The organism is Paenibacillus gorillae (assembly GCF_000513275.1).
Taxonomy (GTDB): Bacteria; Bacillota; Bacilli; order Paenibacillales; family Paenibacillaceae; genus Pristimantibacillus; species Pristimantibacillus gorillae.
The window spans coordinates 57339-170882 of record NZ_CBVJ010000093.1 but is presented as its reverse complement, the minus strand read 5'-3'; the positions used below and the strand labels follow the sequence as shown (position 1 = coordinate 170882).

Genomic DNA, 113544 nt, shown 5'->3' with positions numbered 1-113544 from the left:
CTGAGGAAACCTGCATACGTATTGGAATATTGGAAGACAGATGCAAGGCGATAGCCATCATGTGCCAGCCACATTCCGTCCCGGAAATATTCCTGACCAAATAAGATAAGCAATCCGTAAAATACGACTATGTAACAAGTTAACATGGTAGCATATTCAATGATTTTCCGGGCAGGCAGCCTCTCCCCTGCATAAATTGCTGCTAGAAATAATGCTGCCATTAGAAACATCACTTTTACCATAAAGCCAGCATAGTAGCTGGAAACAGCCTGCATGGATGAGAGCCAATAAACGACAGGAAGCAACAAGACGAGAATCGACAGCAAACTTCGATGATTGTTGAGTTTCCAGCCAACTCTGTAAACATAGATAACAGTAGCAGCGAGTAATACAAAACCATAAATGGCTGCATTGTAAATTGCAGTCTCAAAAGCGTACTCGTAACCGTTAAACAATGCTTTGTTGAAAGGGAAAATAATGATAAATAGAGCTAAGCCGATTGTAAGTATCCAGTTTAATAGTGGTGGTTTTTCAGTAATGATAGTACTGCGTGTTACTTTTTTACGTGCGCTCATGTATGAACTCCTTACTCCTATTTGATTCTACTCCTCTGTGTATTTTAACAAATGAGGAAATGGATTACTATAAAGAAAGCAGTGGAATTTGTATGTTGTTTACAAAATTACGAAAATTGTGAATGTCGAAAGAATAGACGATTTCATCGAATTTTCTACCTTTTTGGAGAAACTAGAATAAGAATAAGGTGTTCAGCATGTAGATTCTTTGTTAAAATGGTTAGGATGCGTTCGACATAATTGTAGAAATATGAGAATTGAATTGTCGAACATAACTGATGGTGGTGTCCTATATTAAACAAAATCTCTTAAAATTATTGTATAAGTTAGCTGTTCGGTCTAAGAAACTAGTAGCTCCCTTTGTTCCTCCGCAAACGATGCAGCGAGTAAAACGAAATTTACTTAAAACGGCTTTTCCAATCGAGCAGAGAGAGTTGATCAGTCGATTGGATTTATCCGGTGAACTTGGTGTGAATTTAATCGGTTATGCAAGAGCAGAGATGGGAATAGGCGAGTCATGTCGTATCGCGGCCAAATCACTAACAGCGGGAGAGCTTTCTTTTGGAATTATAAATTATACGGGTACGAATAGCTCGCGTATGTCAGATATGAGCTGGGCTCATAAAGAGATTGATTCTCCTGAATACAAAATTAATATATTTCATCTAAATGCAGAGCAAATGATAGAGATATATTCTCAATACAGCAGTGAACTATTTAAAACTCGTTATAATATAGGTTATTGGCACTGGGAGTTGCCTGATTTTCCAGATCGTTGGCGGGATAGCTTCGGACTTGTCCAGGAAATCTGGGCACCGTCTACATTTGTCGCAGAAGCAATTGCGATGAAAAGTCCCGTTCCGGTTATTCGTATCCCACATAGTATTGAAGTGAAAGTTGCAGAAATGAGAAATAGAGATTATTTCAAATTGCCTGAAAATGTATTTCTATTTTTAACTATGTATGATGTTAAGAGTTATCATCAGCGTAAAAATCCCCAAGCTTCTGTCCGAGCGTTTAAAGAGGCTTTTAAGGGAAACGATGATTCAATTGGCTTGGTGATTAAAGTAAACAGTAGCGATACTAAGGAACTAAAGGAACTAAATCAGCTTGTTGGTGATTACAGCAACATTTATATAATAAAAGATGTCTTATCTAGAAATGACACTAATGCTCTGCTTCATATCACGGATTGCTATATTTCGTTGCATCGAAGTGAAGGATTCGGTTTGGGGCTCGCTGAAGCGATGTATCTCGGCAAGCCGGTTATTGGAACCAATTGGTCATCTAACATCGACTTTATGAATAGCAGTAACTCTTGTTTGGTAGATTATAATCTTGTGCAGCTTGGTGAAACTTACGGCCCATATGAAAGTTATCAATTTTGGGCAGAGCCGGATACAGAGCATGCTGCTTCGTACATGAAGCGAATCGTTGATGATATTGAGTATCGTAATCTTATTTCACATAACGGGAAAATTACCATCCAAACCGATTATTCACCAAAGCGAGTTGGTGAATTAATAAAAAAACGCTTGGAGTATATCAAAGAATGGAATAATGGAGGTTGAAATGACACTAACTTGTGTAATTATGGCTGGGGGGAAGGGTGAACGGTTCTGGCCGAAGAGTCGAACCAATTTACCCAAACAATTTTTAAATATATCTGGCAACAAATCAATGATTCAACAATCGATAGAGAGACTTGAATTATTAATTGATATTAGTCAAATCTTTATCGTTACTAATGAATTGTATGCTGAATTGCTTAAAGCCCAAATTCCTCACTTGCCGATAGAAAATATTATTATTGAGCCAATTGGACGCAATACAGCCCCTTGTATTGGACTAGCCTCTATTATAATTGAAGAGAGATATAAGGATAGTACGATGATTGTAATTCCTTCAGATCATATTATAGAAAACGAAGAAGGATTTATTAATATTTTAAAGACAGCGTCAGAAATCGCTAACTCTAATGAAAATTTAGTTACTCTTGGTATTGAGCCAACCTATCCAGAAACCGGCTACGGATACATAGAAAGTATGGGTGTGGAGCAACTCGTTAATGATGTCAAAGTATATCAGGTGAATAAATTCGTAGAAAAACCAAATTATGAAGTTGCACAATCCTATTTAGCTGCCGGTAATTTCTACTGGAACAGTGGCATCTTTGTATGGAAAACATCTGTTATTCGAAAATTCATACAAGAGTTAATGCCCGATATGCATGATGTGTTAGAGACTATGAAATATGCATTAGGAAAGCCGGATCAGGATAAGATCATCGCAGAGGAATTTATAAAAATGCCTGATCAATCTATTGATTATGGGATTATGGAAAAAGCATCAAACATTTATGTGATTCCATGTTTATTTGGATGGGATGATGTGGGCAGTTGGACGGCATTAGAAAGAATTGATCAACTGGATGATAACGGTAATGTGATTAAGGGCAATATACTTAATCTCGATACTAAACGATGTATTATTGAAAGCAACGGCAAGTTAATTGCTACATTAGGGATCGAGGATCTCATTATAGTAGATACCGAAGATGTGACGCTCATTTGCACGAAAGATAAGGCTCAGGAAGTAAAACTTCTGCTCAAGGAATTAAGAATGCAAAAACTTGAACAGTATCTTTAAATAAATACAATTTAGAGGAGAATGTATCAACATGACTAAGAATGCACTTATTACAGGAATTACAGGACAAGATGGATCTTATTTGGCAGAATTATTATTGGAAAAGGGTTATAAAGTATATGGTCTGCGTCGGAGAACAAGTACGCCAATCATGGAAAATATCGATCATATTAAAAATGAGATAGAGTTTATAGATGGAGATCTATTAGATTTAGGCTCCTTGATTAATGCTGTGCGTATCTCCAACCCGGATGAAGTATATAATTTAGCAGCTCAGTCTTTTGTCGGGACGTCATGGATTCAGCCGGTGCTTACTGGACAGTCTACAGGAATTGGTGTAACTAATATGCTGGAAGCCGTTCGTTTGACAAAGCCGGAAGCGAAATTTTACCAAGCATCTAGCAGTGAAATGTTTGGTAAAGTTGTCGAAACACCGCAGAAAGAAACAACACCTTTCTATCCACGCAGCCCATACGGTGTTGCTAAAGTATATGGTCACTGGATTACCGTTAATTATCGTGAGAGCTATGACATGTTTGCTTGTTCAGGTATCTTATTCAATCATGAATCTCCGAGACGAGGTGTAGAATTCGTCACTCGTAAGGTTACGGATGCAGTTGCTCGAATTAAACTCGGTCTGCAAACGGAACTTAGAATGGGCAATCTTGATGCAAAACGTGATTGGGGTTTTGCCGGGGATTATGTAAAGGCAATGTGGCTCATGTTGCAGCAAGACAAACCTGAAGACTTTGTAATTTCTACAGGTGAGATGCATACAGTCGAAGAACTCGTTGAAATTGCTTTCAGCCACGCAGATTTGAATTGGAGAGATTACGTTGTTATTGATCCGAAATTTGTGCGTCCAGCAGAGGTAGATTTGTTACTTGGCGATTGCACGAAAGCAAAAGAACAGCTTGGTTGGAAGCTAGAGGTTGGGTTTGAACAAATGGTGAAGATGATGGTAGATAATGATATGAAGAAAGTATCGCTTGTAAATCAAAAATAAGGAGCATATGAATGAGAGCTCTAATAACAGGAATAAGTGGTTTTGTAGGGCGGTATTTAGCACAAAACTTAATAAATAATGGGTACGAAGTATGGGGCGGGACACGTAAGTGTCCGCCTCCCCTCATTACTAGTGTAAATATAATAGATATTGATTTTTCACAGCAGGATAGGGTTCAAAGAGTATTAGAGGATATTAGGCCTGATGTGATCTTTCATTTGTCGGGTCAAAGCTCTGTGAAATATTCATGGGACAATATTGAGGAGACATTCCAATCTAATCTAATGGATACTATCGGGTTATTTGAGGCTATTAGAAAGTCTACTGTAAGTGACCTTGTTAAAGTGATTTCAATTGGTTCATCAGAAGAGTATGGACTGGTAACTAAATTGCCGATTATCGAAGAGAATAATACTAATCCATTAAATCCGTATGGTCTCTCAAAGGCTTCTGTAAGTAGATTAGCGCAACATTATAGTAAACAATATGGACTTCAGATTATTCATGCCCGAGCATTTAATCATATAGGCCCAGGACAAATGTTAGGATTCGTAACGAGCGATTTTGCGAAACAAATTGTTGAAATAGAACATGGTAAGGCAGACCCTGTTATCTATGTTGGGAATTTAACTAGCAAACGAGATTTCACTGATGTGCGAGATATTGTTGAGGGTTATCGACTCTTATTTGAACAAGGAGTTTCAGGGCAAGTATATAATGTATGCTCTGGTTTATGTGTCTCAATTAGAAGTATTCTTGATCAATTAATATTATTTTCCTCCACGACCATTGAGGTAATTATCGATGAAAATAAAATGAGGCCTAGTGATGTTCCAGAATACTACGGTTCTAACAAGAAGATTAATCAGGCTACAGGTTGGACACCTGCTATTCCATTAGAAAAAAGCCTCTATGATATATATCAATATTGGAAAAAATCGACGTAATATAGATTATTATGAACGGTGGTTTAAAAGTAATATGCTGAACTACTTTAAGGAGCTTTTTAATTTTAGACAAATGTTGGTCAGTATCGTACGCAGAGATTTACGCTCTCGATATAAAGGATCATTTCTTGGTTTTTTATGGACATTTATAAATCCATTGCTACAGCTATTAGTTTATTCTATTGTTTTTCCCTATTTATTAAGAATTGAACAAGAAAATTATGCGATGTTCCTCTTCGTTGCTCTATTACCCTGGATATTTTTTACTACCTCTGTACAAGGCGCTACAACAAGTATTGTTGGAGGAGCGAACCTAGTAAAAAAAGTTTACTTTCCAAGACTTATTCTTCCTATTTCTGTAGTCGGTACGAATTTAATGAATTATATATATGGTCTAGTTATTACATTTGCTGCGCTCCTTCTGACAGGTGTTCATTTGACATTTAATGTCTTATGGCTTCCTGTCGTTTTACTGATTGAATTTATATTTATATTAGGACTGTCAGTAATATTATCCGCTCTATATGTTAAATTTAGAGACCTAGAGCATATTGTCGGAGTAGTTACTTTTGTATGGTTCTATTTAACCCCTATTGTTTTTCCAATCACCATATTCCCGGAAAGAATTGCTTCCATCATAAGCTTAAATCCAATGGTTCCCATTATAAACTCATTTAGAAATGTGCTGCTAAATGGAGTTCAACCTGATTGGAGTGCATTATTATATTCACTTTTAATAGGGATCGTATTATTAATAGTTGGTATATTTATCTTTAGAAAAAGCGAAAAGACTTTCGCGGAGGATTTGTAAAATGAGCGATCAAACGGTTATCTCTATAAAAAACGTTAGTAAAACGTTTAAAATCTATCGTGATAAGCCATTAACAATGAAAGAAAAATTATTGAAATTGAGAAGCAATGAGTATAGCAATTTTTATGCGCTTAATAACGTTAGTCTGGATATAAAAAAAGGTGAGACAGTTGGATTGATTGGACATAATGGATGCGGAAAAAGTACGTTGTTAAAGCTTATTACTAAAATATTGTATCCTGACACAGGAGAGATTGAGGTTAATGGAAGAATTTCAAGCCTTATTGAGTTAGGGGCTGGTTTCCATCCAGATTTCACTGGCAGAGAGAATATTTATATTAATGCATCCATATCGGGATTATCAAGGAAAGAGATTGATGGGAAATTAGATGAAATTATTCGATTTTCTGAATTAGGAGATTTCATTGAAAATCCAGTAAGAACGTATTCTTCAGGAATGTATATGCGTTTGGCATTCTCGGTAGCCATTAATGTAAATCCTGAGATTTTATTAATTGATGAGATTTTATCTGTTGGGGATGCCAATTTTCAGAAGAAATGCTTTGATAAGATTGAAGGTTTTAAGAATAGCGGAGCAACTATAGTTATTGTGGCTCATGATCTAGGGACAATTGAAAAAATTAGCGATAAAGTTGTGTGGCTAAGTGAAGGATCTATTGTAGAGCAAGGAGAACCTGATCGAGTTGTAAACTTGTATACGCAGCATATGAATAAAAAATTTGTAGAGCAACGCCAACAAGAGTACTTGGAGGATGTAAACAATAAGCCTCCTGTAGAATCAGTGAACGAAACTGAGTTATCCGAGCTGCCTGAGCAGCAAGAAGAAATTCCGCAATTCTCAGATGAAAGTAGATGGGGCTCGAAAGAAGTCATAATTACTGAAGCAAGAATATTGAATAGCCAAGGAGAAAATACGAACGTTATTTCCGCAGGACAATCCATGGTCATTGAAATTGATTATAAGGTTCTTCATTCTCAGAAAGAATATATATTTGGCATTGGATTTTATACAGCTGATAAAATGCTGGTTTACGGGAATAACACACAGATTGGGAAATTAAAGCTGCAATCTATAAAAGACACGGGCACAGTTAAGTTTAAAGTTAATCAATGCAATCTTCTTACAGGTAGTTATAAGCTAAATGTTGCTATTGTTAATGGTGAGCATCTGGCGTTAGATTTTATAAAATATTATATGGATTTCACGGTCGTGTCTAATGATAAAGCGGTGGGTGTCCTGTCTATAGATCATAGCTGGGATATTGGATAGAGTGTGAAGGAGAGTGTGAAATTGAGCAGGCGATTTCAAAGTATTGAGCAGGAAGTTATTTTTAATAAATTAAAAAATGGTCTAGGCTATGAGAATACTACAGTAGAGGTACAGCAAAATCAAGTTCTTCTCAATGCTTCTCAACAATATTTTGCAGAAATAGATGGACATTTAAATACGCTGCTTCAAACAAGAGAAAACTTTGCATATAGATATTTGCATTCTAATAGAAAAGTAATAGGTCCTATAATTGTTTTTTTAAAAAAAGTTAGTGAGAAAACTGTTGAAGTGGTATATCGAGCCAATTACCCATCAGCAAACGGATTTTAATAACGCTGTAGTGCCTGCTGTTGGACGTATCACAGAATTAGTAAGAGGTATTTCAAATAACAATATACAATTGGAGCAATTGTATACGACTGCTGTCCAAGAAATTGAATGGCATAAAAAACAGAGTACTGAATTAAGTGAAAAGCTAGAACGAGCAATAGCCAGCTTAAACCAAGCGCAAGAACAGCAGAATATAATGAGTATAGAACTTAAACAGCACAAACAAGATTTTGAAAATGTAAAAAAGAGACATTATATTTACGAAGAACAAAGTGAGCTTACTACGAGATTTATAAAAAAAATAGAGGCACTTCAGTTGTTTGGGAATGTACCGGATAATTTCTTTGAAAAGACATCATATGCTCAATCGGGTGAAGATAGTATATTAGCATATATTTTGCATGTACTTGGAATCTCTTTTGTAGATGTTACTTATATAGATTTGGGAGCTAATCATGCAAAAGAACTTAGCAATACGTATTTTATGTACAGTAAAGGTGCGAAAGGCGTGTTGGTTGAAGCTAATGTAAATCTAGTACCGGAACTCCAATTTTATAGACATAGGGATATTGTATTGAATAATTGTATAGATGTTGAAACAGGTAAACAAATTGATTTCTATGTTCTCAATGGCGATGGCTTAAGCACGCCTGATTTGAATGCGGCAAATGCATTTATTGAAAAAAATCCGGATTTAAAAATTGTTGAAAAAAAAGTTGTTGAAACGGTATCCTATGAGACGATCGTAGATAACTATCTCGGAAAGGCTCCTACAATATTATCAATTGATATAGAGGGGAAGGATATGGAGGTATTAAAATCTATAAATTATGATAATTCTCGGCCTTTGCTTATCGTAACAGAAATGATCAGCTACGATATTAAATTAAATCACAGATCGAAAAATGATGAAATTAAGCAATTTCTAGAAAGCAAGGGCTATGAAGAATATGCTTTTACAGGAATAAATTCAATTTTCTTGGATGGGAAATATTCAAAGAATAGGGTGGGCTGAAATGAATATAGCAATTGACGTCCTTGCTATTCTTGGACCAGATTCTAAAAATAGAGGTATTGGTAATTATACGACTAGTCATTTGAAAAAAATGTTTGAGCTTGATAAGGAAAACAGATACTTTTTAATTAATTTTTATGAGGATACTTCTTTAAAGGATATATTGAATTACTCAGATAATGTTAGTGAGCATTATTTTTATCTTGGAAGTGATGGATTCTTAGGAAAAGAAATTGCTTTTAATTCTATTCTGGGCGGTATAGTTAAGAAGTTTATACAAGAGAATGATATACAAGTTTATTATTTTACCTCACCAGTTGATAGTCTTATTTCTTATGATATAGAGTGGTTTTCAGAAATACAAACTGTTGCTACGTTATATGACATCATCCCTTATGTATTTAAAGAAAGGTATCTTACCGATAAAACGACATATAAAAGATATATGGCACAGATGAATAACCTAAAAAGAATGGATAAATTGTTAGCCATATCAAAAAATGCTAAAGATGATTTCATCAAACATTTTAATGTACACTCAAGTAAAGTTGATGTTATATATGCGGGAACAGATGAATGTTATAGAAAGATTGAGATATCTTCTTTAGAATTACAAGAACTTAAAAACCGGTATGGAATCGAACAGAAGTATATAATGTGTACCGGCGGAGATGATGATCGTAAAAATATTTCTAAACTAATTGAGGCGTATGCAAAAATGCCACAATCATTAATCAATGAGTATCAACTCGTTATAGCATGCAAACTTAGTAAACAGTCAGAGGAAAGATATTATGTTGAAGCAGCAAAATTTAAGGTTAGAGAGCGAGTCATACTCACCAATTTTGTGCCGTTAGATCATTTAATCCAACTGTATAATCTGGCCCATATCGTTGCTTTTCCGTCGCAATATGAGGGATTTGGATTGCCTGTAGTTGAAGCTATGGCGTGTGGTACACCTGTCTTAACATCAAACAACTCTAGCTTAGGAGAAATAGCTGAAGGCGCAGCTGTGTTGGTCGATCCTTTTAATACTAAAGATATGACAAGAGGATTAGTTGAAATACTGCAAGAAGCTGATTTGGAGTATCTTATACACAAGGGTACCGAAAGAGTTAAAATGTTTACGTGGGATATGGTTGCTCAGAGTACAATCACTTCAATTAACTCAATAAAAATAACCGAAGTAATAACAGTAAGTGAAAATAAAAAGAAAATTGCTTTCTTTACACCGTTACCTCCATTAAAGTCTGGAATATCAGATTATAGTGTGGATATTTTAAATGAGCTCTCTAAATATTTCGTTATAGATGTATTTATTGATAAAAACTATAAGCCAGACTGTCATCTTGCTGATACGATTACAGTCTATGATCATGGAAAGTTCAAGTCTAGAGAGAACAATTATCAAGAAATTATTTATCAAATGGGGAATAGCGAGTACCATGCTTATATGCTGGACTATATAAAAGAAAACCCTGGGACTTTGGTTTTACATGACTATAACTTGCATGGATTGTTATTTCACTTGGTTTCTACAAAAGAAAATATTGAACAATACAAAAAATACCTGTATGAAGATTATGATAAAGAGCAAGTTAATCGCTATGTTAATGATTTTCAATCTGGGAAAGTTCCTCCTAGATTATATGAAATTCCGAGTAATGGAATTGTAACGAATTATTCCAATAAAATTATTGTACATAGTGATTATGCTAAACGTTTGCTTTTAGAAAAAGATATACAAAGAAATGTGAAAAAAATTGAATCGTATGCAGAGATTAAAGAACTCGATAGCATTGCAGAAGCACGTACAAAATTAAATATAAATCAAGATAATATTGTTTTATCAGCATTTGGTCATATCCATGAAACAAAAAGGATTATGCCAGTGTTAAAGGCGTTTCAAAAAAATAGTTTCTACTTATGATAATGTAGATTTATATTTGGTGGGGAAACCTGCAGAAAGTATTAAGGATGAATTAGAGCAGTACATTAAAATGAATAACCTTAATAGTAAGGTTGTAATTACCGGTTATACAGAATTAAGTGAGTTTGAGGACTATATTTCTGCGACAGATGTATGTCTGAACTTAAGATATCCTTACAATGGAGAAACATCAGGAAGTTTAATGAGGATATTAGCAAAAGGAAAATGTTCGATGATTAATGATCTGGGTAGTTTTTCAGAGGTGCCAGATAACTGTTGTATAAAATTAAAGTCACCTGAAGCAATGTCTGAGTCTATAGAAATTGACATGATTTATAATAAATTTGAGGCATTAATAACGCATCCGCAAATGATAAGTGAAATTGGTAATAATGCAAGAAGATATGCAGAAGAAAAATTAGACATTAGAAAAGTAGTACAACAATATTCTGATTACATTGTTACAAAACCGTCCTTAAATTTAACGGAATCAATGATAGTAACCATTATTGATTATATGAAAAAAGAAAGTAACAGAGAAACAGAAGAACTGCACAAACTTTCAGCAACACTAGCCTATTTTAAGTGATGGAACAGATACGTATATGGAGGATTATATGAAATTTTTCAAGAGTGTGGAGTCTAAAATATCTGTTGAAAGAGTATCACTTTTGTTATTCGCAGCAAGTATTTGTTTTATATGTTTTTATATTTTTAATTATGGATTTACTAATCAATTTAATTCCGATTCCGCTACAGCTAATTTGTTAGCAGAAGACCAGGTAATAACTAAAAGTTTTTTTCCTCATACCTGGTACTACTATCAAGACATTTGGATTACCGCAATTAATAACTATATAGTACTTATTAATGGTTTTGTGAACGATGAACTATTATCAAGGTCTATAGCGGTGTTAATACAAACATTAATACTTGCAGTAGTAACTTACCAATTAGTATTCAAAATATTTAACAGTAGAGTTTCGGCGTTCATTTCTTTAGCAATTATTTTTTCGGGAATATCTAATTTGTTTATTGATATGTATTTTGGACAAGCCGCATATGCGAATATTACGATATGTATAATGGTTTCTTTATATATAAGTCTTTTATTATTGGATGATAAGGTCTATTCTAAGGCTAGAATGGCGATTCTGTTTTGTTTATTTAGTTTAATGTTAATCATTCTTAATATGTCAGGACTTAGATATGCTTTTATTTTCACGATACCTTTAGTGGCATCCATTATTTTGTATGGCTTTTTGGATAATATTAAAAAACCTAGTTTTAACAAAAAAATATTGCTTTGTTAGCAATATTAGTTTCCTCTTCATTCGTGGGGCTAGTTATTTATAAATTTTTAATAAATGGATTAAATTATATTACAGGAATAGCAGGGTCAAACCTGACGAATTCTGAACAAATTACTCATAATATTGATCTTTATTTCAGAGGAATTCTAGTTTTATTCGCAGCTCTACCAGATACCACAATTCAGTTAGCTTCTTTTGATGGCTTAATTCAAGTCTATAGAACATGCTTTGCAATAACAGTTGTTTTTATTATTCCAATATTAATGATACGTAGATATAGTACTTATAATAAAAGCACTAAAATATTTCTTCTTTTTTACTTAATGTCCTTACTTTCAACAACTTATATTTGTATTTTTGGAACCTTTATGAGTGAGGATTTAGCTGGTGCGAGATATTTATTGATTATTCAGTTTTTTGCAGTGATATTATCGGTTTGTTATGTTGTTGATAAAATCAACAAATTTAATAAATGGTACGTAATCTGTATTATCGCAGCTTTGGTTGTTCCTATCTTATCTTCTTCTTATATAAATTCAAATATCAAAACAATTTATAGTCTCGATAGCAGCAAGCATCTAATAAAAAATGAGCATCCAAAAAAGGGACTTATAAAGTTCCTAGAGGAAAATGAACTATCTTATGGTTATGCCTCTTATTGGAATGCAGGTGTTTCTACAATTATATCGAACAATAAAGTTTTCGTAGCGGGCATTAGCTTACCGGATATGAAGCCTAATTATCTACTTTCTTCAGAAAAATGGTATTATCCGTCTACATATCAGGGAGAAACTTTCATTTTGCTAGAACAAGCTGAAAAAGAATCAATTAATTTAAATGGATTAAATAATAAGTTAGGTGAACCTAAAAAAATATTAACTTATCAAGGTTATACTATCATCGTATATGATTTTAATATCGCATCGAAACTACCTGGATGGCCAATGAATGCAGGGGAATCTATTAGTATACCCGGGGCTGATCTGCCAAGTGTCGCGGAACTTAAAGAAGATGGCATAAGAAGGATTAGCAGCGATGACAATTTTTCAGGAATATTTACGTTCGGACCTTATGTTAGATTAGTGGAGGGCCAATACAAAATAAAACTGCATTATAACACAAACAGCTTTGAGAACAAGTGGGACATAGGTTATTCAGATGGGGTAAACTGGGTTCAGCTTGACGGCGGTATATTGAAGGCTGATCAATCTGTTCTGGAAACTGACTTGCGAATTGATAATAGCAATAAATCTTATCAAATAGAAGTAAGAACCTTCTTTTCCAATAAAGGAGAACTAACGGTAGACAACCTAGAAATCATTAAAGTGAGCTAAAGGGAGATATGCTGCATGAAAGGAATTATATTGGCGGGAGGAAGCGGTACAAGGCTTTACCCGTTAACTAAAAGTATATCAAAGCAACTCCTCCCTATATATGACAAGCCGATGATTTATTATCCTTTATCAGTTCTTATGTTGGCTGGAATTAGGGAAATTCTTATTATTTCGACTATGGAAGATATACCTAGATTTCAGCAATTGCTAGGTGATGGTGGTGATATTGGTCTGCAGCTATCTTACGCTGTACAGCCAACCCCAGATGGTTTAGCGCAAGCTTTTATAATTGGAGAGAAGTTTATCGGTAAGGATAATGTAGCTTTAATACTAGGTGATAACATATTTTATGGACAAGGATTTACTCCTTTATTAAAACGGGCACTCAATAGAAAAGAAGGGGCAACAGTTTTTGGGTACTCAGTCAAAGATCCACAACGCTTTGGCGTAGTTTCTTTTGACGAGAACAATCGTGCCGTGACTATAGAAGAGAAGCCGCTTGTACCAAAATCTAAATATGCCGTAACAGGATTATATTTTTATGATAACCAAGTTGTGGAGTTTGCCAAATCAATTAAACCCTCTGCAAGAGGAGAACTTGAAATCACAGATATAAATATGATCTATTTACAGCAGGGAAACCTTAATGTTGAATTGTTAGGTAGAGGCTTTGCTTGGCTCGATTCCGGTACTCATCAATCTTTATTAGAGGCTTCCCAGTTTATAGAAACAATCGAGCATAGACAGGGGTTAAAGGTCGCTTGTTTAGAGGAAATTGCTTATCAGAATAGCTATATCAGTAGAGAACAACTAATTCAACTAGCTCAACCTCTAAAGAAAAGCGAATATGGTCAATATCTACTACAGGTCGCTTCGCAAGATGGTTATAAAGTTTGAATAAGGGGATCAGATGAGAAAAAAAACGCCAACAATTTCAGTCGTCATCCCAGTCTATGGGTGTAGAACATGTCTATTAGAATTATATGAAAGATTAACCTATACACTCACACAAATATCAACGCACCACGAAATTATTTTCGTTAACGATGCAAGTCCCGATCATGCTTGGGAGGTTATTACAGAAATAAGTGAAGCAGACGTGCGGGTAGTTGGTATTAATCTAGCTAGAAACTTTGGACAACATCTTGCTATTACGGCTGGAGTTGATTATTGTTCGGGTGACTGGGTAGTCGTAATGGATTGTGATTTACAAGATCAACCAGAAGAGATTGAAAAAATGTATTTGAAAGCAACGAAAGAGGACTATGATGTAGTGTTTGGTCGCAGATATGAAAGACAAGATAGCTTTTTCACACAACTAGGAGGCAAATTGTTTTATTATGTGCTAGATTATTTCACTGAAAATAAATCTGATACTACAATAGCTAACTTTAGTGTTGCTTCTAGAAAAGTAATTGATAATTTTAAGCATCTGCGTGAACAAAATCGCTCTTATCCTATGTTTCTTAGATGGTTAGGTTTCAAAACGGGTTACATAAATATTGAACATTCAGAGAGAAAGAGTGGGAAGTCGACTTATACGTTTTCTAAAAAATTGAAGTTAGCAACTGATGTTATTGTATCGCAATCGAACAAACCGCTAAGGATGTCAATTAAATTCGGTTTTACAATATCCTTTTTATCCATGATTTATGGCATATATTTGGCCGTCAAATATTTTTTTCTTGAGCAACCTGTATCTGGCTGGACAAGTTTGATGGTTTCCATGTATTTTTTAGGTGGATTGATGTTCGCTAATCTAGGAATACTTGGTCTGTATATTGGAAGGATATTCAATGAAGTGAAACAAAGGCCTCTCTACGTTATAAGGGATGTAACAACTAATGTGAGAATGTTAGCAAAGGAGGATGTCTCTTGATTAAGAGCTATATTCAAGCAATAGAATATTATTTGCCAGAAACGGTAGAACATAATTCTATTGAGGATAGGTTAACAGAGAAGATTGGCATCTATAAGAGGACCATTGCGACACAAGATGAGAGTGCTTCAGATTTGGCTGTCAAAGCTGCTAATAAATTATTTGATCAAACTAATTTTGATCGTCAAAAAATTGATTTTGTCATCTTTTGTACTCAATCACCGGATTATATACTTCCAACTACTGCTTGTATCATTCAAGAAAGACTAGGATTACGGACTTCTTGTGGTGCTTTTGATTTTAATTTGGGATGTTCAGGTTATGTATATGGTCTTTCACTGGCTAAAGGTTTAATTGAGACTGGCTCTGCTCATCATATATTATTACTGACGGGTGATACTTATAGTAAATATATTAATGAGAAAGATAGAAGTGTAAAAGTTTTATTTGGAGATGCGGCAACCGCAACACTTCTGTCAGGAAAGGAGGCTGAATCGGACTTTATTGGGCCCTTTGTTTTTGGTACAGATGGCTCAGGAGCAGAAAATTTGATTATACCTGCTGGAGGTATGAGAGAGCCTCTTTCCGAGGAAGCTCAGATAGAGCAAGAAGATCAGTTTGGAAATGCGAGATCAAAGGCAAACTTATATATGAATGGTCCAGAGATTTTTAACTTCACACTAAAAGTAGTCCCAGATACAATACAGCAATTACTTGAAAAATCTGCTAAGATAAAAGAAGATTATAATCTGTTTATTTTTCATCAAGCAAACAAGTATATGTTGGAACACCTTAGAAAAAAGTGAAAATTGATATCGAAAAACTCCCGATTGAAATGGATAATTGTGGAAATACTGTATCTTCAACAATACCTATTACCATAAAAAAGCAATTGGATAGGGATGCAATAGCGAATAATAATCTTCTCATGTTGGTAGGATTTGGAGTAGGCTATTCATGGGCAGCCTGTAATGTACAGTGGGTAAAATAAACTAAATTTAAAAGGATGATTATAATGACTACTATTGAATTTATTGCGAATTTTGAAGAAAACGTTGTGTTTGTTCCTGTAGGTACTTTGACAGTAGAATCTGTATTAGATGAATTGGAAGATTGGGATTCCATGGCAACTGTGGCAACTATTGCATTGGTTGATGAGAGTTTTGGTGTTCAACTAAATGGTACACAGTTATTAGCCTGTCAGACTTTGAATGACCTTATCGAGCTGGTTAAACATAAGCTGGAGGATTAAAATGGCGATTTCAAACATAAGCAATGTCTCAATTAAGGGAATCAGTTGTGCTCTTCCAAGACATAAATATGATGTGGAACAATTCTCGGATGTTTTTTCCCAAAAAGATATAAAAAAAGTTACTAATATGGTTGGTACGAAATACTTCTACAGAACTGATGAAACGCAGACAACCGCTGATCTATGTGTTTCGGCTGCTGAGATCTTGATTGAAAAACTATCTTGGGATCGTAATGAGATAGATGGAATCATATTCGTCACTCAAACTCCAGACTATCTTTTACCTGCAACATCAGGAATTATTCAACACAGATTAGGGCTCCCAGAAACATGTTTAACATTGGATATCTCCCTTGGTTGCTCTGGTTATGTATACGGATTAATGACTGCATCACAATTCGTTTCTACAGGTTCTTGCAAGAAAATGCTGGTACTCGTTGGTGATACAATTAGCAAAATTATATCTGAACGGGATCGTTCAGTTGCTTTTTTATTCGGAGATGCAGGTACAGCAACTGCTTTGGAATATGATGCAACTGCAGGGAATATTACATTTACGAGTGGAAGTCGTGGCTCTGGTGAAAAGAATTTAATAGTTCCAGTGAGCGGGTTCCGCAATAGGAGAAACCATACAAGTTCTTTGAAAGTACCAGATAAGGATGGTAATTTGCGTTCGAAAGAAGAACTTTTTATGAATGGATCTGAAATTTTTAATTTTACGATAGAGAAAGTTCCGCCTTTAATTAATGAAACAATAGAAAGTCATGGGTGGACACTGGATGATCCTGATTATTACATTTTTCATCAAGCGAATAAGTATATGATTAACTATCTATCACAGAAGATAGGCGTTGAGAAGTCTAAGGTTCCAATTAATATTGAGAAATTCGGTAATACGAGTTCAGCTTCCATTCCTTTAGTGTTGGTTGATTTCTTAGGGGAGAAATTGAAAGACAATAGTACTAAAGTTTGTTTAGCTGGATTTGGAGTGGGATATTCTTGGGCTGGGGCTGCTATCGATCTCAAAAATGTAATTTGTCCAGAAATCCAATATATATAAAAGGATTGATACTAATGAGTAACCCATTTACTCTTAATGATAAATGGATTATAGTAACTGGTGCTTCTTCGGGAATTGGAGCTGAAACCGCAAAAATTCTGAGTCAGAACGGTGCTAGGATTATCTTGGTTGGCCGAAATGAGAGCCGACTTCAGGATACATTAAACCAAATGTACAACCCCTCTGCTCATGTCATTGAGGTATTGGATTTAAATGATAGTGATGCTATACCTTCGTGGATGAAAAAAGTTTCGGCTAGTATAGGATCTCCTTTTCATGGTTTAGCTCATTTTGCTGGTATACAACAAACCATTCCATTAAGAATATTAAATGAAAAAAAATATAGATGATATTATGAATACTAATGTATATTCTGGTTTAGCCTTTTTTGCGAGGTTTTGCGAACAAAACGATCATAGCATCTAAGTCTTCTATTGTTTTAGTCTCTTCTGTAATGGGACAAGTAGGGCAACCGGGTATAGTATCCTATGCGGCTAGTAAAGGTGCAGTAAATGCAGTTGTCAAATCAGCAGCGTTGGAACTCGCACGTTATAGCGTACGAGTAAATGCGGTTGCACCTGGAATGGTTAAAACTGAGATGTTTGATGAATTCGTTAATATACTGCCACCTGATCAATACAATAAAAATTTAGCCTATCATCCACTTGGGTTTGGAGATGCCGAGGACGTCGCTTATGCGACGCAATTTTTATTATCAGATGCTGCTAAATGGATAACAGGAACTATTCTTAATGTGGACGGTGGCTATACCTGTCATTGATTCACTTTTAATAGGCATGTGGTCAAGGTTGAGGGAGGTAGGAATGATTACTTCTTATGGTGTAAAATTAAAGAGATTGCAACATAATGATATTGAAATGGTTAGAAACTGGAGAAATGACCCAAAGGTATCAATGTATATGGAATATAGGGAGTATATTTCTCAGGAGATGCAAGAAAAATGGTATTCTAATCTAAATGAAAATGAAAATTTTTATTTTATTATTGAATTTGAAGGTCAAGATATTGGTCTAACGGAAATAAAGAAAATAAGTTTTGATAATAATTGTGGTGAAACGGGAATGTTCATAGCTGATGAAAAGTATTTGAATTCAACTATTCCTTATCAAGTAGTTTTTGCGTTAGTTGATTTCGCTTTCTATGAATTAAAATTAAGTTATTTAAATGCATATATTTTAACGGACAATCGCAGAGCTATTCGATTTAATAAATCGCTTGGTTTTGTTCTGGAGTCACAGCAGGAAGATAGTTATAAGCAGCTCTATAAATTGTATAAGAGCAATTACGAAGAGAAATGCGCAGGATTCAAGAAGATTATTATGCAATCATTGTGAGCATAAAGGCGGCGTTATAGTGGGTTATGTTTATATTCTATTCACGATCATTTTCACGGTAATAGGACAGATTATGCTTAAGTGGAGAATGGAAAAATACGGAGCACTTCCTGCTGAATTATATCAAAAATTTCTCTTTCTGATAAAAGTTCTAATGGATCCTTTTATTATTCTTAGCTTTGGTTCTGCCTTCTTGGCTTCAATATGTTGGATGGCTACAATGACAAAGTTTAATATAAGTTATGCTTATCCATTTATGAGCTTTTCTTACGTACTTGTTTTCGTCATATCGATATATATGTTTAAAGAACCAATTACAATGTATAAGATTACTGGCTTAGCCTTTATTGTGATTGGAATACTAATTTCAAGTAGGTCGATGACATGATAGCATTTAATAGACCAGTTATTACAGGAAATGAGACACACTACATTCAAGACGCTATGGTAAAAGGAAAGTTGTCAGGAGATGGGTTTTATACTAAAAAGTGCAGTGAGTGGTTCGAAAAAAAATATGATGTCAAAAAGACTCTCTTAACAACATCATGCACACATGCTCTAGAAATGGCAGCGTTATTGATCAATGTGAAAGAGGGCGACGAAGTTATCATGCCTTCTTATACATTTGTCTCTACGGCAAATGCATTTGCTCTGAGAGGCGCAAAGATTATATTTGTCGATATTCGCCCTGATACAATGAATATTGATGAGATGCGAATTGAAAATGCCATTACGGACCGCACGGTAGCAATCGTTCCTGTTCATTATGCAGGTGTTGCATGTGAAATGGATGTTATTATGAAACTGGCTGAAAAATATGGTTTGTTTGTCATCGAAGATGCAGCTCAAGGTGTGATGAGCACTTATAAAGGACGTCCGCTAGGAGCGATAGGTCATTTAGGCTGCTATAGTTTTCATGAAACAAAAAACTATAATAGCGGTGAGGGTGGGGCTCTTTTAATTAATGATGAACGATTTGTAGAGAGGGCAGAAATTCTCAGAGAAAAGGGTACGAATCGTTCGAGATTTTTTAGGGGACAAGTTGATAAATACTCATGGGTCGATATTGGTTCATCCTATTTACCGAGTGATATTAATGCAGCGTTTCTGTATGCGCAATTAGAACAAGCAGAAGAGATCAATCAGAATCGACTTGAATCGTGGGAATATTATTATCAGGGGCTAGTTGGACTAGCTGAAACTGGAAAAATAGAGATCCCATTCATACCTGAAGAAAGTATACATAACGCCCATATGTTTTATATAAAGACTCGAGATGTTGTAGAGCGTACCGATCTGATCAATTATCTTTTGAAATATGATATTCAGACAGTCTTCCATTATGTTCCTTTGCATAGTTCGGAGGCGGGGCAGCAGTACGGAAGAATGAGTGGTGAGGATCAATTTACGACAACTGAAAGTGAACGACTTGTCCGATTACCATTGTATTATGGTTTGAAAAAGGAAGATGTTGAACGGGTCATCGAGTATATACAAAAATATTATCAATAAATCGAAAGGGGAAGCTGGTTGTTGCCAATCTTCCCTTTTATGATTTTATTGTGAGGTGAGACAATGAATGTCATTCAAACGAAGTTCAAAGGTGTACTAATTATAGAACCCAGGGTACATGAGGATAATCGGGGTTTTTTTATGGAAAGTTATAATAAAAAAACGTTCGAAGACAACAAGATAGAATACCTCTTTATTCAAGATAATCTATCTTGTTCGAAGGAAGTAGGTACGCTTCGAGGGTTGCACTATCAATTGAACCCCAAAGCGCAGACAAAGCTTATAACCGTTTTGACAGGTTCTGTATTCGACGTTGTTGTTGATATCCGTAAATCCTCAGTTACTTTTGGGCAATGGATTGCTGTCACACTTAGCGCTGATAATAAAAGACAATTGATCGTCCCTAAAGGATTTGCTCATGGATTCTGTACATTAGAGCCCAATACACGGTTATTCTATAAAGTAGATGAATTATATTCAGCGGAATATGAACGAGGTATACTATGGAATGATCCTGCAATAGGCATTCAATGGCCGACAAGTACTCCTATTCTATCCGTTAAGGACCAAAATCAACCGTTGTTGGGCGAAGTAGAAACCTATTATTAATGATAAGCTGTATATAGCTTGAATTAGTATGAAGAGGAATAAAACCCGCACTAGCTTAGGGCTATCGGGACTTAAGCTAGAATATATATGTAGTACAGTCGAGATTAATTCGACAAGTATGCATATATGGCGGTGAAAAGATGAAGACCACTATTGCCCATTTGCATGGAGCATATATAATTGACCCAGTTGTACATGGTGATCATCGCGGTTTTTTTGTGGAAAGTTATAACAGAAGTTTGTTTGAAAAAAATGGACATATCATCTCGTTTGTACAGGATAATCATTCCTTATCTATTGAGGCTGGTGTACTCAGGGGTATGCATTATCAATTAAATCCTAAATCACAAACGAAATTAGTTCGGGTAACAGCAGGTGCAATCTATGATGTCATCGTAGACATCCGGAAAAATTCACCAACCTCTGGGCAATGGCAAGGGTTTATTCTTAGTGCGGCTAACAAGAAACAGCTATTGGTTCCTCATGGCTTCGCACATGGATTCTGTACGTTGGTTCCCAACACTGAAGTCCAATACAAAGTCGACGAATACTATTCTCCTGAGCATGATCGAGGCATCGCCTGGAATGATCCTGCTTTAGCTATAGACTGGCCAACGTCGACCCCAATTCTGTCGGATAAGGATAGTAAGCATCCGCTGCTAGCTGATGCGGAGATTAACTTTGTTTATGAAGGGTGAGTTGTACGCGTGAAATTAATAGTAACTGGCGGTGCCGGCTTTATAGGAAGCAACTTTGTGCTTTATATGATGAAGAAATATCCCGAGTATAAGATCATTAACGTAGATGCACTTACTTATGCGGGGAATCTTGAAAATCTGCGTTCAATCGAGGGGAATCCGAACTATACTTTCGTAAAGGCGGATATCGCCGATAAATCAGCATTGGAGCCATTGTTTGCGGCAGGAAATATAGATGCCGTATTAAACTTTGCAGCGGAATCACATGTGGATCGTAGTATTCTGCATCCGGAGATTTTTGTTCAGACGAATATTCTCGGAACACAAACGCTGCTTGATCTGTCTAAGCAGTATAATATCAGCAAATTCGTGCAAGTATCGACAGATGAGGTATACGGCACGCTCGGCGACACAGGACTCTTTACAGAAGAGACACCGCTTGCGCCGAACAGCCCTTACTCGGCAAGCAAAGCGGGAGCAGATCTGCTCGTTAGAGCGTATCATGAAACCTTTGGTCTCCCAATTAATATAACGCGTTGCTCAAACAACTACGGGCCTTATCAATTCCCAGAGAAGCTTATCCCGCTCATGATTCAAAATGCACTTCAAGATAAGCCGCTCCCGGTGTATGGCGATGGTCTTAACGTTCGCGACTGGCTGTATGTAGAAGATCATTGCAGCGCAATCGATCTGGTTCTTCATAAAGGCCGGAACGGGGAAGTGTACAATGTTGGCGGCAACAATGAACGGACGAACGTCCATGTTGTCAAAACGATTCTTGAAGAATTGGGCAAACCTGATACTTTGATCACCTATGTGAAGGATCGTCTCGGCCATGATCGCCGTTATGCGATTGATGCCGATAAAATCCGGAATGAACTGGGTTGGCAGCCACAGTATCCTTACGAGAACGGAATTAAGGAAACGATTCGCTGGTACCTGACTAATACCGAGTGGATGGAGCAGGTCGCATCCGGCTCCTATCAGCAATATTATGATACGCAATATAAGGATCGCCTGGAGGCGAAGTAATGACAGTTACAAAAATAAAAATTGCCGTAACGGGAGCAAACGGCCAGTTAGGCAATGAATTGGTTAAATATAAACTTGATGAGAATAGGTTTGAAATCATCGGTTTCAGCCGCAATGGGCTGGATATTACAAATTTACAACAGTGCCGGGATGTGCTTGCTAAGCATCATCCTGACGTTGTTATTCATTGTGCAGCCTATACAGCTGTCGATCAGGCCGAGTCCGAACCGGATGAGGCTTTTCGTATAAATTCGGCTGGATCACGCAATGTGGCTGTCGCTGCAAGAGAAATCGGAGCTAAACTTTGCTATATCAGTACCGATTATGTGTTTGATGGTACGGCTAACGTACCTTACAACGAATTTGATCGTACCCATCCCCAGACGGTATATGGAAAGTCGAAGCTGGCAGGAGAATATGCCGTCCAGACGCTTCATGACCGTTTTTTTATTGTAAGGACGTCTTGGGTATTCGGCAAATACGGCAATAATTTCGTAAAGACAATGCTGAAGCTGGGAAACGAAAAGGATCGTTTAAAGGTTGTTGCAGACCAAATCGGTTCTCCTACGTATACGTATGACCTGGCTGCCTTTCTTATCGAACTCGTTCAAACGGATTATTACGGAATCTATCATGCATCAAATTCAGAGAGCTGTTCATGGTTTGGCTTTGCAAAAGCGATTTTCGAAGATAGCGGTACTCCGATTCAACTTGAGCCTTGTACGACAGAGGAATTTCCGCGTCCAGCTCCAAGGCCGTTTTTTTCCGTTATGGACCACAGTGCTATTCGCAGCAATGGATTTATTCCGCTTAGACCGTGGAGGGAAGCGCTGCAACATTATTTGAAGGATTGTGAGTGATGGTTGGATGGCAACGGTAAGCATTTGTATTGTCACGTATAACAGCGCCGAGGATATTGAAGCTTGCCTTGATGCCGTATGGAGTCAGGTTCATCCCATTGATCGGATTGTTATTGTAGATAACGCATCGTCAGATGGTACAGCGACACGTATAGAGCGTTATGATGGCAGTGAGCGTATCTTCCTTGTGAAAAATACGATTAACAATGGATTCGCAGGAGGTCAGAATCAGGCGATAAGTCATACTGATTCTGATTACGTTCTCGTATTGAATCCGGATGTGACACTGGACTCTGGCTATGTGTCATATCTAGTCGCTTTCATGGAAGAAAATCTGCAGGCTGGCAGTGCTACAGGAAGACTGGTGCTGTCGGCCGATTTGTCTGTCATGGACAGCGCCGGCCTTGGCATGCGCCGAACTAGACAAGCCTATGATCTTGGGGCTGGAGAGCCTGTCAGCAAATGGGCACAGCAGCAGCAGGTGTTTGGCGTATCTGGAGCCGCTGCATTTTATCGGATGGATATGGTTCGTGATCTTCAGGTCGATGGCCAATTTTTTGATGAGGAATTCTTCGCATACAAAGAAGATGTAGATGTTGCTTGGCGCGCCCGGCAGCTCGGATGGCTTTCCCACTATATCCCAGAAGCTAAAGCGGTTCATCACCGTGGATGGAAAAAGGGAGGAAGGACTGCGATCCCATTATTCGTGCGCAGACACTCCTATCAGAATCGGTTTTTCACACTCTTAAAAAACGAGCAGCCCGGTTGGCATCTCCTGAAGTTAATTCCTTTGCTTATCGCGGTAGAGATAGTTAAGCTGGGCTATATTATTCTTAAAGAACCAGGGTTATTAAGATGCTGGCCCGTTATATTCCGTTCCATGCCGGATATGCTTCGTAAACGAAAATTAATTCAAATTAAAGTAAAACAAGGCCAAATGCAACTAAAACCATCTAATGAGCGTTAAAGAATATAGATGTTGGAACTAGATGGGGTTCACCTATCTCCTAAATTTTGTTACAATGCAGATAGAGTCGAAATTTAAGAGAAAGTAGTGAAAGCGGTCCTATGATTCGACAAAATCAAAAAATATTAACACAATTGTATGTACTATCGGATTTGTTGTGTACGTTGATTGTGTTTTTAGCCGCGTATTGGCTTAAATTTCATAGTAATCTGCTGCCCTACCAAGAGAGTGCGCCTTTCTCCACCTATCTGCTCTGGGGAACCATCTATTCATTTGCCGCCGTCGTTGTTGGCTTCTATCTCCAGTTCTACGCTCCGAAGCGGCGCAAGCGTTATACGATGGAAGTTTTGAAAATACTGCAGATCCAGACGATCAGCTTTCTCGGTCTGCTTAGCTTGTTCTACTTCACGAAGGAAGTACATATTTCCCGGGAATTTCTCGGTATATTCTTTGTTATGAACGTAATGGTCATAACGATCTACCGCTTTATGGTGAAGAAGACGTTATCGGCCTTCCGGCGCCGCGGCTTCAATAAACGTTTTGTACTTATACTGGGTGCAGGCTCGGTAGGGCGCAGCTTTTATACGAATCTTCGCAATCATCCTGATCTTGGCTATGAGGTCGTAGGTTTTTTAGATGATTACCAGTCGGAGCATGCTCCGGAGCTAGCGGATATGAAACCGATACTAGGCTCATTAAGTGATCTTCAAGAGCAGTTACGCCGGCATCCCATCGATGAGGTCATCATTGCGCTGCCGCTAGATGCGCATAAAAAGTATGCGGAAATTATCGAAATTTGTGAGCATGCAGGTGTGAAGACGCTCATTATACCGGACTACTTCGATCTGCTGCCAGCTAAGCCGTATTTCGACAATTTTGCTGGCATTCCGCTCATCAATGTTCGCGACGTACCGCTGGATGAGTTGAGCAACCGGATGCTGAAACGGACGTTTGATATCATTTTCTCATTGATCGCGATATTAATTACGTCACCAATTATGCTTTTAGCCTACATCGGCATTAAGCTAACGTCTCCTGGACCTGTACTATTTAAGCAGGAGCGGATGGGATTGGACCGCAAATCATTCTATATGTATAAGTTTCGCTCGATGCGTATATCGACGGATAAAGTGGCGGATACGCAGTGGACGGTGCAAAATGACCCGCGGCGTACGCGGTTTGGAAGCTTTTTGCGTCAGACGAGTATCGACGAGCTGCCGCAATTTTTCAACGTGCTGTTTGGCCATATGAGTGTTGTAGGGCCAAGGCCGGAACGTCCATTTTTCGTGAATCAGTTCAAAGAAGAAATTCCAAAATATATGATTAAGCATCAGATTCGTCCCGGCATTACGGGCTGGGCGCAGACGAACGGATTGCGCGGAGATACGTCGATTCAAGACCGGATTTTACATGATTTATTTTATATCGAGAACTGGACTTTTCTATTCGATTTGAAAATCATCGTAAAGACGGTCGTGAAAGGGATTGTCAACAAGAATGCATACTGAATTTACCGAAATGGCTAAAGTTTCTGTTATTATACCTACATTAAACGCCGGGGCAGCCTTCCAGCAATTGCTCCGACAGCTGCAAAATCAATCGCTTCCGCCGTATGAAATTATAGTCATTGATTCTGAATCTACGGATGGCACGGCGGAGCTCGCACAGGAAGCGGGCGCTAAAGTGCTGCGTATTTTGCGTACGGAGTTCGACCATGGCGGCACCCGTAATTTTGCAGCTTCTCAGGCGTCCGGCAACATTTTTGTATTTATGACACAAGATGCTATGCCCGCAAATGGTCAGCTGCTTCAGGAGTTAGTCGCCCCTTTAATGGCAGACGAGCAGACGGTGTACGCCTATGCAAGGCAAATTGCCTATCCCGATGCCAATCTTATTGAACGTTTAGCTCGGGAGAATAATTACCCGCGACAGGCAGCCGTGAAACGGAGTCAAGATATCGAGCGTTTAGGTTTAAAAGCCTTTTTTTGCTCGAATGTCTGCTCTGCGATTCGTCGGGACGTGTTTAACGATATGGGCCGGTTTCCGGCACCCGTAATTTTTAATGAAGACCTGTTTATGGCCGCGAAATGTATGCTGGATGGCGGCTATCAAATCGCTTACGCCGCAGAAGCTTCCGTATATCATTCGCATAATTACACAATTAAGCAGCAGTTCAAGCGGTTTTTCGACAACGGCGTGTCGATGCGGCATAATGAGTGGATTACGAAATACAGCTCCGTAGGTCGCGCAGGTTCAAGTCTTGTCCGTACACAGCTGAAAGGGATAGCGGCAGCGCACAAATGGGGATTGGTCCCGCGTTTAATTGCGGAATCCGCAGCGAAGCTGATCGGTTATAAGCTCGGACTCCATTATAAGCGGCTGCCTCATGGCCTGAGAAGACGATTCAGCATGCATAAACTAATTTGGACGCATATCGAAGCATCCAGTCCGTCTGTTATGAATAGCCGCAATTTGTAGACTCCGCTCTTTCTTCAAGGAAAGAAGGGGTCTTTTTTATTTATCGTGGATTCTCAAGAAGTATAGCAGCACCCTCCTCCAGGACACACTAGAACCACTTCCCTTACTGATATGCGTGGCAGTCTTCTATTTGAATAGAGCTGCCGACCAGACCAGACAAGGATGTTCAAAGGTGTGGTGCAGGAAATGACTGGATTGACAGGATGGCTTACGGCAGCAGCCGTCTTTTTTTTCGGTTTAATCATTCAATCCGCAATAATTATAGGGATGGAAAGAAAGCGCCCGGCGAAGCTGGCAGCATGGCTGACGATCTCATTGCTATTTCCCTACGTTGGCTTCATGGTGAGCATGTTTTTTGGCCGTACAATAACAGGCAGAATTAAGAGGCTGTTACCATACGAGTCCCAAGGCTGGCTGGCTGCTCGAAAAAGTTCCCTCTGCGCACAACAAACAAGTGATATTGGAACTGTCCATTTTGCCGGGGAAACAAAGCTGTTCACCCTGCTTACAGCGGAGCAAAGCCAGCAAATTACGCTTCGTAACCAGACGAAGGTGCTGACTAATGGCGAGGCGAACTATGATACATTATTAACCTCGATTACGAATGCCAAGCGGCATATTCATCTCGACTACTATACGATAAGGGATGATGAGATCGGCAGGCGTTTTCTTAGACTGTTAACGGAAAAAGCAAGTGAAGGAGTGGAAGTGCGCGTTCTCTTCGATGGCGTGGGCAGCTATCGCCTGAGCCGCTCCTATGTGAAGCAGCTAGAAGCCGGGGGCGTGCAGGTGTTTTGTTTTCTCCCCCCTTACAAAGCGGTATTTAGGAAGCTTCTCAACAACCGCAATCATAGCAAAATTGCTGTAATCGACGGAACGATAGGCTTCGTTGGGGGGATGAACATCGGCGACGAATATTTGGGCAAGGAGAAGAAGCTTGGCTTCTGGCGCGATACTCAATTGCAGCTGGAGGGGGACTCGGTTTACTGGCTGCAGGAGCTGTTTATGAAAGACTGGGCGTTCGCTACAGGGAAACGGCTGAACCCAGCCGGCTACATGCCAGCACATGCGGTACAAGCAACAGGCGGGGCCGTACTGATCGTCTCCAGCGGTCCGGACCGAAACGGAGCCCCGATACTGGAAACGGTGTTCGCTGCTGTGACGGCAGCCCGATCACGTATCTATTTGACGACGCCTTATTTTATACCGGATGCCAGCCTGCTCACAGCGCTTTGTATAGCGGCGAAGAGCGGGATAGACGTAAGGGTTATTATTCCGGGCATTGCAGACACTCAGCTGGTTTTATGGGCAACTCTGTCCTATGTGGAGCCGCTGCTGCAATCTGGCGTCAAGGTATATCGTTATCAGAAAGGCTTTATTCATGCTAAAGTTCTTCTGGTCGATCAAATGGTGGCCTCAGTAGGCACGGCAAACATGGACATGCGAAGCTTCCACAGCAATTATGAGCAGAACGCGATGCTATTCGATGAAGCGGTCATTGCACGTCTTGACCGCGATTTCGCTCAGGATATGCTCGACAGTGAGCAGCTTGAGCTGAAGAGCTTCCGGCAGCGTCCGAGAATGGAGAAAGTGAAGGAAGCGGCAGCTCAATTGCTGTCACCGCTTTTATAAACAAAGGGAGCCTGCAAAGGGCTCCCTTTATTGATGTGAGGCGACAAATTGAAGCACCGAATCCAGTCTTTGCGGCGGTACGCTATCCATTAAATCACCAAACGTCTGCAGCCGCTCAGTAATATTATGCAGGTTGAAATCGCGAGGGCGGTAACGGCCGTTATGTACTTCGTCCCAGGTTAGAGGCGTTGAGACGGGAGCGCCGATTCTGGCACGCGGAGTGTAGGGAGCGGCAATCGTTTTGCCTGCAAAATGCTGCAGGTAATCGACATAGATCAGGTCACCGCGATTTTTCGTTAACCGTTCTACAGTAAATAGTCCCGGATGGGCACGGGATAGAAAATCTCCGATAAATTGTCCCAGCTGCCGTAATTCCTCGAAAGGACGGGGTTCAGCCAGCGGAACGATAATTTGCAGACCGGTAGCTCCGGATGTCTTCGGCACAGACTGAATGCCAAGCGATTGCAGCAGCTTTCCGACGATTCCCGCCGCTTCCATAATGCGCGGCTCGTCCTTCAAGGTGGGATCGAGATCAAGCACCCATTCAGGGGCATATTCAGTATCGCCGATGAGATCGAAGGAAGCATGAAATTCCAGGCAAGCTAAGTTGCCGAGCCAGAGCAGTGTAGGCAGCGAATCCAGCTGCACATAAGAGATGTCATTGCTTTCTGCAATCCTAACGAAATCAGGCTTCGGCAGGGGACAATTTTTTTGATAAAACGATTTGTCGCCTATGCCGTGAGGAAATCTTATCGTCGTCAGATACCGGTTCCTGCAATGCTTCATTAGAACAGGGGACAGGAATGCAAGCTTCTCCATGTACTGGAGCTTGGTGATTCCATCCTCCGGCCAAAGCGGCTTGTCCGGATTGGTCACTTTGATTTGCTCGCCTTCCACCAAGAGTATCTTAGGCTTGGATTTTACATAGCTAGAGCCAGAGCCAGAGCCAGAGGAAGTACGGAACTCGCTCACAAGGCAGCTCCCGGGCGTCCGAAGGAAACGAGCTTAGGATGCCGCAGCAGCCCGCCAGAGGTCATCTCCAGTCCCGTTACACGGCATTGCATGGGCGCAGGAAGCCAAATAATCTCCTCGCCCTTCAGCTCAGCAGGCAAGCTGTGGAACGGCATTGGCCAGGAAGGGGGATGCGCGTTGCTCAACTGAAGCATTTCGCCAATCATTTTCCTCATTTCATCGTCGAGGCCAAGCGAGACGCTGCCGAGGAAGCAGCCGTTGTCGGGAGCTGCCATCACGAGGCTGGCAGCCCGGCCTTCGCGGCGCTTTACGCCTACGATACCGACATCAAGCAGCAGTGCCGTTTTTTCTTTAGCCAATCCTGATGCTTTTTGCCTTCCCGGTACGGGCTGTCCGCCCGTTTGCTGACGATACCTTCCCAGCGGTTCTCCACAACCCATTTCCACAGAGCCTCAGCATCCGTAAAAAGCTCCGTCGTCATAATACGCTCGGAGGGAATCGAACCAAGCTTGGCAAGAAGTCGTTTATGACGCTCGCGGAATGGAAGAGGGCGGAGATCCTTCTCGCCATCCTGAAGCAGGTCGAATACGACGTACAAAATTCGGCCGTGATTATTACTGTTTTCATTGGAGACCACGCCGCCAATCCGCTCCCGCTGCAGCACCTTTTGAAAATTAGGCCGGAAGCCGTCCCAGTAGACAACTTCGCCGTCCAGCACGCAGTGGCCAAGCTCTTTAGCCAGCGCCGAAAGGGCGCGAACGATTTCCGGGTATACGGCTTCTTTACGCAGCAGCTTTCGTGAGTACAGCTGAATGTCTCCTTTGCCGTCTAGCAAAGCGAGCATTCGAACGCCGTCCCATTTCAACTGATAAACCCAGGCGGGCCCCTGCGGCAGCTTATCTGTGCTGACAGGAATCATCGGCTCGCTTATAGATAGCGCATTAACAAGAACGGTCATTAGGATACGGTCTCTTTTTTCGTTTTAGAGGAGGCTCTCGGCTTGCGCGGTTTAGGAAGCTGGGTTTCTCCTGCTTCTCCCGTCACTGCTCCTTCGGCTTCTGCAGCAGCTTCACCACCTGCGCCTGACACCGGTTTAGCGCCTGCCCCCGTGTCCAATCCCGCGTTAGGCGGCAGTTTAGCTGCCTCCAGACTTGCTTGCAGTGCCGCCATCAGGTCAATTACGTTCGTTTGCTCCTGCTGTGGAGCGATGCGAATTTCTTCACCTGCAATTTTGCTATTGATTAGATTGGTCATGTTGATACGATAATCGTCACTGTATTTTTCCGGCTCGAACGGAGTAGACAATTGCTCGATCAGCAGCTTGGCCATCGTTAGCTCTTTATCATTCACTTGGACGGCGTCGGGCAGCCCAGGTACCTGAGAGATCGCACGAATCTCATCCGGGTAATAGATCGTCTCCATCGCCAGACAGTTGTCGATAACGCGAATAGCGGCGAGGCTGCTTTTGGAGCGGATGGACACTTTGGCTATGCCGATGCGTCCGGAGTCCGACATCGCCTTCAGCAGCAGGTGATAGGCGTTGCCGCCTGCCTGATCGGGGGAGAGGTAATACGTTTTTTGAAAATAGATCGGGTCGATTTCCTCCAGCGCGACGAATTCAAGAATTTGAATCGTGCGGGATTTTTCTCCGGCGAGCTGATCCAGCTCTTCTTTTTCGAACAGGACATAGCGGCCCTTATCGTATTCGTAACCCTTCACGATATCCTCCCAGTCCGTCTCGACATCACAATTGTTACAGCGGCGAACATAGCTGATGGGACCGCCGCATGTTTTATGCAGCATTCGCAGTGAAATATCCTTGTCCTCCGTCGCCGAGAACATTTTAACCGGTACATGCACGAGACCGAAGCTGATTGCGCCCTTCCATACCGTATGCATACGATTCATCCTCTCCAAATTAGTTGTTATTATTGTTGCCGGAATGAATGGAATCCAGTCAGAACGGGCATATTTTGCTGGAGTACACCAGGATGGGAGGAGGCAAAGCAAATGGCAGACGAGAAGAACGCGGCTGAGGAATGTACAGGGGATGGCTGCCATGAAGGACGCAACGATTACTTCATGGATATCGACAGAATGGTGAACGAGGGGCTTGGCGGCGGTCAGGTGACCATGCATAACGGGCTGATCGAAGAGTCGACGACTGACACGATGGATTTGGAGCGGAAGAATCCAGATAGCGTAACTGCAGAAGAGTAGTCTATTGCCTGCTCAAGTCTATCAAGTCCATTCTTATTCGTGTAAGAAAGAAGGGTGAATATTCATCATGGAAGCAACGAGAGCGAAGCAAATTTACGAGTCTGAGCAAACAATCGGCGTACAGCTGGACGGCGAAAAGCCGGTTTGGATCGAAAGCGTTGATGAGGCCAACGGCATGGCTACCGTACAAGTGGGCTCCGACCCGCTCAATACGCACACTGTGTCTGTAGACAGGCTGAAAGAAGAGGCCTGATTTGGACAAAAGAAGGCTGTATCCGCAAGGGTCTATCTGCTTGCTTGAAGCAGAGACCTAGTGCCGGATACAGCCTTTTTTTCGTACCGCTATCGGTTTGCCTGAGCCATTCAATACATCTACATCCCGCCGAAAGCTTCACGGAACGCCTGCCGCAGACGGACCGGATCGACGTCCCACAGCTCCGCGATTTCGGCGCTGACGTTCTCGTCCCACCAATCCGCAAGCACTTTACGATTGCTCTCATGCTCAGCGATCCACATTAAATTCAAGATAACCTTTTTATAATACAGGGCTTCGGCTTGCTCCATTTTGTCCTTAGATACCCACAGCTTGAGTCGTTTTGCGGTTCGGTACAGCTCATTGCTGCAAGCACGGCGTATTTTACGCGCGGTAGGAAGATTGGAGGCATGCTTTTGGGCGGATGGCTTCATTAGTTGACCGACTCCTCTCTACCCATATGTATGCGATAGACTAGGGGAAGGTCACAGCCATGCTAATCGACGACAATATAGCCCACCATCGGCCCGCTGTGACGCATATCGGTGTGGGACAGACATATAATCGGATAGGTACCCTCGCGGTCGGCGGTAAAGCGGACGACGGTCGTTTGTCCCTTTTTCACTTCGCCCTTTACGCCCAGTCCTTCGATAACGAAGGGATGGCTGTTTCCTTGAAAACCGTTGATGCGCAGCTCAATCGATTCTCCTTTTTGTACGATGATCGTACCGGGATCCCATCTATATACCTCTTGCTCTTTCCCGTCCTTTCCGGTCGTTTTGAATTCAACGGTTACAAGCTCAATAGGACGGGGCTCGGAAGTATGGCCGCTTGCTGCCTTGGAACGGTCCCAGCTCCAGAACGCCATGGCGAGAATCAAGATTAATGCGACGAATGCGAACCATTTCAAATGCTTTTTTTGGACAAACAGTACTTTAGACATATCCTGCAACCACCTCTTGGAAATCGATTTTCTGCTAGTCTATGCAGGGGCTTGTCTGTACATGACTTGCAGGCGATGGCTGTCTTTGCGTGAATATGGTAGAATACAGGCGGGAAACAAACGATAGAGAGGCGGATGAACGGATTGATGGAATGGATTTCTGGCGTGCTGCATGACCTGTTGTTATGGATCGAGAGTCTTGGCTATTTTGGTATTTTGATTGGACTTATGCTTGAAGTTATACCGAGTGAGATCGTGTTGGGCTTTGGCGGTTATCTGGTATCCAAAGGAGACATTTCGTACATAGGGGCAGTGATATTCGGTACGATTGGAGCCGTTGGCCAGAACTGGATTTTGTACGCGATCGGCCGCTTTGGCGGACGTCCTATTGTCGAGAAATACGGTAAGTATATTAAAATAAAGCCGAAGCATGTGGACCTGGCTGAGAGCTGGTTCAATAAGTATGGCTCCGGCATCGTCTTTACGGCCCGTTTCGTTCCCGTTATGCGTCAAGTCATCTCCATTCCGGCCGGCATGGCAAAAATGCCTTTCTGGCTGTTTACGGGACTTACAGCGGCTGCTTCGCTGCCATGGTCGCTTCTATTCGTATATTTGGGAATGAAGCTCGGTGATCAATGGGAGACAATTGATGAGGTGGCAGGCAAGTATGTGCAGCCGGCGATTCTGATTGCACTCGCATTATTGATCGTGTATGTCATCTTCAAGATTATGCGTTCACGGGGTAAATCGGTATAATTGAAGGACGAAATAAATTTTGCATATCAGGAAGGATGATTCACGTGACTAAGAGCATAGCGGAAAAACAAAATAAAGGCATCAGCCCACAGCAGTTTATCGATGGAATGACTAAAAACCAGGAGGCCTTTCTCGGCTGGTCCGACAAATTCGTCTGGACAAATGATGAAGACCGTGCTTTCTTTGAATCGCTTCAGAAGCGTGATGACTTGCGCGTTCATATTCTAATGGCGGACTGGTGCGGTGATGTTGTGCGCAACATTCCGGTTGTATTCAAAGCGCTGGAAGCAGGCAGCTTGCCGGTAGAAGTGCTCATCATGGAAGAGCATCTGGATACGATGGATCAATATTTGACGATGGGCGGACGCTCTGTACCAGTCGTTATTTTCGCAGATCCGCAAGGCAATGTCCTCGGTCAATGGGGGCCGCGCCCGGTTTATATCCAAGAGCCGATGGTCGCGTTCAAGCAAGCGAACCCGGACCGCGAAGCGGCAGACTATCAAGCGAATCTCGCAGAGACGCGCCAAGAAATTATGCGCCGTTACGGCGAGGGAACAGAATATCAGGCATTAATTATTAAAGAGCTGCGTTCTCTTATTGAGTCGTTCTAATATCGGATAGGAGCCTGATTATCGATGCGAATTGAATCTTTCGTACTGGGACCGTTGCAGACGAATTGTTACTTATTGACGAACAAAGAGGAAGACAGCGGCAGGGAGCGCGGCATTATTATCGATCCCGGTATGAATCCGAAAAAGCTGCTGGAGCGGATCGCTAATGTTGAGATTGAGGCGATCTTGCTGACGCATGCCCATTTCGATCATATGGGAGGCGTGGCCGAAGTTCGGGCTGCAGCGGGTTGCCCTGTCTATATTCATGATCTGGAGGCGGACTGGCTGACGGATCCGAAGAAAAACGGCTCAGCGCGCTGGCCGGACGCGACCCCTCCATTGACAACAGAGCCAGCGGAATATGCGCTGGATGAAGGCATGACGCTGAAGCTGATCGGCGAGTCTTTTCAGGTTATGCATACACCGGGTCATTCTCCAGGCAGCGTCAGCTTCCTGAACGGAAAGGATTTATTTTCCGGAGATGTATTGTTCCGCTCGTCAGTGGGACGCACCGACTTGCCGGGAGGCCGGGAACGTGATTTATTTGATTCGATTCGAGTGAAGCTATATGCGCTGCCGGATGACGTGACCGTCTATTCGGGACATGGGCCGAAGACGGCGATTGGCTTTGAGAAGGCAAACAATCCGTATGTGCGGCCATAGGCAGCCATAAGGACTAGAATATATGAATGAAGAGGGACGGTGCATCACATTTGGCAGGAACGACGGCAAAGCAGAACGAGGTTGCTGCAGAGGAAGCCTCGGGCAAGACGGTACGTACGGCGGAGCAGATTGCAGCCGAGAATGAACGCATTATAAAAGGGATGGCTTCCTCCCTCTCCATTCCGTTAACAAAAGTGAAAGCGGCAGTATCGCTGCTGGACGAAGGCAATACAATACCGTTTATCGCCCGTTACCGGAAGGAAATGACCGGGGAGCTGGATGAGAACGAGCTGCGCTCAATAGAGGAGCGGCTGCAGTATTTGCGTAACCTGGAGGAGCGCAAGCGCGAGGTCATCCGGCTTATTGACGAGCAGGGCAAGCTGACGGAAGCGCTGCGGGCTTCCATCGAGGCTTCGGTTAAGCTTCAAGAGATTGAGGACTTGTACCGGCCTTACCGGCAAAAGCGGAAGACGCGTGCCAGTGTAGCCAAGGAACGCGGTCTGGAACCGCTTGCCGATTGGCTCTGGTCACAGCCGAAGCAGGGCGAGCCGCTTGCAGAAGCTAAACGTTACATAGACGCAGATAAAGGTGTTTCAAGCGCTGAGGATGCGCTTCAAGGCGCAATGGACATCTTGGCCGAGAATATAGCCGACGAGGCCGTAATTCGAGCCTGGGTCCGCAAGCACACGTTCGATCAGGGCTTGATCCAGACCGCTGCGAAGAACAAAGATGTCGAGTCGGTCTACGAAATGTATTACAGCTATGAAGAACCGATTCGCAAGCTGCCTCCGCATCGCGTGCTGGCTATTAACCGGGGCGAGCGTGAGGATATACTGCGGGTGTCGTTTGCAATTCAGGCGGAACGTATCCATGATTACATGCAGCGTAAAATACTGCGAAACTATACGGCCGCAGCCGTACGCGATGTTCTCGTTGCGGTTACCGAGGATGCGTATAAGCGACTTATTGCACCGTCGATTGAGCGCGAGGTTCGAGGCGAGTTGACTGAAAAAGCAGAGGAGCATGCGATTTCGATCTTCTCGGAAAATCTGCGAAATCTGCTGCTGCAGCCGCCTGTACGCGGCAATATCGTCCTTGGCGTTGATCCGGCCTTCCGTACGGGCTGCAAGCTGGCGGTCATTGACGATACCGGCAAACTGCTTGAAGTTGCCGTATCCTATCCGACGCCGCCGAATAACAAGGTCAGAGAGGCCGAGCTGTTGATTAATGGGCTAATCGACAAGTATAAAGTCGAATTGATTGTCATCGGGAACGGCACGGCTTCGCGTGAAACCGAGCAATTTATCGCTTCCCTCATCGGCAAGCGGAAAGAAGCCGGACAAGCCGGCAGCGGCGAGCTGAAATATATTATCGTCAGCGAGGCCGGAGCAAGTGTGTATTCGGCATCGAAGCTGGCTGCTGAGGAATTTCCGGATCTGGATGTCGCGGAACGCAGCGCGGTATCTATTGCGAGGAGGCTGCAGGACCCGCTGGCGGAGCTTGTGAAGATTGAGCCGAAGGCCATTGGCGTCGGGCAATACCAGCATGACGTGAGCCAGAAGCGGCTGGATGAGAGTCTTGGCGGCGTTGTAGAGTCTGCGGTTAACCATGTTGGTGTAGACGTGAATACGGCGTCGGCCTCGCTGCTTTCATACGTAGCCGGCATCAATACGACGATTGCCCGTAATATCGTCAAGTACCGGGAGGAAAACGGCCGGTTTGCGAAGCGCGGACAGCTGCAGAAGGTGCCGCGGCTGGGTGCGAAGTCGTACGAGCAGTGCATCGGCTTTCTGCGTATACCGGAAGCGGCTAATCCGCTCGACCGGACGCCGATTCACCCGGAATCGTACGACGTCGTAGACAAGCTGTTTGCCGAGCTAGGCGTTAAGCCGAAGCAGATCGGGTCAGACGAACTGAAGGAGAAGCTTGGGGCTGTTCAGCCGGATGCTGTGGCTTCGGCGCTTGGCGTCGGCGTTCCGACGCTCAAAGACATCATCGACAGCTTGCTCCGTCCGGGACGTGATCCGCGGGAGGAGCTGCCTGCCCCGATTTTCCATACCGATGTGCTGAACATTGAAGATTTGACGCCGGGGATGGAGCTGCATGGCACGGTCCGCAACGTCATCGATTTCGGCGCTTTTATCGACATTGGCATTAAAAATGATGGACTCGTCCACATTTCGCAAATGAGCGACAAGTTTATCAAGCATCCGATGGATGTCGTCTCTGTCGGTGATACGGTAACTGTGTGGGTACTGAACGTCGATTTGAAAAAGGGCCGCGTAGGCTTGACGATGCGCAAGCAAAATTAAAATAGCAATCTACTGGGCTTGCCTGTCAAAAGGCAGGCCCTTTATAATGAGTATAGAACCCTCTAATATCCTTTAAGGGAAGGAGAGGATGCATTTTATGCAACCGGATAGTAAAACGGATAAAGCGGGCAAATGCGTCGTATCGCCCAATCACAAATGGTTCGGCTTGTCGCTGCAAGCTATGGTTGTATTGTCGCGCAAGCAGCAGGCTTGCTCCAGTAATGAGCTCGCAGGGTATTTGAAGTCGGAGGCTACGATGCTGCGGCGCGTACTCGCGAAGCTGGCCCGTGAAGGGCTGCTGGAGACGAGAGAGGGGCGTGACGGCGGTTATCGCTTAAATCGTTTGCCTGAGGCGATTACGCTGGCTGATGTCTATCTCGCGCTTAAGGTCGGGGATCCGCTTTGCAGCGGGATGCTGGATACGACAGGCGTACATGAGTTTGGACAAGAAATGAAACAAGCCTTCGTTGAAATTACCGATGAGGTGGAGCGTAAAACGGTTGAAACGCTGCAGCAGACGACCCTTCTGCAGCTCGCAGATCGTGTATGCGCGCTGAAGCACTTGAACCAGGAAGAAACGGCAAGTCCGGCGCTGGGAGTATAGTTATTTTTACCCGATTGACAGAAGAGAAATGGCGATTTATACTGTTGTTAAATTAGTAACAGTTGCTTCGGTTTAAACTGTGAGGAAATTTACACAGTAAGCAATGATTTTTTTACGCTAAACTGAGCAATATGTGGCACAGATAAAATTTGGAGGGATTCCATAATGAGCACTCAAACAGAAACGCAAGTAAATCAAGCCTTTTTAGAAGTATTGGAAGGCCGTCATTCCGTTCGCCATTACGATCCGGAATTCAAAATCGCGAAAGAAGAAATCGAAGAAATTTTGAAGCTGGCAACTAAATCGCCATCGTCCTCGAATACGCAATCATGGCGTTTCCTCGTTGTAACGGATCAAGAGCTGAAGAAACAACTGCTGCCAATTGCCAACAACCAGCAGCAAATTGTTGACTCTTCGGCTGTTATTGTTCTGCTTGGTGATTTGGAGTTGTATAAAAATGTGGAGAAAATCAATAACCTCGCCGTTGAAGCGGGTCATATGACGGAGGAATTCGCGAAGCAATTTACCGAAAACTCGGTTAAGCTGTATACATCGATTCCGAAGGAGCGTCTGCACGAGGTAACGGTATTCGACGCAGGTCTTGTCGCTATGCAAATTATGCTCGTTGCCAAATCGAAAGGCTATGACACGGTTCCTATGGGCGGTTATGATCGTCAGAAGCTGAAGGAGTTCTTCAACATTCCGGACCGCTACGCGCCAACGATTCTGATTCCGATCGGCAAAGCAGCGACTGAGGGCCGTTTGACTTCGCGTCTGCCTATCGAAGACATCACGTTCTGGAACAAAATTTAAATCCGGCATATCCGGCAAAAACCCGCTAGCCAAGTCCGGCAGCGGGTTTTTTTTGTATAACAGGCTATAAGTATCTTGTATCGCTATTAATGAAGCGTAGTCAGCTCGGAGCTGTCTTCTTCACCTTTAGGACTTTGTCTGTTGCGGTAGAAATACCAGCATTCATTTAACAGCTTGATCTGTCTGCGGTCTTTTTTAAGAAAGGCGCGCATCATTTGGTTGCATAGCCATTGCGGCATACGGATCGTCCTCCTCCCGGCCTAACTTGATGTATTACTACCATATGGAGGAGGGCGGATATCCGTGCAGGTCCTAGATCAGCTCTTCTTCTTCGTACCATTGCTCAAGCTGTGCTTGAAGCGCCCGGATTTCAGTCAGCAGGGCGATTAGCGGGTAGGCGGATTCCTTTACGCTGGCAAAGTCCCGCTCTAATTGATTAATGTAGTCTAGACCGGAGATTATCGCCAGTGAGTCGTCGTGAAGCTCGACGTTATCGCACTCTGCGACAGCGTAAGGCAGCTGCGGCACGCGGTCAGCCGTAAGTTTATCGATTTCTTTATGAAGGCGCAGGTTTAGCGCGCTTAATTGATAAGCGTGAGTTTCCGGCATTTCGACGAAAAACAGGTTTTCTTTGTCCTTCATGATTACATAGCGCATAGTTGGCATCTGAAAATAAGCTCCCCTCGGTTCGATCCATGACGCGTATTCGCGCGGCAAATCGCCGATCGATATAATTGCTACTTGAAGTGTAGCGTATGAACGCTTTAAAATTCAAGTAGTGGGGGAGAATACGATGACATTATTAATGAATGATCAAACGCTGCAGCTCTGGGTAGAGCGGGTGTCGCTGGAAAGCTTTGGCCGGCCCTTTAAGCACAAGGCAACGTTCAACGGCAGGCTAAAGGCAACAGGCGGCCGTTATTTTACGAAATCGCATAATATTGAGATTAGTCCTCATCAGCTCGAAAACTTCGGGCAAGAGGAAACGGAGAAAATCATTAAGCACGAGCTATGCCACTATCATCTTCATATTATGAAGAGAGGCTATCAGCATCGCGATCAGGATTTCAAACAGCTGCTTGCCCATGTGGGCGGTTCGCGTTATTGCAAGTCGCTTCCTGAGCGGGCGGAACGCAAGCCTGCGCCGTTTCGGTACAAGCTGGTATGCAGTAATTGCGGCATGGAATACCTGCGCCGGAGAAGGCTAGATCCGGCTCGTTATGCCTGCGGTAAATGTCGCGGAAAATTATTTTTAAAAACGCTTGACCTAGTGGAGAAGCCGTGATATATTATTACTTGTCGCCGCTGAGATACACGACGGCAAACGAAATAAAAAATTAGCACATATTCCCTGATAGCTCAGTTGGTAGAGCACTCGACTGTTAATCGAGTTGTCACAGGTTCGAGTCCTGTTCGGGGAGCCATGGAGAGATACCCAAGTGGCTCAAGGGGACCCTCTGCTAAGGGGTTAGACTGCGTAAGTGGTGCGAGGGTTCGAATCCCTCTCTCTCCGCCATATTTTTTCTAAGTGATTGTGACGGAAAGGCCGTTCAACAGCTGGTCTTTTTTTTACGCCTCAAATAAGCATGGGATGAATCGATCCAAGAAATGGATTGAAGAAATCGAAAAAAAATGCTTGTACTGAAGCGGTTGAAGTGTTACAATAACGAATGTCGTCTGAAAGATAAGTAATTGAATTAAGGCCCGTTGGTCAAGGGGTTAAGACACCTCCCTTTCACGGAGGTAACAGGGGTTCGAATCCCCTACGGGTCACCATTTCCTCAATGTAAGTGAAGCAGCTCTCAAGAGTTCGTTTTACAATCATGAGAGCCATTAGCTCAGTTGGTAGAGCACCTGACTTTTAATCAGGGTGTCGAAGGTTCGAGTCCTTCATGGCTCACCATTTCTTTAAAAGGTTTTCCCCTATATGTGCGGTAGTGGTGGAATGGCAGACACGCTATCTTGAGGGGGTAGTGGGCGTACGCCCGTGGAGGTTCGAGTCCTCTCTACCGCACCATAACCTAACAATTAAACCCTTGCGGCGCAAGGGTTTTTCTTATGCTTACATACTTACTTTAACTGGTATGAGGGGATTAGAGTCTTTCTTTTTTCAACGTGCCGATTCTTTCTAGCAAGACTTCGAATAAAAGATATCGGGCAGGCCAGGTAAAAGGATGATTATTATACTTTACTAAGCAAGTTCGCTAATGCCGCTACACCGGCTATAATTACTACAATAACGGCCGCAAGACCAATGACGACAACTTTTGATTTTTTCATGAGGCCTCCCGAGGCTGAGAATAAATTTTATTATACTTCGATAACGATGCAATGTTAACGAAGCAGGTTCGCTATATAGCGAACCTGTTTTCGTTGCAGCCGGCAGAACGGCTGCTCGTAAATTGATGTAGCGAAGTAATTTTCGCTTTCCGTGAACATAGTTTCTCGAGTAGCGAAATTTACTTCGCTGTAGGGTGAAGGTGATCCCCAACTTAGCCGCCCAGCGAAAATTGGTTCGCTAAAGAACGAACTAGCTTCGCTATATGCAACTGCCAAGCAGGGAGGATGCATATCATGCTTATCAATGGCTGATCAGGCTTGAAGAAAGCAGGTTCGTGCCTGTCACTGACCTCAGCCCTAGCCCCGGTGTCGGCCCCAGCTCATCCGGCATTTACACGCCATTACGGCATCACACATCCATTAAAAAAAGGAAGACGCTTATCTAAGCGCTCTTCCTTTTTTCGTCTTTTAGGAACTTGTTAACGTATACTTCATAACCAGCCACACCATCGTAATGACAATGGCGACGCTGGATGCGACGGAGAGCCATTTGAAGAACCAATACGATTTAGTGTTTTTATGCTTTATGCGATCCACGCTCCTCTCGCTTCCGGGGTGAGGCGTATTGACTCGACACGTATGCGGACAACGCCCGCTGGGGTCTCGACGGTTACGACATCGCCAGGCTCAGTCAGCAGCAGTGGATAGCCGACAGGCGACAGAAACGAGATGCGATTATATTCTGCGTTTGCTTTGTTAGGAAAATCGATCGTGAATGATTCCGATTGCTCCGATTGTTCCGATATATAGGATATTGTAATTTGGCTGCCGATGAGGACAACGTTATTTAAGATTTCCTCATTGTCTTCAGCAGACTCGAGCAGTTTTTCCACCGCCCTCGTATAGTTGGAAAGGTAGCTGTTCATCTCATTTCTTTTTTTGCCGTAAACCGGAAAATAGTTATCGAGAAACTTTTTCTTTTCTTCGCCTAATACGACGAGCTGACGGACGAGCCGAGATTTCAAGCCGGACTCCGGAATACTAAGGTTCATAGTAGATTTCACCTCCGGTCCGAACAAAATTGTGCTGTACGGGTTTGCTTGCGGTTGTTGTTGCCATAGCAGTCACTCTGATCTCCTCCTAATCGTAATAAAAGACCCCTTGGTTAAGAGGTCTTGATGCTACTCTAACATAGATTGCCCATAAGAGCCAGTGAAAGCGCTTTATCACCGGAGCGGAAAAAGTTGCACGGTTGAAACCGAACCGTCACAATAGAAGAAAAGGAGGAGATCAAGATGGATTTGTTGACCTATAAGGAAGCGGAAGGCCTTCGTCTAGGCATACGTACAGCTTCAGGAGTGCTGGATATAGAGGCAGCTGCGGGGAAAATAGCGGTAGGCTCCGGGGGAGCAGTCCCTTTGACGCTGCAGCAGTTGTTTGACGGGGGAGACGCGGCACTGGCATCTTTGCAGCTGCTCATTAATCAGGCCGAAGGGGATCGCACGTTATTGAAGGAAGAGGCAGGTTTAATCCTGGGACCATGCGTACCGAATCCGGGCAAAATCATATGCATCGGCCTGAATTACCGCAGGCACGCTGAGGAGACGAATATGCCGATTCCGGCCTATCCGATTCTATTCAATAAGTTCGCCAATGCACTGGCAGCGCATGGAGAGGAAGTGCCTTTGCCCCGCAGCAGTGATAAGATCGATTATGAAGCGGAGCTCGCCATCGTTATTGGCAAGACGGCTAAATATGTAAGCAAGGAAGAAGCCCTTGATTATGTATTCGGCTATTGTACGGCCAATGATTTGTCGGCCCGGGATCTGCAAACCCGGACAAGCCAGTGGCTGGCCGGCAAGTCCTGCGATAAATTCGCGCCGCTTGGCCCGTATCTCGTAACGAAAGATGAAGTTGAAAATCCGAATGATCTGGCAATCAGCTGCAAAGTGAACGGCGAGCTGCGCCAAAACTCGAACACCTCGGACATGATTTTTAACTGCGAAGAAATCGTCAGCTACATTTCCCAGTGCATGACGCTTGAGCCGGGGGATGTTATTTTGACCGGTACGCCTGAAGGGGTTGTGCTTGGCTATCCGCCGGAGGATCAGGTGTACCTGCAGCATGGAGACGTAGTGACGATTGAGATCGAGCGTCTTGGCGCTTTGACGAACCGGATGGTTACGGAGTAACGCCATATCGCATCAGCGACTTATGGGCCGTTTCGTACATACGTTTTCGCAGATAGTCACCTTCCGTAACGAGAATTCGTTTGCCTAGAAAACGGATACGGGACAGCACAAAATCGCTCTCATCGCTTAAATAAATGAGCGTAATCCGGTACGTATCAGTAGATTCCTCATAGCTCACCTCTTTATCGAAGCAGGAGAACGCATATAAAATGCGGGACAGCTCCCGGTTAAAGTGAGGCATGATTTGGATGACCGCCTGCTGCTGCTTTGAGGCATAGTAGGCGGTCATCCTTTTTTTCGCGGCTTTGGCTTGCAGGGCTGGAATAGGGGCTGCCGCCACCTCTGCAATGTTCTGCAGCTTCGTTGTCATCACGGAACGATTACGCAAATGGAACCAGAGCAAATACCACTCCCGTTTGACCATAGAATACTCAAGCTTATACGGATAACCGTGCTGGCGCTCGCGGACGGAGCCGTCTTTGACCGCATAGGTCAGTTGAAGGCCAGTTTTGCGTGTCAAAGCTTCACGAAGCGGCCGCAGCAGCGGGTGATAAAGCTGGACCGTCTGACTAGCTGCTTTTTCTAAAATTTCTTCCGCTTCCGGTGCACTCCCATGCTCGTTCTCGTCGAACGCAATGTCTATGCTATCATCCACGGCTGCAAGAGCTCGAAGCTTGACTAGTGTAGACGGGGAAAAAGCATGCTCGGACTCCGGCCGGCGCAGCATATCAGACAGCCATTCACGTTCTTGCGCCGTAACCGCAATCGCCCCGGCATCCTCTAGCCGCGCTATCATTTGGTAGTTATAGATTTTCTCGAACAGGCTCATAGCCGGCGGCCAGCTCCTTCCATTCTTCAATGAACTCCTGTCTTAATGAGCGGGGCTCAAGCACCTCGCAGCTGGAGCCAAAGCTCCGCAGCCAAGGCTTAATCTCCATCGTGCCGTTAACGGCAATCTCATAGATGAAAGTCTGATCGCTTTCCTCCGTAATCATTCCCCATTGTCCTTGCAGCCGTACCCGGTCCCGAACGAAATTCGCGGCAGAGCCTTCCGGATTGTAAAATCTCGCCTTTACTTTCACTGTTCTGCCGGTGTCGACGAGCCAGCTGAAGCGAATTTTCTGCTGCAAAGCTTGCAGCTTTTGTTCAAATTCCGTTTCCTCTACGGCATCACTTTCCTGCAGCTGTGTTAAACCTTCCATCCGGTAAATGACGATTCCTTGACGGCCGCTATGACAAAGCATATACCAGCGCCCATACTGATGATCGTATGTGACACGCAGCGGCAAAGCCGTGTGCTGACGCCCTTCCGATTCGCGCTCGAATAGCGGATTCGTATTTTTGGAGCCGTAGCTTTGCTGAGCTTTTGGCGTGAAGTACAGGAAGCTCAGCCGTTTCCGATCGCGAATCGCTTTCAGAATCGGATAGAGATGTGCTTCGTCCAAGATGCGAGAAGGGTAATGGTATTTATAGAAGAAGGAGCTTTCTGCAACCGCGCGCTGCTTCAGCGTTTTTTTCAAGCTGTCCCGGAGCAGATAGCCTTGTACGGATGGAATTTGCGTATTCGCCATGACATCTATAAAAGCATATAGATCGCCTAACTCTTCATCCGACAGCTCTGTTATAAAACGATTATCGGCTGTATAGCGCTGAGGACGCGAGCCTTGCGTTTTGCGGATAACTCCGGTTTCCTCCAAATATTTGAGGTCGCTGCGGATTGTTTTCTCATCGGGCATAGCCATGTCCTCAGGCATACCGTCACAGCATTGCTGAAGCACTTCAGCTGCCGTTAAAGCTATTCCCTGCAATGCAATAATGATCTGCGACAGCCGTATGCTTTCGGATTCCTTGACCGATTTGGAGCGGAACAGAAACAGCAGCACCGGATCAGCGGATTCATAATAGCCGGTGCGAAGCAGCTCAGCCAAGGGGAGGCTTTGCTCCTCTTTGGGCAGCTGTCCCGCCGTCTCCGCAATTTCCTTCAAGCGGCGCATCGTTTTATCGAAGGTATGTACAGAAATGCCGAGCCGGTCGGCAAACTGCTGCCGGCTGTAAGCGCCGCTCGTTAAAGCAAGCATGCGCAGAAACTGGATCTCTTTATCAAAGCTTTCCCTTGCCAATCTGCCGTTCCCTCCCAGTCCATCATTAAACTCTATTGTAGCAAGAGTAGAGAGGGCGAAGTGATTTTTTATGAAAAAAGGCAGAGTCGTCATACTTTTACCATGTTCTGCATGGCGCTCAGGCGCAATAATAGGGAAAGCGAGAGAGGAGCTGGCCCGGACCCGGGCAGGGATTTCATTCCTCAGGAATAGTCCCGCAGTGCCGGCGCGGTATCCGCGCAAGGCGTGCTGTCCAGGAGCAAAGCATTCTCGCTGAGGGGTTCGAATCCCCGCTCGCAATTTAAGCGATTCATTGGTGATGAATATTGAGCATTTTCCAACTAATCAGCGATTGGCAGCGCTGCTCAGCAGGCTTAGACAGCTGCACCGCAGCCCGGCTATGCAACCCGCGGATACCGAATGGCTGCTGCGCCAACCAATTGTCGTTCTGATCTGCCATACTAGCAAGCCCAAAGAAAGCAAGGCTTGGATGTAAGGCGGCAAAGAGCAGCCGTATTGGCACGAACGTCATTCTTAAGCCGGATTCCGCCGAGGAAGCGGGAGCGGTGCGGTCAATCGCAACAACCGTAATCAACTTTATTGCGACAGCAATAAATAAGGAGGATATACATATGAACCACTGGACGATTCAAAACGATCAAAGAGGGCTGCTGTTCAAGAAGGGCAGCTATGTTCGTCTGCTTACACCGGGGAACTACCGGTTTCTGCCTTGGTCCGGCTATTCCGTTGAAGTGCTGGAGCTTGCAAGACCTTTCGAGGTGCCAGGCAAGGAGCTGGAACTGTTTCTCCATGACAGCCTTCTGCTTGAGGAGCTGGTTATCGTCGATGTGCAAGATGATGAATATGTGCTGCATAACGAGGACGGGCATTGCAGGAGCATACTGATGAGCTCCGGCAAGCACGCCTTCTGGAAAGGTCTGAAGCAGCATACCTTTGTCCATTTCGATATCCGGCAGCCGGAGCTTCCGGCTAAGCTGAGTGCAGCCGTTCTCAAGAAGCTCGCCGGCCTCTATCATACGCATGAGATTGCCGACCGGGAGATTGGCTACCTGTTCTACGACAATGTTCTGCAGCGGGAGCTGGGGCCGGGCAAATACCGGTTCTGGAAGGGGCCGGTATCGACAGCGGTTCAAACGATCGATACGCGCCGCCAGCAGCTGGATCAGATTGGTCAGGAAATGATGACAGAGGATAAAGTGACGCTGCGGCTCAATTTCGTCTGTCAGTATAAGGTCGTAAATCCGCTCAAAGCACTGGAAATCAAAGGGTTCGAGGACCAGCTCTACATCCAGCTTCAGCTTGTATTGCGGGAATATGTCGGTATGCTTAAGCTCGATGAGCTGCTGCGCACAAAGCAGGAGATCGGGACGTTCGTGCTGGAGAGACTAGAGCAGAAGGGCGAAGAGTATGGCGTCGAGTTTTGCTCCGCGGGTGTTAAGGATATTATTTTGCCCGGAGAGGTTCGGGAAATTATGAATACGGTGCTGCTCGCTGAGAAGAAAGCGCAGGCCAACCTGATTACCCGCCGTGAGGAGACAGCATCTACCCGCAGCTTGCTCAATACGGCGAAGCTGATGGATGAGAATGCGACCCTGTTCCGGTTGAAGGAGCTTGAGTTTTTGGAAAAAATCAGTGACAACGTCGGCAGTGTCTCGCTAACCGGCGGCGGCAATCTGCTGGAGCAGTTGAATCAGCTGCTGGGAGGCGGCAGACAGGCCAAGTCTATCGAATAGATTTCGTAGAGAAGGGGGAGATAGGCGATGGAGAAAGATTATACTAGCTTAATTCAGGATGAACTGGCGCGGATAGAAGGGGAGGAAGGCGTCCGGATCGTATATGCCTGCGAATCGGGCAGCAGAGCTTGGGGTTTTCCTTCCCGGGACAGTGACTATGATGCCCGTTTCCTCTACATTCGTCCTGTAGAGTGGTATTTGTCCATTACGGAAAAGCGGGATGTGATCGAGCGGCCGATCAGCAACATGCTTGATATTACCGGCTGGGATTTGCGAAAAGCGCTCCGGCTGTTCCGCAAGTCGAATCCGCCGCTGCTGGAGTGGCTGCAATCGCCTACGGTTTACAAGGAAACCGGTTCAGCAGCGGAGGCGTTACGAAGCTTGTCGCCGCTCGCTTTTTCCCCAAAAATCATGCATGTACCATTATTTAAATATGGCGAGAGGCAATTATCGTGATTATTTGCAGGGAGACCGGGTTCGGTTGAAAAAGTATTTTTACGTGCTTCGGCCGATATTAGCTTGCGAATGGATCGAGAAGCGCAATGAAATGCCGCCGATTGCATTCCAGGAGCTGATGAAGGAGATTATGCCTCCAGACAGTGAGGTTGGCATGGAGGTAAGAGGGCTGTTGGAGCGAAAGCGCGCAGGAGAGGAATTGGACAGCGGCCTGCCATTGAAAGCGATAAATGATTATTTGGAGGAACGGATTCGTTATTTCGGGCAAGCGGCTTCAGAGGCACCGGCAGTTCATGAGGATACCGAACAAGAGCTGGACATTCTCTTCCGCCAATTGTTGACTGAAGCGTGGCAGACGGATTGAAACGGCCTGCCAATAAAAGGATTGACAGCCAATCAAACAATCGTTACACTAATCATATATATCCGCTAGGATTAATTGGTTATTATAGTGATCACACAAACTATCATTGCGAAGCAGTTCACCAGAACACTGGAGACTGATCGGATTCCGTATGGAATTCCGTCAGTCTCCTTTTTATTTTTCAAGGGAAAAGGATGGGGTGGAGACATGGGAGAGCAGGGAAAAAAAGAATGGAAATTCGATACGCTGCAGGTGCACGGAGGACAGACGGCAGATCCGACAACCGGTGCGCGGGCGGTGCCGATCTATCAAAGCACCTCCTTCGTCTTCAAGAGTACGGATCATGCGCAGGCGGTCATCAACTTCGATGAAGCCGGCAATACGTACTCCCGCATTGGCAATCCGACTAATGAAGTGCTGGAGCAGCGGATCGCAGCGCTGGAAGGAGGAGTTGGCGCATTAGCTGTATCTTCCGGTTCAGCAGCCGTAACTTTCTCGATTATCAATATCGCCGAAGCGGGTGATGAGGTGGTGTCTGCCTCAACGCTTTATGGAGGAACCTACAATCTGTTTGACGTCACACTGCCGAAGCTGGGCATCCATACGACCTTCGTCAATCCGGACGACCCGGAAAACTTCCGCAAGGCGATCAAGGAAAAAACGAAGGCGCTGTTCATCGAGTCGATCGGCAATCCGGGCTTGAACATCCCTGATATTCAAGCCATTGCCGACATCGCTCATGAGCATGACATTCCGCTTATTGTCGATAATACGTTCGGTTCGCCCTATTTGATCCGGCCATTCGAGTACGGCGCCGACATTGTCGTTCACTCCGCAACGAAGTATATTGGCGGGCACGGTACGACGATCGGCGGACTTATCGTCGATGGCGGCCGCTTCGATTGGGAGAACGGCAAGTTCCCCGGCTTCACGAATCCGGACAGAAGCTATAACGGCTTGAAGTATGTCGAGAAATTCGGAGAGCTGGCCTATATTACAAAGGCTCGCATTCAATATTTGCGTGATATCGGCGCATCGCTTAGTCCGTTTAATGGATTTCTGCTGCTGCAGGGGCTAGAAACACTTTCCTTGCGGGTCGAGAAGCATATCAGCAATACGAAGCAGATTGTTGATTACTTGAACGGTCATCCCGAAGTCGCTTGGGTCAATTATCCTGGGCTCCCGGACAGTCCTTATTACGAGCTGTCGCAGCGGTATTATCCGAAGGGGCCGGGATCAATTTTCACATTTGGGTTAAAAGGCGGATATGAGGCGGCTAACATATTCATCAACCATTTGCAGCTGTTCTCTCATCTTGCCAACGTGGCTGATGCCAAGTCGCTCGTTATCCATCCGGCCAGTACAACGCATGCGCAGCTGTCGCCTGAGGTGCTGCTGCAGACGGGCGTCGGACCGGATTTGATCCGCTTGTCGATCGGGATTGAAGATCCGGGAGATTTGATTGACGATCTGGAGCAGGCGATACAAGCAGCAGCGCAGTCCGGGGCTGCGGACGGCGTTGTCAATTCAGCGGGCGCAGCAGGTTAAAGGAGGCGGGAATGAAAGAATGCCGGAACGAGCACAATGGCTGGAAATAGAGCAAGAGCTTGATGTACCGGTAACGATGCGGGACGGAATCAGGCTGCTGGCGGATATTTACCACCCCAAGGAAGGAGGGCCATACCCGGTTCTCCTTATGCGGACGCCTTACAACAAAGCGGATGCGCAGACGATGAACTATGCGCATCCCTCCTGGTATGCAAGGCAAGGGTATATCGTCGTTATTCAGGATACTAGGGGCAGATGGCGCTCGGAAGGAGATTTCCAGCCCTATGAGAAGGAAGCGGATGACGGCTATGACACAGTGGAATGGGCGGCTGCCCTTCCTAACGCTTTGCCGAAGGTCGGCATGTACGGCTTCTCTTATGTCGGAGCGGTCCAATGGCAGGCGGCAGTCAACCGTCCGCCCCATCTGACATGCATCGCGCCCGGCATGATCGGCTCCGATGCCTATCAGGGCAAAGCTTACCGGAATGGAGCCTTTGCATTAGCGCTTTCGCAATCCTGGGTATTGTTCGCTGTGCAGGACACGGCGCTTAGGCGCAACCGGTTGGATTGGGCAGCGGAGCTTGGCGCGCATTACGCCGGAATACATAGCGTCTACCGCAAGCTGCCATTGACCGCTATGCCAGATGCCGTAAAGGAGACGGCGCCCTATTATTTCGAATGGTTCGATCATCCGACCCGCGATGCCTATTGGACGAAGCTGTCGCTTCGCGAGCAATACGAGCGGGTTCAAGTTCCGGCCCTCCATATCGGGGGCTGGTATGACATTTTCGTCGACGGTACGATCGATAATTTCAATGGTGTCCGTCAGCATGGCGGTACGGCTGTTGCCAGAGGCCATCAATATTTGCTAATTGAGCCATGGTTCCATATGCCTTGGTCGCGATATGTCGGCGAGCTGGATTTCGGAGAGGAAGCATCCAACCGGATTGACGCGCTGCAGCTCGAATGGTTCGATTACTGGCTGAAAGGGATACGCAGCAATCGTTTTGAGCAGCAGCCAGCAGTTCAATATTTCGAGATGGGCAGCAATCGCTGGCGGACGTCAGAGAGCTGGCCGGTTCCCGGAACGAAAGTGACGCCTTACTATTTGCGCAGCTCGGAACGGGCCAACTCTATTAATGGGGACGGCGTGCTAAGCTTGACAGCGCCCGCCGCTGAGCTACCGGACGTCTATGTGTATCATCCGTCGATTGCGGTACCAGCTTTGGGAGGGCGGTCGGGCGCCGTTCCTGATTTAACCCCGATGGGGCCGAAAAACCAGCTGCCCGTCGAAATTCGCAACGATGTGCTCGTGTATACATCGGCAAAGCTGGAGCGGGAGCTAATCATAGCAGGGGAAGTTACGATCGAGCTGTACGCAGCGACCAGCGCAGAGGATACCGATTTTGTCGCCAAGCTTGTTGACGTTTACCCCGACGGCAGAGCCTACAATATCGCGGAGGGCATTATTCGCGCGAGTTATCGCTATGGCCTAGACAGGCGGGAGGCGGTGCCGCCAGGAGAAGTCATCACGTATGCCTTCTCGCTTGGTCCTACAGCCTACGCTTTTAAGCCCGGGCATGCTATACGACTGGATGTGACCAGCTCCTTGTTCCCGACCTTTGACCGTAATCCCAATAAACTGGTCAACCCTGGTCAGGCGACCGAGGCGGACTTTGTGACGGCGACACAAACGATCTATCACGATAAAGCACGTCCATCTAAAGTGTGGCTGCCCGTCGTTCAGCGTTAGCAAGTAAATGGGGCAATAGTAAGAGCAGCAGGAGGCAAACATGCAGAAAACGTTTATTTGGTTCGACTTAGGCTATACGCTCGTCTATCAGAATCGGGAGCCGCTCTATCAGCAGTTTCTATTGGAAGAGGGAATTAATAAATCACTGGAAGAGATAGAAGCAGCCTATCATGTAACCGACAAGCTGTTCATGCGGCAATATCCGGGAGCGCTGGGCAGGGGGCTGCATACCTTTTACCCCTGGTATATTGGCGTGTTGAACTATACGCTCCAAGTCCGGTTCGATCTTCATACACAGGCTGCAAGACTGCATGAGCTGCAGAAGGAGGAAGACGAGCTGACATGGCGTGCGTTTCCATTCGTCCGGAACGTATTCGATGCATTGAAGAATCAGGGGTATGGCATCGGCCTAATCAGCAATTGGGATGCGGGCTGCAAAAGCGTTCTGGAAGCCAATGGGCTCATCCATTATTTCGATGAACTCATCGTCTCCTCCGAGGTGGAGCTGGAGAAGCCGGATGAACGAATTTTTACGTTTGCCATGGAGAGGGCAGGTGTCAGTCCGGAGCAATGCGTCTACGTCGGCGACAATTATTATGACGATGTGGTGGGCAGTGCAAAGGCAGGAATGGACTGTTACTTAATTAACCGGTTCGGGAGACTGGGAGTCGAGGAACTGCAATATGACCGGCTTATTTCGTCTATTCAGGAGCTTCCTGCATTGCTTCGACTGCTTCGGCAGCAGGGAGAGAGTGCGGTTACCAGTCGTACAATCAGCAGTCTTCACTTCGAAACTTAATTCAAACCTATTATTGAAGGGGATAGAAACATGTTGAACAACAAACGTCATTATTTATTGGTAACTATCATTGTATTGCTTTCGCTCGTAACGGCCGCATGCGGCAGCAGCAACAGCGGCGGAAACGGCAATAAGAATAACAGCAGCGGGAAAGAGACAGCGGCTCCGAGTGCAACTGCGGAGCCGAAACAGGAGGAGAACAAAGCGGAGGGCGGTAAAGTTGAGGGCGGCAGCGTCGTCGTATCGATTCCGCAGGATTTGGACTATCTCGACCCTCATCTGGCTGTAGCGGCGGGTACGCAGGAAGTATTATTCAATGTGTTTGAAGGACTGCTCAAGCCTAATGAAAAAGGCGAGCTGTATCCGGCAATCGCAGAATCGTACGAGGTGTCGCCGGACGGACGTGTTTATACGTTCAAGCTGCGCTCCGGCGTGAAGTTTCATAACGGCAATGCAGTGACAGCAGAAGATGTGAAGTTCTCATATGACCGTCTGGCAGGAACCGCGACGGGCAAGCCTCTATCTCCTGCATTCAACAGCGTGGAGTCCATCGAAGCACCTGATGCCTCGACCGTAATTATTAAGTTAAAGGAAAACAATACCTCGTTCCTGACCTCCCTTACGGCAGCTGTTATTCCTAATGGCTATGAGGACAGCAATAAGAACCCGATTGGTACCGGGCCGTTCAAATTCAAGGAGTATTTGCCGGGTCAACGGATTAGTGTGGAGAAATTCGCGGATTACTACGTAAAGGGCGTTCCCGTACTCGACAAGGTTGAATTCCGCATCATTACCGACCCGGAAGCGTCGCTGCTCGCTTTGAAATCTGGAGAGGTGGACATCTATCCGCGAATCGGTACAGAGAAGCTGGAGGAGCTCGGCGATGATTTCCAGGCGGTAAGCGCGCCGCAAAATCTGGTGCAGCTCGTAACCTTCAATATTGACCGGAAGCCATTCAACGATATTAAAGTCCGCCAGGCGATCAATTATGCCGTTAATGTCGATGAGATTATTGCCGGGGTTGCGCTGGGCAAAGGAACGAAGCTTGGGTCCAATCTAAGTCCTGTACTAGCGAAGTACTATCAGGAGGGACTGGAGGATACGTATGCAACGGACATCGAGAAGGCGAAGAGTCTGCTTGCCGAAGCGGGATTCAAGGATGGCTTTGAGACGACATTATCCGTTCCTTCCAATTATCAGTTCCACGTCGACACCGCTCAAGTTATTGCACAGCAGCTGGGGAAAATCGGCGTTAAGGTGAAAATCGAGCCGGTCGAATGGGCCGTGTGGCTGGAACGCATTTATAAAGGAAGAGATTATGACCTGACCATTATCGGCTTGGACGGCAAGCTTGATCCATATCAGATTTTGAATAAATATTTATCCGACTCGCCAAACAACTTTTTCAATTATAAAAGCACGGAGTTCGACAGCACGCTGCAGTCGGCGGTTGCCGAGGTCGATGATGCTAAGCGCGTAGCACTGTACAAAAAAGCGCAAACGATACTGGCTCAGGATGCGGCGGCTGTATACATTATGGACCCGAATCTGAATGTCGCGATTAATAAAAAGCTGGCCGGCTATAAGCAATATCCGCTCTATGTACAGGACCTGTCGACCGTTTACTTTACGAATTAAAGGGAAGCGAGGATGAATTACTTTGTGCGGAGGCTGCTAACGCTTCTGTTGACGGTGTTTTTTGTCGTGACGCTAACCTTTGCGGCTTTTCGGATCATACCGGGCAACCCTGCGCTTACGATATTGGGCACGGAAGCATCCGATGAGCAAATTGCGCTGCTGGAGGCGAAGCTCGGCATTAACCGGCCGCTTCCGGAGCAATTTATCGATTGGCTGAGGGGAGCGGCAGCGCTTGATTTCGGGCAATCGCTCCGTTTCTCCGAACCGGTGCTGAAGCTGATTGGGGACCGGTTTCCCGTCACGATCAGCTTGGCGTTGCTCGCTCTGACAATTACAATTGCTGTTGCCGTGCCGCTGGGCATTGCCGCAGCGCGTTCGAAGGGGAAGGCAGCGGATATGATGATCTCTATCGGCACGCAGCTTGGCCTTGCGATTCCTTCCTTCTGGATGGGGATTGCGCTCATACTCGTATTTGGCCTTGTGCTTCGCTGGTTTTCGGTCAGCACTTATGTGCCATGGTCGGAGAATCCATATTTGGCCTTAAAGTCGCTGCTGCTGCCAGCCATTGCGCTTGCGGTGCCGCAGATTGCAATCGTCGTCCGTTATTTGCGCACGACACTGCTGGAGCAATTGAATCTGGATTATGTGAGAACGGCACGAAGCAAAGGATTGAAGGATCATTCTGTACTTTTCCGGCATGTGCTGCGCAACGCCCTGCTCCCCGTTATTACTGTGGTCGGCATTAACTTTGGCGAGCTGCTGGCTGGCAGTCTCGTCGTGGAGCAGGTATTCACGCTACCGGGGTTCGGCAGTCTGCTCATTACGGCGATTGGCAATCGCGACTATCCGCTGGTACAGGGGATGATTCTTCTTATCGCTTTCATCGTTGTGGCTGTTAACTTTGTCGTCGATCTGTCATACCGGATACTTGATCCAAAAATCAGAATGAAATAGGGGCTTTGCCATGAACAAAAAAGCAAGCTTCAGCCTGCTGCTCGGCATAGCCTTCGTCGCGCTGCTGCTGGCCGTTATGCTGACCAGTTTGTTTTATACGCCGTACGATGCCAATGAAATGAATATTGCCGAACGGCTGCAGGCGCCCAGCGCCAAACATTGGCTTGGCACCGACAATTTCGGCCGTGATGTGCTCAGCCGGATTATGGTAGGGGCACAGACTGCATTTCTGGTCGGTTTGCTGTCGGCGGTAATCGGGCTGGTATTCGGCTTCATTATCGGGACGGCAGCGGGCTATACCGGCAAATGGCTGGATGAGCTGCTCATGCGCGGTATCGACGGGTTGCTGGCTTTTCCCGGCATCTTGCTGGCGCTGCTGCTTGTTTCCATCTTTAAGCCAAGCATGTCGCAAACGATACTGGCAATTGGTGTCTTATCGATCCCGTCGTTTGCCCGCGTCGTACGAAGCGGCGTGCTCCAGCAGAAGGAAGCGGAGTATGTGAAGGCAGCCAAGGGGCTGGGAGCCGGCCACCTGCATCTTATCTTCAAACAAATATTGCCGAATATGATTTCGCCGATACTGACGACGGCGGCGCTCAGCTTCTCGGCTGCTATTCTAATTGAAGCTGCGCTCAGCTATTTGGGCCTCGGCGTACAGCCGCCCGATCCCAGCTGGGGGCGCATGCTGAACGAAGCGCAAAGCTTTATCCGCAAAGCACCGTGGTTTACGCTGGCACCGGGCCTATTTATTATGGTGACAGTGCTTGGCTTTAATCTGTTAAGCGACGGTATTCGCGATTTAAGGGATACCCGGCAATGACCGTGAAGAGGGAGGTGACGTTATGAATCCGCTGCTCGATATTCGGGAGCTGCGTCTGGAGCTGCAGCGTACACGCAAGGAAAGCGTGGCTGTTCTGGACGGTCTATCGCTTTCGGTCGGAAAAGGAGAAACCGTTGGCATCGTTGGCGAATCCGGCTGCGGCAAAAGTGTGCTCTCACTGTCCATCCTCGGCCTGCAGCCGAATGCGATGCGTATTACAGGCGGTGAGATATGGTACAAGGAAGAGTATCCGCTTCATGACCTGAAGCCTCGTGACATAAGGCGTTACCGGGGAAGCGAGATTGCGATGGTGTTCCAGGACCCGATGAGCTCGCTCAATAACGGCTTGACCGTGGGGGCGCAAGTCACTGAGATGTTCCGGCTGCATGCCGGCTGCTCTCGTGCGGAGGCAAAGGAAAGGGCTATTGCGCTATTTCGCAAAGTTGGCTTGGCCCGCCCGGAAGCGCTGCTGAAGGAATACCCCTATCAGCTGTCTGGCGGCATGCGGCAGCGGATTATGATTGCAATTGCAATCAGCTGCAATCCTGGCTTGCTTATTGCCGATGAACCGACAACGGCGCTGGATGTTACCATTCAGGCGCAAATTCTTGATCTGATGCGGCAGATTCGAGATGAGAACGATACGGCTATTATGCTCATCTCGCATGATCTGGGCGTCATTGCGGATATGTGTGATCGTATCGCCGTCATGTATGCTGGACAGATCATAGAAGAGGGACCGGTCGATGCCATCTTCGAGGAGCCGCGTCATCCGTATACGATTGGCCTGCTGCAGTCAATCCCTGCGCCGTCCAAGAAGCAGGAGAAGCTGTTTTCGATTCCCGGCACCGTGCCGGGGCTGGCGGAGAGGCAAAGCTTGGGATGCCGTTTCGCGCCCCGCTGCGGAATGGCTGTGAAGCATTGTTACACAGAGGCGCCGCCATTGTTCGGAGCATCTCCAGGTCATGCGGCAAGATGCTGGCTGCTGGCCGAAAGAGGAGGGCAAGCCGATGCCATCGTCAGCTGAGCCGCCGATTATGGAATTAATCGATATTCGCAAGCAATATGGAAGCAGCGTTTTGCGCCGCAAGCATACGGTTCGCGCCGTAGACGGCGTATCGCTGGCGATTAAGCCGGGGGGAAACGCTGGGGCTTGTCGGCGAAAGCGGCTGCGGCAAATCGACGGTTGGTCAGATCGCCGCCAGACTGCTGGAGCCAAGCGGCGGCAATCTGCATTTTAAAGGCCAGTCACTAGAGGGGCGGCTTAAGGAAGCGAAACGGCTTCGTCAGCAAATACAATATGTGTTTCAAGATCCGTATACCTCGCTGAACCCGAGTCATACGATTGGAACAATTCTAGAGCAGCCGCTTATTATTAATCGTCTGGGTGACGGCAGCAAGGGAAGAAAACATCTGGTTAAAGAGATGCTGCGAAAAATCGGTTTAGATGACTGGCATGCCGATAGCTTTCCGCATCAGCTTAGCGGCGGACAAAGACAGCGGGTTGGCATTGCCCGGGCGCTGATGCTTAACCCGGAGTTCATCGTGCTGGATGAGCCGGTATCGGCGCTTGACGTATCGGTGCAGGCGCAAATATTGAATTTGCTGAAAGAGCTGCAGCAGGAGCTTTCATTAACTTATTTATTCATTTCGCATGATCTTAACGTCGTTCATTATATGAGCGACCGGGTTGCGGTCATGTATTTGGGCCAAATTGTCGAGCTTGCCGGCGTTCAGCAATTGTATGAGCGGCCGCTGCATCCCTATGCGCAAGCGCTCGTATCAGCGATTCCGACGGAGAACAGACAGACTAAGCGGGAACGGATTGTACTGCAGGGGGAACTCCCTAGCGCCTCTGAGCGGCTGAGCGGCTGCACATTTCGAACGAGATGTCGGCATGCGCATGAGCGATGCGCGGCCGAGCAGCCGAGTCTGGCCGAACGGGAGCCCGGCCACTGGGTTCGCTGCCATTTGCATTCCCTTGCTTGAATAGACGGAGCCAACAAGGCTGAGATTCCCGGTTAACCGGGAAATCTCAGCCTTGTTTTCCTCTTTTGTACAGGCGGTGTATAATGGGGAACGAATAGTCAGATCGGTATAGAAAAGGAGTCGATGGGATGTCCCGGGAAATTCGCTCGAATGAGCTCATGGCGCTGAAGGAAATTGCAGAAATGCTCAATACGTCGAATGAGATGGATCTCATCCTTAATGATGTGCTCGTTAAGCTGCTGGATGTAACCGGCTTTTCGACGGGCTGGATTTTTCTGCTTGACGATGATACACCCGGTAATGAGTGTGCAGCCTCGCATAATTTGCCGGAGGCGCTGACCGTCGGCAACTACGCGCTAATGTGCGGCGAGGATTGCTGGTGTGTAGAGCGCTACCGCGAGCGCCAGCTGCATCAAGCGGTTAACATTATTGAATGCCGGCGGATTAATTATGCAGTCGCCCATCAAATCGGAAGCACAGAGGGCATTTCACATCATGCGACAGTGCCGCTGACGGCAGGCAAAGACCGGTTCGGCCTGCTTAATGTTGCCCAGGCGGGCAAAGATCATTTCAATGAAGAGGAGCTCGCGCTGCTCCAAGCGGTCGCGTTCCAGATCGGAACCGCGATCAAGCGGATACGCTTATATCAGGCACAGGAGAAAAATGCAATGCTGTACGCGAAGCTTGGCGATGTGATTCAGACGCTGAATGCGATTCAGAATGGCGATCAGCTGCCGCTTCAAGCGGTTAAGCTAATCGGAGAAGCTTTCAATTGGCCGCATGTCTCCTTCTTTGTCTATGAAAGGGATCTTTCGTTACGGGCTCATTATACGAATGGCCGGGTAAACAAGGATTGGCGCTCGCTAGAGCTCCATAAGGCAGGACCGGTTAGTACCGCCTTTCACGAAAACCGGCTCGTCATCGAATCCAATGGTGCATTGGAATCCTGTCATTCGCTGGCGGCTATCGGCATTCCGCCTTATGTCTCAGCAGCAGCTATTCCGCTGCGGATTCGCAACCGGACGATCGGCGTACTGTTTGTCAGCAGTCCAAGCAGCAAGCAATTTGATGAGCTGCATGAGGACTTCATGTATTCGCTTGGCGATCATTTCACCCTGAGCATGGAAAATCTGCGTGTCTACGAGCAGCGACGTGAGTTGGCTCGTATGGAGGAGCGGAACCGGATGGCGCGGGATTTGCATGACTCTGTCATTCAGAAAGTATTTTCTCTCTCCTTCCTGGCGAAGGGAGCAGAGACGGTGCTGTCCGGCTCAGGCGGAGCGCCTGTCGTGAAGGAATCACTGCAGGAAATTCAGCAATTGGCTCAGGAGGCACTGAAGGAAATGCGCGGTTTGATCTGGCAGCTTCATCCCCCGGGTCTTGAGAACGGATTGCTTCCTGCCTTGAAGCAGTACGGGCAAGGAATGAACCTTGATATATATGCTCAGGTCGACGGGGTGAAGGAGCTTCCGCGGGCCGTCGAAGAAGCGTTGTGGCGAATCGGCCAAGAAGCGCTTAACAATGTAAGGAAGCATGCTGGAACATCCGAAGCTTATGTTCGTCTTGTAAAAACAGATCTGTCGGCAAGTCTGGAAATTATGGATAAAGGCCGCGGTTTTTCGATGGAACGCAAAAAGTCGGACCTGACGATGGGCATGATGTCGATGAGGGAACGTGCGGAGTCGCTCAACGGCCAACTGACGATTCAAAGCGGCAAAGGAAAACCGACGATCGTGAAAGCTGAAATTCCAATTACGGCAGCAGAAGAAATATGCAGCGAGAATGAGGGTTTAGTGTGAAAATAAAAATATTGCTGGTCGACGACCATCAAATTGTGCTGAAAGGCATTTCCTTTTTTCTAAGCATGCAGCCTGACTTTGAATTGGTTGGAGAGGCGCAGAACGGCAAGGAAGCGGTCGAAAAAGCGGGAGAGCTGCAGCCGGATATCGTACTGATGGACTTGAACATGCCCGTTATGGATGGTATCGAGGCAAGCGCGCAAATTGCGGAGCAGCACCCTCATATTAAAGTGCTTGTCTTGACGAGCTTCTCCGACCGGGGTCACATCCTGCCTGCACTCCAGACGGGAGCCATCGGCTATATGCTGAAGGATGTGGAGCCCGAGCAGCTGGCAGAGGCGATCCGCAGCGCTTATATGGGTAATATTCAGCTGCATCCCGATATATCGGCAGCCTTGCTTCATCAATTGCAGCCGCAGACCGCGCAGCCAATGAGCAGCGGAGTCTCTATTATGCCGGCGCAGACAGGAGCGGAGGCGATTGAGGCGTTAACGCCGCGGGAGCAGGAGGTGCTGCAGCTGCTCACGAAAGGGCTCAGCAACAAAGAAATTGCGCATACACTGGTTGTCGCTGAGAAAACGGTGAAGACGCATGTAAGCAATATACTGGGGAAATTGCGTCTGTCCGACCGTACGCAAGCGGCGCTTTATGCCGTGCACGCTCTTCATCCGCAGGAATAAGCAGCTTGCTTCGCATTAGTCTTACGTCTATAGTCTTACGACTAGTCCTCCGTCTTCGGAGGGCTTTTTTGCGCAATATTTCGGCCTAATTACCGATGTGCGGCTGCTATTTTCGTACTAAACTACAGGTAGTTACAAAAAGTTAGTGCAACTATCGCTAACTACAATAATTGCTTGATGCAATTAATATTAAAATCACATTATGTGGAGGGAATTTACTATCATGAGTACTGTACTTTTCGTCAAAGCAAACGATCGTGACATCGAGCAAGCGGTTAGCGTTAAATTGTATCAAGCATTTTTGGATAGCTACAAAAAGAGCCATCCTGAAGATACGGTCATTGAGCTTGACCTGTTCCAGCAAGAGCTTCCTTACATGAATGCCGACATGATCAACGGTAATTTCAAAGCCGCTCGCGGTTACGACCTGACGCCTGCTGAGCAAGCGCAAGTTGAAGTGTCTGGCAAATATATCGATCAATTTCTGGCAGCAGACAAAGTCGTATTCGGCTTCCCGCTTTGGAACCTGACGATCCCTGCTGTACTGCACACTTATATCGACTACATCTATCAAGCAGGCAAAACGTTCAAATACACCGAGCAAGGTCCAGTTGGCCTTATTCCGGACAAAAAAGTCGCATTGCTTAACGCACGCGGCGGCATCTACTCCGAGGGTCCAGCCGCAGCAGCGGAAATGTCCCATAACTATGTGAAAAACATCATGAGCTTCTTCGGTGTAACGCAATTCACTGACGTTATCGCAGAAGGCCATAACCAATTGCCGGCTCAAGCAGCTGAAATTGTGGCAAACGGCGTTGCTGCTGCTGAGAAAGCTGCAGTAAGCTTCTAATTGGCTGTTCACGAACAGATAATAGCGGAAAGGGCAAGCGGGTGTCTGTATACACCTTGCTTGTCCTTTTTCCTCTCCGGGAGAATGGAGATGATCAATGCAGCTCGGATACGAGGGTAATGAAATGGCGTCCTGCCTGGGACAGGTAATGATCTTTCAGCCAAATGAGGCCCGACGTAGAGACATGCGGTGATACTTCGATCTCAAAGGCATGAATGCGGGGCGTATGGTGCAGCTTGAGGACGGTAGCCGGCACAATCGACGAAGCGAAGCCAGTGGAGACGAATTCCATCAGCAGGGCGATGTCAGAGCATTCGCCGAGCAGCCGGGGTGTAACCTTCGCACTGGCGAACTGTTCGACGATGCGGTGGTAGATGCCCAGACCCTCCGTGCTTGGCAGCATGAGCGGGTAAGGCTCGATCGTCCGGTAGTTTACCGGCTTACCCTCCAGGCCGCTGGGATCGGACGTGACGAAGTAAAACGGTTCTCCTTGGAGATGCAGAACTGAGAACTCGCTCAGCTCCAGCGGCAGCCGGACGATAGCCAGCTCGATTTCTCTTGAACGGACTAGTCTGCATAGCTGAGAGGATTCATTTTGCTGAATTTTGTACGTAATGTTGGGAAACTGCTGCTTATAGCGGAGCATCAGCTCCGGGAGCCGGGCATCCGACAGCGTATTGATTCCGATCGTCAGCTTTCCCCGGACGCCTTGTCCCGTTTCTTGCACTTCCTTCTGGCATTCTTCCATTTCCTTTGTAATCTTAAGCGCTTGCCGGTAAAGTGTCTTGCCGGCGTCTGTCAGCTCGATCGTCTTGCCGATACGGTGAATAAGCTGTACGCCAAGCTCGATTTCCATTTTTTTAAGCTGCTGGCTTAGCGGGGGCTGGGCCATATGCAGCTTTTTGGCTGCGGCGGTAATGCCGCCTTCTTCTGTAATCGCTATAAAATAACGCAGCTGGCGGAGATCAAGTCCCAATTTAAGCGTCCTCCAATCGTAAACAATCCATATGTTAAAAGTATCGTATTTCAATTTTAATAATATTTTTCATATTATGATGCCTATGGTAGCATGGTTGCAGCATAAAACAAAGGGGCGCTGCGCCAGTATGAGGCATCTTGTGAATAACAGCTTGAGCACGTTGCAATGGTTTATATTTATGATTACCAGTTCCATTGCGCTTCCGATCGTGATCGGCAGCGCATTTCATTTGTCTGCGGGAGAAGTCGAGGGGCTTGTGCAAAGAACGCTGTTCATTGTGGGATTGAGCTCGTTCCTGCAAGGCTGGATCGGCCATCGCATGCCGCTGATGGACGGGCCTGCGGGCTCCTGGGTCAGCGTATTTGTATTGTTCGCGGATGTTGCCGTCCGTCATGGCCAGCAGCCTTCGCAATCCCTGCAATTGCTGGAGGGCGGACTGCTCGTAGCTGGTCTGCTGCTCATTCTATTGGGGGCAACCGGAGCGATCTATAAAATCTTGCCCTTGTTTACGCCGCTCGTTACCGGCACCTTCCTGCTGCTGCTCGTTGTACAGCTCAGCGGCGTGTTTTTGAAAGGGATGCTCGGCATCCATGGGGATACAGACATTCCGAATTACGGCGCTTCACTCGTCGCTTTCGGCATTTTTGGCCTCGTCGTCTGGCTGTCGGCAAGGGGAAGGGGCTGGCGTAAAACGTATGCGATTCTGATCGGCATAGCGGGAGGCTGGATTCTCTTCGCTTTAATGGGCAAGGCGCCATTTTCCCTTTCGGCTGGGCATACGCCGTTCGTGAAGCTGCCGGAGATATTCGCTTGGGGTGCGCCTGAATTTAATGCCGGTATTATTACAACGGCAGTGTTATTTACAATTACACTCGTATCGAACACTATAGCCGCCGTAACGGCGGTAAGCGAGCAGCTTCCCGAAGCGAGCAAGGATACGATGAAGAAAAGAATGAACCGGGCAAGCTTGCTTGGCGGTGTCTCCCATATGCTGACGGCCTCCGCCTCAACGGTAGGCGTCGTGCCGCTTCCGGTATCTGCCGGTTTCATCCGGATGACCGGGCAGCGGTCACGTGGACCGTTTCTCGCCGCATGTCTGCTGTTAGCAGGAATCGGGATGCTGCCTGTCGTGCTGCGTGTTCTTTCGCAGGTGCCAGGGCAGGTGGCAAGCGCCGTGCTGCTTGCTTCATTCGTGCAGTTGGCGGGCATATCGTTTGCAAGCTTGTCCAAGGAAACAAATAACCAGCGCGGGTTGACAATTCTAGGCGTCGCCGTGCTAGTCGGCATCGGCATTATGTTCCTGCCGCCCAATGCGCTGGCCGGACTGCCGCCTACTTTACAGGATGTTGTCGGGAACGGACTGCTGGTCGGCACGCTCCTCGTAATTGCCTTGGAGCGGTTTTGGAAAAAGCCAGTCGCCGTCTTATCGGACGGGGCATGAGGCAAAGAATACGTGAAGAACGACAAATTTTGACAACACTAGTTCTTAAGTAGTACGATAGTAGTCTAATCAACCTAGACGGCTAACGGAGATGATAGGGATGGACAAGCAGTTTTTTGAAGAGATGAGAAAAATTAGCCATGAGGACGAGATGCGCTCCAAGCTGATGATGCATGGCATGAAAAGGCTGCTGGAGGAGAGGCAGGAGAAGAAAGTGTACCGCGGGCCGCTCGCTTTTTGGGCGCGCCGAAAGGCGCTGCGGCAGGCTGAAACGTATGTCGCCCCGTGGAATTCTAACGACTCCATGACCCCTTAAAATACGACAATACAAAAAAGTTGTGACTTTATGACCGTGAATACGTATACAATCCTATAATATCCAATCGAGGGGAGATATGCGTATTGAGCAACTTTGGGTCACAGCCAGATTTGGAAGTCGTCAAGCCAAACCCTAAGACAGGCGGGAACGGGCCGATGAAGCCGGCAACCATTATCAAAATGATTGTGGGCGCCGTCGCAGCCATCATTATAGTGATGGCATTGTTCTCATCATTTTACACGGTACAGGAACAGGAGAGGGCAGCGATTCTAACCTTCGGCACCTATACGGAGGAGAAAACCGCCGGTCTTCATTTCAAATGGCCTTATCCGATTCAAGACGTCGTCATCGTACCAGCAGAGCTTATTCAAAGTATTACAATCGGCTACCGTCAGCAGGGCGATAAAGTCGTACCGATCGATGAAGAAGCCATGATGATTACGGGGGACGAAAATCTCGTATCTGCAGATGCCGTCGTCCAGTGGAAAATAAGCAATATTGAAAAATACTTATTCAATATGGATAAACCCGAGCAGTTTCTGCGCAACTCGGCATCGGCTTCCATCCGCTCTGTAATTGGCTCCGAGAAGCTGGATTACGCTATTACGGATGGTAAAACCGTCATTCAGGAGAAAGTGCGTGAACGGCTGGTTGAGCTCCAGGCAAAATACGATACGGGCATTCAAATTCTCGGCGTAAAATTCCAGGATATCGAGCCTCCAAGCGGTCAAGTAGAGGAAGCGTTCCGTGAAGTCACGAATGCGCGCGAGGAGAAAAACACGAAGATCAACAATGCTGCTAAGTATGAAAACGACCGGATTCCGAAAGCAAGGGGCGAAGCCCAGGCGCTTATCGAAAATGCGGAGGCGGAGAAAAAATCACGGATTTTGAACGCTCAGGGCGATGTAGCCAAGTTCAATGCGATTTACAGTGAGTATGCGAAAAATCCTTCCGTTACGGAAAGCCGGCTAGTGCTGGAGACGCTGGAGAAAATATTGCCGAACGCGCAAATTTTCATCACCAATACGAACAGCGATACGGTCAGCTACTTGCCTTTGAATGAATTGATGAAGTCTAAATCACCAAGCTCACCATCCTCTACACCGGGAGGTGCGGCGCAATGAAAAATAAACAATGGATTATCGTAGCAGGTGTAATTATTGTAGCCATTCTGTTGTCAGGTTCGATGTTTGTCGTGAAGGAAGGCCAATACAAGGTTGTGCTGAAATTCGGCGAAGCTGTCCGCTATGCCGAAACGCCAGGATTGAAATTCAAGCTGCCGTTCATTGAGAACGTCGTTGAATTGCCGAAGTACCAAATGACGTACGAGAGCAGCCCGACGAACATGCTGACGAAAGATAAGAAGCCGATCATCGTCGACAATTACACCGTATGGAGAATCAACAATCCGAAGCAGTTCAATCAGAAGGTAAAATCGGTTGGTGTAGGCATTCAGCGGATCGACGAAGCAGTCTACAACTCGGTGCGCCGTAAGCTGGCGGAGATCAACTTCGACGCAATCATTAGCGAGAACACAGCCCGCGGCAATATTAATGACGAGATCACCAAGGATGTAGCGGATGCGCTCACCCGTGATGAATACGGCATTGAGATTATCGATGTCCGGATTAAGCGTACTGACTTGCCAGAGAGCAACAAGCAAAGCGTATTTAACCGGATGATCTCCGACCGTCAGTCGATCGCTGCGCGTTACTTGTCTGAGGGAGATGAGGAGTCGCGTAAAATTACGTCCAAGGCCGACCGTTCGGCGACGGAAATTTTAGCGCAGGCGGAAGCGGATGCGAAGAAAATTATCGCGGAAGGCGAGAACGAGGCAGCGAAGATCTATAATAATGCCTACGGTAAAAATCCGGAGTTCTACAGTCTGTACCGGACACTCGAGAGCTATGTAACAACGCTGCAAAATGAACCGGTCATTATGCTGCCGATCGATTCACCTTATGCGAAAATATTGTTAGGCAAGTAACATGATGAAGTAATCAGTAGCCGGCATATTGCCGATAATAGGCGGTCTGCCCCGAATCAATCGGGAGCAGGCCGTCTTTTTTTTGTACACTCCCAATTAAATGGATGAGTCTTAGAACAACCACAGTTAAATGAAGCGTGTAATTGGCTCATTTCAATCAAGCGCTTTCAAAGGCTGCATGATACAATAATACATAAGAAAACAGAATAAATTCGAAACAGGAGAGGGTGTTCGAGTTTGGCTACTACATTTAGAATCGGCTTGGTCGGTTTGGGAAATATGGGTACAGGACATGCGAATTATTTGATTGAGGGCGGCATTAAAGGGGCGGAGCTGACGGCGGTTACCGATGTTCGTCCAGAACGTTTGGCGGAAATTGCAGAGCAATGGGGCGAGCATATCCACCGGTTTGAATCGCCAGAGGAGATGTTCCGTTCCGGAACGGTAGACGGCGTTATCATCTGCACGCCTCACTACGATCACCCGGAACAGGCAATTTTGGCATTCCAGCACGGGCTGCATGTGCTAATCGAGAAGCCTGCTGGCGTCTATACACGCCAAGTGCGCGAGATGAACGAGGCTGCTGCCAAGAGCGGCAAAGTTTTCGGTATTATGTACAACCAACGGACGAATCCGCTGTATATGAAGCTGAAGGATCTAATTTCTTCGGGCGAGCTGGGCGAGGTACGCCGTACGAACTGGATCATTACCGACTGGTACCGGACGCAAAGCTACTACAATTCCGGCGGCTGGCGTGCAACTTGGGCGGGGGAAGGCGGCGGGGTTCTTATCAATCAGGACCCTCACCAGCTTGACTTGTGGCAATGGACGACGGGCATGATGCCAACCCGTGTACGTGCGTTTTGCCAATTTGGCAAACACCGTGATATCGAAGTTGAGAATGATGTAACTGCCTATGTGGAGTACGAGAATGGAGCGACGGGCGTATTTGTCACCTCTACGTTCGAATCGCCGGGCACCAACCGCTTTGAAGTGTCGGGCGACCGCGGCAAGATCGTAATTGAGGATGGCAAGCTGACCTTCTGGCGTCTGCGTACGCCGGAATCGGAGTTCAATGCCAACTATAAGAGCGGCTTCGGCCAGCCTGAGTGCTGGAAGTTCGATATTCCGGTGCAGCATGGCGGCGGACAGCATAAGGAAATTACGGAAAACTGGGTGAGTGCAATCGTGAATGGCACGCCGCTTCTTGCTCCGGGCGAAGAGGGCATCAAAGGGCTGACGCTGTCGAATGCGATGCTGCTGTCCACTTGGACCGACAGCTGGGTTGACCTGCCGATTAATGAGGATTTGTTCTATGAGAAGCTTCAGGAGCAGATTTCCAAATCGGAGTCAGCGAAAAAAGCTGATCATTACGAAACGTTAAGCGTGAAAGGCACGCATTAATAAATAAATAACTATGCTGACGGACTCGTGTCGGCACCGGGGAGGAAATTCAAGCAATGTCCACAGCAAACGGAATGAACTATGCACCGCAAGGCAAGCCCCGTCCCGTCGTAAAGGCAGGCGAGTTCCCATTCGCCGCCATGTCGCTTGACCATGGCCATATCTATGGCATGGTCAATGGCTTGCGGGAAGCGGGGGGCACGCTGAAATGGGTTTATGATCCGGACCCTGCAAAGGTAAAGGCATTTCAGGATGCCTACCCGGAAGCGCGAGCGGCCGAGTCGCAGCAGCAGATTTTGCAGGATGCTGAGATCCAACTCGTTGCAGCGGCAGCTGTGCCGAATGAAAGAGGTCCGCTCGGCATTAAAGTGATGGAAAGCGGCAAGCATTATTTTACCGACAAAACGCCGTTTACGACGCTGGAACAGCTGGCTGCAGCCAAGACGGCGGCCAAGGCGACGGGGAAAAAATATGCGGTTTACTATAGCGAGCGGCTTCATGTGGAAAGCGCCGAGTTCGCGGGTCAGCTCGTACATGACGGGGCGATTGGCCGCGTTATTCATGTTATGGGACTTGGTCCTCATCGGCTGAATGCGTCAATGCGTCCAGATTGGTTTTTCCAAAAAGAAAAATACGGCGGCATTCTATGTGATATCGGCAGTCATCAAATCGAGCAGTTTCTCTATTATGCGGGCTGCAAGGATGCGGTTGTTCAGCATAGCAAGGTAGCCAACTACAACAATAAAAAGTACCCGGAGCTGGAGGATTACGGCGATGCAACATTGGTTGGCGACAATGGCGCGAACAATTATTTCCGCGTGGACTGGTTCACACCGGACGGGCTGTCGGCTTGGGGCGATGGTCGGACGATGATTGTCGGCACGAACGGTTATATCGAGCTGCGTAAATATGTGGATATCGCCCGCAGCGCATCGAAGGACAATTTGTTTCTCGTCAACAGAGAAGGCGAATTTAAAATCGATGTGCAGGATAAGGTCGGGTTTCCTTATTTCGGAGCGCTGATTCTGGACTGCTTGAACGGTACGGAGCTGGCAATGACCCAGGAGCATACCTTCAAGGCGGCAGAGCTGTGCTTGCAAGCACAGCAGCAAGCGATCCGAGTGGAATAGCGAAGCGAATGACGAGAAGAGGAGAATGCACAATGAAGCTATCCGTATTTACAGTAGCGACCCCGGAATTGACTCCGGAGGAGCTTGCGGCTGCAGCCCATGAAGCCGGTCTGCACGCCATCGAGTGGCGGTATAAGGAAGCGCCGGAAGGTGCGGAAGGCATGCAGCCCTCGTATTGGGGGCATAATCTGAGTACGCTATTGCCATCAGGCGGTGATGCAATGATTGACCGGCTGCGTCAGGCTGCGGAAGCAAACGGGCTGAAGTCGATCAGCGTAACTCCTTACTTGCAGGCGGGCGATCTGGAAGCGACAGAGGAAGTATTGAAGGCGGCAAGCCGGATGGGCGCATTGTATATCCGTCTCGGCGTGCCGGGGTATGACCGGAGCCGGCCGTTTGGCGAGCTGTTTGAGCTGGCCCGCCGCTATTTGCGCGAATCGGAGCAGCTGTGCAAGAAATATGGCGTCAAAGGGCTGGTTGAGACGCATCATCATACAATCGCGGCTAGCGCATCCGCTGCATATCGTCTAGTCGAAGGGCTCGATCCGAACCATATCGGCGTACTGTACGATCCGGGCAACATGGTTCATGAAGGCTATGAAAACTACCGGATGGGCATGGAGCTGCTGGGGCCGTATTTGGCCCATGTTCATGTGAAGAACGCCAGCTGGCTTGAAGACGGCGCCTCAGAAGAGGATGGCAGCATTCGCTGGAAGTCGGAGTGGAGCGGGCTGAAGGATGGCGTGGTGCCGTGGAAGCAGGTCATCGATGATTTGAAAGCCGTTGGCTATGACGGTTATCTCGGCGTCGAGGATTTCAGCGGCCAATTCCAGCAGTCACCGGACATGCTTAAACATTTCACCAACTATGTGAACGGACTGCTTCAGGAGAGCTAATCGTATGATGGATTACGGATATCGCGCGGAAGGGCCGATTGAACCGATCTTTCATTCCCACACCAACTATGAGGTGTATTACTTTCATGAGGGACAATGCAATTACTTAATTGGCGACAACATTTATCATATGGCTCCAGGCGATTTGATCATTATGTACGGCATGACGCTTCATTGTGCCAAAATCGATCCGTCCTTCCCCTACGTCAGGTCGATTATTCATTTCGATCCCGGAATTGTAAGGCCCTATGCGGAATTACCGCATGGGGTCAATTTGCTGGAACCCTTCGAGCAGTTGAGAAATTATCGCCTTCGCCTTCGAGGTGAAGATAAGGCAGAGGTTGAACGGATACTGGTGCTGATGCGTGATTATCAGCTTCGTCAGGATGCGGTCGGCGAGAACAGGTTTCGGCTTGCTTTCGTCGATTTGCTCTATTTTATTTTCAGCTTATGTGCGCTGCCGCTGAAGGAACGTCAGGAATATTCGTCCGACAAGGAAGCCTCGGTCCAGCGGATCATTTCGCTGCTGGAACAAAGCTACAAGGATGATCTCCATATGGAGCAGCTTGAGGAGCAGCTGCATATGAGCAAATCCTATCTGTCGAAGCTGTTCAAGGAAGTGACCGGCGTTACGATTTTTCATTATATTTACCGGCGGCGAATTAATGAGGCGAAGATTCTGTTTCTGATGGAGCCGGAGCTGTCGGTTACAGAAGTGGCTTTCCGGTTGGGCTTTAAGCATCTGGCTCATTTCAGCCGGCTGTTCAAACAGTTCGCGGGAATCACGCCGGAGCAGTTCAAACGCGGCGGCGGCGAAGCATTTGCTTTTGAATAAGGGCTGGCTTGCTGCTTTGCTGCCCGAGTCAGACGATAGGACCCTTTTTCCAGTGTAGGAGAGGGTCCTATTCGTGCTGCCTTGGTCAAGCGATTGCTTCAGGTTTGCATGAATGCAAGGACCTCAGTCCCTCTAGCCCGTGGACGGGTTGTTCGGGGTATGGCCCTTTTGGTTCCGGTTGACAGCTGCAGAAGCGGCTACATTATTTTCGGCTTCGGCCGAGTTGACCCGGAACGCATGCATCTTGCCTTGGAAAGAACGTTTTTTGTTATGAGACATGGACGTTTCCTCCTATATGAAGCGATTGCCCGGATGAGCCGGGACAATTATAGAATGGCCTTTATGGACAGTTAATATCGGGGGTAAAATAAGTATGGACCGCCATTTGAACGGAAACGGGAAGTGATGCTGAATGAAATATGAACTTGGTGCTTGCTTGCTGGCTCTCCGATTGTCGGAAGCCAGAATGACGGCAGAGCAACTGGCACAATTGCTGCAGTATAAGCCGGAGAGGCTTGTTGATTACATAGACAACAAAAGAGTGATGCCTTTAAAAACGGCGATTGCGATTGCCGACACCTTAGGCTGCCGTGAACGTGATCTTTATGAGCTAAAACCATATTAAAAAATCAGTTGCAAAAACTAATGTTATTAGTTATCATGAAACTAACGATATTAGTTTATAAGAGAAGGTGGTTAGCTATTATGCGAATAACAAAATCCAATCAAGTTTATCAGCTCACCTACTTGCCCCATATATTTCCGGTTAATTGCTACCTCGTTGAAGAAGAGGATGGCCTTACATTAGTGGATGCTGCTCTTCCGAACAATGCAGAGGCCATTATAAAAGCGGCCGAAGATATCGGCAAACCAATCGTACGTATCGTGTTAACACATGCACATAGTGATCATATCGGTGCTTTGGACTCGCTCAAGGCCCGCCTTCCAGACGTAAAGGTCTATATTTCCGCAAGAGACTCTCGCCTATTGGCGGGAGATGCTGCGCTTGAACCGGGCGAGTCGCAACTGCCGGTGAAAGGCGGTGTGCCAAAGCCGGGAGCCATTAAGACGATGCCTGATGTGCTGCTGCAGGAAGGTGACCGGATCGGATCATTGCTCGCAATTTCGACGCCGGGTCATACACCAGGCTCTATGTCTTTCTTGGACACGCGCAGCCAGACGCTCATAGCAGGAGATGCGCTTCAGCTTCGGGGAGGAATAGCCGTGAGCGGACAGCTTAAACCGTGGTTTCCGTTCCCTGCCTTGGCAACCTGGAATAAGCAAGCTTCACTGGAGAGCGCCCGCAAGCTGCAGGCTTATAAGCCTGCGGTATTAGCAGTCGGGCATGGCAATATGCTTCAGCAGCCTGGCGCTGCTTTGGCAAAGGCGATTGCGGAGGCTGAGCGAAAACTGAAGTAATTAAGATGCAATATCTAATGAATAGGGGGAATATAGATGTCACCACGACAAGGACTGGATCTGCAAACGATATTGCAGGCAGCGGCAGAAATAGCCGACGAACGGGGATTGCAGGAAGTAACGATGGCGTTGTTGTCGCAGAAGCTGGGCATCCGCTCGCCGTCGCTGTACAACCATGTGGAAAGCTTAAGCGGCCTGCGCTTCAAGCTGACGCTGCACGGCTTGAAGAGCTTAAACGAGAAGATGCTGCGATCGGCCTTCGGACGTTCAGGCGATGATGCCGTGTTTGCTTGCGCCAAAGCGTATATTGAATTTGCAAGGGAGCATCCCGGATTGTATGAAGCGACGCTTGCCTCGCAAATCCATACCGATGATCCGGAGTGGAAAGCTTTAAGCAGTGAGCTGGTTCAGCAAATGATCGATCTTCTCCGGGCTTATGATTTGGAGCGGGAAGAAGCCATTCATCTCGTCCGCGGCTTGCGCAGCATTTTGCATGGCTTTGCTTCATTAGAAAGAGCGGGCGGCTTCGGAATGCCAATCCAGCTCGATGACAGCATTAACCGGGTGCTTAGCGTCTATTTGCGCGGCATTCACCATCCGAACAAATAAATGCCTCTCTTTTCCGTCATATAACGTCAGTACTCTGCAGTAAGTATAAGAAGCAGAATGGCTTTATAACGATTGGAAAAGGGAGGCTTTTTGCCGTGAACAATTTGCCGCGAAACTCATTACTTTCGCTTGGAGGACTGCTATTCCCGATTATCGTCCATGGCATCCATATGCTGCTGCCGCTTCTCGCAACGAGCGGAGCGACGCTCACGAGCAGCATGCATAAACACCAGAACGGCGGACAAAGCTTGCAGGACCCGTTCATAGACGGTTTAATTCTCGCTATCACGATTGTGTCCACACTGTTTACCATATGGTACTTATATCGGATTTGGACTCGCAAAGATTGCAGCCGCGCTTCCGCATGGAGCTACACGGCCGTGTCCGTGCTCTGCTTTGGCCTTATTATATTTCTGATGTGAGATTGGAATAAGCCTGTTCATGACTGTAAAAATCGTTGTTGCAAGTCCTGCTTTTCTCTGTTCTAATGGAGTCAAACCACATCATCTGACGAACGGAAGGATTAGCAGGATGGAGACCAAAGGCAGCATTCACAGATTCGGCATGAACATGACGCCGCGTGTCTGGCATAACTCCAAAATCGATTTTGGAGCCTCGATTATTTTTAGCCTTTTCAATGTTGTTTTCAATCAGTTTTTCAGCGCTTTCGCCCTTCAACAGGGGGCAAGCTCGCTCCAAGTCGGGGTGCTGTCAGCGGCTCCGGCCATTGGGCTGCTATTTTCTCCGTTTTGGGCAAGCTGGATCGAGAGAACCGGCAACCCCAAACCATTCGTTATGATACCAAATGCGATCGGCAGGCTGCTGCTTTTGCTGCCGGCCTTTTTCGCTTTTCCTTCCGTATACGTAGCGACAGCAGTCACGATTCAGTTGCTGATGGGCATACAAGCCCCAGCCTATGCATCGCTTGTGTCCAGCATGTACCCTACTGAGGTGAGAGGGCGGCTGATGGGCTATGTTCGTGTCGCTATGGGCATGCTGATGATTCCGCTAGCTTATCTGGTTGGAAGCTGGGCGGACGCTGCCGGCCCGCGTTTCCCGTTAATTTGCGCGGCTGTGGCCGGCTTCGCTTCTATTCTGCTGTTCAATACGGTGAAAATGCCGAAGAAAGCAGCCGCTAAACCTGTTGGCCCGCCAAAACGATTTTCGTTCGCAGAGCAATGGACGCTTGTAAAAGGCAACCGGCTGCTTGCCGTCATGCTTGGCGCAACAATGCTGGCAGGCTTCGGCAATATGCTGTCCAATCCGCTTTATCAAATCATTCAGGTCGAGGTGCTGTCGCTTAGCAATTCGCAGATCGGCTTTGCCCGCGTCTCGTATTTTACTGCGCTGCTGCTGACGTATTTAATTGCCGGCTGGGCCATCGATCGTTTTAATATGAAATACGTGCTGCTATGCGGCATTGCTGCGTATGCTATCGTCCCGATGCTTTACGGCTTCTGGGGTACTTATCCGGCCGTACTGTTGGGCAACGGCATTCAAGGAATTGGTGAAGCAATTTGGGATATCGGCATCCTATCTTTTATATTCCGTCTGGCGCCGGGAAGAGAGGCGACGGTATTCGGCATTCATCTGATGCTGTTCGGCATTCGCGGCTCTATTGGCCCGCTGCTCGGCGCAGGCTTGTACGACAGCCTAGAGCTTCCAATGCTTCTCGGAGCTGCATCAGCTTGCGGGTGGATTGGCACGATGATCTTTATTATTGGCAACTGGAATAAGACCTCGGCCGCAATAACAGCTAAAGAATCATCGATGTAAACTCTATTCGCTCCGGCATTTCACGTTCATATGTCATTCATATTGCTTTGGTACAATCACTCCGCGATACCACTCGGTGCGACGATACGATGTCGTTCAACAAGGGAAAGGCGGTAGTGAAATGCAAATGAATAAATGGAAGCTAGTGCTCGGTGCAGCGGTAATGGCAATGGCTTTAAGCGGCTGTGGGGCAAATGCGCAAACAGACGAGCCGGTAACTGCAGCGGTCGGCGAGCTGCCGGATCAGCAGCGCCCTGGAGGAATGATGATGGGCGGGACGTTAGGTAAAATTAAATCCATCGACGGGCAGACGATTACGATGTTTGTCTCCTCGTTCCAGCCCGGCAATCGCAGCGGTGGCGGCGCAGGCGGGGATGGAAGCGGTGCTGCCGGAGGCAGAGGCCAGCAGGGCGAAAGACCGCAGCGTCAAGAAGGGCAAGCTCCTCCAGAAGGCGGAGGTATGAACCTGGACAATATGTTCACCGACGAGACGATGACCATTACAGTTACGGATGAGACGAAGATCGTATCCACGACCTTCGAGAACAATGAGCGGAAAGAGACGGAGCAATCGTTATCGGATTTGAAGGCAGATGACGTCATTACGGTGACGTTAAAGGAAGGAACGCAGGAGGCAGAGTCGATCAGGCTCGGCGGCTTTGGAGGCTTTGGCGGCGGAGGCAATATGGGAGGCAGCCGCCCGCAAGGACAGCAAGGAGACGGATCAGGCGAGCAAACAGCGCAATAACAATAGCAGCAGTAAAAGGCCTAGATTTGCAAAAGCAGCGGATTCATTTACCGCCTCTTGCAAGACTAGGCCTTTCTCTCCTTATATGGGTCCATGGATTAATACAACGAGATCGTCAAAGTGTCTTTTTCGTACAAGGAATGAAGCGTAGCCTCACTGCCGTTAATCTCGACGCTGATCAGCGAAAGAATACAGTTCTTCAGAGCGTTTTTCCCTGTTACAAGTTTGCGGGTAAGCACGTCCGCCAGCTTGTCTATCGCTTTTTTGTTCGTATCAGTCAGGTAGACAGGAATTGTTTTGTTATTGAACATAAGCATCGTTTTCATCATTGTTCCTCCACTCTATATTTGGAATTATGTTTTACGCCGACTGGCGCAGGATGGCATTAGAAACGGTTTTACTTCTATACGGACGTAATAGCAAAAAAGTTTCGGCAGCCTATGACAAACTTTATGTGATTGTGATTATTCAAATTGCAGTTTATCTGATTGTATTGTACACGATAAAGATTAATCATTTCTTAAAAATAAATTAGATTTTGGTTACAAAATGATGTCTAGGCCAGTCTTTGCCCTATTTTCTTGCCGATTTGGACGAATTGCACCTATTTTATTAGGAAGAGAACTGCTATCGGGCGCTGAATCGGGGCGTTATGAAGTTGAAATACCCCGGGTTGTCCGTCTTGAAACAGGCTGCGAATAATTTATTGTATTTGCTCAATAGGTATAACGATTGCTCGGCTTTGTATACTAATGAAGGTTGTTTCCCCAGCCCCTTGCCTTTATTTGCGGACAGCTGGAGCTATCCGGTTCGAAATATCCTTATTAAAATTAGGAAAAGACAAAATCGCATATAAAAAGAGTAATAAATCACCTATTTTTTGCAGGAATAGAGTTTTATAATGAAAGACGAAAGCAAAAACAAACAGATATTCAATCGAAGTAAGGAGTGTATATACGCATGGGTAAATTTCCAATCGGTCTGCAGTTGTATACGTTGCGCGATGCGACAAGCGAAGATTTCGAAGGAACGCTGCGCAAAGTAGCGGCATTGGGCTATCAAGGTGTTGAATTTGCAGGCTACGGTGATATCGAGGCAGAAAAAATGCGCGACCTGTTGCAAGAGCTTGGACTAACTGCGATCGGCAGCCATGTCGGTCTGCAACTGCTTGAGGAGCGGATCGATGAAGAAATCGCTTATCTGAAAACGATCGGCGCTAAGTATGCGAGCATTCCTTGGCTGACGGAAGACCAACGGAGCGCGGAAGCTTGGGCAACTCATTTCGTCAAATTCGAAGAGTATGGTAAGCGTTTCCGTGATGCCGGCATTCAATTGCTGTATCATAACCATGAATTCGAATTCGAAGTGTCAATTGACGGCCAATTCGTGTTTGACGCGTTGTATGAGCGCATTGGTTCCGATTTGCTGAAGGTTGAAATGGACATCGGCTGGGTTCAGTATGCAGGTCAGGACCCTCTCGAATATATCGCAAAATATGCGGGCAAACTGCCGCTTCTTCACTTGAAGGACTATCGTAAAGCAGAAACAGGCATTGATACGGTTGAGCTCGGCCGCGGTGAATTGCCGCTGCTGCCTATCATCGATAAAGCATCGGTATCCGGCGTAGAATGGATTATCGTGGAGCAGGACAACTGTGCGAATCCGCCGCTTGAAGCTGTAGCGGAAAGCATGCAGTGGCTGAAAGACAACTATCTGAGCAAATAATTTTAATTAAAGGGGCAGGGGAAAATTATGAGTAAAGTAAGAGTAGCGGTTATTGGCTGCGGTTCGATTTCGAAGCACCGTCACATTCCAGAGTATGTTTCCAATGAAAATGTTGAGCTTGTAGCATTCGTCGATCCTGTAATTGAACGGGCTCAAGGTTATGCCGAACAGCATGGCGGTAAAGCATTCGCCGATTATGAAACGATGCTGGCTGAAATTAAGCCGGATGCAGTAAGCGTATGTACGCCAAATGCAACTCACGCTGAAATTTCGATCGCAGCTGCAAAAGCTGGCGCGCATGTATTGGTTGAAAAACCGATGGCGTCGACGGACGAAGAAGCGGCAGCTATGATTGAAACGGCAGCAAGCAACGGTGTGAAGCTGATGGTCGGACATAACCAGCGTTTTATCCCTGCTCACGTAAAAGCGAAGCAAATTTTGAAATCCGGTGTTTTGGGCAAAGTGCTGACATTCAGAACTTCCTTCGGCCACCCGGGTCCGGACGGCTGGAGCATCGACGGTGCAGGCAGCTGGTTCTTCCGTAAAAATGAAGCGATCATGGGCGCTATGGGCGATCTTGGCGTGCACAAATCCGACCTGATCCGCTGGCTGCTTGATGACGAAGCGGCTGAAGTAGCGGCGTTCATTGCAACGTTGGACAAACCGGGCGATGTCGATGACAACGCATCCGTACTCGTTCGCATGAAGGGCGGCTCCATCGGTACTCTGGTTGCCAGCTGGACGTACTACAAGGGCGAAGACAACAGCACCGTTCTCTGGTGCGAGAAGGGCGTAATGAAGATCGGTACAGATCCGGAAGATCAAGTTATCGTCGAGCTGCGCAACGGAACGGTTGAGAAGCATAAAGTAGGCGCGATCTCCACGAACGAGAAGCAGCTTGCCAGCGGCGTAGTCGATGCTTTCGTCGATGCGATCGTGAACGACACTACGCCGGAAGTGACTGGCGAAGAAGGCCGTAAATCACTTGCTGTCATTTTGAGCGCATTTGAATCGCAAGCTTCAGGCAAATTTGTCGAAGTGAAGTAAATCGGTCATTATCTCTCATACCTGCGACGGAGCGAAAGTTCCATCGCAGGTATTATTTTTAATTTAGTATTATGTATTGTATAATAGTAATCAGTAGAGCATAGAGGGGCGATACGGATGAACGTGCAATTCAAGAAAGGCGTGCTTGAGGTATGTGTACTCGTTCTTGCCTCAAGCGAGGACAGGTACGGCTACGAGCTTGCGGTGAAAATATCGGAGAAATTCGAAGTAGCAGTCGGCAGCGTATATCCGCTGCTTAACAGACTGACGCAGGAAGGCTATTTCTCCACGTATTTGAAGGAATCAACAGAAGGACCCCCGCGCAAGTATTATCGGTTGACGGAGCAGGGCTGGCATCATATGCGCTTACTCATCAAGGAATGGTCCACTTTCACAAGTGCAGTAAATGAAATTATTGAGGAGGGAATGAGACTGTGAGCAGCATAACGAGAGAGAGTTATATGAAGGAACTGGAGAGCCTGCTGCAGAAAGTGCCGGAGCCGCTGCGCAAGGAATGGCTGTATGACTACTACATTCATTTTCAGCAGGCTTATGAGAACGGACAAACGGAGCAAGAGGCAGCGGCTGAGCTTGGAGATCCGCGATTGATTGCTAATGAACTGCTGCTCAGCTATCGTGTAGCCCAAGCCGAATCGAAAAACAGCGTCGGCAATTTGTCTAGAGCGGTATTTGCAACGGCAGGAATGGGATTGTTTAATTTAATATTTGTGCTAGGGCCGTATATCGGAGTAGCAGGGGTATTGTTCTCGTTATGGGGGACTACGGCAGCGTTGGCGCTGGCAGGTCTGGCTATCGTCATTGACAGTCAATGGAACGGCACCTTCTCCATCGGGCAAGCGGTGTCGCTCGGCCTTATCTGCTTATCGTTATCGATGTTGATGGGAGTTGGCGTGCTCAAGCTGACGAGAATGTTTACCGCAGCCACGTTGAAATATTTGCAATTCAATACGCGCGTTATCAGGGGGGCAGGCAAATGAGGAAATGGGTCGCCAGCGCATTAATTATTTTGGGAATAGGCATTATCGGCGTCCTTCTGACGTTTGACCGCGACGAAATGCTTAACTTCGGCACGGAGCTGTATTCGAAGAGTAAGACGATTGATGCCAGCTCAGCTAAAAATATCACGATCGAGTCAAAGTCCATTAACGTCAATATAGTGAGAGGGACACAGAAGGATGTCGTTGTCCGTCTAGAAGGCCGGGCAAGTGCGAAATACGCAGATCGCTTCCATATGGATGTTGAACAGACGGGCGATACACTGCACATTACAGGTGAGTATAAAGACGGGTTTACGTTCGGCTTCAATTACGAAAACATCAAGCTTATTGTTGAACTGCCGGAAAAGGCGTGGGGACAGTTCGAAGTGAAGTCCTCCAGCGGCAATATCCGCTTAGCGGACATTCAAGCGGATAAGCTCGAAATGGCGAGCAATTCTGGCAATGTTAAGGTAGAGGATTATACAGTTAAGCAGCTTGATTTTGCTATGGCGAGCGGCAATATTGTATTAGAAGATGGTACCGGCGAGATTAAAGGCGAGACGAGAAGCGGTAATGTTCATATTGATTCGGAACAAATCTTAAATCCAATTACACTGAAAGTTCTCAGCGGCAATGTCGTCATTTCGAGCGAGAACGAGCCTGAGTCTGCTAAGGTTCAGTTCCGTACGCATTCTGGCAACAGTAAGGTGAAATGGGATCAATTCAACACGGTGAATAGCAACGACGATGCAATGGATGGTGTTGTCGGCTCCGGCAGCGGCAATATCGTGATCGATGTTGAGACGCGCTCCGGCAATTTGCGGATTCAATAACAAACGAAGCAGCAAGAAATAAGCGGTTCCTTGGTCATCATGGATGATCGGGAATCGCTTTTTTTGTGATGAATGCCTGATATACATACGGAAAATGCTGAGCTTATGCGGTTGAATCGCATGAAAACGCATTCTGAACGGATTCTAATATTACTCTTATGCTATACGCTGCGTATAGCAAGATAGGATGTGATTCGTTCAAGCTAGGCGCAATAATAAGCTCGAATTATAAAAATGAGCGCATTCTCATAAAGGTGCTGAACTGCCTATTAAGCCTATGAAAACGCGCTTATTACCAGTTTTTGAGCCGTGAAACACCCTAGAGGCCATGTTACGATAGGTTGCGTCAGGAAGCACAGCAATCCACAATTTGCAAATCCATTGCAAAAAAAGCATACAACCTTGAGGAGGATGATTTACATGAAGATGCAAACATTACGAGTAGGTGTCGCGAGCTTAGCAGCAGCAGCTTTGATCAGCGTAGGGGTAACGGCTCCAACTGCAGGTGCAGCACCAGCTGTGAAGACAAACTCCAATGTTTTAACTCTTAACCAAGATCTTATTAATCAAATTGCTCAGCAATACGGTATTGATTTGAACAAAATTTCGTTCGGCGGCATCACAATCAAGCTTCCTATTAATATCGGCGATGTGAACGGCGGTACAGGCACAACGACGAAGCCGGGAACAGGCAACAGCGGTTCGGGTTCGACGACGAAGCCGGGAACAGGCAACAGCGGTTCGGGTTCGACGACGAAGCCGGGAACAGGCAATAGCGGTTCGGGTTCGACGACGAAGCCGGGAACAGGCAACAGCGGTTCGGGTTCGACAACGAAGCCGGGAACAGGCAACAGCGGTTCGGGTTCGACGACGAAGCCGGGAACAGGCAATAGCGGTTCGGGTTCGACAACTCAACCTGGCACAGGCAATAACGGCTCGGCCTCGATGTCCCAGTTCCAACAGCAAGTAGTCGATCTGGTTAACCAAGAACGTGCTAAAGCGGGATTATCCCCATTGGCCGTAGACAGCTTGTTGACTAAAGTTGCAACGGAAAAAGCAAGAGACATGGACGTTAACCATTACTTCAGCCATACGTCCCCAACTTACGGATCTCCATTTGATATGATGAAACAATTCGGCGTAACTTATTCCTATGCCGGTGAGAATATCGCTGCCGGTCAAAGAACGCCGCAAGAAGTAATGACAGCTTGGATGAACAGCCCGGGTCACCGTGCGAACATTTTGAACGCTAATTTCAAAAAAATCGGCGTTGGCTTTGTCAACAACCAATGGGTACAAGAGTTCACTGGCTAATTTAACTGAGCATGGGCGTCATGCTGAATGCATGACGCCTTTTCTTTTATACGACATATAAAGGTTTAGGGAATCCCCCCCGTACTTAAATACAAGTCTGGCCTTCATTCAGGCTGGACACAAGGAGGATGTTTGTTTTGAAAAAATCCGCCATTACAGCAGCAGTTCTAGGTTTATCCCTTATGCTAGCCGCAGCTCCGGCATTTGCAGCCACAGATGCAGCTCCAGCCTCGCATACAATTAAAGAGGGCGATACATTCTGGAAGCTGTCCCAGCAGTATAAAGTCAACTTCGAACAATTGGTGAAAGCCAATGAGAAGCTTGATCCGCAAAATCTGACGATCGGCTCTAAAGTGGTCATCTCCACCTCGGCAGAGAAGAAGGAGAGCAAGCCAAGCGCCAAATCCGATGCGTCAGCGAGCCGGAAGACAGTTCAAGCGCAATCGGTTACAGCCAGCAATGGCACTGTGCATGCTTTTAGCGACAAGCTGCAAGTAAAAGCGACGGCTTATAGTGCTGCTGCGTCCGAGAACGGCAAATGGGGAGCAGTCGATTACTTCGGCAATCCGTTGAAGGTTGGGACGATTGCAGTTGATCCGAATCTGATTCCGCTCGGAACGAAAGTATACGTCACTGGCTACAGTCATGATGGTCTGCCAAGCGGCGGTATGATTGCTACTGCTTCCGATATGGGCGGGGCGATTAAAGGAAATCGTATCGACATTTTTGTTCCAGGCAGCTCGACACAAGCCAGCACATTTGGTATTCAAGATGTGAATGTCTATATTTTAAAGTAGGCTGGAAAAATGAAAAAGGCGCGGAAGCTCTTGCTGAACTAGAGCCTCCGCGCTTTTTATTATTTTTGATTTTTGTAAGCAGGCTTGCCAAGCAGCTCGGGCAAGGTGACGAATTCATAGCCCTTTTGCCTGAGTGAGGAAATTAACCGCGGAAGCGCGTTGACGGTTCCTGACAGGTCCTGGCTTGATCCGCCTCCAGCATGCTGCAAAATAATGGAGCCAGGCTGAAGGGTTCTTCTTATGTTACGCAGCACCGTTTCCGTTGAAGGATTGTTTCGCCAGTCTACGGAATCGACATCCCAATTCACGACTACAAATTGGTTCTTCTTGGCCCAAGTAACTTGGGAAGGGAGAATTTCACCATATGGAGGCCGTATGTAGCGAGGATGATAGCCAATAATGCCATGTAAGATGGCATCTGTCCGGCCAATTTGTTTACGGAAGGCTTCATTCGATAGTTTGGACATCACCGCGTGGTTGTAGGAATGATTGCCGACGGCATGGCACTCGCGGCTCATCCGTCTTACAAGATCCGGTTTTTGTGCCGCTCTAGCGCCAACTACGAAGAAAGTGGCGCAAACATCGTACTTGGCTAATACATCCAACACCGCTGGCGTGAAACGGGAATCGGGCGCATCATCAAAGGTTAACGCGACTTTTTTCTTATTGCGGGGGCCATGGATTACAAATGTGCCGGGAAACTGTTTTTGCAGCTTGGTCCATGACATATCTGCTTTGCGTGTCTTCGATTTTACTTTCTTTTTTGTTTTTTCACCAGATGCTGTGTCGAACTTAGCTTGATAGGAGACGGAGGCTGCTGCGCTTCCGGGGTTCCATAATTGAATAGGAATGAGGATTGCCGCTGCCAATAGGACTACTCGCGAGTATTTCTTAAGGTTGGAAGCCCGACCCAACGCCATTGTGTGTATGTACCTCCCTTAATGAGCCTGCTTTCCTAAAGCAGCGCATCAGCTTATTGTCCGGCTATTGTTCCACCCTGCCCGTCTTTCATTCACAAAAGCAAAAGCAATAAGAAAGGCCATCGTCTAGGGAAGACGATGGCCTTTCTTGGGAGAAGCTTATTTCATCTTGAATACCTGGATTGTACGCTGCAGCTGTGTTGCCATTTGAAGCATGCGCTCAGTCTCAACGACAACATCCTGTACAGAGGAGATTTGTTCGTTCATCGACGCCGATACTTGCTCCGTTCCAGCAGCGGATTGCTGCGTAATCGAAGAAATATTTTGAATAGCGTCGGATATCTTTCTTGCGCTATCCAGCATCGCATCGCTTTCGTTTGCAAAAGCAGCAATTTGTTTCGTAATAAATTGTACGCTTTGTACAATCTCTACAAATACTTGCTCCGATTCGCGGATACGTTCGGTTTGCAGTTGTACGACCTCTTCATTGATTTTCATATTATCAATCGTATGTTTAATACCTTGGTCTATGCTCTTCACTAAATGGAATACTTGCTTGGTCGAAGACGTCGATTCCTCTGCAAGCTTGCGGACTTCTTGGGCCACGACCGCGAATCCACGGCCATGCTCGCCAGCCCGGGCCGCTTCAATAGAAGCATTCAAGGAGAGCAGGTTGGTCTGCTCCGCAATATCCGAGATCGTCTTCGTAATGGCGGAGATGCCTTGCGCCTTGCGCGCGAGTTCGGTAATGGTCTCCGATACGTTGGCTGTAGCTTCGACGTTCCGGCGCATTCCTTCGGCTTGCACTTCCAGCGCTTCTCGGCCTTTATCGACCAGTTGAAGCGTCAGCTCGGACCGTTCATTCATTTCCTTCGTAGATTGCGCATAGCCTGCAACCATCTTCTCAATCTCTACAATAGAGTCGCTCATATCGGAGACATCTTCGGAAATTTCATTAGCTCCGGTAGCAAGCTCATTGGAAGAGGCGGCCACTTGCTCCATCGCTTCTTTAATATGAGTGTTGCGCTCGAAGATGCTTCTGCTTGTCTCCGAGACATGTTTAGTAATGCTGGAGGTTTCGGTTAATATGTCGCGCAGTTTGTCGATCATGCTGTTGAAGGCATGGCCGAGTTCGCCTAATGCGGCATTGGACGTATCGATCTTTTGTGTAAAGTCGCCTTTTGAAATACGGAATGCGGTAGTGGACATTTCCTCATAAGCACCGCTTAAGGAGCGCTCAATGAAGGCGACGAGCGGATAAGCAGCTGCAGCCAGGATGACCGCAACGATTAATCCCGCAACTACAGATCCGCCGGTAAACGAAAGCACTAGGACCATAGCAATGGTGAACAGCGCCAAAGTAAAGTAAGTCGAAATCAATAGCTTATTACGTACCGATAACGAATAGTACCATTGGATCATTATGTAAGCGCTCCTTTTAATTTAATATCCATATTATAGCACCGGCATGTCGATTGGTCTATAAATGAATACCGTCAAATTTTCAAGAATAATGATGAATTCTGACGAGTAATGCTGTAAGACGATCACGTATTTTATCGAATTATGCAATTTTTATAATTTACTATATTGTAAATTAATTGAAGTGGACATATAATCATACTTGAGAACTAGTTGTAAACATACGGTTTAATTATAGAAAGGAGGAAAATAAGTATGAATATGGATGCTATGTCATTGGCAAGGCAAGTCGATTTCGTGTTTAAACAGCTGGAGGAAGAACTGGTGAATTCACCTGCGGGTACGGTGATGATACATATCCGCAACAATGCTATTGGCAAATTTGGCTTGCGAAACTAAACAAAACTATTGAGTTATAAATTGATAATCCCTAATCACAAGTTTAGGACGGAGACCTTGCCCAGCTTTTTGTCCTGGCGCAATATCGACAACCATGTGTTTGTAGGCGTTTTGAATAAATAGTTTTTTCGCTTTGTCATCAATTCCAGCCCAAGACTGTTTTAATAATTTCAGCTCTTCCATTACCTCTGATCTAAGCCATTTGGAACTTGAATTGGACTCTAGAGAATGTAACTCGGTTAGTAATTTATCTTCCTTCTCCTTATCCTCTGATAAATGCTCCCTTAACTCATCTAATGAAAGTAAGTCATTTGCAAATGCAAGCCTCCAATTTTTCTTGCGTTGTTCTAGTCGTGCTAACTGATTTTTTATTTCTTTGATTCGTCCTTCGTTATCTTGTTCTGTCAATGGTACCTGAGTCATATCGAATTTACTTAAATCAATGTGTTCCAAAAAAGCTTCGGTCACGCCATTTTCTCGAGTGTTTGGAAATGCGCAAGTTCCCTTTTCTATTTTATCACCGCAGCGATATGTCTTGTAAACTTTAGTCTTATGTTTGTAAGAAAAACCCTGCATATTAGCCCCGCACCAACCACAACGCAATACTGCTGAGAATACATGTTCTGAAGTGAAACTCTTTCCTCCTTTTTTTCTTCTCTTTATTTCAAATTGAACCCAATCAAATGTTTCTTGATCCTTGATAGCAGGGATGTCTGAATTAGTTAGTATAGGATTACCTGTAAGATGGTTGTTCTTGTCTACATACTTATATCTGTTTATACCCAGACAAATTGGATTTTGCAAAATATATTTTACCCCCGCTGAACTCCATTTAAGCAGATGACTCATTTCTGGATCGGCCAACATGATGTGCGCTATACCTTTGTAACCATTACCTTCACGATAAAGATCAAATACCTTATCATGAGCCTTAACTCCGATCGGGTCAATTGTATATTTGCCATCTATTACTTTGTATCCTAATGCACTCGGCCCACCGTTCCTCAACCCTTTAAGCGCCCTTTCCTCCATAACTTGCGATACGCGTTCGGAATTTGTTTCTCTTTCCAATTGCGCTAATGAAACAGATAGTTCAAGCTGAAACCTGCCGATCGCAGAAGTTGTGTCAATTTTCTCTGCGAGCGAGATGATGCCTACGTCATTTTTACCAAGCATATCAATAATATTGTGGAAGTCCTTAGATCTACGGGTGAACCTATCGAGACGTGTGAATAGTATTGCATCAAATGTACCTTTATGAGAGTCTATCAGCATTTTCTTTAATGCTGGACGTTTCATGTTCTTTGCACTATAACCATCATCAGTGTAAACAGCAGTTACTACGGCTCCGAGGCGTTTAGCTTCACGGCGCAGAACGGTTTCCTGTGATATAAGTGAATACCCCTCTTTTGCCTGCTCTTCCGTCGAAACTCTAATGTATAGTACTATCCGTAAAATCCCCGTACTTATCTCGTTCATATAACCACTCCTAATTGTCATATTTTTCAATTGTTACTTTCGACAAATTATGACAGCGTTTTACTTGAAGATACAATAGAATGGCTGTTAAGCATTACTTAACAATTTGCTCGAGGGAGAGTAGAATTTCTACTCGTTCCTGTTACTCCTTCTTTTCCCGATTTCTAAAATGTAAAAATCAGTAACCTTACAATCAAGGAGGTGTGCGGCATTAACAGCGAACTCAAGAGACATAAAAGCTTCACCATTAATAAGTTGCGTCACGAACGCTCTTGAACATTTAATTTTTCGAGCGAAGGCAGCTTGTTTCATACCTCGATTGTTCAGTATTTCGAGTAACAGGCATTCCCCGAGACGGAATGCCATAGGTATCTCCTTTCTATTGTCGTATAATGTCGCAAAATAATAAGAACAAATGTTCCTGTATCGTGTTATAATTTATGAACTGTCATGGGGAGGAGTTGTTAAATGAAAAAGCGCTTAGAAGCCATCATTTACTTATCAGATTGTGATCAACAAGAGTTAGAGAAAATCTACGCGAACCTAAAGCATGAGAACGCGCCTATATGTTTATTGGACTTACTTACTCAGATTTTAGCGTCCGCTCCATAATAGATAGCAGCAGCGCTAAATCATCATTGGAAACTTTCATGACCATTTCCAAAGCTTTTTTTCTTTCTTCAGATAAACCTGGCAAAGCATTGAAAATGTCTTCGGTGTTTTTTACTGGCTCATTAACAATTAACTGATCCCATTCAACACCGAAGACAGCTGCAAGTTGCTCCACTTTTTTCATTCTGGGTGTAGTTTTGCCCTGTTCCCAATAACCTATCGTAACCCCTGATACTCCAATTCGTTTGCCCAACGCCTCTTTGCTCAAGCCCATACGTTCTCGGTTCATTTTAATGTTTCCGGCAATAAAAACAGTTGACATTTTTGGTTACACCCTTCTTCTAAAAATTTCTATTTCCGATATTATCACATTGCTTCTAATAATGCCACTTTTTTTCTAATTTTTTATTAGGATAACACTAATTTTAGAGGTTGACATCTAATTTTAACTTAGGATATACTCCGATCAGGAGGTGAAACAATGATAAATTTTCCAGACAACAAGACGCGAACATTAGAAGAATGGAGAGCTGTCATGGGTTATTCGAAATCCTCAGTCGCCCGACATCTCGGAGTACATCCAAGTACCTATTCGCGAATTGAAGACCATCCAGAAAGTATGTCAATTGATACAGCCATGAGTTTGACAGAATTGTTTAAGTGTAATGTAAGACAGATTATTTTTTTAAGAAAAATCCTAATTTAAACTTAGATTTTACTGGTGCTAACACAGGAGGATGATAATGGAAAAAGAAAAAAAAGAGATCGCGGCCCACGAAGTTAAACCATTTTTCGTGCCAGATGAATGTCACAAGCAATTTAGTTATGCTTTGGGATTTCTGGCTGCTGACATCGCAAGAAGACCAAAAACAACTTCATTAGAAATAAAAACAGTTTCATAAAAACGAAACATCACTGATTGGAGGAGGGAAGGAATGAAATCAGAAGTGATTCGCCTTAAAGAAGGCGAGCAAATTAAAGTGGCTAAGAAGAAATTCGGATGTACGATTCACGGCCCGGCTATCGTGGTTGTATTAACAGAATATGAAGGGGCCATGACGCCTCCATTGTCGTGTCCTGAAGGCTGCTCTTTTGTGCCACTTGAGCCAGATGATAGGTTTTGCGGAATGTGCGGCTCGAAGCTCACTATTGAAAATGGACAAGCTGATTCGCTAGGCAGATATTTGCGTGTGGCTCGAGAAGCAGTAGGACTCACTCAATTGCAACTTGCTAATCTAGTTGGGATGACGGAAGCGAATGTTTCGAGTTACGAACGGGATAAAAGCATTCCGCCACTACACGTCCTGAGAAAGTTTTCGCCAATCTTCAATGTTTCCTATGTGGACCTGATGCTCAAAGTAGGCTACCTACTAGAAACTGACTTGTCTTCAGTAAACCCAGCAGCACCAACTGAATAATTACAGGAGGGTTGGACATGAACCAACTTAAAATCGTAAACCAGAACAATCAATTGCTGGTAGATAGCCGCGAAGTAGCGGAGATGACTGGCAAGCAACACAAGGATCTGCTTCGGGATATTCGCAATTATAACGATGTTTTACTCAGCGCAAATTTGCGCTCAGTGGATTTCTTCATCGGAAGTACCTACCAGGACAATACCGGACGAACATTGCCAGCATTCTTACTCACTCGCAAAGGCTGCGACATGGTAGCGAATAAGATGACCGGAGAGAAAGGCGTTTTATTCACAGCAGCGTACGTCACTGAGTTTGAACGGATGGAAAGGGCTATCAACGATCCATATGCCTCGCTCAGCCCAGAACTCCGCGCAGTCCTTGTAATGGATACCAAGGTGCAGCAATTGGAATCCCGCATCGAGGAAGTCGACAGCAAGATCGAAACGCAGATCAGATTGAACCAAGGTGAGCAGCGGCGCATGCAAAAAGCTGTATCAAGTCGCATTTACAAGTTTTCGGCTGATAGAGAAGAGCGCGGCAAGATGTTCCAGGAACTCTATCGCGAGATTAAGGACCGTTGGGGTGTTCCGAGTTACCGGGACGTGTCGCAGAAGGACATGCAGGACGTTATCCGTTACATTGACGCTTGGTTCCCTAAAAAGGTGACAGCATGACAAAGCCAAAATTCGAGGATCACGAAAGGCTCATCCATTTTGTGCTGAACCGGCGGTTCCCGCGGCTGAAATACTGCGGCATCCACACTCGGGAGGATTTGTACCAAGTCGGCTGTATCGGATTACTGAAAGCTATCGAGGTGTTCGATGAGTCCCGAGGGACGAAGTTCTCTACGATGGCGGTCATCAATATAACTGGGGAGATTCGTAATTTCCTGCGGGACAATCATTTCATTAACTTTCAACGCCGGCCGCTCCAATTGTCATTGTATATCAAACGCAAACACCTAGACGACAAATCAGTTGATGAACTAGCTAGCATGTTAAACGTTAGCCAATCGATGGCTGAGAGAGCGGTAGCAATAATGGGCGTTGCTGTAGTGTCTACAGATCGTCCGGTAGGCCAGTTTGATAATCGGAGTTTGGCAGATTTGATGCCAGTGTTTGAGGACCACAGCGCAGTAGAGGTCGAATCATTCTTGAACAGTTTGCCAGCAAATGAACGTGTGACGATTATTGGGAGAATGGCAGGCCGAAGCCAGTGGGCAATTGCCGATGCGCTAGGGGTAAGTCAAACATCAATAGGTCGTTACCTAAAAAGAGCAGCGAGAAGATACCTTGAATTTGTTGGGGGAGGTGAGACAAATGAATGTAACCGGTCAAGTATGGCTTGAGCTGACGAAGGCGCAGCGTATTTCCCGTTTGGAAACTGCTGCTAATAACAATGCCAAGAAAATGAAAAAGACTATCGCAGGGTAGGAGCTGCAATAGCTTACGCATCAAAAAATAAGTTGCCGTCAGTATAGCACATGCTGCGCGGTTTGAAAACAGGAGGAATTATTTTGCATATCAAACGAATCGAAATTAAGAACTGGCTGGGCATTAAGGAACTGCTTTTTAGCCCAGGGAAAATAAATAAAGTATCTGGTGATTCAGGAACCGGTAAGACGAGCCTTGTGGAAGGGTTGGAGAAGCTTTTCACGAATAAAAACCGCCGGACAGAGGTAATCCGGCACGATGCGGACGAGGCAGAATTGTTCGTGGAGCTTGACGACGGTCTGCAGACGACTCGCAAGGTTCGCGCCGAGAAAGCGGACTACCTGAAGGTTAAGCATGATAGCAAGGCAGTGGCTAGCACTGAAGCGTTCCTGCGGCAGCTTATTAACGGCGAAATCTTCCGGCCGATTGAGTTTGTGCAACGTTCTGCCAAAGAACAAACCGAAATCATTCTGAACATGCTGCAGATCGGCTGGACCATAGATGACATTAAAACGTGGTTCGGAGAAGTGCCGGAAGCGGATTACCAACTCCACATCCTGCAAATCCTCAAGCAGATCGAGAACGTGTACTATGCGGAGCGCGAGAGCATTAACCGCGAAATCAACCTGTTGCGGGCAAATATCGAAGGTATCAAACGAGACCTGCCAGCCAACTACGATGGCGAGGAATGGCGCGGTGTGAATCTGCAGGCTCTTTATAAGCAACTTTCCGACGCTGAGGAATCCAATAAGCGGCTGGCAGAAGCACAGACACTTGTAGATGGATTGTCCTTGCGTATCGACGACATCAAACAGCGGGCAGCGAACAAGGCTGAAGAGAAGCGCCTAGAATACAAACGTCAACGCGACAATTTGACGGCTCAAGTTACCCGTCTGGAAGAGTTCATTCAACGCGATCAGGCAGTTATTGACGATTCCGACCGTCGTTTAGTGGAGTCTGCCGCGCAGCTTGATAATGATTTAGAACAGGCGATTGAACGTTTGAGGCTGCAATTCCAAGCTAAGAAGCAGGCTGCTCGGGAGGAAATCCAACAGGCATCGGAACAATCCCGTGTATTCATTTCGGAGTACAGGGAGCAGATTGCGGAAAAACGGGCAACGTTGGGCAATGTGGACGAGCACGAACGCAAGGACCTGGAGAAAATCACAGATCATGAAACCAGCCTGATTGCGACGGAAAAGGACAAAACTGGCAATGCGCAGGAAGTCGCCGCGGACACGGTGTTAATCGATACAGTGCCATTGAAGGAATCGGCCGACAACGCTGTTGCAATGAAAGAATACCTTCGCGAATGGGAACGTATGCGAGAGATTATCCGCGAGAAGTTGGCGCCGAAAGAAGAACGCAGCGCGGAGCTGACGCAGAAGATCCAAAAGGCGCGTGAACTGCCAAAAGAACTTCTCAAGACAGCGGCGCTGCCAGTTGCGGGGCTATCAGTTGACGATCAAGGGAGAATCCGCATTAACGGAACACTTATTGATGGGCTTTCTGAAGGAGAGGCGCTTGAATTTGCCTTTATGTTGGCGAAGGAACAGGCTGGTGAATTGAAAGTTATTTGCGTCGATGGCTGGCAGAACCTCGGCAGCCGGCAGCAGGAAATCATTGAATCGGCTAAACATGATGACTATCAGTACTTCGTCCTGGAAACAGTCGAAGGCGAACCGCTGAAAATTGAAAATATGGAGGGGTAACAATGTCAAACGATGTTCAGTTCATTGAACCGCTGGAGGCATTGTTGGAGGCAAAGCATGACGCTTTGCCCTCCGGTTTCAATGCGGTCCGGTTCGTTCAAAACTGCAAAGCTTATTTGCCTGAGGTACGAAATTTCGAAAGGTTTAACCCGGATGAGATTGCGCTGCAATTCTTAAAAGGCGCGATTCTAGGACTCGATTTCCTAGCGAAAGAATGCCACGTCATTACAGAAGGCAGCGCAGCTCGGTTTCAAACAGATTATAAAGGCGAGATGAAACTTGCGATGAAACATAGCGTTCGGCCGTTGCTCAACATTTACGCCAAGAACGTTAGGGAAGGCGACGTTTTCCGTGAATCTGTTGTGGAAGGGCGACCGGTTGTTTCCTTCGACCCACTGCCTTTTAACAATAGCAAAATCATCGGTAGTTTCGCGGTCGCCCAGTTTAATGATGGCGGTATGGATTACGAGTCAATGTCCTCGACCGAGATTGAGTCGATCCGCACACACTACGGCAAGAATCCTGGCAGCGACACATGGGAAAAGAGCCAAGGCGAGATGTACAAACGGACTGCATTGCGGCGGTTGTGCAAAACGATTGAGATTGACTTTGACGCGGAACAGCGTCTTGCCTTCGACGCTGGCAGCAGCTTCGAGTTTAATCGGGAACCTCGACCGCAACAGCAAAGCCCGCTGAATCTGGAAAGCGAGGTGCTGACGGATGAAGTTGAACAAGGATAATTACTTTTCACTTGAAGCAAATCGCCATTACATGTCCGTCAGTCAGTTTAAAGGCTTCCTACCATCGTATGAGGGTTGTGAAGCTCGCAGTATGGCTGAATTGTCAGGAGAATACGAACGCCCAAACAAGGGGGCTTTCGACGAAGGTCATTACATCCATGCTTGGAATGAAGGGACGCTTGCTGATTACAAAGCGGATCATCCAGAAATTTATAGCAGCCAAGGACCGACAAAAGGACAACTGAAGTCGAATTACAAACATTTGAACAAAATGATCGATGTTTTAATGAATGATCCACTGGTTATGAAAGTGCTTGCCGGACAAAAAGAAGTGATTATTACGGCCGAGCTGTTCGGGATCAAGTGGAAAATCATGATCGACAGTTATCAACCAAGCGTTGGATTGTTCGCGGATTTGAAGGCTTTAAAGGACATTGATGGCAAATGGTGGTCGAATGATGCAAAAGCTTATGAAAATTTCATTGATCATTACGGATATGCCTTGCAGATGGCTGTGTACGCTGAGATTGAGAAACGTAAGACAGGCCGTGAGGAATGGTTGTTGCCTCACATAGTAATTGTCACGAAGCAAGATCCTCCAGACCATGAAAGCATCTATTTTGACTATGATGCCATAGAAGCCGGGCTACAGATCGTCCGCAACAACATTGAACGGGTGAAGGCTGTGAAGTCGGGGGCGGCAGAGCCGGTCCGCTGTGAACGGTGCGATTACTGCCGGGCGACGAAGAAGCTGAAGCATATCAAGCATTACGGCGAGCTGGCGGTGTACTAATGCCTGTTGGTGATTTTAACCCAGCCTATAAGCCTAAGCATAAGCGAGGCGGACTCACACAAAAGCAAATGGGTGATATAAGCACCAAAGTGGACAAGCAACTTAAGGAGCGATCACACAACGTCTGCGAGGTCAGGAAACGCTGTGTTGGCGCTCCAGCTGCTGAGAGGGCTCATACTATCGGACGGAGGCTCATTGCTCATCCTACGACCGTGGACGACCTGTTTCACGCCTGCAAGCTCTGCCACCTTTGGCTGGATGAGGATCCAGAGGGCATCCGGTTTAAACGGTACGTTCGGGATATAGGTACTACACAATATTTACGAGAGAGAGGTAAAAATGCCGACTCACACACAAAAGCAAACATTTTATTCGATTAGTATAAACGGTGTGTTTCACGATGTGACTGGCAGAAAGCGCACTAAATCGGGATATGTAACTTTGTGCGTTAAGTCTCACCCATTTGCAGGTAAGGACGGTTATGTTTTTGAACATCGGATTATCATGGAACAAATATTGGATCGTTACCTCGACAAAGATGAAATTGTCCACCATAAGAACGGAAAAAAGCATGATAATCGGTTTGGAAACTTAGAAGTCATGAAACATAGCGATCACACTATCTTACACAATACCGGCGCAACTAGAAGTATTGAAACTAGAAGACTAATATCTCTAAAAATGAAAGAACGTCTCGCTGATAAATTTAAACACCATTCTTACAAAAATATTGATAAACAACATCTAATGCGATTGCTGGAGGAATACGGGCCAACTAAAACTTCTTCAATTCTAAATGTAACGAGAAAGACCATCTATAACAAAATCAAGGAATTTAAATTAGAGGAGTGGTACGAAGGTGTTAAACAGAACAATCTTAATCGGAAGACTTACTGCCGATCCTAATTTACGCTACACGCCTGCTGGAGTAGCAACGACATCCTTCACACTGGCGGTTGACCGTCCGTTTACGAGCGGCGACGGTAATCGAGAGGCTGACTTTATCCCCGTGGTGACCTGGAGGCAGCTAGCTGAAGCATGTGCCAACTATCTTGCTAAAGGTCGCCTGTGCGCCGTAGAGGGCCGCATACAGACCCGCAACTACCAGAACGGCGAAGGCAAGCGTGTGTATGTCACTGAGGTCATAGCGGACAATGTGCGCTTCCTAGAACGCAGCCGGAGTGAGGGCGGTCAGTCTAGCGAATCATCCGGCAACAGCCGCGACCCGTTCACAGACGATGGCAGGCCAATTGATATTTCAGAAGACGACCTTCCGTTTTAATCAAATATAACCTAAGGAGATGTATGAATAATGGATCTTAATGTAATGGTGAACAATGCTTTGGCGGAAATGTCTCAGTCCGGATTCGTAGAGCAAGCAATTAAAAAGACACTGGAAAAGACAGTAACGTCAGTTGTTGACGACCTTATCGGCGGGTACCGCAGCGATTTCAAAACCTCGCTGGAAAACCATGTTAAAGAAAACTTGAATGTCAACATGGACAAACTCAATCTGTCCGGATATAACGTGCTGCTCCTCAATTCTGTTCAAGAGATCCTTGACGAGCAAATTCAAACAGAGGGCATTGCGAGAGTCAGAGAAGAACTGACTAAATTGTTCTCTCCATTAGAAAAGAAGGAATGGAAACTGTCGGAAATCATCGAGAAGATGAAAGAAGAGGAAAATGATGACGGAGACAAAAACGGCGACTATATTTCGTTTCATTGCGACGACTCCTTCACCTATGGAATTCATGTATATTTTGATCCTGAAAGCGACAAATCGAATTACCGCTGCAAGTACAACTTCTACCTTTCGAGAGAAAAAGAAGAGCCGACATTGTGCAAACTCAGCACATTGAAAATTGATGATAAAGAACTGGACAACAAGAAAATTCTGAACGGACTATACGGCTTTGATAAGTTCCTCTTCCAGCTCTATGCCACTGGCGCGACTATCGTTGCTGATTGTAAAGACGTCGAAGAGTACTATGATTGCAACGATTAAATGATCGAAAAACCATTAACCCAATCCAGTGTCGGCGAACGAATATGGATGCTTGCTGGCGAAGATATGGACGAATTCAAACGGGAGGTACAGCGCTATTTTGCGCTGGCCTACCCGGGCTTTACTCCAGTCAAATACAACTTTGAGCGGCGCATTATATGGCTGCGAGACGACAGATAAGAGGGAGGGGGACTAGTGGCAAAGGAAGCTTTCTACTTCTCGCATGACAGCAACGCTAGGCACGATCCTAATATCAAACAAATGCGGGCTGTCTATAATCTGGAAGGTTATGCATGGTATTGGGTACTCATTGAAATGATGCGCGATGAAGACGGGTTCAAATTAAGCATGCAAGGTAAATACATTTGGAATGCATATGCATCTGAGTTGCAATGCAATGCAGAAATTGCAGAAGCATTTGTAAGAGATTGCATTAACGAATTTAAACTTTTTGAGTCTGACGGGCACTACTTTTGGAGCCGATCTTTGCTGAGAAGGATGGAAAAGCGAACTAAAGTGAGCGAAAAACGTTCAGAGGCAGCAAATAAGCGATGGGCGAAAAGTGGCGCCGTTACTGAGGTTTCCGATTCTGCCGATACAACAGCATTGCAAATGCATGAGGGTGACGATGCAAATGCAAGCAAAAACGATGCATTAAAGGAAAGTAAAGTAAAAGAAAGTAAAAGAAATAAAAAAGAAAATAAAGATAATACCTTCTCCGCTTACACGTCGAATACGGAGTTGTCTGACACTCTGGAATCTTTTATTGAATTCAGAAAGAAAATTAAAAAGCCGATGACGGAACGAGCCATTACTTTGCTGCTTAATGAACTGAATAAGCTGGCATCGAATGACGATGACAAGATTGCTATTTTGAATCAATCTATTTTGAACAGTTGGCAAGGAATATTCGCGTTAAAAGAAAAGACAGAAATGAAGTTTGGTAGATACAACAGCCCGCAAAAACCTAGCTTGTCAATCGTGACCGGCGGGAATGACGATCCTCATACCATCCCACCAGAGAAACTGGAAGAGATGCGGAGGCTTGCTCGGAAGTTGGACGGTGAGGATTTACCGTTTTAGGAGGACACAATGAAAATCGCCAAAGGAGTACAAGAGGTCTGGGACAGCTTCGAATGGCTGATACGCGAAAAGCTGGAGGGCCTTGATCATTTGACTAGGCAGATGTATACGGAAATGCAATTAGCGAGCGGCCGTAATTCAAAGGATGTCCGTGCAAGCATTGAATACCTGTTCGCAGACCTTTGGGAAAACGTAGCTGCAGTAGAGGAGATGGGAAAGAATGACTGACACGATCGAGCAAATAAAAGAGGCGTTGAAAAACGCTGAAATTGGACCGTGGGCTAAGATTACAAACACTGCCACTGGGAAAATGGAGATATGGCAGTCGATTGACAATGGTAGCATTGCTGAAATCCACGGAACTGACGAGGTCGCAGCGGCTAACGCTTACCTAATCGTCAACACTCCAACATGGATGGCCTTTCTGCTGGGAAAATTGGAGACGGCAAATAAGATCATCGACGCAAAATTCGTATTCTTCAACGATGGACAAAACGAACGGCGTTGGTACGAGCAAGAACGGATAATCGAGCTTGAAAAAGAGCACACCGCCATGAAGAGAGCGCTGGAATGGATTAATGACTATCGCGAAATGCTTCCCGCCAACGTGGAAACCTATCAACTAGCAGAGGCGTTCTTGTCGGTAGAAGACAAGGCAGTTTATGTCCTCTCGACTCTATCCAACAAGGAGGATGCTTCTGGCAATGGACAACCATCTTGAGGAAGCTATGTATGGCATTGTAGGAACAACCGACTGCCACAAAGTCGGTATATGGGGAGGCTGCGGGCTTGATTGCTGGGTGTATCTAGAAAGGCGTTGCCCTGAGCCTGTAGAGATTCTTGAGAACAAAGTCGAGACTGATGAAGATAGAGAGCTTCATGAACGCTTGTATGGAGGAGGAACCGGAATGAATTATACAGAGATTGAGAAGCTGCAGCCTGGGAAAGAGTTGAACGAACTGATTGCAGTAAAAGTATTAGGTCTGACGCTAGAAGAAGGTCGCGGTATATACGCCAAAACGAGCCACCACTTGCTCAGATTGGTAGGGCTATCAGAAGAGGAAATAAACAAGCCAAACTTAGTTATTAGGGATGTTGCCGATTTGCTTCAACAGCGAGAAATACCAAAATACTCTACCACATGGGAAGGAATGCGACTGGTGGTAGACGAGATGCTCAAGCGCGGAGCTGAGATCAACATAGGCTTTTACGAGGATTGGGATTGCAGCATTGATTACAAGGGGACTAATTACAGGTCTGTATCAGAACATGCCCCGTATGCTGTATGTAAGGCTGCGCTCCTGATGTTGAATAGCGAGGTGAGTTCAAGTGAGTGAAGCATTAAAAGACGGTCCAGTACTCTTTTATAACAAAGGCGGTATGTTGTACCCCGTAGCATTGGATCAGGAAAGCCAACAAATACTCGAAATCACATGCAGACTTTTTTCTCCTTTGACAATAGTCGCAGATCGCCCGCAGGGCAAAGCAATCAACCTGTTGGAACGGCCGGACGTATCCACAATCAACGAGCATGACAAGAAGTTGGCTGCTGTTATAGCTGAGACTCCGGGGGTGGGGGATTGAGAGAGATCATATTTCGAGGAAAACAAACTAATAACGGCGGTTGGGTGTACGGATTCTATCTTTACATGTTCGAGATAGGATACAACACACAAGGTTTATGTGACGTTCCGCCAAGATGTCACTACATTTTCACAAACAGTGGTGCTTATTTTGAAGTAGATCCCAAAACAATCAGTCAATACACGGAAGTAAATGATTGTGAAGGTGAACACATATATGGGGGCGATATTGTTAAAAACGAAAACGATGTGGGTGTAGTCAATTATGAAGAAGGGAAATATCGCATCGATTGGCTTCCCCCAGTTACATGGCAAATTAGTTATACCCTTTATGGTAATCACGACTCATGTGAGGTCATCGGAAACATCCATGAAAACCCTGAACTGTTGGAGGTGGGGGGGTGATCGAATTCACAGTATACGGCGAACCAATAGCGCAGGGAAGGCCGAGGTTTTCAACTGTTGGAGGATTTGTGAGAGCTTACGACCCTAAGAAGTCGAGTGATTATAAAGATTACATTCGACTAGCAGCCGTGGAGCATAAGCCGGCTGAGTTGATCACTGGACCGATAGCAATGAAATTGATTGTTTATCGGCCGATACCAAAGAGTTTCAGCAAGAAGAAGGCGCAGGAAGCTGAGGATGGCACTATTTACCCCGTGACGAAGCCTGACGGAGATAATTACCAAAAAGGCGTCAAAGACGCTCTGACGGGCATCCTGTGGCGTGACGATAGCCAAATAGTAGATGCTAGAGTGTTGAAACGATATAGTTTCAATCCCCGAATCGAAATAGCAGTGAAAGAATTATAGGCGGAACAGCATCCGGCTAAGGGATTCGCATTGTCGTCAAACAGAACGTGTGTTCCAGATTGGAGGTCGTTATGGGTAATTTGGATATGAGAAAAGCCACACAATCGCAGCTCCGAGAGATCGCGTACAACGACGACGAAGCCCATTGGATATACAAGGCAGCAGCAATGGCGGAACTGATGCGGCTAGATAACCCACAGCGGTACGGACACCATCAAATCAAAATAAGGGCGGTGTACAAATGAGAGGCAGCAAGATAAAGGTTTGGCAGCTTACTCCCGAACAAGTCGCTAACTATGTGCCTGGTATGGATCTGGGAAGGCCGGACAGATTCGAGGAACCGCCACCGTCTACGCTCAAAATAATGGACGAGGACGGCGACGAGCGGCGGCGCCGGGCGGTGAGAAACCGGTTGAACGGCAAAATTGTTTTGACAGAAGAATTGTACAAGCGCCACCGCGGGCAATTCATGACTGATCGGGAGATTGCAGAGCGCTACGAAATTACACCCAAGACGCTTACTGGATACAAATCAGTCTGGCGAAAGAAACGTCATGGATAAGCTCACAGTGACGCAGCAGAAGGTGCTGGAGTACATCGAAAGCCACATCGTTGCAAATGGATATCCACCTACTGTGCGGGAGATCGCTGAGGCTTTAGGGTATCAATCCTCAGCAACGCCACATGGGATTCTGGATCGTCTGGTAGTTAAGGGGTATGTGGAACGGCAGCCAGATAAACCGAGGGCGATAAGGGTCGTTAGTCATGTATCAAAATGAATATTAAGAGACATGGGAGGAATTAAAGTGCCAAATCATATTACTAATGTTATTACCATTCAAGCCCCTGAGGGCCGAAGCGTTAAAGACGTTATCGACTTTGTTTCATCGGAGGATCAATCCTTTGATTTTAATAAGCTCATACCTATGCCGCAGGAAGAAATTGATTCAATTGGGACGCCTGGTATTTCGCCGCTATGGTATAGATGGAGCAATCATAATTGGGGAACGAAATGGAATGCATACGAAATTAGCATAAACGAAAATGTCATTAAATTTGATACAGCATGGGCGTCACCAATTCCAATTTTCAAAGCACTCAGCAAACAATTCCCTGAATTTGTCTTCGACATCAAATATGCCGACGAAGACTATGGCTATAACTTCGGACACTTTAAATTCGATTCAGTTGGGATTCTTGATCATTCATTGCCTGACAGTGGTACACCTGAAGCTCGTAAATGGATATTTGAAAATGTAGTAGACAGACCGGACTATTACGACGAGAACGGGAACTATATCGAAGAAGAAGAGTGAATAGGGAGGGACATAGGGCATGAAGGAAATGGAAACTCTGCTTAAAGTGCGTGCAGAATTTGCAAAAGTTAAATTAAATGAGGACATGCCGCAACAAAAGAAAGATGAACGTTATGGTGCGTTCATGACGGAGTTGGAGCGTTTTTATAAAATTCCTATTTTCCGCGATGAAGCTTTTGAAATTGCGAACCCTGATTTGATGCGTATTTACCGTCAGATATCTGATGAGAGGCTTACTTTGTTTGAGGACTAATGTGAATAATCAAATACATGAGGGGTGAGAAATTGAACAAGAAACGACAGGAAATATGGAACAAATCAGGCGGAAAGTGTTGGTACTGCGGATGTGTACTTGCGGACAAATGGCATGCGGATCACTTTGAGCCGTTGGGTAGGCTTCCAAATGCCATATCCTATAACTATGAAGATACTGAATACGCATTAATAAGAACAAAGGTCGAAACAAAAAGGGTGCCATTGAATCCTGAACGAGATCACATCGACAACCTCGTCCCAGCTTGTCCAAGTTGCAACCTAATGAAGGGTATGAGCAGCGTCGAGGGGTTCAGGGAAATCATCTATCGATTCATCGAAAGTTTAAATTCGTATTCGAATCAGTACAAGTTTGCCAAGAAGTATGGATTGATCGTGGAATCGCAAGAGCCGGTCGTGTTCTGGTTCGAGCGGCAGAACGCAGGCTGAATAATCAAATACATGGGAGGGATTGCCGTGCGAGAATACCGGGGGAAAAGGAAAGACAATGGTGAGTGGGTGGAAGGTTGGTATCATGAGTTAGATCATGGCGAACACCTTGGCAAGGCATTCATTATGCCTTCACATGCATCGGCATTGTACTCATACGAGGTCGATCCCGTCACAGTAGGACAAAACACTGGACTCAAGGATAAGAACGGTGTTGAGATATTTGAGGGGGACATTGTCAAAGTAAAAATCCAAGGTGGATATAGTCAACATTTCGCAGATATCGAGCGCATTAAAGCGGTTGAGTACAATGAACAAAAAGCATGCTGGAAACCATTTGATGTGTGTCATATGTGGAAGGATGAGGACGGCACACCCAAGGCGATTGAAGTCACTGGAAACATCCACGATAATCTGGAACTTCTGGACGGGAAGGTTTGAATATTGAATGACTTAGGAGAGTAGCAGATAGAAAGGAGTGACCTGAGAATGAGTGAACCGCAAGCTATCGAGCAGTTAAGTCGGTACCGGCAGATTCAGGCGAGAATTAAGGTACTCAGCACCTACAGCGTAGGCAGCGGAATAACGGTAAGCCGGCTTAACCAAGACGATCAACTGCAAGAATTGCACCGGAGATTAAGAGGTATGCCGAGCTACATGTACCTCTCGGAAAAGGAGCAGAGGCTGGAGACAGTCGCTAATGCATACTTGGATCGCTACCCTTCAGGGATAAAGAGCCAATGTGCGATCATCCCACAAAAAGGGGCTGACAAAGAGGACGAGCAGTTGCTGCAGGAGTTGAGAAGTAAAATCCAAAAGGTAATCGCCGCCCGGGGGTACGGAGTTCGAGACAACCTTGATAAGATCATTGAGAGAGTCGCGGAACTGCAAGACTTACAAGAGGAAGTTGAAAGAATTGATACAATTCTAACTGCTCTCAAAAGCCATAAACCTGAATACGCCAAAATATTGAGAATGAGGCATATTGATGGAATGAATTACACAGATATAGCCGTTCAACTCAATGTGACAGAGCGCACGCTAAGGAGATGGAAAGACAACGCAGAAGACGAATATAAAAAGTTGTCCGCTTAATGTCCTATAAATGTCTGGTTCTTGTCTGGTTTGCCGAAAAAAACCGCGATATTATGGTACTATCGAACGAAATGAAAAAGAACAGGAAGCCGTCCTAATTGGGGCGGCTTTTTCTATTTCCTGAGAGGGTGGAGGGTATGAAACTTGCAGAATGCACGGTACGGATAACGAAGCATGGGCACGAGCAGTATTGCGAGAGAGTGCAAGTGGTAAGCAAGACCGATTTACAAGCGGTGCTGCAGGAGAAACTAGCGGCAGGAGAATACAACCGCACAGATGAGTACATCAAACTTGAAGGCGTTTGGTGGGTGTTTGAAGTTCGGGTAGACGTAATGATTATGATCACCTGCTATGGCCGCACATTCATAGATATCCCCAAGGCATTGAGGTGGGCAAGACACAATAAGGACCGGATAGTCCTAACAGGAGGCGAGGTGTTATGCGATGAAGCTGACGGAGAAGCAGAAGAGGTTTGCTGACTACTTTGTGGAGAGCGGCAATGCATCTGAATCAGCCGTAAGAGCTGGATACAGCGCTAAGACGGCTAGGGAAATGGGCCATGAGAACTTATCAAAACCTATCATTCGCGAATACATCGATGCTCTGATTGCCAAGAAGGACGAAGCGAGGATCGCGAAACAGGACGAAGTTCTGGAATTCCTCACTGATGTGATGCGGGGCAAGGTGACTGAAAAGATCCCGTTAGGTTTGGGGATGGGTGAACAAGCACTGGTCAAAAACGAGCTCGAAGGTAAAGATCGCATCAAAGCAGCTGAGTTGTTGGGCAAAAGATACGGCACTTGGGTTGACAAACAGGAAGTGAAAGGGCAGGTGGTTGTCTTCAAAGGTGAGGATGATTTGCCTGATTAGTATACAAATAGTGCAAACGAAAATACGAAATGTGCTCGGAATATCATCATGTTGATGGTGATGCATCCAGAGACACAACATGCAGACATGCGCGTATAATCTGTATTTTGTACAGATGTATAAATTGAACGGGTGAGGCTATGACAGAGGTTAATTTGACTGAGGTTGTCGGTAAGGGGTATGGAGCATTCTGGCGTTCAAAGAAGCGCTACCGTGTCCTTAAAGGCGGGCGTGGGTCGAAAAAGTCTAGGACAGTAGCCCTGTGGTTCATTTACAACATGATGAAGCATCCACAAGCCAACACAGTCGTCGTTCGCAACACATTCAATACCAACAAGGACAGCACGTTCGCGGTTCTTAAATGGGCTGCCAGGCGGATGAATGTATATCACCTCTGGAAGTTCACAGAGAGTCCTCTGGAAGCTAAGTACCTGCCTACCGGACAGAAGATCCTATTCCGGGGGTTCGACGATCCACTTAAAATAACCTCCATCACTGTAGATGTGGGCGTTTTGTGCTGGGCGTGGGTTGAGGAAGCTTTCGAGATCGAGAAGGAAGAAGAGTTCCGGACATTCGATGAATCTATCCGTGGAGAGATGCCTGACGGCCTTTGGAAGCAAGTCACGCTGAGTTACAACCCGTGGATCGATTCCCATTGGACAAAGCGGCGTTTCTGGGATGCGGAAGACCCGCAGGCAGATACATTCACGACAACATACCTTTGCAACGAGTGGTTAGATGACGGCGACAGAGAGTTGATAGAGCAGCTCAGAGACACCAACCCGGCACGTTTTAAAGTCGTTGGGCTCGGTGAGTACGGATTGCCAGGCGGCACATACTTCGAAGAGTTCAGTGAGTCAATTCACGTCATCAAGTCGTTTCCCATCCCTAGCGACTGGCAACGGTTTCGAGTGCTCGATTATGGTCTGGACATGCTAGCCGGTTACTGGATCGCAGTTGACACACAGGGTTACGCATATGTCTACAAAGAGGTATATGAGTCCGATTTGATCATAAGTGCGGCCGCTAACCGACTGACAGAGTTGACGCTTGATACCGAGAAAATCAAGATCACCTATGCTCCCCCGGACTTGTGGAATCGGCGACAGGACACAGGCAAGAGTGCTGTTGAGATATTCGGCGAGAATGGCGTTGTTCTCGTCAAGGCAGGCAATGAGCGCGTACAAGGATGGCTCAACCTCAAAGAGTGGCTAGCCCCTTTTGACATACAGGACGAGCAGACTGGCGAAATCGTGCGGACGGCGCGGATTAAGTTCTTTGATAACTGTAAGAACATCATCCGAACACTGCCGGCTGTGCTCAAGGATGAGAAAGACCCGAATGACGTTGCGACTGAGCCGCATGAGCTTACACACGGACCGGATGCCATTCGTTATTTCTGCGGTATGCGAACAATGCCAACGAAACCGCAGAAGCCAGCACCAGACAACAGCATGGAAGCTCGTGTACGTCGTAACATCGCTAATCAAGGTAAGACCAAACGAAAGGGGATGCAGGCGCTATGATAGTTGAAAAAATCATGGACACAATACACGATTTTGTGGCTCAGCCAGACGTAACTTCTTCCATGAAGGATTACGAGTTACACGGGAATCTCATAGAATACTCGAGCGGAGATAATTACATGTTTTCGCTAACTGCGGTCCATAAAAAGTTCACTAACTCCAACGAATACGAAAATGTGCATTGGCACATGGCAAAAGCTAAAGGGTACACCGAAAGAGAAATAGGTTTGATGGCTGTATCGGGGTTAATAACGATTATTGCTTACAAGACAACGAACAAGCAAATGGGAGGAGAGGTGAACTAAATATGATAGATGCCAGATGGGTGATAGGACTGGTCGCAGTTATTTTCATACTGTGGTTTCTCTACGACGAAAGAAGATTTAACAAGCATCGCGCTGATCTAGCTGCACAACGTAACGAGAGTCGTGTTGCTTGGATGGATGATTATGAATCGTGGAAAGAAGAACGAAAGCAGCTGTTAGACCGCATACAGGCTCCAAGCTTTGGGGAGTTGAAGCATGCCGAAGTTAAAGTAATCAAGGCACAGCAGGGCGTACAGGAGCCCACTCCGCTGGAACCGTTATAAGGAGGATGAGACATGAAACTATTCAAGTACACATGTGGTTTTGATGAGCGATATGGCGCTGCTGAGGATGCACAGGACGCTTATGAACGTCGAGCAGAGATCGACCCGACATACGACTTTGTAGCGGTTAAAATCGCCGAGGTTGAGGTGCCTGGCTACGAAATCACGCTGACTCCAGTTGTGGATGAGCGGCCGCTGGAGGAAGCAGTTGAGGAACAGACGGGACAGAACGAAGAACTGGTGCAACAAGAGGGAGACACTGTGCCTCCGCAAGAGCCACAGGAACCAGCAGGTGACCAGTTCGAAGCCATGGAACGCACTGAACTGGTCGAATGGCTGAAGGCAAACGAAGTGCAATACGTCCCACAATGGGGCGATACCAAATTAAGAGAGGCTGCTAGAGCGGCCGTGAAGGAGATGGAATGATGAACTTTGGCGAAGCGTTGGGAAGTATGAAAGAAGGTAAGAAAGTGGCACGCGCAGGGTGGAATGGTAAAAGCCAATTTGTAGTAGTGATGCCCGCTTTGTATTTGCCGCCACATTCCACACAAGAACCCGGGGCGAAGGTGAACGACCGGACGGCGAAGCACATTGGTGTAGATACGCCATTGGACTCACAGCCGTACTGTGCTCTATTCAACGCACAGGGTAAATGGCAGCCAGGTTGGGTTCCGTCGCAGGGTGACTTGTTCGCTGAGGACTGGGTAATCGTCGAGTAATCCGAAAGGGGTCGTGAGCTGTGGGAAAACAGAATACCGATAAAAACGCCAACGCGGTCGGGGATATAGAGTCGAAACGGCTCACTCCTGATCGCGTTGATTTGTTGTTTCGCTCAGCCGAGAACTGGACGGACATCCGCCAGCAACTCGTTAACATAAATTACTACGTCGGTAACCAGTGGATCGGCTGGAACTCCTCCGAACGTAGGGTACAGGTGTTGCCGCAGCAGTCGGGAGAAGTTCGAGTAACGCGCAACAAGATCCGGCCGCGGGTGACAACACTGCTATCGAAACATATCAAGTCCAAGCTGAAATTCGACGTTATACCGGGAAGCAAAGAACAAGTGGACATTGATGCAGCTAAGGCTGCTGACAAGTATCTGCATGTGCTGTGGCAAGAACTCAGCTTATCCACGAAGACGCGTGAAATGTTTTTATACATGCTCATTCAGAAGCGATGCTGGGTAAAGACTTGGTTCGATTCGGAGTCCGGCAATGACATCACGCCGGTGGAAGATGACCTTGGATATGAAGAGTGGGTAAAAGGTGAACAGAAGCCCATATACGACGGCGTGATTCGTGCCAGGGTATGCGACCCGCTAACTGTATTCGCTGATCCAGCAGCTACAACAGAGGATGATGTCCGATGGATTATCGAACGTAAGGCCCGCGATGTTGACGAGATATACGAGGAGTACGGCAAGCGAGTGAGCCCTGATGCGAATATCGGCTACCTCAACCGGTATGACATTACTCGGATGTCTGGTGAGGGCATAGGATCTTCCCAGATAACGAGTATGCAGAACCAGGCACTTGTGTACGAACTGTGGTACAAGCCATGCAAGAAGTATCCAAAGGGCGCCAAGATCACCGTTTGTAATGGTCAGGAGCTCGACTACAGCGAGGAGTCTGGCGAGCTGCCGTATCAACTGTTCGGGTACATTCCGATTCCCGGCACGCTGCAATATGACTCTATTGTTACGGACATGCTTGCACCACAAAGAGAGATCAACGTTTTGCGCTCGATGGTCGCTACCCATGCACGCCGACTCGGTAACGCTATGTGGCTGAACCCGATCGGTAGCGGAGCAGACGAAGAAATGCTGACGAATGAAATATCAGGCATCATCGAATATACGCCGATCGGCGGGGCGAAACCGGAGCGCATTCAGGCCCCTGACATTCCGTCGTTTTATAACAACGAACTCGCGCAAAATGCGATTGACATAGATGACATGAGTGGTGCCAGGGAGTTGTCGCAAGGTCGATTGCCAACCGGTCTGGACACCCTCGGCGGATTGGAACTGATGGTTGAGCAAGAGAACGAGAAGATGGCCGTCGCCTCCCAGAACTATGAACAGGGCATGAAGAAGGTCATGCAGCGCATTCTCCGGCTGCTGAAGGCGCATTACACAGAGGAGCGGCAAGGACGTATTCTTGGCGAGGACAATGAGATCGAGCTTATCAGCTTCAACGGTTCGGACTTGACCGGCTTCGAGGATGTGAATATCGTCCAAGGCTCCAGCTTGCCGGAGATGAAAGCAGCTCAGCAGGAGCGCATCATGACCATGTGGGGAGCTGGCGCAATCGTCAAGAAGGATGGCACGCCAGATCCGGCCAAATTATTACGCCTCATGGGTATGGGTGATAGCACGGAACTGTTCGAACAGGAAGCGCTGGACAACAACAATGCCAAGATGGAGAATAAGAAGTTTGAGGACTTGGCTGATGATCCGGAATTCATGCAGTTATTAGCGCAACAGCAGCAGGGCATGCAGGCTATACAACAGCAATTGCAAGCTAGCGGATTGCCGGAAGATCAGATACCGCCGATCGAACCGCCGCCGCTGCCGGATGTCCCCCATATTTGGGACAGCGATGACGACGAGATTCATATCCTTGCCCATAACACGTTCCGCAAAGGTAGTCGTTACCGCTCTCTGCCGCCTGAGATTAGGGCGCTAGTCGATCAACACTATCAGGAACATGTTGATAGGCTTAATGCCCCAGCGCTCGAACAGCAGCAAGCACAGGCTGCAGAACAGGCACAAAGAGCAGAGGAAGCCGATAAGATGCGTCAACATCAAACCGAGATGAAGGCGATGGACAACCAGGAGAAGCTGGAAACCGAGCAAATGAAGGCTCAAACGCAAATTGCAACAACAGCAATGAAATAAGGCAGGCCCCGGGTGAGAGTCCACGGGGCCTATTTCTATTATTCGCGGGCGTTGACTCGTTATGGTCGCCGCATAACAGGAGGATTTACCATGAAAAAGTTTCTTTTATCGCTTAACTTACAGCTTTTCGCCGACGAAGGTGCGGCTTCGGGCGTTGAAGGGGCTTCCGCCGCCGGGGAGCATTCGCAAGTGACTGGAGGATCTGACCAAACGGGCGTTGATAATCAAGCTGCCGCCGAGCCGGGACAGAACAACTTCGAAAAAGCATTCGCAAAACGGCTTGCTGCTGAACGTGAGAAGTGGGATGCGGAACACAAGACGGCGATGGAGCAGTACAAGGATCATGACACATACCGGAAAGCTGCCGAATACCTCCAGCGGACAAGTGGCATCGACAACCTGCTGACGCTGAAAGAGGAAATCGAGCTCGTAGAGCTGCAGGAACGCGCTGATAAGGAGCAAGTCTCCCCAGAGGTACAGCGCCGCTTGGAGCAGCTTGAAGCGAAGGCCGCGAAGGCTGATGAGTACGAGGCCAATACACAGGCCGAGAAGCAGGCGCAGGAGTTCGAAACGTCACTGAAGACGTTTTGCGCTGACAAGGAAATCGATGGCAAGGCGCTCGACCACAACGAACTGTGGGCGTACATGCATGAAAACGAGGTGGCTAATCCCAATATCGCTTACAAGGCGATGAAGGCCGACCTGCTGGAGGCAAAGCTTGCCACAGCGAACAAAGACGCAGTTGCCAATTATCTGAAAACCAAAACAGGAATCAAAACGGAGGGCGCTCCGGGTGCTGCCGCTCAATCCATTCCGCAAACTGGCGGAGGATTCAAGGGCGCAGAGGCGCGGGCTATTGCCCGTATTCAAGCATCACGGAACGCCGAATAGGAGGATAATACATGCCAGCAACATTAGGAACAATCGAAGACGCGCTAAAAACCGATTACCTGCCAGAGGTGCAGGAGCAGGTTAACAACGGCTCTAACTACTTCGTTATGAAGTTGAAACAAAAGGCTGAAGAGATCGACGGCGATGGTAAGGAATTTTACATTGCCCATCACTTTGGCCGCAACGCGGGTGTCGGCGCAGGTACAGAAATGGGCGACCTGCCGGATGCTGGACAACAAGGGTATAAAGGTTCGAAAGGTAACGTGGCGTATGTTCACGGTCGCCTTCAGGTATCGAACGCCACAATCCAAGCGTCGAAACGGAATGAAACTTCGTACATTCGTGCGCTTACAAGTGAAGTTAAGGGCCTTACAACGGACCTCCAAAACTTCATGCGCCGTGTATCTCTTGGAGACGGTAGCGGTAAACTGGCAGCATTCCCGACACAAGCAGCCTCTACAACGCTGACTGTTGATGATGTCCGTCTTTTCTTCGTTCAACAGATCATCGACATTTATACCTTGCCTAATACGGCGGTAGCAACAGCGCGTACAATCACAGCTGTTGACTATGACGCGAAAACAATTACGATCAGCGGCGCAGCGGTGGCAACTACAGCCGGCGATATCGCAGTGACAAAAGGATCGCTCAACCTGGAGCCGCTTGGTCTGGCTGCAATCATCAGCAAGACTAAATCGCTGCAGGGTCTTGACCCAGCGACATATGCCTGGTGGAAAGCCACAGTGATGAACAACACCGCTTCTCCAGGTACAGGCCGAGCGATCTCTGACTTGCTTATCCGCAGTCTGATCGACCGTCTCGACATCACATCGGGTAAAAAAGTTGAATGGCTGGCAGGTTCCCACGGCATCCGTGCGGCATACGAAGCATCGCTTACCAGCATGAAGCGGTTCGTTAACCCAATGGAACTCGAAGGCGGATACAAGGCGATTGAGTTCGACGGTATGCCACTGATCGTCGATCGTTACATGCCATCGAAACGTATTTGGGCCGGTAACTGGGATGACCTTGGTCTTTACCACACGTCGAAACTTGCATTTATGGACGAGGACGGCAGCATGTTCTCCCGTGTTCCGAACAAGCCGGCATACGAGGCTACGGCGTTCTGCTATGAAACGATGGTCTGCCATGCTCGTAACGCATTCGGCGAGCTGGGCGATATCAACGAACCTGCCGGATACTAATTCACATTCAGAGGGGCCTACGGGCTCCTCTTTTCTTTTGGAGGGAACATGAACAGACACTATCGCAACGGATTTACAAAGGTAATGATCAATGATCTGAACGACGTGGAGCCGCAATTACAGGCATATGATGAGCATTTGTATATCATGTGGAATCCACATACAGGAGAACACCTGATTATGGATGGATTAACCGAACTTGCGATCATGAAAATTCCGCAGCCGGGATTCCCGATCCTGTCCAGTCACGTAGTCTCACATATTCGAAGGATACACACCGCAAATGGGTTCAGCGCTGTTGCCGAGATCGATCAGGCAGACGAAGCAAGAGAACGAGACATTGAACGCAAGAGAGACCAACTTGCCGCCGATTTCGCTAGGGACATGTACCACGGCGATAAATACTCGGTAGCAATGAGCGGAGGGATTACATGAATGTAGGAGAGCTGCTTGAACGTGTCCGACTGGAGGTATTCAATGACTTGACCGATGCTCAAATAGTCGGCAGGTTCAATGAGCTCTCCAAGCGGTTATTCCGGAAATTCGCGTTGCCCGAGGCCATATACAAATTCTCAACAACAGAAATTCCATATTACACGCTACCAATGGATTGTTCGGAAGATCGGATAAGGTGCGTGGTAATTGACGGTATTGAATACATTAAACTTACACCAGAGATTCAGAATCCGCCTGACCAATTTTGCACGGTATTTCTGCAGTCTCTCTATATAAACCCTAATCCATCGGCTGATAAAGACGCTTATTTGTACTATAGACCACGCCCAATACCTCTGAGTGCAAATCTGTTGACGGTATCACCCAATTTCCCTGAGGATTACCACGAACTGTATGTATACGATGCCGCTAGTTGGATTGCAGGAATTCAGCGCGATGTGGATATGAAAAACAATTTCCAAGCTGAGTACAACAGCATATTTTCAGATGCTGAAAAAGATTTGCGGAAAATGGGGCTACGGCGTTCTAAAGAAACTACTATTTGGTGAGGTGAAATTATTGGGACAAAGTGCGTACTCTATCGCCATGAAAGAAATGGGTCAACTTATTGAGACTGCAAATGCAAAACAAAAGTACCTGCCAGGTCCGGTATACAACGTTTTGGGTTATGGGGCTAAAGGTGACGCAAGGACCGACGACACAAAAGCGTTTCAGAAGGCGATTGACGCAGCATCAGTTAAAGGTGGCATTGTTTATGTTCCAAGTGGGGAGTATGTGTGCGGCCCCATAGTAATCGCGGCGAGCAACGTTACGTTTTGTGGGAGTGGGATGAGTTCTACTATATACTTTACATCACCTACAGGGACATGGTTAACGATACGAGATGCAAGAGATGTTACTGTTCAGGATTTGAATTTCGAAAACACTTTAAACCCTACGTCCGGCAATGTGATTAACATTGATAACTGCGCTTGGGTTATTATAGATCACGTTAAAATGGGTTTTTACACTAACATTTACAACGGTGTTTCGATAACTAGTATTCGCGGGGGGGTGCAGGCCGTCTACATCCGGAATAGTTTCATTTTTAAGTTTCGTGGGTCTGCGATAACTGCCGATACTTCGGTGGTCGGATCCCAAACTATCAATGATATCTTTCTTGAAAACTGTTTCATACAGTGGCTTGCTTCTAATGTCGGAGAAATTCCTCCAAGTACATCTATTGGCGTTAAACTGTACTCGGTCTACGCAGCTGTGCAAGCAATCAACATAACAGATTGCGAGATATCTGCAAGTTACTGGACTTTTTATAGCGTGGGGTCGAGGTTTTTGCGGATTACCAACTCGTACTTCGACGGTAATAACTATTTCGAAACGGTTAATATTTCGACATTCAGCAATTCTTGGTTCAGTGGTTCTACAGGGGCAAACAATGCCGCTCATACTGTGGACATTAACAATTGCGTTGGGTTCCAACTCATTAACTGCCACATCGACCCTGAATCTGTCTTGAATAGTAACTCTTCTAACATCATTATCAGAGGCACAAGTAATCATGTTAAAATAGATGGTTGCATGTTAGGCGGGGCGGGATATGTCGGAATTACACTGAGTGGCGGCGACAATATACTTTTAACAGGAAACTATTTCGGTAATAATAACGCTTTTCTAAACCCCGAAAACATGGCCACTGGTGTTAAAATATTATCAAGTTTCAGTGGATTTGCTAACATGTCGAATAATGACATGCGAGAAATGGCGACCAAAATAAATAACGCAGCAACCACATCAGGTAAAATATTCGCACAAGGCAATTTAGGTTACAACCCAGTTGGCTCACTATCGGCTCCAGCAATGCCATCTAGCGGGAGTGGGGCAGTAAATACATATCCCCACCGAGTTCGGATTTCAATCACTGGGGGTACCGGGGTCGGCCTCTTTATAAATTCAGTATCCATCGGATTATCATCGGGAAGTTTTATTTTAGAGCCAGGAGAAAGTATAGCAATGACTTACTCCACCCCGCCTACATCATGGGTATGGCAGGGATTATAGGAAGAGGAGGTGTGCCGTGTCATATTGGAATCCAATCCGGGGCGTAGGTCAGCCGATCCCTGTCCGCTCATTCAGTGGCGTGTATAAACCTGATGATGAAGGGTTTAATCTTCCAGATGAGTTATTTACTGAACTCATAAACTATTCACCTGATAACTTTCCCGCAATCTCAACACGCCCAGGGTACTCGGTAATCGGTCAATTCGGAACTAGAGTAACCGGACTGGCGGAATTTAGAGGGAATACACTAGTCGCAGCCTTTAATGACGGGACATGGAGATCGTGGAACGGGTCTTCGTGGTCCTCTCCTTTAGTGACTTTCACGAGTTCAGATCCTAATGACATGAACGCACCATGGTCGTTTACGAACTTCAAAGGTAACTATAGTGCCATTAATCTCATAGGCACAAATGGGCGATTTCAATTGTACCGATACGATGGGTCATCTTCTCAACAAATAGCCGAAGCTCCGTCAGGGGCTAACTATGTGACTACCCAAGGTAATCGGGTATACTGCGCAGTTGAAAACTACGTCCGCGCTTCAGCCCTGAATAACGCTAATGATTGGACAACAGTGGACGACGCGGCAGAGATTCAAATCAATACAACGGATGGGCAGTTGATAAATGGGCTAAGCGCAGGAAATGGACATGTCACCGTATTCAAGCCGTCCAGTATGTTCGAGTTGTACGGAAAAGGTCCGCAAAGTTATGCGACAGAGGAAATTGCATCCGACATAGGGGTAACGGGGAATCAAGCTACGGTGGCTTATGATGACTCGTTACCTTTTTTATCGCGTGACGGAATCTATCGTTATGCCGGCGGACTCCGGCCGGAAAAACTATTTTCGGTTCCAGTGCAGCAGTACATCAACAGGTCGAACAAGTCGCAGATGTCCAAGGGGGTTGCAGGCAATGACGGCAAGTATCTGTACTTCGGCATCCCGTATGGAGGATCGACAGAGAACAGTCGGATACTGCAGTACGACCCAATCCATCAAGTGTGGACTACCTGGGACGGCATCGCAGTCACCCAAATGGTTCGTATAGGCGCTGACATGTATTTTGGCGACGCATCCGGCCGTGTGCTGCGTTTGGGCGGGACAAATGATGCAGGGACAGCCATAACAGCAACGGCCATTACAAAGCCGTTCACAGCGGGTAGCATCGCTCGTAAGCAGCAGTGGTTTAAGATATGGATCGTCGCCTCTGTAAAGGCTGGCAGCACACTATCAATCTACATCAGCGGGAAGGCAGTTGGCGAAGATTGGATACTAGCGAAAACCTTAACTCCAACGTCAGACATTCAGTACCAGGAGATGCTAGTCCCGACAAATACGATCGCAGCAGCCAATGCCGTCCGCCTGAAGCTTGTCGCAACGGGACAAGTAACTATTCACGAAATCTCGCGTCTGACGCGTGAGATGCCTATGAGGAGGTAACGCATGCCAACACAGCATATTGATGTAGTTCAAACAGTAGGAACGCTAGAGCAGGCTTTTAACTCGTTAGCGAAGCTACAGAAGACAATGAGGTATCTGGTAAACGGGCAGTTAGATTTCGAGAACATTCGCGCACGCAGCATCAAGGCCGAAAACATCGAAGTCGGATCGCTCACTGCTGAGGAGATCAAAGCAGGTACCATTACAGCAGATAAGATGGACGTTGACGAACTGTCTGCCATCACAGCTAACCTAGGGCATATCATGGCGGGTTTGATTGAGTCAGTTGAGATATTCGGCAGCTACATCTCAACTGCGAACGGCACATTCCCAAGAGCTGAGATGTCGAATACATCGAATCTATTTGGTGCTTATAGTAGTGATGGTGACGGAGTGGAAGTGATTTCACAGTATACCAACGACAAACCAGCAGTGTTTCTTATTGAAGGTGGCCAGGGGGTTGGTGTAATCAATTCCTCATCTGGCCATATGAACGTTAGGGGGCCATTTGGCAATCTCAATTTGACAGCTTTGCTCGACGTGAAAATCTCCGGAGATGGAACGAGAGGCGTCATTTTCGAAAGCTGGAGCCGGATCTATAGTGCTGGGAATAATCAATCATTGCAAACTGCGCTAAATGCGCTATCGACTCGAATTTCTGATCTTGAAGACCGCGTTGATGCTCTAGAGGGTCCATAACTCCCGTTTATACGGAATTGATGGTATAATGTGACAAAATCTATGATGGGAGTTGTCACATGAAAAAAGTAGGATTCTTGATTATTGGTATGGTTATTGGCGCATCGCTCATGCTAGCTGCCAGCGTATCGGCAAGTTCTCTCGGCCTGATTGGAAAAAAAGTGCAAGATGAAGTGGACGTACTAATAGATGGAAAAAATATAGGATCAGCAATAATAGTGGACAATAAGACCTACGCTCCGGTGAGACCAATCGGTGAAGCTGCTCAATATGACGTTGGCTATAAATCAACTGCTGGAAACAAGGTAGTTACTTTAACCACAAGAACAGGTGATGGCATGGACTTAGAAACTATTGATTATGAAATTAAGTTCAGGGAAAAATACATTGCTGACACAGAGAAAGCCCTGTCAGAAGGTAAAGTGAAAGAGGACTTTATCGAAAGAGCAAAAGAAGCTGTGAGTAAATATAAAGA

The 113544-nt window shown here is 46.5% G+C and carries 137 protein-coding genes, 5 tRNA genes and 4 pseudogenes (2 of these 146 running past the window's edge); 124 read left to right on the top strand and 22 right to left on the bottom strand.

Annotated features, from left to right (window positions below; translation table 11 throughout):
• Window positions 1-575 carry the start of an O-antigen ligase family protein gene (locus TY10_RS16730; protein WP_042165754.1) on the bottom strand. It extends 1657 nt beyond the left edge of the window, so the window shows 575 of its 2232 coding nt (coding positions 1-575); its start codon is at window positions 573-575; the stop codon falls past the left edge of the window.
• Between the two features lie 446 nt (window positions 576-1021).
• Between TY10_RS16730 and TY10_RS16725 the strand changes: the two genes are divergently transcribed.
• The 30 genes from TY10_RS16725 to cls all read left to right on the top strand — a co-directional run bounded on the left by TY10_RS16725 (window position 1022) and on the right by cls (window position 28535).
• Window positions 1022-2146 (top strand): glycosyltransferase, encoded by a 1125-nt coding sequence (locus tag TY10_RS16725; protein ID WP_337588368.1) that lies wholly within the window; start codon window positions 1022-1024, stop codon window positions 2144-2146.
• Window position 2147: 1 nt separating this feature from the next.
• Window positions 2148-3224: a mannose-1-phosphate guanylyltransferase gene (locus tag TY10_RS16720; protein WP_042165748.1), complete on the top strand. Its 1077-nt coding sequence runs from the start codon at window positions 2148-2150 to the stop codon at window positions 3222-3224.
• Window positions 3225-3255: 31 nt separating this feature from the next.
• Window positions 3256-4230: a GDP-mannose 4,6-dehydratase gene (gene gmd / locus TY10_RS16715; protein WP_042165746.1), complete on the top strand. Its 975-nt coding sequence runs from the start codon at window positions 3256-3258 to the stop codon at window positions 4228-4230.
• Window positions 4231-4241: 11 nt separating this feature from the next.
• Window positions 4242-5177 carry a GDP-mannose 4,6-dehydratase gene (locus TY10_RS16710; protein ID WP_042165744.1) on the top strand — a complete coding sequence of 312 codons (936 nt, stop codon included), beginning with the start codon at window positions 4242-4244 and terminating at the stop codon, window positions 5175-5177.
• A gap of 34 nt (window positions 5178-5211) precedes the next feature.
• The gene (locus TY10_RS16705) at window positions 5212-5988 is read left to right on the top strand and encodes an ABC transporter permease (RefSeq protein WP_042165741.1); all 777 of its coding nucleotides are present in this window, start codon (window positions 5212-5214) and stop codon (window positions 5986-5988) included.
• A gap of 1 nt (window position 5989) precedes the next feature.
• The gene (locus TY10_RS16700; RefSeq protein WP_042165738.1) at window positions 5990-7279 is read left to right on the top strand and encodes an ABC transporter ATP-binding protein; all 1290 of its coding nucleotides are present in this window, start codon (window positions 5990-5992) and stop codon (window positions 7277-7279) included.
• 21 nt (window positions 7280-7300) lie between these two features.
• Window positions 7301-7609, top strand: coding sequence for a hypothetical protein (locus TY10_RS16695; RefSeq protein WP_042165735.1), 309 nt, complete (start codon window positions 7301-7303; stop codon window positions 7607-7609).
• A complete protein-coding gene (locus TY10_RS16690) occupies window positions 7563-8624 on the top strand; it encodes an FkbM family methyltransferase (protein WP_155985912.1) in 1062 nt (353 codons plus the stop codon). The genes TY10_RS16695 and TY10_RS16690 overlap by 47 nt, the downstream gene beginning before the upstream one ends.
• Window position 8625: 1 nt before the next feature.
• Window positions 8626-10554 carry a glycosyltransferase family 4 protein gene (locus TY10_RS16685; protein ID WP_042165731.1) on the top strand — a complete coding sequence of 643 codons (1929 nt, stop codon included), beginning with the start codon at window positions 8626-8628 and terminating at the stop codon, window positions 10552-10554.
• Window positions 10555-10624: 70 nt separating this feature from the next.
• Window positions 10625-11143 carry a glycosyltransferase gene (locus tag TY10_RS16680; RefSeq protein WP_155985910.1) on the top strand — a complete coding sequence of 173 codons (519 nt, stop codon included), beginning with the start codon at window positions 10625-10627 and terminating at the stop codon, window positions 11141-11143.
• 28 nt (window positions 11144-11171) lie between these two features.
• Window positions 11172-11867 carry a hypothetical protein gene (locus TY10_RS16675; protein ID WP_042165728.1) on the top strand — a complete coding sequence of 232 codons (696 nt, stop codon included), beginning with the start codon at window positions 11172-11174 and terminating at the stop codon, window positions 11865-11867.
• Window positions 11861-13201: a hypothetical protein gene (locus TY10_RS16670; RefSeq protein ID WP_042165726.1), complete on the top strand. Its 1341-nt coding sequence runs from the start codon at window positions 11861-11863 to the stop codon at window positions 13199-13201. The genes TY10_RS16675 and TY10_RS16670 overlap by 7 nt, the downstream gene beginning before the upstream one ends.
• A gap of 15 nt (window positions 13202-13216) precedes the next feature.
• A complete protein-coding gene (rfbA, locus tag TY10_RS16665) occupies window positions 13217-14098 on the top strand; it encodes a glucose-1-phosphate thymidylyltransferase RfbA (protein WP_042165724.1) in 882 nt (293 codons plus the stop codon).
• A gap of 13 nt (window positions 14099-14111) precedes the next feature.
• Window positions 14112-15080, top strand: a complete 969-nt coding sequence (locus tag TY10_RS16660; RefSeq protein WP_042165722.1) for a glycosyltransferase family 2 protein — start codon at window positions 14112-14114, stop codon at window positions 15078-15080.
• A complete protein-coding gene (locus TY10_RS16655) occupies window positions 15077-15886 on the top strand; it encodes a ketoacyl-ACP synthase III (protein ID WP_238327700.1) in 810 nt (269 codons plus the stop codon). Before TY10_RS16660 ends, TY10_RS16655 begins: the two co-directional genes overlap by 4 nt.
• 29 nt (window positions 15887-15915) lie before the next feature.
• Window positions 15916-16071: a 3-oxoacyl-[acyl-carrier-protein] synthase III C-terminal domain-containing protein gene (locus tag TY10_RS31645; RefSeq protein ID WP_238327719.1), complete on the top strand. Its 156-nt coding sequence runs from the start codon at window positions 15916-15918 to the stop codon at window positions 16069-16071.
• Between the two features lie 24 nt (window positions 16072-16095).
• Window positions 16096-16332, top strand: coding sequence for an acyl carrier protein (locus TY10_RS16650; RefSeq protein WP_042165721.1), 237 nt, complete (start codon window positions 16096-16098; stop codon window positions 16330-16332).
• 1 nt (window position 16333) lies between these two features.
• Window positions 16334-17392: a 3-oxoacyl-ACP synthase III family protein gene (locus TY10_RS16645; protein ID WP_042165719.1), complete on the top strand. Its 1059-nt coding sequence runs from the start codon at window positions 16334-16336 to the stop codon at window positions 17390-17392.
• A gap of 14 nt (window positions 17393-17406) precedes the next feature.
• A complete protein-coding gene (locus tag TY10_RS32105) occupies window positions 17407-17742 on the top strand; it encodes an SDR family NAD(P)-dependent oxidoreductase (RefSeq protein ID WP_081735320.1) in 336 nt (111 codons plus the stop codon).
• 38 nt (window positions 17743-17780) lie between these two features.
• Window positions 17781-18173 (top strand): SDR family NAD(P)-dependent oxidoreductase, encoded by a 393-nt coding sequence (locus TY10_RS32100; protein WP_155985909.1) that lies wholly within the window; start codon window positions 17781-17783, stop codon window positions 18171-18173.
• A gap of 43 nt (window positions 18174-18216) precedes the next feature.
• Window positions 18217-18747: a GNAT family N-acetyltransferase gene (locus TY10_RS16635; protein ID WP_042165717.1), complete on the top strand. Its 531-nt coding sequence runs from the start codon at window positions 18217-18219 to the stop codon at window positions 18745-18747.
• Window positions 18748-19131: 384 nt separating this feature from the next.
• A complete protein-coding gene (gene rffA / locus TY10_RS16625) occupies window positions 19132-20259 on the top strand; it encodes a dTDP-4-amino-4,6-dideoxygalactose transaminase (protein WP_042165713.1) in 1128 nt (375 codons plus the stop codon).
• A 63-nt stretch (window positions 20260-20322) separates the two neighbouring features.
• Window positions 20323-20868: a dTDP-4-dehydrorhamnose 3,5-epimerase gene (gene rfbC / locus TY10_RS16620; protein ID WP_042165711.1), complete on the top strand. Its 546-nt coding sequence runs from the start codon at window positions 20323-20325 to the stop codon at window positions 20866-20868.
• A 140-nt stretch (window positions 20869-21008) separates the two neighbouring features.
• Complete coding sequence (gene rfbC, locus TY10_RS16615; protein WP_042165710.1) at window positions 21009-21566, top strand: dTDP-4-dehydrorhamnose 3,5-epimerase; 558 nt, start codon at window positions 21009-21011, stop codon at window positions 21564-21566.
• A 9-nt stretch (window positions 21567-21575) separates the two neighbouring features.
• Window positions 21576-22598 (top strand): dTDP-glucose 4,6-dehydratase, encoded by a 1023-nt coding sequence (gene rfbB / locus TY10_RS16610; protein WP_042165709.1) that lies wholly within the window; start codon window positions 21576-21578, stop codon window positions 22596-22598.
• Complete coding sequence (gene rfbD / locus TY10_RS16605; protein ID WP_238327698.1) at window positions 22598-23458, top strand: dTDP-4-dehydrorhamnose reductase; 861 nt, start codon at window positions 22598-22600, stop codon at window positions 23456-23458. Before rfbB ends, rfbD begins: the two co-directional genes overlap by 1 nt.
• A 7-nt stretch (window positions 23459-23465) precedes the next feature.
• Window positions 23466-24425 (top strand): glycosyltransferase family 2 protein, encoded by a 960-nt coding sequence (locus TY10_RS16600; RefSeq protein WP_042165831.1) that lies wholly within the window; start codon window positions 23466-23468, stop codon window positions 24423-24425.
• Between the two features lie 101 nt (window positions 24426-24526).
• On the top strand, window positions 24527-25933 hold the full coding sequence (locus tag TY10_RS16595; protein WP_042165708.1) for an undecaprenyl-phosphate glucose phosphotransferase: 1407 nt from the start codon (window positions 24527-24529) through the stop codon (window positions 25931-25933).
• Complete coding sequence (locus tag TY10_RS16590) at window positions 25923-26903, top strand: glycosyltransferase family 2 protein (protein ID WP_238327696.1); 981 nt, start codon at window positions 25923-25925, stop codon at window positions 26901-26903. The genes TY10_RS16595 and TY10_RS16590 overlap by 11 nt, the downstream gene beginning before the upstream one ends.
• Before the next feature lie 186 nt (window positions 26904-27089).
• Window positions 27090-28535: a cardiolipin synthase gene (gene cls, locus TY10_RS16585; RefSeq protein ID WP_052350596.1), complete on the top strand. Its 1446-nt coding sequence runs from the start codon at window positions 27090-27092 to the stop codon at window positions 28533-28535.
• 27 nt (window positions 28536-28562) lie between these two features.
• Here the strand turns inward: cls and ligD are convergent, their stop codons facing one another.
• The 4 genes from ligD to ku all read right to left on the bottom strand — a co-directional run bounded on the left by ligD (window position 28563) and on the right by ku (window position 31406).
• Window positions 28563-29441 carry a non-homologous end-joining DNA ligase gene (gene ligD / locus TY10_RS16580; RefSeq protein WP_420329414.1) on the bottom strand — a complete coding sequence of 293 codons (879 nt, stop codon included), beginning with the start codon at window positions 29439-29441 and terminating at the stop codon, window positions 28563-28565.
• Between the two features lie 62 nt (window positions 29442-29503).
• Window positions 29504-29866, bottom strand: a complete 363-nt coding sequence (locus TY10_RS31635; RefSeq protein ID WP_238327694.1) for an ATP dependent DNA ligase — start codon at window positions 29864-29866, stop codon at window positions 29504-29506.
• Window positions 29821-30465 (bottom strand): ATP-dependent DNA ligase, encoded by a 645-nt coding sequence (locus TY10_RS16575; RefSeq protein WP_052350589.1) that lies wholly within the window; start codon window positions 30463-30465, stop codon window positions 29821-29823. The genes TY10_RS31635 and TY10_RS16575 overlap by 46 nt, the downstream gene beginning before the upstream one ends.
• Window positions 30465-31406, bottom strand: coding sequence for a non-homologous end joining protein Ku (gene ku, locus TY10_RS16570; protein ID WP_042165704.1), 942 nt, complete (start codon window positions 31404-31406; stop codon window positions 30465-30467). Before ku ends, TY10_RS16575 begins: the two co-directional genes overlap by 1 nt.
• Window positions 31407-31517: 111 nt before the next feature.
• Here ku and TY10_RS16565 point away from each other — a divergent pair, with 111 nt between their 5' ends.
• Complete coding sequence (locus TY10_RS16565) at window positions 31518-31727, top strand: hypothetical protein (protein ID WP_042165702.1); 210 nt, start codon at window positions 31518-31520, stop codon at window positions 31725-31727.
• Window positions 31728-31794: 67 nt separating this feature from the next.
• A complete protein-coding gene (locus TY10_RS16560) occupies window positions 31795-31980 on the top strand; it encodes an H-type small acid-soluble spore protein (RefSeq protein ID WP_042165701.1) in 186 nt (61 codons plus the stop codon).
• A 119-nt stretch (window positions 31981-32099) separates the two neighbouring features.
• Here TY10_RS16560 and TY10_RS16555 read toward each other — a convergent pair whose 3' ends face one another.
• Both TY10_RS16555 and TY10_RS16550 read right to left on the bottom strand, forming a co-directional pair.
• A complete protein-coding gene (locus TY10_RS16555) occupies window positions 32100-32414 on the bottom strand; it encodes a hypothetical protein (protein WP_042165700.1) in 315 nt (104 codons plus the stop codon).
• A 62-nt stretch (window positions 32415-32476) separates the two neighbouring features.
• On the bottom strand, window positions 32477-32923 hold the full coding sequence (locus TY10_RS16550; RefSeq protein ID WP_042165699.1) for a cupredoxin domain-containing protein: 447 nt from the start codon (window positions 32921-32923) through the stop codon (window positions 32477-32479).
• Between the two features lie 147 nt (window positions 32924-33070).
• Between TY10_RS16550 and uptA the strand changes: the two genes are divergently transcribed.
• The 6 genes from uptA (at window position 33071) to TY10_RS16520 (ending at window position 38682) form a co-directional block, all read left to right on the top strand.
• The gene (gene uptA, locus TY10_RS16545) at window positions 33071-33679 is read left to right on the top strand and encodes an undecaprenyl phosphate transporter UptA (protein ID WP_042165698.1); all 609 of its coding nucleotides are present in this window, start codon (window positions 33071-33073) and stop codon (window positions 33677-33679) included.
• Window positions 33680-33723: 44 nt separating this feature from the next.
• A complete protein-coding gene (locus TY10_RS16540; RefSeq protein ID WP_042165697.1) occupies window positions 33724-34290 on the top strand; it encodes a thioredoxin family protein in 567 nt (188 codons plus the stop codon).
• Window positions 34291-34314: 24 nt separating this feature from the next.
• Window positions 34315-34953, top strand: a complete 639-nt coding sequence (locus TY10_RS16535; RefSeq protein ID WP_042165694.1) for an MBL fold metallo-hydrolase — start codon at window positions 34315-34317, stop codon at window positions 34951-34953.
• Between the two features lie 26 nt (window positions 34954-34979).
• Window positions 34980-37265, top strand: coding sequence for a Tex family protein (locus TY10_RS16530; protein ID WP_081735317.1), 2286 nt, complete (start codon window positions 34980-34982; stop codon window positions 37263-37265).
• Window positions 37266-37353: 88 nt separating this feature from the next.
• Complete coding sequence (locus TY10_RS16525) at window positions 37354-37869, top strand: RrF2 family transcriptional regulator (protein WP_052350588.1); 516 nt, start codon at window positions 37354-37356, stop codon at window positions 37867-37869.
• Window positions 37870-38034: 165 nt separating this feature from the next.
• Entirely contained in the window at window positions 38035-38682 is a 648-nt protein-coding gene (locus TY10_RS16520) for a nitroreductase family protein (RefSeq protein ID WP_042165689.1), read from the top strand.
• 86 nt (window positions 38683-38768) lie between these two features.
• On the opposite strand, the gene cmpA is transcribed toward TY10_RS16520, so the two are convergent.
• Window positions 38769-38921: a cortex morphogenetic protein CmpA gene (gene cmpA, locus TY10_RS30510; protein ID WP_155985907.1), complete on the bottom strand. Its 153-nt coding sequence runs from the start codon at window positions 38919-38921 to the stop codon at window positions 38769-38771.
• Between the two features lie 73 nt (window positions 38922-38994).
• Entirely contained in the window at window positions 38995-39348 is a 354-nt protein-coding gene (locus tag TY10_RS16515; protein ID WP_042165686.1) for a hypothetical protein, read from the bottom strand.
• A 139-nt stretch (window positions 39349-39487) separates the two neighbouring features.
• Here TY10_RS16515 and TY10_RS16510 point away from each other — a divergent pair, with 139 nt between their 5' ends.
• The 6 genes from TY10_RS16510 to TY10_RS16485 all read left to right on the top strand — a co-directional run bounded on the left by TY10_RS16510 (window position 39488) and on the right by TY10_RS16485 (window position 40699).
• Window positions 39488-39967, top strand: coding sequence for a SprT family protein (locus TY10_RS16510; RefSeq protein ID WP_042165820.1), 480 nt, complete (start codon window positions 39488-39490; stop codon window positions 39965-39967).
• 63 nt (window positions 39968-40030) lie between these two features.
• Window positions 40031-40106, top strand: a tRNA-Asn gene (locus tag TY10_RS16505).
• A 1-nt stretch (window position 40107) separates the two neighbouring features.
• Window positions 40108-40198 (top strand) — tRNA-Ser (locus tag TY10_RS16500).
• 185 nt (window positions 40199-40383) lie between these two features.
• Window positions 40384-40458: transfer RNA gene (locus TY10_RS16495), tRNA-Glu, on the top strand.
• A 51-nt stretch (window positions 40459-40509) separates the two neighbouring features.
• Window positions 40510-40585 (top strand) — tRNA-Lys (locus tag TY10_RS16490).
• A gap of 28 nt (window positions 40586-40613) precedes the next feature.
• A tRNA-Leu gene (locus TY10_RS16485) sits at window positions 40614-40699 on the top strand.
• A 731-nt stretch (window positions 40700-41430) separates the two neighbouring features.
• Here the strand turns inward: TY10_RS16485 and TY10_RS32095 are convergent.
• Together TY10_RS32095 and TY10_RS16480 are read right to left on the bottom strand one after the other, a co-directional pair.
• The gene (locus TY10_RS32095) at window positions 41431-41559 is read right to left on the bottom strand and encodes a hypothetical protein (protein WP_272945305.1); all 129 of its coding nucleotides are present in this window, start codon (window positions 41557-41559) and stop codon (window positions 41431-41433) included.
• Window positions 41547-42014 (bottom strand): GreA/GreB family elongation factor, encoded by a 468-nt coding sequence (locus TY10_RS16480; protein ID WP_042165683.1) that lies wholly within the window; start codon window positions 42012-42014, stop codon window positions 41547-41549. Before TY10_RS16480 ends, TY10_RS32095 begins: the two co-directional genes overlap by 13 nt.
• A 243-nt stretch (window positions 42015-42257) precedes the next feature.
• Between TY10_RS16480 and TY10_RS16475 the strand changes: the two genes are divergently transcribed.
• Entirely contained in the window at window positions 42258-43154 is an 897-nt protein-coding gene (locus TY10_RS16475; protein WP_042165680.1) for a fumarylacetoacetate hydrolase family protein, read from the top strand.
• Here the strand turns inward: TY10_RS16475 and TY10_RS16470 are convergent.
• The 3 genes from TY10_RS16470 to TY10_RS16460 form a co-directional block, all read right to left on the bottom strand.
• Window positions 43144-43983, bottom strand: coding sequence for a WYL domain-containing protein (locus TY10_RS16470; RefSeq protein WP_042165678.1), 840 nt, complete (start codon window positions 43981-43983; stop codon window positions 43144-43146). The genes TY10_RS16475 and TY10_RS16470 overlap by 11 nt on opposite strands.
• Window positions 43958-45274, bottom strand: coding sequence for a helix-turn-helix transcriptional regulator (locus tag TY10_RS16465; RefSeq protein WP_042165676.1), 1317 nt, complete (start codon window positions 45272-45274; stop codon window positions 43958-43960). The genes TY10_RS16470 and TY10_RS16465 overlap by 26 nt, the downstream gene beginning before the upstream one ends.
• A 289-nt stretch (window positions 45275-45563) precedes the next feature.
• Window positions 45564-45848, bottom strand: coding sequence for a hypothetical protein (locus TY10_RS16460; RefSeq protein WP_155985905.1), 285 nt, complete (start codon window positions 45846-45848; stop codon window positions 45564-45566).
• Window positions 45849-45885: 37 nt separating this feature from the next.
• Here TY10_RS16460 and TY10_RS16455 point away from each other — a divergent pair, with 37 nt between their 5' ends.
• The 15 genes and pseudogenes from TY10_RS16455 to TY10_RS16395 all read left to right on the top strand — a co-directional run bounded on the left by TY10_RS16455 (window position 45886) and on the right by TY10_RS16395 (window position 60657).
• Complete coding sequence (locus tag TY10_RS16455; protein ID WP_042165671.1) at window positions 45886-47007, top strand: slipin family protein; 1122 nt, start codon at window positions 45886-45888, stop codon at window positions 47005-47007.
• Between the two features lie 27 nt (window positions 47008-47034).
• Window positions 47035-47827: pseudogene (locus tag TY10_RS16450) on the top strand (nucleotidyltransferase domain-containing protein).
• Window positions 47828-48034: 207 nt separating this feature from the next.
• Window positions 48035-49375: an O-acetylhomoserine aminocarboxypropyltransferase/cysteine synthase family protein gene (locus TY10_RS16445; protein WP_042165669.1), complete on the top strand. Its 1341-nt coding sequence runs from the start codon at window positions 48035-48037 to the stop codon at window positions 49373-49375.
• Window positions 49290-51128, top strand: a complete 1839-nt coding sequence (locus TY10_RS16440) for a CocE/NonD family hydrolase (protein ID WP_238327692.1) — start codon at window positions 49290-49292, stop codon at window positions 51126-51128. The genes TY10_RS16445 and TY10_RS16440 overlap by 86 nt, the downstream gene beginning before the upstream one ends.
• Window positions 51129-51168: 40 nt before the next feature.
• Entirely contained in the window at window positions 51169-51927 is a 759-nt protein-coding gene (locus TY10_RS16435; protein ID WP_042165665.1) for an HAD family hydrolase, read from the top strand.
• 30 nt (window positions 51928-51957) lie between these two features.
• The gene (locus TY10_RS16430) at window positions 51958-53565 is read left to right on the top strand and encodes an ABC transporter substrate-binding protein (protein WP_042165662.1); all 1608 of its coding nucleotides are present in this window, start codon (window positions 51958-51960) and stop codon (window positions 53563-53565) included.
• 12 nt (window positions 53566-53577) lie between these two features.
• The gene (locus TY10_RS16425) at window positions 53578-54519 is read left to right on the top strand and encodes an ABC transporter permease (protein ID WP_042165659.1); all 942 of its coding nucleotides are present in this window, start codon (window positions 53578-53580) and stop codon (window positions 54517-54519) included.
• A gap of 10 nt (window positions 54520-54529) precedes the next feature.
• Entirely contained in the window at window positions 54530-55339 is an 810-nt protein-coding gene (locus tag TY10_RS16420) for an ABC transporter permease (protein WP_042165656.1), read from the top strand.
• 22 nt (window positions 55340-55361) lie between these two features.
• Window positions 55362-56366 carry an ABC transporter ATP-binding protein gene (locus TY10_RS16415; RefSeq protein ID WP_042165653.1) on the top strand — a complete coding sequence of 335 codons (1005 nt, stop codon included), beginning with the start codon at window positions 55362-55364 and terminating at the stop codon, window positions 56364-56366.
• Window positions 56350-56580 carry a hypothetical protein gene (locus TY10_RS31630; protein WP_238327681.1) on the top strand — a complete coding sequence of 77 codons (231 nt, stop codon included), beginning with the start codon at window positions 56350-56352 and terminating at the stop codon, window positions 56578-56580. The genes TY10_RS16415 and TY10_RS31630 overlap by 17 nt, the downstream gene beginning before the upstream one ends.
• Window positions 56486-57328 (top strand): ABC transporter ATP-binding protein, encoded by an 843-nt coding sequence (locus TY10_RS16410; protein ID WP_238327709.1) that lies wholly within the window; start codon window positions 56486-56488, stop codon window positions 57326-57328. Before TY10_RS31630 ends, TY10_RS16410 begins: the two co-directional genes overlap by 95 nt.
• Before the next feature lie 128 nt (window positions 57329-57456).
• Entirely contained in the window at window positions 57457-59127 is a 1671-nt protein-coding gene (locus tag TY10_RS16405; RefSeq protein WP_042165650.1) for a GAF domain-containing sensor histidine kinase, read from the top strand.
• Window positions 59124-59547 (top strand): annotated as a pseudogene (locus TY10_RS32590) (response regulator); the annotation flags it as partial. The gene TY10_RS16405 and the pseudogene TY10_RS32590, both read left to right, overlap by 4 nt.
• 62 nt (window positions 59548-59609) lie before the next feature.
• Window positions 59610-59807: pseudogene (locus TY10_RS32585) on the top strand (response regulator transcription factor); the annotation flags it as partial.
• A gap of 223 nt (window positions 59808-60030) precedes the next feature.
• Window positions 60031-60657: an FMN-dependent NADH-azoreductase gene (locus tag TY10_RS16395; protein WP_042165645.1), complete on the top strand. Its 627-nt coding sequence runs from the start codon at window positions 60031-60033 to the stop codon at window positions 60655-60657.
• Window positions 60658-60751: 94 nt separating this feature from the next.
• Here TY10_RS16395 and TY10_RS16390 read toward each other — a convergent pair whose 3' ends face one another.
• Window positions 60752-61633 (bottom strand): LysR family transcriptional regulator, encoded by an 882-nt coding sequence (locus TY10_RS16390; RefSeq protein ID WP_042165642.1) that lies wholly within the window; start codon window positions 61631-61633, stop codon window positions 60752-60754.
• Between the two features lie 130 nt (window positions 61634-61763).
• On the opposite strand from TY10_RS16390, the gene TY10_RS16385 reads away from it, so the two are divergent.
• The 8 genes from TY10_RS16385 (at window position 61764) to TY10_RS16350 (ending at window position 69648) form a co-directional block, all read left to right on the top strand.
• Complete coding sequence (locus tag TY10_RS16385; RefSeq protein WP_042165640.1) at window positions 61764-63077, top strand: purine/pyrimidine permease; 1314 nt, start codon at window positions 61764-61766, stop codon at window positions 63075-63077.
• A 100-nt stretch (window positions 63078-63177) separates the two neighbouring features.
• The gene (locus TY10_RS16380; RefSeq protein ID WP_042165636.1) at window positions 63178-63393 is read left to right on the top strand and encodes a hypothetical protein; all 216 of its coding nucleotides are present in this window, start codon (window positions 63178-63180) and stop codon (window positions 63391-63393) included.
• Window positions 63394-63479: 86 nt separating this feature from the next.
• Window positions 63480-64520, top strand: a complete 1041-nt coding sequence (gene hflK, locus TY10_RS16375) for an FtsH protease activity modulator HflK (protein WP_337588367.1) — start codon at window positions 63480-63482, stop codon at window positions 64518-64520.
• A complete protein-coding gene (gene hflC, locus TY10_RS16370) occupies window positions 64517-65383 on the top strand; it encodes a protease modulator HflC (RefSeq protein ID WP_042165632.1) in 867 nt (288 codons plus the stop codon). The genes hflK and hflC overlap by 4 nt, the downstream gene beginning before the upstream one ends.
• Window positions 65384-65620: 237 nt before the next feature.
• A complete protein-coding gene (locus tag TY10_RS16365; RefSeq protein ID WP_272945304.1) occupies window positions 65621-66787 on the top strand; it encodes a Gfo/Idh/MocA family protein in 1167 nt (388 codons plus the stop codon).
• Between the two features lie 56 nt (window positions 66788-66843).
• Window positions 66844-67917 carry a Gfo/Idh/MocA family protein gene (locus TY10_RS16360; RefSeq protein ID WP_042165629.1) on the top strand — a complete coding sequence of 358 codons (1074 nt, stop codon included), beginning with the start codon at window positions 66844-66846 and terminating at the stop codon, window positions 67915-67917.
• A gap of 32 nt (window positions 67918-67949) precedes the next feature.
• A complete protein-coding gene (locus TY10_RS16355; RefSeq protein WP_042165627.1) occupies window positions 67950-68813 on the top strand; it encodes a sugar phosphate isomerase/epimerase family protein in 864 nt (287 codons plus the stop codon).
• 4 nt (window positions 68814-68817) lie between these two features.
• The gene (locus tag TY10_RS16350) at window positions 68818-69648 is read left to right on the top strand and encodes a helix-turn-helix transcriptional regulator (protein WP_042165624.1); all 831 of its coding nucleotides are present in this window, start codon (window positions 68818-68820) and stop codon (window positions 69646-69648) included.
• A gap of 132 nt (window positions 69649-69780) precedes the next feature.
• On the opposite strand, the gene TY10_RS31045 is transcribed toward TY10_RS16350, so the two are convergent.
• Window positions 69781-69927, bottom strand: coding sequence for a hypothetical protein (locus TY10_RS31045; protein WP_188888474.1), 147 nt, complete (start codon window positions 69925-69927; stop codon window positions 69781-69783).
• Window positions 69928-70060: 133 nt separating this feature from the next.
• Between TY10_RS31045 and TY10_RS16345 the strand changes: the two genes are divergently transcribed.
• From TY10_RS16345 to TY10_RS16320, 6 genes are all read left to right on the top strand, one after another.
• The gene (locus TY10_RS16345) at window positions 70061-70273 is read left to right on the top strand and encodes a helix-turn-helix domain-containing protein (protein ID WP_042165623.1); all 213 of its coding nucleotides are present in this window, start codon (window positions 70061-70063) and stop codon (window positions 70271-70273) included.
• An 80-nt stretch (window positions 70274-70353) separates the two neighbouring features.
• Entirely contained in the window at window positions 70354-71067 is a 714-nt protein-coding gene (locus tag TY10_RS16340; protein WP_042165620.1) for an MBL fold metallo-hydrolase, read from the top strand.
• A 36-nt stretch (window positions 71068-71103) separates the two neighbouring features.
• Entirely contained in the window at window positions 71104-71676 is a 573-nt protein-coding gene (locus tag TY10_RS16335) for a TetR/AcrR family transcriptional regulator (protein WP_042165614.1), read from the top strand.
• A 95-nt stretch (window positions 71677-71771) separates the two neighbouring features.
• Window positions 71772-72098, top strand: a complete 327-nt coding sequence (locus TY10_RS16330; protein WP_042165612.1) for a hypothetical protein — start codon at window positions 71772-71774, stop codon at window positions 72096-72098.
• A 109-nt stretch (window positions 72099-72207) separates the two neighbouring features.
• A complete protein-coding gene (locus TY10_RS16325; protein ID WP_042165610.1) occupies window positions 72208-73452 on the top strand; it encodes an MFS transporter in 1245 nt (414 codons plus the stop codon).
• A gap of 121 nt (window positions 73453-73573) precedes the next feature.
• A complete protein-coding gene (locus TY10_RS16320) occupies window positions 73574-74200 on the top strand; it encodes a hypothetical protein (RefSeq protein WP_042165608.1) in 627 nt (208 codons plus the stop codon).
• A gap of 98 nt (window positions 74201-74298) precedes the next feature.
• Here the strand turns inward: TY10_RS16320 and TY10_RS16315 are convergent, their stop codons facing one another.
• Window positions 74299-74526: a hypothetical protein gene (locus tag TY10_RS16315; protein ID WP_042165606.1), complete on the bottom strand. Its 228-nt coding sequence runs from the start codon at window positions 74524-74526 to the stop codon at window positions 74299-74301.
• A 634-nt stretch (window positions 74527-75160) separates the two neighbouring features.
• Between TY10_RS16315 and TY10_RS16310 the strand changes: the two genes are divergently transcribed.
• From TY10_RS16310 to TY10_RS16280, 7 genes are all read left to right on the top strand, one after another.
• Complete coding sequence (locus TY10_RS16310) at window positions 75161-75925, top strand: sugar phosphate isomerase/epimerase family protein (protein WP_042165603.1); 765 nt, start codon at window positions 75161-75163, stop codon at window positions 75923-75925.
• 27 nt (window positions 75926-75952) lie between these two features.
• Complete coding sequence (locus TY10_RS16305) at window positions 75953-76972, top strand: Gfo/Idh/MocA family protein (RefSeq protein ID WP_042165601.1); 1020 nt, start codon at window positions 75953-75955, stop codon at window positions 76970-76972.
• 117 nt (window positions 76973-77089) lie between these two features.
• On the top strand, window positions 77090-77410 hold the full coding sequence (locus TY10_RS16300) for a PadR family transcriptional regulator (protein ID WP_042165599.1): 321 nt from the start codon (window positions 77090-77092) through the stop codon (window positions 77408-77410).
• Complete coding sequence (locus TY10_RS16295) at window positions 77407-77970, top strand: HAAS signaling domain-containing protein (protein WP_052350587.1); 564 nt, start codon at window positions 77407-77409, stop codon at window positions 77968-77970. Before TY10_RS16300 ends, TY10_RS16295 begins: the two co-directional genes overlap by 4 nt.
• Window positions 77967-78803 carry a DUF4097 family beta strand repeat-containing protein gene (locus TY10_RS16290; protein ID WP_042165597.1) on the top strand — a complete coding sequence of 279 codons (837 nt, stop codon included), beginning with the start codon at window positions 77967-77969 and terminating at the stop codon, window positions 78801-78803. Before TY10_RS16295 ends, TY10_RS16290 begins: the two co-directional genes overlap by 4 nt.
• 420 nt (window positions 78804-79223) lie before the next feature.
• On the top strand, window positions 79224-80117 hold the full coding sequence (locus TY10_RS16285; protein ID WP_042165595.1) for a CAP domain-containing protein: 894 nt from the start codon (window positions 79224-79226) through the stop codon (window positions 80115-80117).
• A gap of 128 nt (window positions 80118-80245) precedes the next feature.
• Window positions 80246-80914, top strand: coding sequence for a 3D domain-containing protein (locus tag TY10_RS16280; RefSeq protein ID WP_042165593.1), 669 nt, complete (start codon window positions 80246-80248; stop codon window positions 80912-80914).
• Between the two features lie 59 nt (window positions 80915-80973).
• Here the strand turns inward: TY10_RS16280 and TY10_RS16275 are convergent, their stop codons facing one another.
• Window positions 80974-81834, bottom strand: coding sequence for a polysaccharide deacetylase family protein (locus TY10_RS16275; RefSeq protein ID WP_042165591.1), 861 nt, complete (start codon window positions 81832-81834; stop codon window positions 80974-80976).
• 159 nt (window positions 81835-81993) lie between these two features.
• Entirely contained in the window at window positions 81994-83253 is a 1260-nt protein-coding gene (locus tag TY10_RS16270) for a methyl-accepting chemotaxis protein (protein ID WP_042165812.1), read from the bottom strand.
• Between the two features lie 258 nt (window positions 83254-83511).
• On the opposite strand from TY10_RS16270, the pseudogene TY10_RS30505 reads away from it, so the two are divergent.
• A pseudogene (locus TY10_RS30505) lies at window positions 83512-83652 on the top strand (O-methyltransferase); the annotation flags it as partial.
• Window positions 83653-83661: 9 nt separating this feature from the next.
• Here TY10_RS30505 and TY10_RS28970 read toward each other — a convergent pair.
• The 3 genes from TY10_RS28970 to TY10_RS16250 form a co-directional block, all read right to left on the bottom strand.
• Entirely contained in the window at window positions 83662-85134 is a 1473-nt protein-coding gene (locus TY10_RS28970; RefSeq protein ID WP_052350586.1) for a recombinase family protein, read from the bottom strand.
• Window positions 85135-85263: 129 nt separating this feature from the next.
• Window positions 85264-85500, bottom strand: coding sequence for a helix-turn-helix transcriptional regulator (locus TY10_RS32580; protein ID WP_042165589.1), 237 nt, complete (start codon window positions 85498-85500; stop codon window positions 85264-85266).
• 217 nt (window positions 85501-85717) lie between these two features.
• The gene (locus TY10_RS16250; RefSeq protein ID WP_042165587.1) at window positions 85718-86068 is read right to left on the bottom strand and encodes a helix-turn-helix transcriptional regulator; all 351 of its coding nucleotides are present in this window, start codon (window positions 86066-86068) and stop codon (window positions 85718-85720) included.
• Between the two features lie 159 nt (window positions 86069-86227).
• On the opposite strand from TY10_RS16250, the gene TY10_RS32675 reads away from it, so the two are divergent.
• From TY10_RS32675 to TY10_RS28930, 42 genes are all read left to right on the top strand, one after another.
• Window positions 86228-86452: a helix-turn-helix domain-containing protein gene (locus TY10_RS32675; RefSeq protein WP_042165586.1), complete on the top strand. Its 225-nt coding sequence runs from the start codon at window positions 86228-86230 to the stop codon at window positions 86450-86452.
• A 37-nt stretch (window positions 86453-86489) separates the two neighbouring features.
• Window positions 86490-86648 (top strand): hypothetical protein, encoded by a 159-nt coding sequence (locus TY10_RS30500; protein WP_155985904.1) that lies wholly within the window; start codon window positions 86490-86492, stop codon window positions 86646-86648.
• A gap of 33 nt (window positions 86649-86681) precedes the next feature.
• Window positions 86682-87164: a helix-turn-helix domain-containing protein gene (locus tag TY10_RS28965; protein ID WP_052350585.1), complete on the top strand. Its 483-nt coding sequence runs from the start codon at window positions 86682-86684 to the stop codon at window positions 87162-87164.
• Window positions 87165-87181: 17 nt separating this feature from the next.
• Entirely contained in the window at window positions 87182-87838 is a 657-nt protein-coding gene (locus TY10_RS16235) for a Rha family transcriptional regulator (RefSeq protein WP_042165585.1), read from the top strand.
• Window positions 87835-88512 (top strand): sigma factor, encoded by a 678-nt coding sequence (locus tag TY10_RS16230; protein WP_042165584.1) that lies wholly within the window; start codon window positions 87835-87837, stop codon window positions 88510-88512. Before TY10_RS16235 ends, TY10_RS16230 begins: the two co-directional genes overlap by 4 nt.
• A gap of 168 nt (window positions 88513-88680) precedes the next feature.
• The gene (locus TY10_RS16225; RefSeq protein ID WP_052350584.1) at window positions 88681-90309 is read left to right on the top strand and encodes an AAA family ATPase; all 1629 of its coding nucleotides are present in this window, start codon (window positions 88681-88683) and stop codon (window positions 90307-90309) included.
• Window positions 90310-90311: 2 nt separating this feature from the next.
• A complete protein-coding gene (locus tag TY10_RS16220) occupies window positions 90312-91049 on the top strand; it encodes a RecT family recombinase (RefSeq protein ID WP_042165582.1) in 738 nt (245 codons plus the stop codon).
• Window positions 91030-91842 carry a PD-(D/E)XK nuclease-like domain-containing protein gene (locus TY10_RS16215; protein ID WP_042165581.1) on the top strand — a complete coding sequence of 271 codons (813 nt, stop codon included), beginning with the start codon at window positions 91030-91032 and terminating at the stop codon, window positions 91840-91842. The genes TY10_RS16220 and TY10_RS16215 overlap by 20 nt, the downstream gene beginning before the upstream one ends.
• Window positions 91843-92181: 339 nt before the next feature.
• Entirely contained in the window at window positions 92182-92748 is a 567-nt protein-coding gene (locus TY10_RS32575; RefSeq protein WP_052350583.1) for an HNH endonuclease, read from the top strand.
• Window positions 92702-93124: a single-stranded DNA-binding protein gene (gene ssb / locus TY10_RS16200; protein ID WP_042165577.1), complete on the top strand. Its 423-nt coding sequence runs from the start codon at window positions 92702-92704 to the stop codon at window positions 93122-93124. Before TY10_RS32575 ends, ssb begins: the two co-directional genes overlap by 47 nt.
• 30 nt (window positions 93125-93154) lie before the next feature.
• Entirely contained in the window at window positions 93155-93850 is a 696-nt protein-coding gene (locus TY10_RS16195) for a hypothetical protein (RefSeq protein ID WP_042165575.1), read from the top strand.
• Window positions 93851-94030, top strand: a complete 180-nt coding sequence (locus TY10_RS16190; RefSeq protein WP_042165573.1) for a hypothetical protein — start codon at window positions 93851-93853, stop codon at window positions 94028-94030.
• Window positions 94031-94045: 15 nt separating this feature from the next.
• Complete coding sequence (locus TY10_RS28955; protein WP_052350582.1) at window positions 94046-94933, top strand: DUF4373 domain-containing protein; 888 nt, start codon at window positions 94046-94048, stop codon at window positions 94931-94933.
• Window positions 94934-94942: 9 nt separating this feature from the next.
• Window positions 94943-95161 (top strand): hypothetical protein, encoded by a 219-nt coding sequence (locus tag TY10_RS16180; protein ID WP_042165569.1) that lies wholly within the window; start codon window positions 94943-94945, stop codon window positions 95159-95161.
• Window positions 95154-95654 (top strand): hypothetical protein, encoded by a 501-nt coding sequence (locus tag TY10_RS16175; protein ID WP_042165566.1) that lies wholly within the window; start codon window positions 95154-95156, stop codon window positions 95652-95654. Before TY10_RS16180 ends, TY10_RS16175 begins: the two co-directional genes overlap by 8 nt.
• Window positions 95638-96270 (top strand): BC1872 family protein, encoded by a 633-nt coding sequence (locus TY10_RS16170; RefSeq protein WP_042165563.1) that lies wholly within the window; start codon window positions 95638-95640, stop codon window positions 96268-96270. Before TY10_RS16175 ends, TY10_RS16170 begins: the two co-directional genes overlap by 17 nt.
• On the top strand, window positions 96263-96517 hold the full coding sequence (locus TY10_RS16165) for a hypothetical protein (protein WP_042165561.1): 255 nt from the start codon (window positions 96263-96265) through the stop codon (window positions 96515-96517). The genes TY10_RS16170 and TY10_RS16165 overlap by 8 nt, the downstream gene beginning before the upstream one ends.
• The gene (locus TY10_RS16160; protein ID WP_042165558.1) at window positions 96514-96921 is read left to right on the top strand and encodes a YopX family protein; all 408 of its coding nucleotides are present in this window, start codon (window positions 96514-96516) and stop codon (window positions 96919-96921) included. The genes TY10_RS16165 and TY10_RS16160 overlap by 4 nt, the downstream gene beginning before the upstream one ends.
• On the top strand, window positions 96918-97328 hold the full coding sequence (locus TY10_RS16155) for a RusA family crossover junction endodeoxyribonuclease (protein WP_042165555.1): 411 nt from the start codon (window positions 96918-96920) through the stop codon (window positions 97326-97328). Before TY10_RS16160 ends, TY10_RS16155 begins: the two co-directional genes overlap by 4 nt.
• A gap of 241 nt (window positions 97329-97569) precedes the next feature.
• Window positions 97570-97890, top strand: coding sequence for a hypothetical protein (locus TY10_RS16150; RefSeq protein WP_042165552.1), 321 nt, complete (start codon window positions 97570-97572; stop codon window positions 97888-97890).
• Window positions 97883-98107: a LexA family protein gene (locus TY10_RS32570; RefSeq protein ID WP_052350581.1), complete on the top strand. Its 225-nt coding sequence runs from the start codon at window positions 97883-97885 to the stop codon at window positions 98105-98107. The genes TY10_RS16150 and TY10_RS32570 overlap by 8 nt, the downstream gene beginning before the upstream one ends.
• A gap of 27 nt (window positions 98108-98134) precedes the next feature.
• The gene (locus TY10_RS28950) at window positions 98135-98644 is read left to right on the top strand and encodes a DUF1281 family ferredoxin-like fold protein (protein ID WP_052350580.1); all 510 of its coding nucleotides are present in this window, start codon (window positions 98135-98137) and stop codon (window positions 98642-98644) included.
• Window positions 98645-98663: 19 nt separating this feature from the next.
• The gene (locus TY10_RS16135; protein WP_042165550.1) at window positions 98664-98897 is read left to right on the top strand and encodes a hypothetical protein; all 234 of its coding nucleotides are present in this window, start codon (window positions 98664-98666) and stop codon (window positions 98895-98897) included.
• A 293-nt stretch (window positions 98898-99190) separates the two neighbouring features.
• Complete coding sequence (locus TY10_RS31040; protein WP_202903196.1) at window positions 99191-99346, top strand: hypothetical protein; 156 nt, start codon at window positions 99191-99193, stop codon at window positions 99344-99346.
• Window positions 99347-99373: 27 nt separating this feature from the next.
• A complete protein-coding gene (locus tag TY10_RS28945; protein WP_052350578.1) occupies window positions 99374-99787 on the top strand; it encodes a YopX family protein in 414 nt (137 codons plus the stop codon).
• Window positions 99788-99835: 48 nt separating this feature from the next.
• Window positions 99836-100441 (top strand): RNA polymerase sigma factor, encoded by a 606-nt coding sequence (locus TY10_RS16120; RefSeq protein WP_042165545.1) that lies wholly within the window; start codon window positions 99836-99838, stop codon window positions 100439-100441.
• Between the two features lie 137 nt (window positions 100442-100578).
• Window positions 100579-100920 (top strand): hypothetical protein, encoded by a 342-nt coding sequence (locus TY10_RS16115; RefSeq protein ID WP_155985902.1) that lies wholly within the window; start codon window positions 100579-100581, stop codon window positions 100918-100920.
• A complete protein-coding gene (locus tag TY10_RS16110) occupies window positions 100886-101311 on the top strand; it encodes a terminase small subunit (protein WP_042165541.1) in 426 nt (141 codons plus the stop codon). The genes TY10_RS16115 and TY10_RS16110 overlap by 35 nt, the downstream gene beginning before the upstream one ends.
• 140 nt (window positions 101312-101451) lie before the next feature.
• A complete protein-coding gene (locus TY10_RS28940; protein ID WP_052350577.1) occupies window positions 101452-102837 on the top strand; it encodes a PBSX family phage terminase large subunit in 1386 nt (461 codons plus the stop codon).
• Complete coding sequence (locus TY10_RS16100) at window positions 102834-103142, top strand: hypothetical protein (RefSeq protein ID WP_042165539.1); 309 nt, start codon at window positions 102834-102836, stop codon at window positions 103140-103142. Before TY10_RS28940 ends, TY10_RS16100 begins: the two co-directional genes overlap by 4 nt.
• Window positions 103143-103144: 2 nt before the next feature.
• Window positions 103145-103426 carry a hypothetical protein gene (locus tag TY10_RS28935; RefSeq protein ID WP_052350576.1) on the top strand — a complete coding sequence of 94 codons (282 nt, stop codon included), beginning with the start codon at window positions 103145-103147 and terminating at the stop codon, window positions 103424-103426.
• Window positions 103427-103438: 12 nt separating this feature from the next.
• Window positions 103439-103852, top strand: coding sequence for a hypothetical protein (locus tag TY10_RS16090; RefSeq protein ID WP_042165537.1), 414 nt, complete (start codon window positions 103439-103441; stop codon window positions 103850-103852).
• Complete coding sequence (locus TY10_RS16085) at window positions 103849-104145, top strand: DUF2829 domain-containing protein (RefSeq protein ID WP_337588365.1); 297 nt, start codon at window positions 103849-103851, stop codon at window positions 104143-104145. The genes TY10_RS16090 and TY10_RS16085 overlap by 4 nt, the downstream gene beginning before the upstream one ends.
• Window positions 104146-104165: 20 nt before the next feature.
• Entirely contained in the window at window positions 104166-106322 is a 2157-nt protein-coding gene (locus TY10_RS30495) for a portal protein (protein WP_155985900.1), read from the top strand.
• 90 nt (window positions 106323-106412) lie between these two features.
• Window positions 106413-107213, top strand: coding sequence for a hypothetical protein (locus TY10_RS16075; protein ID WP_042165531.1), 801 nt, complete (start codon window positions 106413-106415; stop codon window positions 107211-107213).
• 11 nt (window positions 107214-107224) lie between these two features.
• Window positions 107225-108418 (top strand): phage major capsid protein, encoded by a 1194-nt coding sequence (locus tag TY10_RS16070; RefSeq protein WP_042165528.1) that lies wholly within the window; start codon window positions 107225-107227, stop codon window positions 108416-108418.
• Window positions 108419-108466: 48 nt separating this feature from the next.
• Complete coding sequence (locus TY10_RS16065) at window positions 108467-108853, top strand: hypothetical protein (RefSeq protein WP_052350575.1); 387 nt, start codon at window positions 108467-108469, stop codon at window positions 108851-108853.
• Window positions 108850-109422 carry a phage adaptor protein gene (locus TY10_RS16060; RefSeq protein ID WP_042165526.1) on the top strand — a complete coding sequence of 191 codons (573 nt, stop codon included), beginning with the start codon at window positions 108850-108852 and terminating at the stop codon, window positions 109420-109422. The genes TY10_RS16065 and TY10_RS16060 overlap by 4 nt, the downstream gene beginning before the upstream one ends.
• Window positions 109361-110929, top strand: a complete 1569-nt coding sequence (locus TY10_RS16055) for a glycosyl hydrolase family 28-related protein (RefSeq protein ID WP_081735313.1) — start codon at window positions 109361-109363, stop codon at window positions 110927-110929. The genes TY10_RS16060 and TY10_RS16055 overlap by 62 nt, the downstream gene beginning before the upstream one ends.
• Before the next feature lie 487 nt (window positions 110930-111416).
• Window positions 111417-112370 (top strand): hypothetical protein, encoded by a 954-nt coding sequence (locus TY10_RS16050; RefSeq protein ID WP_155985898.1) that lies wholly within the window; start codon window positions 111417-111419, stop codon window positions 112368-112370.
• Between the two features lie 3 nt (window positions 112371-112373).
• A complete protein-coding gene (locus TY10_RS16045; protein ID WP_042165518.1) occupies window positions 112374-113069 on the top strand; it encodes a hypothetical protein in 696 nt (231 codons plus the stop codon).
• Window positions 113070-113128: 59 nt separating this feature from the next.
• On the top strand, window positions 113129-113544 hold the 5' portion of the coding sequence (locus TY10_RS28930; protein ID WP_052350574.1) for a hypothetical protein. The gene runs 52 nt beyond the window's last position; only the first 416 of its 468 coding nucleotides appear in the window; the start codon lies at window positions 113129-113131; its stop codon lies off the right edge, out of view.

Bases quoted from the DNA above. Each gene is read 5' to 3' on its own strand.
- TY10_RS16575 (WP_052350589.1), bottom strand. From the start codon at position 30,465: ATGACCGTTCTTGTTAATGCGCTATCTATAAGCGAGCCGATGATTCCT.
- TY10_RS16525 (WP_052350588.1), top strand. From the start codon at position 37,354: ATGCATTTTATGCAACCGGATAGTAAAACGGATAAAGCGGGCAAATGC.
- TY10_RS16645 (WP_042165719.1), top strand. From the start codon at position 16,334: ATGGCGATTTCAAACATAAGCAATGTCTCAATTAAGGGAATCAGTTGT.
- TY10_RS16250 (WP_042165587.1), bottom strand. From the start codon at position 86,068: ATGTCAACTGTTTTTATTGCCGGAAACATTAAAATGAACCGAGAACGT.
- TY10_RS16430 (WP_042165662.1), top strand. From the start codon at position 51,958: ATGTTGAACAACAAACGTCATTATTTATTGGTAACTATCATTGTATTG.
- TY10_RS16395 (WP_042165645.1), top strand. From the start codon at position 60,031: ATGAGTACTGTACTTTTCGTCAAAGCAAACGATCGTGACATCGAGCAA.
- TY10_RS16275 (WP_042165591.1), bottom strand. From the start codon at position 81,834: ATGGCGTTGGGTCGGGCTTCCAACCTTAAGAAATACTCGCGAGTAGTC.
- TY10_RS16590 (WP_238327696.1), top strand. From the start codon at position 25,923: ATGCATACTGAATTTACCGAAATGGCTAAAGTTTCTGTTATTATACCT.
- cmpA (WP_155985907.1), bottom strand. From the start codon at position 38,921: ATGCCGCAATGGCTATGCAACCAAATGATGCGCGCCTTTCTTAAAAAA.
- TY10_RS16190 (WP_042165573.1), top strand. From the start codon at position 93,851: ATGATCGAAAAACCATTAACCCAATCCAGTGTCGGCGAACGAATATGG.
- TY10_RS16470 (WP_042165678.1), bottom strand. From the start codon at position 43,983: ATGAGCCTGTTCGAGAAAATCTATAACTACCAAATGATAGCGCGGCTA.
- TY10_RS16700 (WP_042165738.1), top strand. From the start codon at position 5,990: ATGAGCGATCAAACGGTTATCTCTATAAAAAACGTTAGTAAAACGTTT.
- TY10_RS16635 (WP_042165717.1), top strand. From the start codon at position 18,217: ATGATTACTTCTTATGGTGTAAAATTAAAGAGATTGCAACATAATGAT.
- TY10_RS31040 (WP_202903196.1), top strand. From the start codon at position 99,191: ATGAGCAGCGTCGAGGGGTTCAGGGAAATCATCTATCGATTCATCGAA.
- TY10_RS16515 (WP_042165686.1), bottom strand. From the start codon at position 39,348: ATGCCAACTATGCGCTATGTAATCATGAAGGACAAAGAAAACCTGTTT.
- ku (WP_042165704.1), bottom strand. From the start codon at position 31,406: ATGCATACGGTATGGAAGGGCGCAATCAGCTTCGGTCTCGTGCATGTA.
- TY10_RS16175 (WP_042165566.1), top strand. From the start codon at position 95,154: ATGACTGACACGATCGAGCAAATAAAAGAGGCGTTGAAAAACGCTGAA.
- TY10_RS16215 (WP_042165581.1), top strand. From the start codon at position 91,030: ATGAAGTTGAACAAGGATAATTACTTTTCACTTGAAGCAAATCGCCAT.
- TY10_RS16290 (WP_042165597.1), top strand. From the start codon at position 77,967: ATGAGGAAATGGGTCGCCAGCGCATTAATTATTTTGGGAATAGGCATT.
- TY10_RS16685 (WP_042165731.1), top strand. From the start codon at position 8,626: ATGAATATAGCAATTGACGTCCTTGCTATTCTTGGACCAGATTCTAAA.
- TY10_RS16560 (WP_042165701.1), top strand. From the start codon at position 31,795: ATGGAAGCAACGAGAGCGAAGCAAATTTACGAGTCTGAGCAAACAATC.
- TY10_RS16355 (WP_042165627.1), top strand. From the start codon at position 67,950: ATGAAGCTATCCGTATTTACAGTAGCGACCCCGGAATTGACTCCGGAG.
- TY10_RS16595 (WP_042165708.1), top strand. From the start codon at position 24,527: ATGATTCGACAAAATCAAAAAATATTAACACAATTGTATGTACTATCG.
- TY10_RS16150 (WP_042165552.1), top strand. From the start codon at position 97,570: ATGAGAGGCAGCAAGATAAAGGTTTGGCAGCTTACTCCCGAACAAGTC.
- TY10_RS16455 (WP_042165671.1), top strand. From the start codon at position 45,886: ATGAACCACTGGACGATTCAAAACGATCAAAGAGGGCTGCTGTTCAAG.
- TY10_RS28935 (WP_052350576.1), top strand. From the start codon at position 103,145: ATGATAGATGCCAGATGGGTGATAGGACTGGTCGCAGTTATTTTCATA.
- TY10_RS16335 (WP_042165614.1), top strand. From the start codon at position 71,104: ATGTCACCACGACAAGGACTGGATCTGCAAACGATATTGCAGGCAGCG.
- TY10_RS16360 (WP_042165629.1), top strand. From the start codon at position 66,844: ATGTCCACAGCAAACGGAATGAACTATGCACCGCAAGGCAAGCCCCGT.
- rfbA (WP_042165724.1), top strand. From the start codon at position 13,217: ATGAAAGGAATTATATTGGCGGGAGGAAGCGGTACAAGGCTTTACCCG.
- TY10_RS32575 (WP_052350583.1), top strand. From the start codon at position 92,182: ATGCCGACTCACACACAAAAGCAAACATTTTATTCGATTAGTATAAAC.
- TY10_RS16535 (WP_042165694.1), top strand. From the start codon at position 34,315: ATGCGAATTGAATCTTTCGTACTGGGACCGTTGCAGACGAATTGTTAC.
- TY10_RS16315 (WP_042165606.1), bottom strand. From the start codon at position 74,526: ATGAAAACGATGCTTATGTTCAATAACAAAACAATTCCTGTCTACCTG.
- TY10_RS32105 (WP_081735320.1), top strand. From the start codon at position 17,407: ATGAGTAACCCATTTACTCTTAATGATAAATGGATTATAGTAACTGGT.
- TY10_RS16520 (WP_042165689.1), top strand. From the start codon at position 38,035: ATGAGCACTCAAACAGAAACGCAAGTAAATCAAGCCTTTTTAGAAGTA.
- TY10_RS16070 (WP_042165528.1), top strand. From the start codon at position 107,225: ATGCCAGCAACATTAGGAACAATCGAAGACGCGCTAAAAACCGATTAC.
- TY10_RS31645 (WP_238327719.1), top strand. From the start codon at position 15,916: ATGGATAATTGTGGAAATACTGTATCTTCAACAATACCTATTACCATA.
- rfbC (WP_042165711.1), top strand. From the start codon at position 20,323: ATGAATGTCATTCAAACGAAGTTCAAAGGTGTACTAATTATAGAACCC.
- TY10_RS28940 (WP_052350577.1), top strand. From the start codon at position 101,452: ATGACAGAGGTTAATTTGACTGAGGTTGTCGGTAAGGGGTATGGAGCA.
- TY10_RS16705 (WP_042165741.1), top strand. From the start codon at position 5,212: ATGCTGAACTACTTTAAGGAGCTTTTTAATTTTAGACAAATGTTGGTC.
- TY10_RS16110 (WP_042165541.1), top strand. From the start codon at position 100,886: ATGAAGCTGACGGAGAAGCAGAAGAGGTTTGCTGACTACTTTGTGGAG.
- TY10_RS31045 (WP_188888474.1), bottom strand. From the start codon at position 69,927: ATGTCTCATAACAAAAAACGTTCTTTCCAAGGCAAGATGCATGCGTTC.
- TY10_RS16480 (WP_042165683.1), bottom strand. From the start codon at position 42,014: ATGAACCTTAGTATTCCGGAGTCCGGCTTGAAATCTCGGCTCGTCCGT.
- TY10_RS16320 (WP_042165608.1), top strand. From the start codon at position 73,574: ATGCAAATGAATAAATGGAAGCTAGTGCTCGGTGCAGCGGTAATGGCA.
- TY10_RS16100 (WP_042165539.1), top strand. From the start codon at position 102,834: ATGATAGTTGAAAAAATCATGGACACAATACACGATTTTGTGGCTCAG.
- rfbC (WP_042165710.1), top strand. From the start codon at position 21,009: ATGAAGACCACTATTGCCCATTTGCATGGAGCATATATAATTGACCCA.
- TY10_RS28970 (WP_052350586.1), bottom strand. From the start codon at position 85,134: ATGAACGAGATAAGTACGGGGATTTTACGGATAGTACTATACATTAGA.
- TY10_RS16300 (WP_042165599.1), top strand. From the start codon at position 77,090: ATGAACGTGCAATTCAAGAAAGGCGTGCTTGAGGTATGTGTACTCGTT.
- TY10_RS30500 (WP_155985904.1), top strand. From the start codon at position 86,490: ATGGAAAAAGAAAAAAAAGAGATCGCGGCCCACGAAGTTAAACCATTT.
- TY10_RS16075 (WP_042165531.1), top strand. From the start codon at position 106,413: ATGAAAAAGTTTCTTTTATCGCTTAACTTACAGCTTTTCGCCGACGAA.
- TY10_RS16340 (WP_042165620.1), top strand. From the start codon at position 70,354: ATGCGAATAACAAAATCCAATCAAGTTTATCAGCTCACCTACTTGCCC.
- TY10_RS16445 (WP_042165669.1), top strand. From the start codon at position 48,035: ATGGGAGAGCAGGGAAAAAAAGAATGGAAATTCGATACGCTGCAGGTG.
- TY10_RS16230 (WP_042165584.1), top strand. From the start codon at position 87,835: ATGACAAAGCCAAAATTCGAGGATCACGAAAGGCTCATCCATTTTGTG.
- TY10_RS16425 (WP_042165659.1), top strand. From the start codon at position 53,578: ATGAATTACTTTGTGCGGAGGCTGCTAACGCTTCTGTTGACGGTGTTT.
- TY10_RS16170 (WP_042165563.1), top strand. From the start codon at position 95,638: ATGGACAACCATCTTGAGGAAGCTATGTATGGCATTGTAGGAACAACC.
- TY10_RS16550 (WP_042165699.1), bottom strand. From the start codon at position 32,923: ATGTCTAAAGTACTGTTTGTCCAAAAAAAGCATTTGAAATGGTTCGCA.
- TY10_RS16720 (WP_042165748.1), top strand. From the start codon at position 2,148: ATGACACTAACTTGTGTAATTATGGCTGGGGGGAAGGGTGAACGGTTC.
- TY10_RS16475 (WP_042165680.1), top strand. From the start codon at position 42,258: ATGGATTTGTTGACCTATAAGGAAGCGGAAGGCCTTCGTCTAGGCATA.
- TY10_RS16680 (WP_155985910.1), top strand. From the start codon at position 10,625: ATGAATAACCTTAATAGTAAGGTTGTAATTACCGGTTATACAGAATTA.
- TY10_RS16530 (WP_081735317.1), top strand. From the start codon at position 34,980: ATGAAGAGGGACGGTGCATCACATTTGGCAGGAACGACGGCAAAGCAG.
- TY10_RS16660 (WP_042165722.1), top strand. From the start codon at position 14,112: ATGAGAAAAAAAACGCCAACAATTTCAGTCGTCATCCCAGTCTATGGG.
- TY10_RS16285 (WP_042165595.1), top strand. From the start codon at position 79,224: ATGAAGATGCAAACATTACGAGTAGGTGTCGCGAGCTTAGCAGCAGCA.
- TY10_RS16060 (WP_042165526.1), top strand. From the start codon at position 108,850: ATGAATGTAGGAGAGCTGCTTGAACGTGTCCGACTGGAGGTATTCAAT.
- TY10_RS16385 (WP_042165640.1), top strand. From the start codon at position 61,764: ATGAGGCATCTTGTGAATAACAGCTTGAGCACGTTGCAATGGTTTATA.
- TY10_RS16350 (WP_042165624.1), top strand. From the start codon at position 68,818: ATGATGGATTACGGATATCGCGCGGAAGGGCCGATTGAACCGATCTTT.
- cls (WP_052350596.1), top strand. From the start codon at position 27,090: ATGACTGGATTGACAGGATGGCTTACGGCAGCAGCCGTCTTTTTTTTC.
- TY10_RS16510 (WP_042165820.1), top strand. From the start codon at position 39,488: ATGAATGATCAAACGCTGCAGCTCTGGGTAGAGCGGGTGTCGCTGGAA.
- TY10_RS16650 (WP_042165721.1), top strand. From the start codon at position 16,096: ATGACTACTATTGAATTTATTGCGAATTTTGAAGAAAACGTTGTGTTT.
- TY10_RS16380 (WP_042165636.1), top strand. From the start codon at position 63,178: ATGGACAAGCAGTTTTTTGAAGAGATGAGAAAAATTAGCCATGAGGAC.
- gmd (WP_042165746.1), top strand. From the start codon at position 3,256: ATGACTAAGAATGCACTTATTACAGGAATTACAGGACAAGATGGATCT.
- TY10_RS16065 (WP_052350575.1), top strand. From the start codon at position 108,467: ATGAACAGACACTATCGCAACGGATTTACAAAGGTAATGATCAATGAT.
- TY10_RS31630 (WP_238327681.1), top strand. From the start codon at position 56,350: ATGCCATCGTCAGCTGAGCCGCCGATTATGGAATTAATCGATATTCGC.
- TY10_RS28965 (WP_052350585.1), top strand. From the start codon at position 86,682: ATGAAATCAGAAGTGATTCGCCTTAAAGAAGGCGAGCAAATTAAAGTG.
- TY10_RS16405 (WP_042165650.1), top strand. From the start codon at position 57,457: ATGTCCCGGGAAATTCGCTCGAATGAGCTCATGGCGCTGAAGGAAATT.
- TY10_RS16085 (WP_337588365.1), top strand. From the start codon at position 103,849: ATGATGAACTTTGGCGAAGCGTTGGGAAGTATGAAAGAAGGTAAGAAA.
- TY10_RS16565 (WP_042165702.1), top strand. From the start codon at position 31,518: ATGGCAGACGAGAAGAACGCGGCTGAGGAATGTACAGGGGATGGCTGC.
- TY10_RS16675 (WP_042165728.1), top strand. From the start codon at position 11,172: ATGAAATTTTTCAAGAGTGTGGAGTCTAAAATATCTGTTGAAAGAGTA.
- TY10_RS16710 (WP_042165744.1), top strand. From the start codon at position 4,242: ATGAGAGCTCTAATAACAGGAATAAGTGGTTTTGTAGGGCGGTATTTA.
- TY10_RS16555 (WP_042165700.1), bottom strand. From the start codon at position 32,414: ATGAAGCCATCCGCCCAAAAGCATGCCTCCAATCTTCCTACCGCGCGT.
- TY10_RS16235 (WP_042165585.1), top strand. From the start codon at position 87,182: ATGAACCAACTTAAAATCGTAAACCAGAACAATCAATTGCTGGTAGAT.
- TY10_RS16600 (WP_042165831.1), top strand. From the start codon at position 23,466: ATGGCAACGGTAAGCATTTGTATTGTCACGTATAACAGCGCCGAGGAT.
- TY10_RS32570 (WP_052350581.1), top strand. From the start codon at position 97,883: ATGGATAAGCTCACAGTGACGCAGCAGAAGGTGCTGGAGTACATCGAA.
- TY10_RS16305 (WP_042165601.1), top strand. From the start codon at position 75,953: ATGAGTAAAGTAAGAGTAGCGGTTATTGGCTGCGGTTCGATTTCGAAG.
- rffA (WP_042165713.1), top strand. From the start codon at position 19,132: ATGATAGCATTTAATAGACCAGTTATTACAGGAAATGAGACACACTAC.
- hflC (WP_042165632.1), top strand. From the start codon at position 64,517: ATGAAAAATAAACAATGGATTATCGTAGCAGGTGTAATTATTGTAGCC.
- TY10_RS16195 (WP_042165575.1), top strand. From the start codon at position 93,155: ATGGATCTTAATGTAATGGTGAACAATGCTTTGGCGGAAATGTCTCAG.
- TY10_RS16090 (WP_042165537.1), top strand. From the start codon at position 103,439: ATGAAACTATTCAAGTACACATGTGGTTTTGATGAGCGATATGGCGCT.
- TY10_RS32675 (WP_042165586.1), top strand. From the start codon at position 86,228: ATGATAAATTTTCCAGACAACAAGACGCGAACATTAGAAGAATGGAGA.
- TY10_RS16280 (WP_042165593.1), top strand. From the start codon at position 80,246: ATGTTTGTTTTGAAAAAATCCGCCATTACAGCAGCAGTTCTAGGTTTA.
- TY10_RS16120 (WP_042165545.1), top strand. From the start codon at position 99,836: ATGAGTGAACCGCAAGCTATCGAGCAGTTAAGTCGGTACCGGCAGATT.
- TY10_RS16220 (WP_042165582.1), top strand. From the start codon at position 90,312: ATGTCAAACGATGTTCAGTTCATTGAACCGCTGGAGGCATTGTTGGAG.
- TY10_RS16325 (WP_042165610.1), top strand. From the start codon at position 72,208: ATGGAGACCAAAGGCAGCATTCACAGATTCGGCATGAACATGACGCCG.
- TY10_RS16045 (WP_042165518.1), top strand. From the start codon at position 112,374: ATGCCAACACAGCATATTGATGTAGTTCAAACAGTAGGAACGCTAGAG.
- TY10_RS16310 (WP_042165603.1), top strand. From the start codon at position 75,161: ATGGGTAAATTTCCAATCGGTCTGCAGTTGTATACGTTGCGCGATGCG.
- TY10_RS16435 (WP_042165665.1), top strand. From the start codon at position 51,169: ATGCAGAAAACGTTTATTTGGTTCGACTTAGGCTATACGCTCGTCTAT.
- TY10_RS32580 (WP_042165589.1), bottom strand. From the start codon at position 85,500: ATGGCATTCCGTCTCGGGGAATGCCTGTTACTCGAAATACTGAACAAT.
- TY10_RS16420 (WP_042165656.1), top strand. From the start codon at position 54,530: ATGAACAAAAAAGCAAGCTTCAGCCTGCTGCTCGGCATAGCCTTCGTC.
- TY10_RS16415 (WP_042165653.1), top strand. From the start codon at position 55,362: ATGAATCCGCTGCTCGATATTCGGGAGCTGCGTCTGGAGCTGCAGCGT.
- TY10_RS16115 (WP_155985902.1), top strand. From the start codon at position 100,579: ATGAAACTTGCAGAATGCACGGTACGGATAACGAAGCATGGGCACGAG.
- rfbD (WP_238327698.1), top strand. From the start codon at position 22,598: ATGACAGTTACAAAAATAAAAATTGCCGTAACGGGAGCAAACGGCCAG.
- uptA (WP_042165698.1), top strand. From the start codon at position 33,071: ATGGAATGGATTTCTGGCGTGCTGCATGACCTGTTGTTATGGATCGAG.
- TY10_RS16180 (WP_042165569.1), top strand. From the start codon at position 94,943: ATGAAAATCGCCAAAGGAGTACAAGAGGTCTGGGACAGCTTCGAATGG.
- TY10_RS16055 (WP_081735313.1), top strand. From the start codon at position 109,361: ATGCTGAAAAAGATTTGCGGAAAATGGGGCTACGGCGTTCTAAAGAAA.
- TY10_RS16135 (WP_042165550.1), top strand. From the start codon at position 98,664: ATGAAGGAAATGGAAACTCTGCTTAAAGTGCGTGCAGAATTTGCAAAA.
- TY10_RS16345 (WP_042165623.1), top strand. From the start codon at position 70,061: ATGAAATATGAACTTGGTGCTTGCTTGCTGGCTCTCCGATTGTCGGAA.